General features: G+C 70.1%; 105 protein-coding genes and 1 riboswitch (1 of these 106 cut by a window edge). Of the genes, 48 read left to right on the forward strand and 57 right to left on the reverse strand.

From position 1 onward, the window contains the following. Nucleotides 1-30 precede the first annotated feature (30 nt). From ABD236_RS10805 to ABD236_RS10820, 4 genes are all read right to left on the reverse strand, one after another. Complete coding sequence (locus ABD236_RS10805) at nucleotides 31-282, reverse strand: hypothetical protein (RefSeq protein ID WP_344072913.1); 252 nt, start codon at nucleotides 280-282, stop codon at nucleotides 31-33. Next, entirely contained in the window at nucleotides 279-1,151 is an 873-nt protein-coding gene (locus tag ABD236_RS10810; RefSeq protein WP_344072915.1) for an isocitrate lyase/PEP mutase family protein, read from the reverse strand. The genes ABD236_RS10805 and ABD236_RS10810 overlap by 4 nt, the downstream gene beginning before the upstream one ends. A 242-nt stretch (nucleotides 1,152-1,393) precedes the next feature. Beyond that, on the reverse strand, nucleotides 1,394-1,948 hold the full coding sequence (locus ABD236_RS10815) for a cysteine hydrolase family protein (protein WP_344072917.1): 555 nt from the start codon (nucleotides 1,946-1,948) through the stop codon (nucleotides 1,394-1,396). Between the two features lie 56 nt (nucleotides 1,949-2,004). Next, a complete protein-coding gene (locus ABD236_RS10820) occupies nucleotides 2,005-2,373 on the reverse strand; it encodes a hypothetical protein (RefSeq protein WP_344072919.1) in 369 nt (122 codons plus the stop codon). Nucleotides 2,374-2,842: 469 nt separating this feature from the next. On the opposite strand from ABD236_RS10820, the gene ABD236_RS10825 reads away from it, so the two are divergent. The 4 genes from ABD236_RS10825 to ligD (ABD236_RS10840) all read left to right on the forward strand — a co-directional run bounded on the left by ABD236_RS10825 (nucleotide 2,843) and on the right by ligD (ABD236_RS10840) (nucleotide 6,642). Next, nucleotides 2,843-3,844 carry a PHP domain-containing protein gene (locus ABD236_RS10825; RefSeq protein ID WP_344072921.1) on the forward strand — a complete coding sequence of 334 codons (1,002 nt, stop codon included), beginning with the start codon at nucleotides 2,843-2,845 and terminating at the stop codon, nucleotides 3,842-3,844. A 238-nt stretch (nucleotides 3,845-4,082) separates the two neighbouring features. Further along, nucleotides 4,083-4,703, forward strand: a complete 621-nt coding sequence (locus ABD236_RS10830; protein ID WP_344072923.1) for a DNA polymerase ligase N-terminal domain-containing protein — start codon at nucleotides 4,083-4,085, stop codon at nucleotides 4,701-4,703. A 5-nt stretch (nucleotides 4,704-4,708) separates the two neighbouring features. Next, nucleotides 4,709-5,722: a non-homologous end-joining DNA ligase gene (ligD, locus tag ABD236_RS10835; RefSeq protein WP_344072925.1), complete on the forward strand. Its 1,014-nt coding sequence runs from the start codon at nucleotides 4,709-4,711 to the stop codon at nucleotides 5,720-5,722. Next, nucleotides 5,719-6,642 (forward strand): non-homologous end-joining DNA ligase, encoded by a 924-nt coding sequence (gene ligD, locus ABD236_RS10840; protein ID WP_344072927.1) that lies wholly within the window; start codon nucleotides 5,719-5,721, stop codon nucleotides 6,640-6,642. The genes ligD (ABD236_RS10835) and ligD (ABD236_RS10840) overlap by 4 nt, the downstream gene beginning before the upstream one ends. Nucleotides 6,643-6,684: 42 nt before the next feature. Here ligD (ABD236_RS10840) and ABD236_RS10845 read toward each other — a convergent pair whose 3' ends face one another. Further along, nucleotides 6,685-7,803: a serine hydrolase domain-containing protein gene (locus ABD236_RS10845; RefSeq protein ID WP_344072930.1), complete on the reverse strand. Its 1,119-nt coding sequence runs from the start codon at nucleotides 7,801-7,803 to the stop codon at nucleotides 6,685-6,687. 188 nt (nucleotides 7,804-7,991) lie between these two features. Here ABD236_RS10845 and ABD236_RS10850 point away from each other — a divergent pair, with 188 nt between their 5' ends. From ABD236_RS10850 to ABD236_RS10860, 3 genes are all read left to right on the forward strand, one after another. Further along, nucleotides 7,992-8,651, forward strand: a complete 660-nt coding sequence (locus ABD236_RS10850) for a TetR/AcrR family transcriptional regulator (protein WP_344072932.1) — start codon at nucleotides 7,992-7,994, stop codon at nucleotides 8,649-8,651. A gap of 80 nt (nucleotides 8,652-8,731) precedes the next feature. Beyond that, nucleotides 8,732-9,097, forward strand: a complete 366-nt coding sequence (locus ABD236_RS10855) for a hypothetical protein (RefSeq protein ID WP_344072934.1) — start codon at nucleotides 8,732-8,734, stop codon at nucleotides 9,095-9,097. A 534-nt stretch (nucleotides 9,098-9,631) separates the two neighbouring features. Continuing rightward, entirely contained in the window at nucleotides 9,632-10,261 is a 630-nt protein-coding gene (locus ABD236_RS10860) for a TetR/AcrR family transcriptional regulator (RefSeq protein ID WP_344072937.1), read from the forward strand. Between the two features lie 539 nt (nucleotides 10,262-10,800). Here the strand turns inward: ABD236_RS10860 and ABD236_RS10865 are convergent. From ABD236_RS10865 to ABD236_RS10880, 4 genes are all read right to left on the reverse strand, one after another. Next, a complete protein-coding gene (locus ABD236_RS10865; protein ID WP_344072939.1) occupies nucleotides 10,801-11,265 on the reverse strand; it encodes an STAS domain-containing protein in 465 nt (154 codons plus the stop codon). Between the two features lie 270 nt (nucleotides 11,266-11,535). Further along, nucleotides 11,536-12,441: an isopenicillin N synthase family dioxygenase gene (locus tag ABD236_RS10870; RefSeq protein WP_344072941.1), complete on the reverse strand. Its 906-nt coding sequence runs from the start codon at nucleotides 12,439-12,441 to the stop codon at nucleotides 11,536-11,538. 95 nt (nucleotides 12,442-12,536) lie between these two features. Beyond that, complete coding sequence (locus tag ABD236_RS10875) at nucleotides 12,537-12,764, reverse strand: DUF5133 domain-containing protein (protein WP_344072943.1); 228 nt, start codon at nucleotides 12,762-12,764, stop codon at nucleotides 12,537-12,539. Between the two features lie 117 nt (nucleotides 12,765-12,881). After that, the gene (locus tag ABD236_RS10880; protein ID WP_344072945.1) at nucleotides 12,882-13,313 is read right to left on the reverse strand and encodes an STAS domain-containing protein; all 432 of its coding nucleotides are present in this window, start codon (nucleotides 13,311-13,313) and stop codon (nucleotides 12,882-12,884) included. Between the two features lie 482 nt (nucleotides 13,314-13,795). Between ABD236_RS10880 and ABD236_RS10885 the strand changes: the two genes are divergently transcribed. Continuing rightward, a complete protein-coding gene (locus ABD236_RS10885; protein WP_344072948.1) occupies nucleotides 13,796-15,058 on the forward strand; it encodes an MFS transporter in 1,263 nt (420 codons plus the stop codon). Nucleotides 15,059-15,128: 70 nt separating this feature from the next. Here the strand turns inward: ABD236_RS10885 and dctA are convergent, their stop codons facing one another. The 3 genes from dctA to ABD236_RS10900 form a co-directional block, all read right to left on the reverse strand. Beyond that, nucleotides 15,129-16,499, reverse strand: a complete 1,371-nt coding sequence (dctA, locus tag ABD236_RS10890; protein WP_344072950.1) for a C4-dicarboxylate transporter DctA — start codon at nucleotides 16,497-16,499, stop codon at nucleotides 15,129-15,131. Between the two features lie 178 nt (nucleotides 16,500-16,677). Further along, a complete protein-coding gene (locus ABD236_RS10895; protein ID WP_344072952.1) occupies nucleotides 16,678-17,739 on the reverse strand; it encodes a tartrate dehydrogenase in 1,062 nt (353 codons plus the stop codon). A 73-nt stretch (nucleotides 17,740-17,812) separates the two neighbouring features. Further along, a complete protein-coding gene (locus ABD236_RS10900; protein WP_344074208.1) occupies nucleotides 17,813-18,697 on the reverse strand; it encodes a LysR family transcriptional regulator in 885 nt (294 codons plus the stop codon). A 311-nt stretch (nucleotides 18,698-19,008) separates the two neighbouring features. On the opposite strand from ABD236_RS10900, the gene ABD236_RS10905 reads away from it, so the two are divergent. Then, entirely contained in the window at nucleotides 19,009-20,022 is a 1,014-nt protein-coding gene (locus ABD236_RS10905; RefSeq protein WP_344072954.1) for an ETX/MTX2 family pore-forming toxin, read from the forward strand. Nucleotides 20,023-20,202: 180 nt separating this feature from the next. Continuing rightward, nucleotides 20,203-21,231, forward strand: coding sequence for a cation diffusion facilitator family transporter (locus ABD236_RS10910; RefSeq protein WP_344072956.1), 1,029 nt, complete (start codon nucleotides 20,203-20,205; stop codon nucleotides 21,229-21,231). A gap of 86 nt (nucleotides 21,232-21,317) precedes the next feature. On the opposite strand, the gene ABD236_RS10915 is transcribed toward ABD236_RS10910, so the two are convergent. Then, a complete protein-coding gene (locus ABD236_RS10915; RefSeq protein ID WP_344072958.1) occupies nucleotides 21,318-22,679 on the reverse strand; it encodes an APC family permease in 1,362 nt (453 codons plus the stop codon). Nucleotides 22,680-22,915: 236 nt separating this feature from the next. Between ABD236_RS10915 and ABD236_RS10920 the strand changes: the two genes are divergently transcribed. Both ABD236_RS10920 and ABD236_RS10925 read left to right on the forward strand, forming a co-directional pair. Continuing rightward, a complete protein-coding gene (locus tag ABD236_RS10920) occupies nucleotides 22,916-23,299 on the forward strand; it encodes a hypothetical protein (RefSeq protein WP_344072960.1) in 384 nt (127 codons plus the stop codon). Between the two features lie 189 nt (nucleotides 23,300-23,488). Then, the gene (locus ABD236_RS10925) at nucleotides 23,489-24,409 is read left to right on the forward strand and encodes a pentapeptide repeat-containing protein (RefSeq protein ID WP_344072962.1); all 921 of its coding nucleotides are present in this window, start codon (nucleotides 23,489-23,491) and stop codon (nucleotides 24,407-24,409) included. A 28-nt stretch (nucleotides 24,410-24,437) separates the two neighbouring features. On the opposite strand, the gene ABD236_RS10930 is transcribed toward ABD236_RS10925, so the two are convergent. From ABD236_RS10930 to ABD236_RS10945, 4 genes are read right to left on the reverse strand one after another with little or no spacing between them, the layout of a single operon-like run. Next, on the reverse strand, nucleotides 24,438-25,658 hold the full coding sequence (locus ABD236_RS10930) for a beta-ketoacyl-[acyl-carrier-protein] synthase family protein (protein ID WP_344072964.1): 1,221 nt from the start codon (nucleotides 25,656-25,658) through the stop codon (nucleotides 24,438-24,440). Then, nucleotides 25,655-25,915 carry an acyl carrier protein gene (locus ABD236_RS10935; protein ID WP_344072966.1) on the reverse strand — a complete coding sequence of 87 codons (261 nt, stop codon included), beginning with the start codon at nucleotides 25,913-25,915 and terminating at the stop codon, nucleotides 25,655-25,657. The genes ABD236_RS10930 and ABD236_RS10935 overlap by 4 nt, the downstream gene beginning before the upstream one ends. A 7-nt stretch (nucleotides 25,916-25,922) precedes the next feature. Further along, on the reverse strand, nucleotides 25,923-27,560 hold the full coding sequence (locus ABD236_RS10940; protein WP_344072968.1) for an MFS transporter: 1,638 nt from the start codon (nucleotides 27,558-27,560) through the stop codon (nucleotides 25,923-25,925). After that, the gene (locus tag ABD236_RS10945; RefSeq protein ID WP_344072970.1) at nucleotides 27,557-28,330 is read right to left on the reverse strand and encodes a thioesterase II family protein; all 774 of its coding nucleotides are present in this window, start codon (nucleotides 28,328-28,330) and stop codon (nucleotides 27,557-27,559) included. Before ABD236_RS10945 ends, ABD236_RS10940 begins: the two co-directional genes overlap by 4 nt. 250 nt (nucleotides 28,331-28,580) lie before the next feature. On the opposite strand from ABD236_RS10945, the gene uvrA reads away from it, so the two are divergent. From uvrA to ABD236_RS10970, 5 genes are all read left to right on the forward strand, one after another. Further along, nucleotides 28,581-31,049 carry an excinuclease ABC subunit UvrA gene (gene uvrA / locus ABD236_RS10950; RefSeq protein ID WP_344072972.1) on the forward strand — a complete coding sequence of 823 codons (2,469 nt, stop codon included), beginning with the start codon at nucleotides 28,581-28,583 and terminating at the stop codon, nucleotides 31,047-31,049. Nucleotides 31,050-31,103: 54 nt separating this feature from the next. Further along, nucleotides 31,104-32,360: an SLC13 family permease gene (locus tag ABD236_RS10955; RefSeq protein WP_344072975.1), complete on the forward strand. Its 1,257-nt coding sequence runs from the start codon at nucleotides 31,104-31,106 to the stop codon at nucleotides 32,358-32,360. A gap of 5 nt (nucleotides 32,361-32,365) precedes the next feature. Next, the gene (locus ABD236_RS10960) at nucleotides 32,366-32,866 is read left to right on the forward strand and encodes a universal stress protein (protein ID WP_344072977.1); all 501 of its coding nucleotides are present in this window, start codon (nucleotides 32,366-32,368) and stop codon (nucleotides 32,864-32,866) included. 138 nt (nucleotides 32,867-33,004) lie between these two features. After that, nucleotides 33,005-34,345, forward strand: a complete 1,341-nt coding sequence (locus ABD236_RS10965; RefSeq protein WP_344072979.1) for a lipase family protein — start codon at nucleotides 33,005-33,007, stop codon at nucleotides 34,343-34,345. A gap of 164 nt (nucleotides 34,346-34,509) precedes the next feature. Further along, a complete protein-coding gene (locus ABD236_RS10970) occupies nucleotides 34,510-35,172 on the forward strand; it encodes a class I SAM-dependent methyltransferase (protein ID WP_344072981.1) in 663 nt (220 codons plus the stop codon). Nucleotides 35,173-35,386: 214 nt separating this feature from the next. Here the strand turns inward: ABD236_RS10970 and ABD236_RS10975 are convergent, their stop codons facing one another. Both ABD236_RS10975 and ABD236_RS10980 read right to left on the reverse strand, forming a co-directional pair. Continuing rightward, on the reverse strand, nucleotides 35,387-36,277 hold the full coding sequence (locus ABD236_RS10975; protein WP_344072983.1) for a methyltransferase domain-containing protein: 891 nt from the start codon (nucleotides 36,275-36,277) through the stop codon (nucleotides 35,387-35,389). A 105-nt stretch (nucleotides 36,278-36,382) separates the two neighbouring features. Next, nucleotides 36,383-37,354 (reverse strand): SDR family NAD(P)-dependent oxidoreductase, encoded by a 972-nt coding sequence (locus ABD236_RS10980; protein ID WP_344072985.1) that lies wholly within the window; start codon nucleotides 37,352-37,354, stop codon nucleotides 36,383-36,385. 55 nt (nucleotides 37,355-37,409) lie between these two features. Between ABD236_RS10980 and ABD236_RS10985 the strand changes: the two genes are divergently transcribed. Continuing rightward, nucleotides 37,410-37,832, forward strand: coding sequence for a MerR family transcriptional regulator (locus tag ABD236_RS10985; RefSeq protein WP_344072988.1), 423 nt, complete (start codon nucleotides 37,410-37,412; stop codon nucleotides 37,830-37,832). 225 nt (nucleotides 37,833-38,057) lie between these two features. Here ABD236_RS10985 and ABD236_RS10990 read toward each other — a convergent pair whose 3' ends face one another. Then, nucleotides 38,058-39,455: an RICIN domain-containing protein gene (locus ABD236_RS10990; RefSeq protein WP_344072990.1), complete on the reverse strand. Its 1,398-nt coding sequence runs from the start codon at nucleotides 39,453-39,455 to the stop codon at nucleotides 38,058-38,060. Between the two features lie 31 nt (nucleotides 39,456-39,486). Further along, nucleotides 39,487-40,917, reverse strand: a complete 1,431-nt coding sequence (locus tag ABD236_RS10995; protein ID WP_344072994.1) for an endo-1,4-beta-xylanase — start codon at nucleotides 40,915-40,917, stop codon at nucleotides 39,487-39,489. 747 nt (nucleotides 40,918-41,664) lie between these two features. On the opposite strand from ABD236_RS10995, the gene ABD236_RS11000 reads away from it, so the two are divergent. Then, entirely contained in the window at nucleotides 41,665-43,152 is a 1,488-nt protein-coding gene (locus ABD236_RS11000) for a non-reducing end alpha-L-arabinofuranosidase family hydrolase (RefSeq protein WP_344072996.1), read from the forward strand. A gap of 188 nt (nucleotides 43,153-43,340) precedes the next feature. Continuing rightward, entirely contained in the window at nucleotides 43,341-45,494 is a 2,154-nt protein-coding gene (locus ABD236_RS11005; RefSeq protein WP_344072998.1) for a glycoside hydrolase family 9 protein, read from the forward strand. A gap of 47 nt (nucleotides 45,495-45,541) precedes the next feature. On the opposite strand, the gene ABD236_RS11010 is transcribed toward ABD236_RS11005, so the two are convergent. The 9 genes from ABD236_RS11010 to ABD236_RS11050 all read right to left on the reverse strand — a co-directional run bounded on the left by ABD236_RS11010 (nucleotide 45,542) and on the right by ABD236_RS11050 (nucleotide 56,410). Further along, nucleotides 45,542-47,773, reverse strand: coding sequence for a glycoside hydrolase family 3 N-terminal domain-containing protein (locus ABD236_RS11010; protein WP_344073000.1), 2,232 nt, complete (start codon nucleotides 47,771-47,773; stop codon nucleotides 45,542-45,544). Between the two features lie 59 nt (nucleotides 47,774-47,832). Further along, nucleotides 47,833-48,669, reverse strand: coding sequence for a carbohydrate ABC transporter permease (locus ABD236_RS11015; RefSeq protein ID WP_344073002.1), 837 nt, complete (start codon nucleotides 48,667-48,669; stop codon nucleotides 47,833-47,835). Then, a complete protein-coding gene (locus ABD236_RS11020; RefSeq protein ID WP_344073005.1) occupies nucleotides 48,666-49,655 on the reverse strand; it encodes a carbohydrate ABC transporter permease in 990 nt (329 codons plus the stop codon). Before ABD236_RS11020 ends, ABD236_RS11015 begins: the two co-directional genes overlap by 4 nt. 5 nt (nucleotides 49,656-49,660) lie before the next feature. After that, nucleotides 49,661-50,995: an extracellular solute-binding protein gene (locus ABD236_RS11025; protein WP_344073008.1), complete on the reverse strand. Its 1,335-nt coding sequence runs from the start codon at nucleotides 50,993-50,995 to the stop codon at nucleotides 49,661-49,663. A gap of 124 nt (nucleotides 50,996-51,119) precedes the next feature. After that, the gene (locus ABD236_RS11030) at nucleotides 51,120-52,181 is read right to left on the reverse strand and encodes a LacI family DNA-binding transcriptional regulator (RefSeq protein WP_344073010.1); all 1,062 of its coding nucleotides are present in this window, start codon (nucleotides 52,179-52,181) and stop codon (nucleotides 51,120-51,122) included. A 235-nt stretch (nucleotides 52,182-52,416) separates the two neighbouring features. Continuing rightward, the gene (locus tag ABD236_RS11035) at nucleotides 52,417-52,926 is read right to left on the reverse strand and encodes a CinA family protein (RefSeq protein ID WP_344073013.1); all 510 of its coding nucleotides are present in this window, start codon (nucleotides 52,924-52,926) and stop codon (nucleotides 52,417-52,419) included. Between the two features lie 56 nt (nucleotides 52,927-52,982). Continuing rightward, the gene (locus ABD236_RS11040) at nucleotides 52,983-53,696 is read right to left on the reverse strand and encodes a hypothetical protein (RefSeq protein WP_344073015.1); all 714 of its coding nucleotides are present in this window, start codon (nucleotides 53,694-53,696) and stop codon (nucleotides 52,983-52,985) included. Nucleotides 53,697-53,765: 69 nt separating this feature from the next. Then, entirely contained in the window at nucleotides 53,766-54,701 is a 936-nt protein-coding gene (locus tag ABD236_RS11045) for an FAD-dependent oxidoreductase (protein ID WP_344073017.1), read from the reverse strand. 236 nt (nucleotides 54,702-54,937) lie between these two features. Next, nucleotides 54,938-56,410 (reverse strand): phosphatidylinositol-specific phospholipase C domain-containing protein, encoded by a 1,473-nt coding sequence (locus tag ABD236_RS11050; protein ID WP_344073019.1) that lies wholly within the window; start codon nucleotides 56,408-56,410, stop codon nucleotides 54,938-54,940. Nucleotides 56,411-56,758: 348 nt separating this feature from the next. Between ABD236_RS11050 and ABD236_RS11055 the strand changes: the two genes are divergently transcribed. Beyond that, nucleotides 56,759-57,622, forward strand: coding sequence for an oxidoreductase (locus tag ABD236_RS11055; protein ID WP_344073021.1), 864 nt, complete (start codon nucleotides 56,759-56,761; stop codon nucleotides 57,620-57,622). A gap of 195 nt (nucleotides 57,623-57,817) precedes the next feature. Beyond that, entirely contained in the window at nucleotides 57,818-58,222 is a 405-nt protein-coding gene (locus ABD236_RS11060; protein ID WP_425543856.1) for a nuclear transport factor 2 family protein, read from the forward strand. Between the two features lie 32 nt (nucleotides 58,223-58,254). On the opposite strand, the gene ABD236_RS11065 is transcribed toward ABD236_RS11060, so the two are convergent. From ABD236_RS11065 to ABD236_RS11090, 6 genes are all read right to left on the reverse strand, one after another. Further along, on the reverse strand, nucleotides 58,255-58,386 hold the full coding sequence (locus tag ABD236_RS11065; protein ID WP_344073025.1) for a hypothetical protein: 132 nt from the start codon (nucleotides 58,384-58,386) through the stop codon (nucleotides 58,255-58,257). A 166-nt stretch (nucleotides 58,387-58,552) separates the two neighbouring features. After that, complete coding sequence (locus tag ABD236_RS11070) at nucleotides 58,553-59,320, reverse strand: SMI1/KNR4 family protein (protein ID WP_344074209.1); 768 nt, start codon at nucleotides 59,318-59,320, stop codon at nucleotides 58,553-58,555. Then, a complete protein-coding gene (locus ABD236_RS11075) occupies nucleotides 59,304-59,633 on the reverse strand; it encodes a hypothetical protein (protein WP_344073027.1) in 330 nt (109 codons plus the stop codon). The genes ABD236_RS11070 and ABD236_RS11075 overlap by 17 nt, the downstream gene beginning before the upstream one ends. 339 nt (nucleotides 59,634-59,972) lie before the next feature. Continuing rightward, entirely contained in the window at nucleotides 59,973-61,142 is a 1,170-nt protein-coding gene (locus tag ABD236_RS11080) for a HEAT repeat domain-containing protein (RefSeq protein WP_344073029.1), read from the reverse strand. A gap of 101 nt (nucleotides 61,143-61,243) precedes the next feature. Then, entirely contained in the window at nucleotides 61,244-62,269 is a 1,026-nt protein-coding gene (locus ABD236_RS11085) for an RICIN domain-containing protein (RefSeq protein WP_344073031.1), read from the reverse strand. 196 nt (nucleotides 62,270-62,465) lie between these two features. Next, complete coding sequence (locus ABD236_RS11090; protein ID WP_344074210.1) at nucleotides 62,466-68,183, reverse strand: PA14 domain-containing protein; 5,718 nt, start codon at nucleotides 68,181-68,183, stop codon at nucleotides 62,466-62,468. A 296-nt stretch (nucleotides 68,184-68,479) separates the two neighbouring features. Here ABD236_RS11090 and ABD236_RS11095 point away from each other — a divergent pair, with 296 nt between their 5' ends. The 9 genes from ABD236_RS11095 to ABD236_RS11135 all read left to right on the forward strand — a co-directional run bounded on the left by ABD236_RS11095 (nucleotide 68,480) and on the right by ABD236_RS11135 (nucleotide 79,172). Continuing rightward, nucleotides 68,480-69,532 carry an AraC-like ligand-binding domain-containing protein gene (locus ABD236_RS11095; RefSeq protein ID WP_344073033.1) on the forward strand — a complete coding sequence of 351 codons (1,053 nt, stop codon included), beginning with the start codon at nucleotides 68,480-68,482 and terminating at the stop codon, nucleotides 69,530-69,532. A gap of 34 nt (nucleotides 69,533-69,566) precedes the next feature. Further along, nucleotides 69,567-70,304: a hypothetical protein gene (locus ABD236_RS11100; protein WP_344073035.1), complete on the forward strand. Its 738-nt coding sequence runs from the start codon at nucleotides 69,567-69,569 to the stop codon at nucleotides 70,302-70,304. Nucleotides 70,305-70,554: 250 nt separating this feature from the next. Further along, nucleotides 70,555-72,759: an MMPL family transporter gene (locus ABD236_RS11105; protein ID WP_344073037.1), complete on the forward strand. Its 2,205-nt coding sequence runs from the start codon at nucleotides 70,555-70,557 to the stop codon at nucleotides 72,757-72,759. Nucleotides 72,760-72,808: 49 nt separating this feature from the next. Continuing rightward, on the forward strand, nucleotides 72,809-73,993 hold the full coding sequence (locus ABD236_RS11110) for a sensor histidine kinase (protein ID WP_344073039.1): 1,185 nt from the start codon (nucleotides 72,809-72,811) through the stop codon (nucleotides 73,991-73,993). Between the two features lie 2 nt (nucleotides 73,994-73,995). After that, nucleotides 73,996-74,643, forward strand: a complete 648-nt coding sequence (locus tag ABD236_RS11115) for a response regulator (RefSeq protein ID WP_344073041.1) — start codon at nucleotides 73,996-73,998, stop codon at nucleotides 74,641-74,643. Between the two features lie 532 nt (nucleotides 74,644-75,175). Continuing rightward, nucleotides 75,176-76,573, forward strand: coding sequence for an amidohydrolase family protein (locus tag ABD236_RS11120; RefSeq protein WP_344073043.1), 1,398 nt, complete (start codon nucleotides 75,176-75,178; stop codon nucleotides 76,571-76,573). 138 nt (nucleotides 76,574-76,711) lie between these two features. Further along, complete coding sequence (locus ABD236_RS11125; protein ID WP_344073045.1) at nucleotides 76,712-77,251, forward strand: ArsR/SmtB family transcription factor; 540 nt, start codon at nucleotides 76,712-76,714, stop codon at nucleotides 77,249-77,251. Continuing rightward, nucleotides 77,248-78,516: an MFS transporter gene (locus ABD236_RS11130; RefSeq protein ID WP_344073047.1), complete on the forward strand. Its 1,269-nt coding sequence runs from the start codon at nucleotides 77,248-77,250 to the stop codon at nucleotides 78,514-78,516. The genes ABD236_RS11125 and ABD236_RS11130 overlap by 4 nt, the downstream gene beginning before the upstream one ends. Then, complete coding sequence (locus ABD236_RS11135; protein WP_344073049.1) at nucleotides 78,513-79,172, forward strand: MSMEG_1061 family FMN-dependent PPOX-type flavoprotein; 660 nt, start codon at nucleotides 78,513-78,515, stop codon at nucleotides 79,170-79,172. Before ABD236_RS11130 ends, ABD236_RS11135 begins: the two co-directional genes overlap by 4 nt. 8 nt (nucleotides 79,173-79,180) lie before the next feature. On the opposite strand, the gene ABD236_RS11140 is transcribed toward ABD236_RS11135, so the two are convergent. Beyond that, nucleotides 79,181-79,660: an SRPBCC family protein gene (locus tag ABD236_RS11140; protein WP_344073051.1), complete on the reverse strand. Its 480-nt coding sequence runs from the start codon at nucleotides 79,658-79,660 to the stop codon at nucleotides 79,181-79,183. Between the two features lie 106 nt (nucleotides 79,661-79,766). Next, the gene (locus ABD236_RS11145) at nucleotides 79,767-80,198 is read right to left on the reverse strand and encodes a DUF3052 domain-containing protein (RefSeq protein ID WP_344073053.1); all 432 of its coding nucleotides are present in this window, start codon (nucleotides 80,196-80,198) and stop codon (nucleotides 79,767-79,769) included. Nucleotides 80,199-80,338: 140 nt separating this feature from the next. Here ABD236_RS11145 and ABD236_RS11150 point away from each other — a divergent pair, with 140 nt between their 5' ends. After that, on the forward strand, nucleotides 80,339-80,800 hold the full coding sequence (locus tag ABD236_RS11150) for a VOC family protein (RefSeq protein WP_344073056.1): 462 nt from the start codon (nucleotides 80,339-80,341) through the stop codon (nucleotides 80,798-80,800). A 197-nt stretch (nucleotides 80,801-80,997) separates the two neighbouring features. After that, on the forward strand, nucleotides 80,998-81,441 hold the full coding sequence (locus ABD236_RS11155; protein ID WP_344073058.1) for a peptidoglycan-binding domain-containing protein: 444 nt from the start codon (nucleotides 80,998-81,000) through the stop codon (nucleotides 81,439-81,441). A gap of 130 nt (nucleotides 81,442-81,571) precedes the next feature. Here ABD236_RS11155 and ABD236_RS11160 read toward each other — a convergent pair whose 3' ends face one another. Continuing rightward, nucleotides 81,572-82,147, reverse strand: a complete 576-nt coding sequence (locus tag ABD236_RS11160) for a GNAT family N-acetyltransferase (RefSeq protein ID WP_344073060.1) — start codon at nucleotides 82,145-82,147, stop codon at nucleotides 81,572-81,574. Continuing rightward, nucleotides 82,144-83,202, reverse strand: coding sequence for a tRNA (adenosine(37)-N6)-threonylcarbamoyltransferase complex transferase subunit TsaD (gene tsaD / locus ABD236_RS11165; protein ID WP_344074211.1), 1,059 nt, complete (start codon nucleotides 83,200-83,202; stop codon nucleotides 82,144-82,146). Before tsaD ends, ABD236_RS11160 begins: the two co-directional genes overlap by 4 nt. Nucleotides 83,203-83,355: 153 nt before the next feature. Beyond that, a riboswitch (cobalamin riboswitch) is annotated at nucleotides 83,356-83,585 on the forward strand. 125 nt (nucleotides 83,586-83,710) lie between these two features. On the opposite strand from tsaD, the gene ABD236_RS11170 reads away from it, so the two are divergent. Continuing rightward, nucleotides 83,711-84,139 (forward strand): acyl-CoA thioesterase, encoded by a 429-nt coding sequence (locus tag ABD236_RS11170; RefSeq protein WP_344073062.1) that lies wholly within the window; start codon nucleotides 83,711-83,713, stop codon nucleotides 84,137-84,139. 44 nt (nucleotides 84,140-84,183) lie between these two features. Here the strand turns inward: ABD236_RS11170 and ABD236_RS11175 are convergent, their stop codons facing one another. Both ABD236_RS11175 and ABD236_RS11180 read right to left on the reverse strand, forming a co-directional pair. After that, complete coding sequence (locus ABD236_RS11175; RefSeq protein WP_344073064.1) at nucleotides 84,184-84,678, reverse strand: hypothetical protein; 495 nt, start codon at nucleotides 84,676-84,678, stop codon at nucleotides 84,184-84,186. 134 nt (nucleotides 84,679-84,812) lie between these two features. Beyond that, nucleotides 84,813-85,376, reverse strand: coding sequence for a hypothetical protein (locus ABD236_RS11180; RefSeq protein WP_344073066.1), 564 nt, complete (start codon nucleotides 85,374-85,376; stop codon nucleotides 84,813-84,815). 772 nt (nucleotides 85,377-86,148) lie between these two features. On the opposite strand from ABD236_RS11180, the gene ABD236_RS11185 reads away from it, so the two are divergent. Beyond that, nucleotides 86,149-88,080, forward strand: coding sequence for a PIG-L family deacetylase (locus ABD236_RS11185; protein WP_344073068.1), 1,932 nt, complete (start codon nucleotides 86,149-86,151; stop codon nucleotides 88,078-88,080). 167 nt (nucleotides 88,081-88,247) lie between these two features. Here the strand turns inward: ABD236_RS11185 and ABD236_RS11190 are convergent, their stop codons facing one another. The 6 genes from ABD236_RS11190 to ABD236_RS11215 form a co-directional block, all read right to left on the reverse strand. After that, on the reverse strand, nucleotides 88,248-88,436 hold the full coding sequence (locus ABD236_RS11190) for a hypothetical protein (protein ID WP_344073070.1): 189 nt from the start codon (nucleotides 88,434-88,436) through the stop codon (nucleotides 88,248-88,250). A gap of 54 nt (nucleotides 88,437-88,490) precedes the next feature. Then, a complete protein-coding gene (locus ABD236_RS11195; RefSeq protein WP_344074212.1) occupies nucleotides 88,491-89,198 on the reverse strand; it encodes an SUKH-4 family immunity protein in 708 nt (235 codons plus the stop codon). A 175-nt stretch (nucleotides 89,199-89,373) separates the two neighbouring features. Continuing rightward, nucleotides 89,374-90,603 (reverse strand): FUSC family protein, encoded by a 1,230-nt coding sequence (locus tag ABD236_RS11200; RefSeq protein WP_344073072.1) that lies wholly within the window; start codon nucleotides 90,601-90,603, stop codon nucleotides 89,374-89,376. A gap of 38 nt (nucleotides 90,604-90,641) precedes the next feature. Next, nucleotides 90,642-91,529 (reverse strand): SDR family oxidoreductase, encoded by an 888-nt coding sequence (locus tag ABD236_RS11205; protein ID WP_344073074.1) that lies wholly within the window; start codon nucleotides 91,527-91,529, stop codon nucleotides 90,642-90,644. 204 nt (nucleotides 91,530-91,733) lie between these two features. Further along, nucleotides 91,734-93,968, reverse strand: coding sequence for a catalase (locus ABD236_RS11210; protein ID WP_344073076.1), 2,235 nt, complete (start codon nucleotides 93,966-93,968; stop codon nucleotides 91,734-91,736). 145 nt (nucleotides 93,969-94,113) lie between these two features. Then, nucleotides 94,114-94,911 carry a UbiA family prenyltransferase gene (locus ABD236_RS11215; RefSeq protein ID WP_344073078.1) on the reverse strand — a complete coding sequence of 266 codons (798 nt, stop codon included), beginning with the start codon at nucleotides 94,909-94,911 and terminating at the stop codon, nucleotides 94,114-94,116. 192 nt (nucleotides 94,912-95,103) lie between these two features. On the opposite strand from ABD236_RS11215, the gene ABD236_RS11220 reads away from it, so the two are divergent. From ABD236_RS11220 to ABD236_RS11230, 3 genes are read left to right on the forward strand one after another with little or no spacing between them, the layout of a single operon-like run. Beyond that, nucleotides 95,104-95,307, forward strand: coding sequence for a hypothetical protein (locus tag ABD236_RS11220; RefSeq protein WP_344073080.1), 204 nt, complete (start codon nucleotides 95,104-95,106; stop codon nucleotides 95,305-95,307). A gap of 7 nt (nucleotides 95,308-95,314) precedes the next feature. After that, complete coding sequence (locus ABD236_RS11225; protein WP_344073082.1) at nucleotides 95,315-95,851, forward strand: isoprenylcysteine carboxyl methyltransferase family protein; 537 nt, start codon at nucleotides 95,315-95,317, stop codon at nucleotides 95,849-95,851. Further along, nucleotides 95,848-96,879: an NAD(P)/FAD-dependent oxidoreductase gene (locus tag ABD236_RS11230; protein ID WP_344073084.1), complete on the forward strand. Its 1,032-nt coding sequence runs from the start codon at nucleotides 95,848-95,850 to the stop codon at nucleotides 96,877-96,879. Before ABD236_RS11225 ends, ABD236_RS11230 begins: the two co-directional genes overlap by 4 nt. Nucleotides 96,880-97,072: 193 nt before the next feature. Here the strand turns inward: ABD236_RS11230 and ABD236_RS11235 are convergent, their stop codons facing one another. Both ABD236_RS11235 and ABD236_RS11240 read right to left on the reverse strand, forming a co-directional pair. Beyond that, the gene (locus ABD236_RS11235; RefSeq protein ID WP_344073086.1) at nucleotides 97,073-97,426 is read right to left on the reverse strand and encodes a beta/gamma crystallin domain-containing protein; all 354 of its coding nucleotides are present in this window, start codon (nucleotides 97,424-97,426) and stop codon (nucleotides 97,073-97,075) included. Nucleotides 97,427-97,809: 383 nt separating this feature from the next. After that, entirely contained in the window at nucleotides 97,810-98,547 is a 738-nt protein-coding gene (locus tag ABD236_RS11240) for a VOC family protein (RefSeq protein WP_344073089.1), read from the reverse strand. 115 nt (nucleotides 98,548-98,662) lie between these two features. Between ABD236_RS11240 and ABD236_RS11245 the strand changes: the two genes are divergently transcribed. Then, on the forward strand, nucleotides 98,663-98,968 hold the full coding sequence (locus ABD236_RS11245) for a helix-turn-helix domain-containing protein (RefSeq protein WP_425543857.1): 306 nt from the start codon (nucleotides 98,663-98,665) through the stop codon (nucleotides 98,966-98,968). On the opposite strand, the gene ABD236_RS11250 is transcribed toward ABD236_RS11245, so the two are convergent. After that, complete coding sequence (locus tag ABD236_RS11250; RefSeq protein WP_344073091.1) at nucleotides 98,965-99,243, reverse strand: DUF7336 domain-containing protein; 279 nt, start codon at nucleotides 99,241-99,243, stop codon at nucleotides 98,965-98,967. The genes ABD236_RS11245 and ABD236_RS11250 overlap by 4 nt on opposite strands. Nucleotides 99,244-99,389: 146 nt before the next feature. Further along, nucleotides 99,390-101,372 carry an nSTAND1 domain-containing NTPase gene (locus ABD236_RS11255; protein ID WP_344073093.1) on the reverse strand — a complete coding sequence of 661 codons (1,983 nt, stop codon included), beginning with the start codon at nucleotides 101,370-101,372 and terminating at the stop codon, nucleotides 99,390-99,392. Between the two features lie 290 nt (nucleotides 101,373-101,662). Here ABD236_RS11255 and ABD236_RS11260 point away from each other — a divergent pair, with 290 nt between their 5' ends. Then, nucleotides 101,663-102,076, forward strand: a complete 414-nt coding sequence (locus ABD236_RS11260; protein ID WP_344073095.1) for a peptidoglycan-binding domain-containing protein — start codon at nucleotides 101,663-101,665, stop codon at nucleotides 102,074-102,076. Between the two features lie 279 nt (nucleotides 102,077-102,355). Here ABD236_RS11260 and ABD236_RS11265 read toward each other — a convergent pair whose 3' ends face one another. After that, nucleotides 102,356-102,793, reverse strand: a complete 438-nt coding sequence (locus ABD236_RS11265; RefSeq protein ID WP_344073097.1) for a hypothetical protein — start codon at nucleotides 102,791-102,793, stop codon at nucleotides 102,356-102,358. A gap of 292 nt (nucleotides 102,794-103,085) precedes the next feature. Next, nucleotides 103,086-103,457, reverse strand: a complete 372-nt coding sequence (locus ABD236_RS11270; protein ID WP_344073100.1) for a hypothetical protein — start codon at nucleotides 103,455-103,457, stop codon at nucleotides 103,086-103,088. Nucleotides 103,458-104,132: 675 nt separating this feature from the next. Between ABD236_RS11270 and ABD236_RS11275 the strand changes: the two genes are divergently transcribed. Continuing rightward, nucleotides 104,133-104,579, forward strand: a complete 447-nt coding sequence (locus ABD236_RS11275) for a hypothetical protein (protein ID WP_344073102.1) — start codon at nucleotides 104,133-104,135, stop codon at nucleotides 104,577-104,579. A gap of 179 nt (nucleotides 104,580-104,758) precedes the next feature. Here the strand turns inward: ABD236_RS11275 and ABD236_RS11280 are convergent, their stop codons facing one another. Continuing rightward, nucleotides 104,759-105,235, reverse strand: a complete 477-nt coding sequence (locus ABD236_RS11280; RefSeq protein ID WP_344073104.1) for a DUF5709 domain-containing protein — start codon at nucleotides 105,233-105,235, stop codon at nucleotides 104,759-104,761. A 362-nt stretch (nucleotides 105,236-105,597) separates the two neighbouring features. On the opposite strand from ABD236_RS11280, the gene ABD236_RS11285 reads away from it, so the two are divergent. The 4 genes from ABD236_RS11285 (at nucleotide 105,598) to ABD236_RS11300 (ending at nucleotide 108,237) form a co-directional block, all read left to right on the forward strand. After that, the gene (locus tag ABD236_RS11285; protein ID WP_344073106.1) at nucleotides 105,598-106,392 is read left to right on the forward strand and encodes a DUF2382 domain-containing protein; all 795 of its coding nucleotides are present in this window, start codon (nucleotides 105,598-105,600) and stop codon (nucleotides 106,390-106,392) included. Between the two features lie 442 nt (nucleotides 106,393-106,834). Continuing rightward, nucleotides 106,835-107,443 carry an RICIN domain-containing protein gene (locus ABD236_RS11290; RefSeq protein ID WP_344073108.1) on the forward strand — a complete coding sequence of 203 codons (609 nt, stop codon included), beginning with the start codon at nucleotides 106,835-106,837 and terminating at the stop codon, nucleotides 107,441-107,443. A 118-nt stretch (nucleotides 107,444-107,561) separates the two neighbouring features. Beyond that, nucleotides 107,562-107,765 carry a helix-turn-helix domain-containing protein gene (locus tag ABD236_RS11295; RefSeq protein WP_344073110.1) on the forward strand — a complete coding sequence of 68 codons (204 nt, stop codon included), beginning with the start codon at nucleotides 107,562-107,564 and terminating at the stop codon, nucleotides 107,763-107,765. A gap of 7 nt (nucleotides 107,766-107,772) precedes the next feature. Then, nucleotides 107,773-108,237: a Clp protease N-terminal domain-containing protein gene (locus tag ABD236_RS11300; protein ID WP_344073112.1), complete on the forward strand. Its 465-nt coding sequence runs from the start codon at nucleotides 107,773-107,775 to the stop codon at nucleotides 108,235-108,237. A gap of 66 nt (nucleotides 108,238-108,303) precedes the next feature. On the opposite strand, the gene ABD236_RS11305 is transcribed toward ABD236_RS11300, so the two are convergent. Next, complete coding sequence (locus ABD236_RS11305; protein ID WP_344073114.1) at nucleotides 108,304-108,822, reverse strand: MarR family winged helix-turn-helix transcriptional regulator; 519 nt, start codon at nucleotides 108,820-108,822, stop codon at nucleotides 108,304-108,306. 179 nt (nucleotides 108,823-109,001) lie between these two features. On the opposite strand from ABD236_RS11305, the gene ABD236_RS11310 reads away from it, so the two are divergent. Further along, a complete protein-coding gene (locus ABD236_RS11310; protein WP_344073116.1) occupies nucleotides 109,002-110,315 on the forward strand; it encodes an SgcJ/EcaC family oxidoreductase in 1,314 nt (437 codons plus the stop codon). Between the two features lie 277 nt (nucleotides 110,316-110,592). After that, nucleotides 110,593-111,261 (forward strand): hypothetical protein, encoded by a 669-nt coding sequence (locus tag ABD236_RS11315; protein WP_344073118.1) that lies wholly within the window; start codon nucleotides 110,593-110,595, stop codon nucleotides 111,259-111,261. A 29-nt stretch (nucleotides 111,262-111,290) separates the two neighbouring features. Here ABD236_RS11315 and ABD236_RS11320 read toward each other — a convergent pair whose 3' ends face one another. Continuing rightward, the gene (locus tag ABD236_RS11320) at nucleotides 111,291-112,256 is read right to left on the reverse strand and encodes a helix-turn-helix transcriptional regulator (protein WP_344073121.1); all 966 of its coding nucleotides are present in this window, start codon (nucleotides 112,254-112,256) and stop codon (nucleotides 111,291-111,293) included. Nucleotides 112,257-112,355: 99 nt separating this feature from the next. Here ABD236_RS11320 and ABD236_RS11325 point away from each other — a divergent pair, with 99 nt between their 5' ends. Beyond that, nucleotides 112,356-112,680 carry the 5' portion of a VOC family protein gene (locus ABD236_RS11325; RefSeq protein WP_344073123.1) on the forward strand. Its footprint extends 62 nt past the window's final position, so the window shows 325 of its 387 coding nt (coding positions 1-325); its start codon is at nucleotides 112,356-112,358; its stop codon lies beyond the right edge, outside the window.

Genomic DNA, 112,680 nt, shown 5'->3' on the forward strand with positions numbered 1-112,680 from the left:
TGAGACCGGCCGCACCGCCGGCCGGTCGGCCTACGGGGGGTCGTCTTCGGCGTGTACGGCGTCCATCAAAGTGGCGAACATGTCCACCGCGCTGCCGTCGTGGTCACTGCCGGCCGTGCCGCTGCCGGTCTCGAGGTTGGCGGTGCGGTCGACTTCGAGGATCGAGTCGGCATGGGAGTTGTCGAGGACAGTGATCAGGCTTTCCGGCGCGGCGGGTGCCGCGCTGCCGCAGACCAGGGTCACCGCCAGGTAGGCGGCGGCCCGAAGACGCGCGCCGCTCATACCCCGGCGCCCTGAGGAACGGCGGGAACGGGCTGGTGACGGGCGATGTTCTTGGCCAGGAGCCTGGTGGCCTCCCCCACGCCGACCCCGTGGGAACCTTCCAGGTCGGGCAGCCGGCCGTCGGCCAGCCGCAGTTCGGCCAGTGCGGTGTCCATCGCCCGGTGGGCGGCGAAGAGGCAGGGTGTGCTGTAGATGGCGACGTCGACACCGAGTTCGGTCAGTTCACTCAGGGACAGGCGCGGTGACTTCCCGCCGGCGATCTGGTTGAACAGCAGCGGCTTGCGGCCGACGACCTCGCGGATGCGCCGGATCCATTCGACGCTGCGGACCCCGTCGACGAGGACGACGTCGGCGTCCGTCGCGGCCAGCGCCTCGGCCCGGCGCAGGATGTCGGCCTCCTCGGTGGCGTCCGTACGGGCCACGACCAGCATGTCCGTACGGGTTTCGAGCACCGCCTCCAGTTTGTCCAGGTACTCGCGGAGCGGCAGGACCTGCTTCCCGTCCGCATGCCCGCACCGGCGCGGGCGTTTCTGGTCCTCGAGGATCACCCCGGAGGCCCCGATCCGCTCCAGACCCCGCACCATGTGGCAGGCGACCTCCACGTCGACGTAACCGTCGTCGATGTCCACCAGCAGATCGTGCCGGGGGAAGGCTCCGCGCAGCCGCTGAACGAAGGCCAGCATGTCCGGCCAGGCGATGAAGCCGATGTCGGGCAGCCCGTAGTGCGAGGCGGCGAACCCGAAGCCCGAGACGAACATCGCGTCATAGTGCCCGGCGGCGACCGAAGCCGAGTACATGTCGTACACGCCGATCAACGGTGTGGTACCCGCCTCCGCGATCCGGGCACGCAGCTTGTTCCCGTAACTCAACGTCAGCTCCTTCGGTGGGGAGAAAAGACACAAACGGCAGGAGCGCACTGCGACACGCAGTGCTTTACCCGACCCTGATCCTTTCTGGGGACTCTCTAGATCGTCGAAGTACCAGACCTTTACTCACCCCAACGGACTACGCCGTTCACCACAGAAACGTCACTGGCCCCGGACAGCCAAATGGAGTTGACCTCCGCTCAGCCCCCACGGCCGAGCCACTGCCGCCACGACAACCCCACGCGTCAGCCTGAAGGGAGGTGGCCGAAGGTGATCTCACCGCTCGGACGCAGCTCGGCCGACATGTTGCGCTCCATCATGCGCAGGGCCGCCTCGGCGAGGCCGCCATCGATGTGCGCGACCGCGTCGAGGGCCACGACGACGTCGAGATGCCGGATGTGGGCGTCCAGAGCCGAGTACAGCACGCATTGCTCGGTCACCTGCCCGCACAGCACCACCCGGTGGACGCCGAGCTGGCCCAGCAGATAGGCCAGCGGTGTCTCGTAGAAGACCGAGTGCCGAGCCTTGACGACGAACAGGGATTCCTCATCCGGCGCGATCGGTTCCACCAGATCGCCGTAGCGACCGGTCAGGGCCGCTTCGAGGATCTCTCCGTGGTGCGAGCGCCAGCGGCCGAAGTTGTCGTTCACGTAGACGACCGGCGCCTCGGCGGCCCTCGCCTGCTCAAGCAGCGCCCCGATGCCCGGGAGGGCTGCGCGGACGGACCGCACCAGCACCTCTGCGTCCTCGTGCTCGTAGGTGTTGAGCATGTCGATCACGATCAGGGCGGTGCCCTTCACACCGTCTCCTTCCGCCGCGCGCCCCTGCGGACGGGCCCCGGCAGCGCGAGAGCCCGTCACGGGCGTGGACCGGTCCCCGTCGGCGCGGCGGGCCGGCAGCGCGCCTCGGACAGTGCCTCAGCCAGTGAGGGGTAGACGCGGCAAGGGCCGGAGGTGTTCAAGACGAGCTGGTCGGCGGCGGTCGGCGACGTCGTCACCAGGGCGAAGCCGACGCCGTGCTGCTGGGCTGCCCGGTGGGCACGGAGCACCGTACTGAAGACAGCCGGTGTCCACACGTGGTCGGCCGCCACCACCAAGTGAGCCGGACGGTGGGCTTGCAGCAGCTCCTCGACGGCCAGCGTCACGGCTGCCCGGTGGCGTACGGCCAGGGCAGGCGCGAGACGCACGACGAGTACACCGTCGTCGAAGGTATGGGTCAGCAGCATGGGAAGTCCTTCATCCGGGGAGGACGTGGCGTCGGTGAAGGCAGTCTGCTGCCTCGGTCACGGTCCCGCGCGTCGGCCACGCCAGACACGACTCGGGGCGACGCCTACCCTTGGCATGTTTTGTCCAGAATGGGTAGACGTGGAACATGACCCGTGACCGAGAACTTGCGGCTGCGACCGGCACGTCCAGCGGGATCGGGTCCGAGCTCGCCCGGCCCCTCGCCGAGCGTGGTCTCGACCTGCTCGTGACATCCGCCGAGGAGGAACACCGAAGCTGTGCGGCCGGGGAAATCGGGCGGCTGACCAGGGCCGACGTGCAGCCTGTCCGGACGGCGCCGCGCACGTACGAGGAGGCCGAGTCTTTCGTCGGAGGCGTGGCCGCCACCGGGCGTCCGGCGTACGTAGCCATAGCCGTAGCCGTGCATATCCCCGGCCAGATCGTCAACGCCACTGGCCGAACTCCACTGCCATGACCCCGGACGAGGCACTGCGCCGGATCGCCTTCCTCCTCGAGTGGCGCGGGGCGTCCCCGTACCGGGTACGGGCCTTCCACACGGCTGCCGACGCCGTCCGTGACCTGCCGCCGGGCCCGGTGGACGCCGCCCAGGCCGGTCAGCTGCGCGGAGTGGGCCCGGTCACCGCCGAAGTGATCTCCCAGGCATCCACCGGCGCGGTACCGCGCTACCTCGCCCGCCTGCTGGCTGAGGCCGACCCCGCCGCCTGCGCCGGCTGGGACCTGGCCGCCGCGAGCACCGGGGACTGCCACCTGCACTCCGACTGGTCGGACGGCGGGAGCCCGATCGAGGACATGGCTGAAGCGGCCCACGCTCTGGGCCACCGGTGGGCCGTTCTGACCGATCACTCGCCCCGGCTGACGATCGCCCACGGGCTGAGCCCCGAGCGGCTCGCACGCCAGCTGGAGGTCGTGGCCGCCGTGAACTCCAGGATGGGCCCGGATTTCCGGCTGCTCACCGGCATCGAGTGCGACATCCTCGACGACGGCTCACTCGACCAGGACCAAGACCTGTTGAACCGGCTCGACATCGTCGTGGCGTCCGTGCACTCCAAGCTCCGCTCGGAACCCGAGCCCATGACCACCCGCATGCTGGCCGCGGTACGCAATCCGCGCGTCGACGTACTGGGGCACTGCACAGGGCGGATCATCACCGGCCGAGGCCGCCCCCAGTCCCGCTTCGACGCGGAGGCCGTCTTCGGGGCCTGCGCGGAGGCCGGTACCGCCGTGGAGATCAACTGCCGGCCCGAACGGCGCGACCCCCCGGACGACCTGCTCGAACAGGCGGCCGCCGCAGGTTGTCGGTTCGCCGTGGACACCGACGCCCACGCTCCCGAACAGCTGCACTGGCAGAGCACGGGCTACGCACGTGCGGCACGCGTCGGCCTGGGCGCGGACCGGCTGATCACCACGTGGTCCCTCGCCCGGCTGCTGACCAGCAGGAGCGGCCCGCGGTGAAACCACCGGCACCCTCGCTCATCGCCCCGCCGACGGGGCCGCTGCCTCCTCCAAGCGAGTGAGGGCCGCCCCGTGCGACCGGACGAACCAGCCGCCGTAGTCGGTGGTCGACAGCGGGCTCCCCCAGCATGGGAAGGCTCCCCAGCATGGGAAACGGAAGGCGCACTACGGATCACAGCGGCGAAACCGGGTAGCCGCGTAGGTAGGACATCCCGCCGGACGGCGTGAGGAGGACGCGATGGCAGCGGAGAAATCCCTGGCCCGCTACCACCGACGGCGCAACTTCTCCAAGACCGCCGAGCCCGAGGGACGCGGCGAGGAGCCGTCCGAGGAGCAACCCTCGTACGTCGTCCAGATCCACGACGCCAGCAGCATGCACTTCGACTTCCGGTTGGAGGCCGACGGCGTGCTCAAGTCCTTCGCCATACCCAAGGGCCCGTCCACCGACCCGCACGACAAACGGTTCGCGACCCCGACCGAGGACCACCCACTGGCCTACCGCGACTTCGAAGGCACCATCCCCGAAGGCGAGTACGGCGGTGGAACGGTGATCGTCTGGGACCACGGCACCTACCGCAACGCGACCACCGGCCCCGACGGCCACGAGGTCCCGCTCGCCGAGGCGCTGGAGCAGGGACACGCCTCGTTCCGGCTCGACGGCCGCAAGCTGCACGGCGGCTACTCCCTCACCCGCATCCGGGACACCAGGAACAGTGGCAAGGAGGCCTGGCTGCTGGTCAAGCACGCCGACGAACGGGCCTCCTCCACCGGCACACCCGACCCCCGGCGGGCGCGGTCGGCCCGCACCGGCCGGACCCTGAACCAGGTCGCCGCCGACGCACGCCCCAGAGCCGGGTGACTACCGTGACCCCGGCCCTGGACCGGCTTCCGCAGGCCGAGCGGCACCTGTTGCGCCCGGCACGCGCCGCGCCGGGCACCCCCATGCTCGCCACCCTCAGCGCACGCCGTGACTTCGGCGAAGGCTGGATCTTCGAACGGAAACTGGACGGCGTCCGAGTGCTCGCCTTCCGCCATCAGACAGAAGTCCGACTGCTGTCCCGCAGCGGAAGACCACTGAACGCCACCTACCCGGAGGTCGTCGAAGCGCTCGCGGCCCAGGACTGCCCCGACTTCGCGGTGGACGGCGAACTGGTCGCCCTGCGGCGCGGCCGTACCGACTTCGCCCTCCTGCAACAGCGCATGGGGCTCACCACCCCCCGAGCCGTGAGCGCGAGCGCCGTCCACGTCACGTACTACCTCTTCGACCTCCTGCGCCTGGACGGCTACGACACCACCCGGCTGCCCCTGCGCGACCGGAAGGCACTGCTGCGCGACACCTTCACCTTCCGCGCGCCACTGCGCTTCACCCCGCACCGCAACCGCTACGGTCCCGCTCTCCTCGACGAGGCGTGCGCCCGCGGCTGGGAGGGCCTGATCGCCAAGCGCGCCGAGGGGCCGTACACCCACCGCCGGTCCGGCGACTGGCTCAAGCTCAAGTGCTCGGGCAACCAGGAGTTCGTCATCTGCGGTTTCACCGAACCGGCCGGTACGCGCGTCGGCTTCGGGGCCCTGCTCCTCGGCTACCACCAGGGCGACCGGCTGCGCTATGCCGGCAAGGTCGGCACCGGCTACGACACCGCCACCCTCCGCAGCCTGCGCCGACGTCTCGACGAACTCGAACAGGAGCACCCGTCGCTGCCCGCCGGCGAGGTCCAGGAGCGGGCGGTGCACTGGGTGCGCCCCGAGCTGGTCGCGCAGGTCGCCTTCACCGAGTGGACCACCGCGGGCCTGCTGCGCCACCCCCGCTACCTGGGGCTGCGCGACGACATACCGCCGCACAAGGTGGTCCGTGAGCAACCGGCCGGGAGGACCCGATGACCCCGAAGAAGCCGCCCACGCCGCCCGAGCGCGTACGGGTCGGCCGCCGCACCGTCGAGATCAGCCGCCCGGACAAGGTCCTCTTCCCCGCCGACGGCATCACCAAGGCCGACCTCGCCGACTACTACCGCACGGTCGCCCAGCGCATGCTGCCCCACCTGCGCGGACGCCCACTCATGCTGGAACGGCACCCGGACGGGATCGACGGACCCGCCTTCATGCAGAAGGACGTCCCGGACCACTTCCCGGACTGGGTCCACCGCGCCGAGCTGCCCAAGGAGAACGGCACCGTCACCTATCTGATCTGCGACGACACCGCCACCCTCCTGCACCTCGCCAATCAGGCATGCACCACCCCGCACCGCTTCCTGTCCAAAGCCGACCAGCCCGACCACCCGGACCGGCTGGTGTTCGACCTCGATCCGCCCGGCGAGGAGTTCTCCCTGGTACGGGACGCCGCGCTCGCCCTCCACGGACTCCTGGACGAACTGGGACTGCCCTCGCTGCTCATGACCACGGGCTCCCGCGGACTGCACGTCGTCGTCGCCCTCGATCGCCGTACGCCTTTCGAGGACGTGCGTGCCTTCGCGCGCGATGTCGTCGACGTCCTGGCCGCCCGCCAACCCGACCGGTTCACCACCGAGGCCCGCAAGAAGGCCCGCCACGGCCGCCTCTACCTCGACATCGGGCGCAACGCCTACGCCCAGACCGCGGTCGCTCCGTACGCCGTCCGGGCCCGCCCCGGCGCCCCCGTAGCGGCCCCGCTGGCCTGGAGCGACCTCGACGATCCCGACCTGACCGCCCGCCGCTGGACTCTCTCCACCATCGACGGCCTGCTGGCGGACGACCCCTGGAGGAACCCTCCCCGCCCCCGTTCCCTCCGAAGGGCCCGCGCACTCCTGAGAGAAGAGACTCCGTGAGTGCTCCGTGAGTGCTCAGTGAGGGCTCCGTGAAGCGGCCCGTCAGCCGGACAGCGCCACGCCGTACAGAGCCGCGAGTGCGTCGTCGATGGGATGCGGTTGCGGCTCGCCCGAGGAGTCGAGCCTGTTCCACCTCTGCATGTTCACCGCGACGGCCAGCTGCCGCGTGCCGTCGGCGCTGGTCATGGCCAGCGCTCCGCCACCCCAGACCGTGCCGCCGTGGCCCCAGAAGGTGCCCTGGCCGGGAATCTCCACCGGGTGCAGGCCGAGGCCGTAGTCGATCGTCTTTCCCTCCTGGGAGATGACGGGGACGGTGCGCTGCATCTGCGCCAGCGACGACGGACTGATGATCTCCCCGGCCAGCAGCATGCGGTAGAAGCGGTTGAGGTCGGAGACGGTCGATATCAGCGAGGCCGACGGGCCCACCCATGACATGTCGTAGACGCTGTAGTCGCGCGGCGGGTCGATCATCCCGAACCATGCCTCATAGAGCAGCGAGTGCGGTCCGTCGACGTACGGTCCGGTGGGGAACGCGGTGTCATGGAGTCCGGCGCGCTCGATCACGTTCTCGGTGATGTACCGCTCGGCCGTGGTGCCCGTCGCCTGTTCCAGAAGCGGGACGAGAAGCAGGTAGTTGGTGTTGGAGTACACCCCCGGTGTGCCGCCCGGGGCGGTGACGGCAGGTGCGGTGACCCCCATCTCGATCAGTTCGAGGGTGTCGAACCGCGTGAACCGGTGGTCGTCCAGGCTCTCGGGCCGGGTGTCCGCGAGGACCGGGTAAGCCTTGAGGGAGGGGTACGCATAGGGGAGGTACTCGGCGAAGCCGCTGGTGTGATTGATCAGCATCCGGACCGTGATCGCCTCGCCGCGCTCTCCCGGGACCAGCTGGGGAAGGTAGTGGCCGATCGGTGTGTCGAGTCCGATCCGCCCGGCCTCGACCTGCTGGAGCACCGCCACGGCGGTGAAGGTCTTGGTGATGCTGCCGACGCGGTGCCGCATGTCGGCGGTGACGGGCCGGTTGGTGGTGACATCGGCGACTCCCGCAGCGCCGCGCCACACCTGGTCGCCATCGCGTACCTCGGCGAACAGACCCGGCATCCCGGCGCGGTGCACGGCTTCGATGGCCGCGTCCAGCGCTGCGCAATCCAGTGCGTTCTTCACTTCATGCGTCCTTTCGGCTTCCCCAGGGTGAGCTCCGCACCAGGCGTTCGACCTCGGATGCCAGGGCGCGCACGGCAGGGCGGCCCGGCTCCTGGCGGGCCGCCCAGCAAGCTCGTGTCCTCATTATGCACGCGGTGCGTGCAACACCAAGTGCATAGGCTAGGCTGAGATCCTGCGAGAGGAGCACGATGGCAGGGCGAAGGCGCTGGTCGACCGAAGAGATCCTGGATACGGCGGCGGAGTTGCTCCGTACGAGCGACGCGGATTCGTTCAGCGTGCGCAAGCTGGCCGCGGCCCTCGGGACCGACTCCTCCAGCCTCTACCGGCACTTCCGCAGCAAGACCGAGCTGCTGCGCGCGCTCGCCGACCGGATCCTTTTGGCCGCCATGGACGGCCACCGGCCCGAGGGGGACTGGAAGCAGCGCATCACGGCCCTCACCCTGCGCATAAGAGACGCCTTCGGCCAGCAGCCCCAGCTCGCCGCGGTCTGGGGTCGTTACGCCTCAGGCGGCACCGGTTCCCGGCTGGTGATGGAAGAAATCCTGCAGGCGCTGCGGGCGTCGGGTCTGCCCGACGAGGAGATCCCGGTGCGCTACCACCGGATCGCGGTCCTGGTCGCCGCGCTGATCACCTCCGAGGCCGGGGCCAGTGCGGCCACCCAGGAGGAGCACGACCAGGGCATGGAGCACTTCCGCGTGGCGGTACTCGGCGCGGACCCCGAGCGCTTCCCCGCCCTCGCCCACTTCGGCCGTGAGGTACCCCCCCTCGGGGCGGACCGCCGTGCCGCGTTCGAGGAGATCCTCGCCGCCCAACTCGCCGACATCGAGGCCGCCATCAGTCCGGGCTAGCCGGTCGGCTCGCTCGGGGGGCGTCCGCGCAGGACCCCTGCTTGACCTGACCACTCCGCCGTTGACTAAAATCATCGCTCGTGTCGAAGCCTGACGAACTGCTTGTCAACATCGCCGGCCTGGTGGAGTCCGGGCACAGCAATCAAATGTCTCTGACCGTGGTCGCCGGCGGTGCCGTCATCACGGGGCGGCTGGCTGCCGAAGCCGTCTGGAGGCAGCGGGTGTCGGAGGTTCTGGCCGACTCGGCCCGCCTGAGCGACTTCTCCACCGTGTTCACCGCCGCCCCACGCAAAGAGGGGCCGCCCACACATCTGCACTTCCATCTGGCCCGCATTCTGCAGGGCTCGGTAGGGATCCCGGAAACCGGCGGAATGTACCGCGTGGCCATCGCGGACGTCAGTGCCTGGACCATCGGCGACTTCACGTACTCCGACAGCCCCCGCTGACGCACCAAGAAGAGACGCTCATTACGCGGCACGGACCCGGTCGGCGGAACTGACGGAACCTCACCCACCGCTGAGCCGACGGCTCGTGCCGTTCCGTGCTGCTCGGCGCCCCTGCGCCCGTCTGACCGCCGCGCGGCCCGGCTCCTGTATGCCACGGGCCTGCGCTGCCGGGACGCGGCGGCGCAGGCGGAACGCGGCGGTCGCCCGGACGGCGGGGTCGGGCGGCCCCTCGCCGTACCGGCCCGGATGTGCGGGACAGGTGTCCTGCCAGCGGCGCCGCTGGACCCCGGCCGGTTCCTGACCGTCCGCCACGGTTCTTCCTCGGCCTGTGTCCCGGGGCCTGCCTGGGTCCCGGGGCCCAGAAAAAGCCCCTCTCTCGCGCTGACTCCGCTCGCTCGCGCCCCGTTCCACGCCCCCCGTCAGCCCAATCCTGAGCTGTCCACCGCCTGATGAGAGAGCCTGGGGATCACGAACGAGGAAGCAGGCCGCCCGCTTTCGCACGACGACAGCCGACAGCCTGCCGAAGGAGGACGTGTGCCCGGCCCACAAGACATCCCTGCTCCCGATGGGGCGGACGACGGCGAGCAGCTGTTGCAGCAGGTCGGCCGCGCCCTGCGGGACCTGCATCCCCAAGCGTCCATGGCGCAGATCGCCCGCGCGGTCGGGGTTTCGCCGACGGTGCTCTACCGCCGCTATCCCACCAAGGACGCGCTGCTGCTGGCCTTGGCCGCCGCCTTCTTCGACGGTCTCCTGCAAAGGGCGCAGGAAGCCCGGGCGCTGCCCGCCGAGCAGCAGTTGCCGTACTTCCTGCGGACGGTCGGCCTGCACCTGGCCACCAGCCGCAGCGTCCTGCCCTACGCCTTCAGGGAGATGTCCCTGCCCGAGCAGCGCCACCACATCTACGCGATCATCACCGAACTGCTGGCCACCGCCAAGGCGGCCGGCCATGTCCACCCCGATACCGACGTGGCCGACATCGGCGCCATCGTCTGGGCCATGCGCGGCATCATCGACATCACCGGGTCCCTGGCCCCCGAGGCCTGGGAGCGCCACCTGAATATCGCCTTGGCAGGCCTCGCCAACCCCGACCTCGCCTTCTCCCGGCCCCCCATGGACATCGACCGGCTGGACGCCGTGATCAGCGGGAAGCGCCCACAATCCTGACCAGAACCGGCCATGTCTCCGCCCTGTCGCTCGTTGGACTGGCGGTCTGGCGGTCTGGCGGTCTGGCAAGCCGAAGCGGCCTGGCGCACTGGTCATCAAGCGCACTCACGTGCGGCGCCGTCGCCTCAAGACCATGTACCCAACACCGGCGGCGCCCGTCACCAGGACCGCCCCTACCGCGATCTCAAGGCTGCCGGGCTCCGAAGTGCCTCCCATCCCACCCTGGGTGCCGCGCACCGGTATCGCGCTCGGGGTGACAGACGCAGGCGTGGGGAGGGCGGTGCCTCTTCTCGGCAGTGCTTCACAGGCGATTCCGTCGTCGGGACCCTGGTCCTCATCCAGCCGGTTGGGATCGCTGGGATCCCTGTCGAAAACGGCTTGCGCTTCTTCCTGGAAGCGGAAGTCACTGCAGTCCAGATCACGCGCATGGGCGACCCCGGATATGGGAGCACAACAGGCGAAAGCCAGCACTATGCAGGCTGTGGTAGCACGACGGTCCACGGGAGCCTCCTCACGATCCCCGAGATGTCGATTCGACCCTAGGCGCCGTGCCGGGAACACACCTCGCGGAGGCAGGCTGAACGGGTTATCCCTGCATCGTGCGGTGAACAAGGCGACTTTGTTCGGGCACCTCCGCCGTGGCGCTGCACCAGCAGGGCCTCGCTGACGTCGGAGGTGATGGTGAACGCCTTCGTGGTGTCCGTGAGGTCGAACAGGCGTTGAATCCCAGCGGGCAACGGGCCTGCGAGGACCGGTTCGAGGTGGCGTCGGGCCCGCAGCAGCACAGACAGCAGCGTGCAGTCGCCGAACGCGCAACCGGACAGATCCACAATGATCCGCTCCGCGCCCTCGGGATACAGAGCGTCCTCCAGGAGCCGGCCGGTCTCTATGTCGATCTCCCCCGACACGCGGACCAGGGCGGTGCGCCGCGCCCCGGCGACCGTGACCCGCAGGACCCGGGCCGCCCGCCGGTCGGGCACCGTGCACCCGCCAACAGCACTCATGGGAGCGCACGGAGAGGACAGGAAGGTGGGCAGTGCGGAGGGGTCGGGATGCGTCATCTGGGGCCGTCCCGGGCACGGAGGGGAGCTGCTCCCCTTCCGCATGGCATTGCCGGGAAGGAAGCGCGCGGCCCTGGGCGGGGCCACGCGTTGAGGAGGACCGTACCCAATGCCGCCCCACCCGGTGAGGGGAGGACGCGCCAGCACGGTGGACACCAACGGCTACCCGGAGTCTACCCACCCCCAGACCATTCAACTCGCGTTCCGCACCGCTCAGTCGGCCGTGATCGCGTCCAGCTGGGCCCTCAGATAGGCGTGCGAATCGATGCCGCGTACGTCCGTGCCCGGATCGCACTCGTAGAAGTACACCAGCGAGATCAGTTCCTCCGCCGGTACGTCGGCGGGCGGCGGGAGCACCCGGTGGCGGCCCGGCTTCCAGCGGCCGTCGGACCAGCGGGCCATCAGATCGCCGATGTTGACGGTCAGAGCGGCCGGGTCGTACGGGGCGTCCTGCCAGCCGTGCCCGTCGACGAAGACCTGGAGCCCGCCCTTGCCGTGCTGCCGGTCCAGGACCGTCACCGTACCGAAGTCGGTGTGCGGGCCGATCCGGAACTGGCCCGGCTGCGCGACCCCGACGGTGTCCGTACCGGGATACCAGTTGATGTTGAACCCCCATGTGGGGTGCGTGGTGTGCCGGGTGAAGAAGTCCTCGGGGCGCTGGAGAGCGACGGCCAGCAGTTCCAGCAGCCGCTCGGAGAGCGCCCGCATCGCGCGAAGGTAGTCCTCCAACAGCGGTCTCAGGGCCGGGATCTCGCCGGGCCAGACGTTCGGCGCGAACCAGTCGGCATCGACAGGTGCCATCCCAGTGGGATGCTCGGCGGCATGCTCTGCGGCGAAGGAGAGAGACTCCTTCAGGTCGGGCGGGCTTTCGGTGCCCTCGGCGTAACCGTTGGCCTCGGCCCCCGGGCCCAGCCAGCCCCTTCCGCCCACCTTCACCGCGTAGGGCTGCTTGACCGGACCGGGCAGGCGGAAGAAGCCTCGGGCGGTGTCACGAATGGCGGCGGGCAGCGACGGATCGATGCCGTGGCCGGTGACCAGGAGGAAGCCGGCGTTCTGGAGCGCGCCGTCGATCCGGGCCGGGTCGGGGGCGCTCAGATCGATGGTCGGAATGAGGTCCACGCGCAAGGTCTCCCCCACCCCGTCCACTCCGCAAACTCGGGCCCATTACCGCAGGGACCTGTCCCCGGGGTACGCCCAGACCTCGGCTGCCGCGTTCAGGCGGCGAGGAGGGAGTCGTCCGTCGGGCGGGCACCGGGCAGATGATGACGCGCGGCGATGAGGGCGGCGTCCACGTCACCCGTGCCCGTCGCGATGCACAAGGAGTACGCGACGTCGTTCATGCGCTGACGCGCGGCTTCCGTACCCTCCTCGGCGTCCAGGACGCGCAGCGTCAGGTACTGCTCGACCAGCTTGTTCAGGACCACCGGGTGCGCCATCAGCATGAAGAAGCCTCCCTCGTCACTACTACGTGATCTCTACATGTGCCAGCCTTGTGCCCACGACTTGCGGCGGTATTCCCTCCCCGTACCGACTCCCGTACCGACGAGTGGACAACAGTGTCAGGCCGCGCCGCGTCGCCGTCGCACGTCCAGGGCTTCCCCGACACTGCTCGTGATGGTGAACGCGCTTGTCGTGTCCGTGAGGTCGAACAGACGCTGTACGGCGGCAGGCAAGGGGCCGACGAGGGTCAACTCCGTACGCTGACGGGCTCGCAGCAGGACCGACAGCAACATGCAGTCACCGAAGGCAAGACCCGACAGGTCGACGATGATCCGCTGCGCGCCGCTGGGATGCAGCACGTCGTCCAGCAGCGGGACGGCCTCGATGTCCACCTCCCCCATGACGCGCACCAGTGCGGTGCCCCGTTCGTCGGCCACCGTGACGCGCAGGATCTGGGCCGCCTCGCGGTCGGGGACCGTACAGGCTGGGGCACGAACCCCGGGGCCGGGCAGGACGACGCGTCGGCTGTAGGGATGGGAGGGGTTGACCATCGGATGCCGTCCCGGGTTGGAAGGGGAGCTGCTCCCCTTCCGCAGGGCGTTGCCGGGAAGGAAGCGCGCGGCCCTCTCGGCGGGGCCACGCGGTTGAGGAGACCGTACCCGAGGCGCCCCACCCGCACGGGGAGGGACGCAGCAGCGCGGTGGACACCAACGGCTGTGTCCACCGTACGCTCATTCACGACCTCCCGGAACAGCGGCGACCAGCCAGTCACAGCCTTGGCAACGTCCCCGTGCTTGCGGATACCGAGACAGCCCGTGTACTGCGAAACGCGATGGCCGGCATGGTAGGTGCCGCCGCGCGGAGCCTGGCGCGTCCTCCACTCGCCGACGACATGCTGTCCTAGAGTCTGTGCCAGTCACCCGGTTCTCGGCGTCTGTACCGCGTACGTCGGGCAGCGGGGAGGGGGACCGGTCAGCGCGGGGCCCCCGGCGGAGGGGGCGGGTGGAGGACGCGGTTGCAGGGCGCTGCTGGTTTGCTCGGTCATCGCGGCTTCCGGCTGCACTTGCTCGGGTGCCTGCTGTCGTGGACGGGATCGGCCGTCGCCCCTTTGGCCCTCGCCTTCGCCGCCCTCGCCATCGACGGCGACCCGACGGCCCTGGGCGCCGTGCTCGCGGTCGGTGTCCTGCCGCAGATCGCCCTCCTACCAGTCGGCGGTGTGATCGCCGACCGCCACGCACGCGGTCGGGTGATGGTGTGGTCGAACCTCGTCTGCGCACTCGCGGAAGCGGCGGCCGCCGGCCTGATCTGGTCCGGCACCGTCCGGACGTGGCAGCTCGCGCTCATGGCGGGGGTGTGCGGTGCCGCGAGCGCGTTCTTCACTCCGGCGGCCGAGGGCAACGTCGTCCAGGTCGTACCCGCCGGACAGCGGCACACTGCCAACGCGCTGCTCAAGTTCGGCCAGAACGTGGGGAAAATGAGCAGCCCGGCACTGGGAGGTGCGCTCGTGGGCGCCGCCGGCCCGGCGTGGGCGCTCGGATGGGACGCGATCACCTTCGCGGTGTCCGCGCTGCTGTTCGCGCGGATCGGGGCAACCCCGTTGGTCACACGACCGGGCGCGGTGGTACCCACAGCGGTCTGGCTGCGCGCGGGCCTCCGCGCGGAACTGAGCCAGGGCTGGCACGAGGTGTGGCACAGGCGGTGGCTGGCGGTCATGGTGTGCCAAGCCGCTCTGACCGGCTCCATCTGGCTGGCGGGTTACCAGATACTGGGCCCGGTGTACGGGATGCGAGTCCTCGGCGGAGCCGGCGCCTGGGGCGTGGTCGGGTCCGCGTTCACCGGTGGCCTGGTCGCTGGAGCCGCACTGGCGCTGGTGCGGAAGCCGTCCTCGGCCGGTCTCCTCGTATGTGTCGGAACGGGCACCCTTGCCCTGCCCCTTGCCGTGATAGCTGCCCGCATGCCGCTGCCCGTGCTGGTAGCCGCCTTCCTCGTGGCAGGCACGGGTCTGGAGGCCGCCATGGTGGTGTGGGCCTCGCTCCTCCAGGAACACATCCCCGGCGACCGCCTCAGCCGGACCCTCTCGTACCTGACACTCGGCCAGATGCTCCCGGTCCCCGTCGCCTACCTCGCCACCGGGCCCGTGACCCTCGCGCTCGGGCTACACACCACCCTCGCGACGGCCGCGGTCCTGCTCATCACCGCCGCGCTCCTCCCCCTGGCCCTGCCCCAGGTGCGCGGCCTGACCCTGTGGCCCAGCGACGAACCTCTGTCCTCCAGGTCTGCGCGGACTGTCGCATGACGGCCACCACAGCCAGACCCTGGGCCCGTGGCCCGTCCGGCCCACCAAACCCGCCCCCTCCCGCACGGTTTCAGGCCTGCGTCGGCAGTGTCACGGACGAACCGGCGGGCTCCTTCGCCGGCGGTTCGGAGCGGTTCTTGGCCGTGCGCAGGGCATCGTTGACGCGTTCGGTGTCCAGGGCGTTCTCCCAGCGGGCGACGACCAGCGTGGCCACGCTGTTGCCGGCGAGGTTGGTCAGGGCGCGGCATTCGGACATGAACTTGTCGATGCCGAAGATGAGCATGATCCCGGCGGCCGGGACGGTACCGACGGTGGAAAGGGTGGCGGCGAGCGCGATGAAGCCGGCGCCGGTGACGCCTCCGGATCCCTTCGAGGTCAGGATCATCACGGCGAGCAGACCGAGTTGCTGGCCGACACTCAGCGGGGTGTCGGTGGCCTGGGCGATGTAGACGGCAGCCAGGGACAGGTAGAGGGAGCTGCCGTCGAGGTTGAAGGTGTAGCCGGTGGCGACGGTGAGGCCGACGATGTCACGGGGAACACCGAGGTTTTCCAGTTTCACCATCAGCCGGGGCAGGGCGCTTTCGGAGGACGAGGTGCCCAGGACGAGGACGAACTCCTCCCGTAGATATCGCATCAGCCGGAAGATGTTGATCCTGAGGGCGGCGGTGACCGCGCCCAGGACGAAGACGACGAAGAACGCGGACGTTCCGTAGAAGAGCCCGAGGAGCCGGCCGAGGCTGGTGAGGGTGGAGATTCCGTACGTACCGATGGTGAAGGCCATGGCGCCGAACGCCCCTACGGGAGCGGCCAGCATCACGAAGTGCAGGAGTTTGAAGACCACAGCGGTGAGGCGGTGGACACCGTCCACGAGGGGCTCACCCAACGGTCCCACCGCCTTCAGCGCGATGCCGAAGAGTACGGAGAAGAAGATGACCTGAAGGATGTTGCCCTCGGCGAAGGCACCGACGGCGCTGGTGGGCACGGCGTCCGTCAGGAAGTGCCACCACTCCTGGCTCTCACCCTCCTTGACGTACTGTCCGGCATCACCCGTCAGGCGGAGGTCGCCGGGGTGGGCATGCACCCCGGCTCCGGGCTGGAAGACGTTGACGGCGACCAGTCCCACGAGCAGGGCGGCGAGCGTGCCCGCCTGGAAGTAGAGCAGGGATTTCAGTCCCACGCGGCCCACACGCTTGAGGCTGTCGACACTGGCGATGCCGCCGACGATGGTGAGGAAGACGACCGGGGCGATGAGCATCTTGATGGCCGCGACGAAGGTCGTGCCGACCGGCCCCAGCGCAGCTCCGCCCGAGGGCCACAGCCAGCCGGTGAGAATGCCGCTGACGATGGCGGTCAGCATCCAGAAGTAGAGCTGCTTGTACCAGGGGCGGTGGGCGGGGTCGTCATGGGCGGAGGCGGAGGCGGGGGATGCGAGTGCTGCCATGGCGTTTCTCCTCGGTGAGGAACGGGGCAACTGGGACACGGAACGGTCCCCGCGAGGCGGCGGGACAGGGAGGTACGGGACGGGGAGGTGGGGGTCCGGGCGTACCCGGAAGCCGGCGGGCGTGCCCGAAGTCGAGGCGAAGGACGCCGTTGCCGCCGCCGACCGTAGGGGAAGCGGTTCAGAGGAGTTCGATCAGTTTCTCAGTGAACTCGGCCGTGGTCGCGGTTCCGCCCAGGTCAGGAGTGCGGGTGTCGGTCTTGGCCAGGACCGAGGCGATCGCGTCCGTGATGTCCCTGGCCGCGGCCGGATGGCCGAGGTGGTCGAGCATCATGGCCGCGGCCCAGATCGCGCCCAGGGGGTTGGCGATGCCCCGGCCCGCGATGTCGGGCGCGGAGCCGTGCACCGGCTCGAACATCGAGGGGAACTCGCGCTCGGGGTTGAGGTTGGCCGCCGGGGCGATACCGATGGATCCGGCGACCGCGGCCGCGAGGTCGCTGAGGATGTCGCCGAAGAGGTTGGAGGCGACGACGACGTCGAAGCGGGCCGGTTCGAGGACGAGTTTGGCCGCCAGCGCGTCGATGTGCTCCTGGTCCCAGGCGACCTGGGCGAACGAGGCGGCCCGCTCGGCGACGAGCTGGTCCCAGAACGGCATGGTGTGCACGATGCCGTTCGACTTGGTCGCCGAGGTCAGCCGACCCGTGCGCCGGGAGGCGAGCATGAAGGCGTAGTCCAGTACGCGGGTGACGCCGGCCCGGGTGAACACCGTCTCCTGTATCGCCATCTCGTCGGGAAATCCGGCGTTGAGGCGGCCTCCGGCCTCGCTGTACTCGCCTTCCACGTTCTCGCGCACCACGACGAGATCCACCTCGCCCGGGCGGGCGCGGCGCACCGGACTGTCGATGCCTTCGAAGACGCGGATGGGCCGGAGGTTGACGTACTGGCGGAAGCCGCGCCGGATCGGGATCAGCAGCCCCCACAGGGAGACGTGGTCGGGCACCCCCGGATATCCCACCGCGCCGAGCAGGATCGCGTCCTTGTCGCGCAGTTGGTCGATGCCGTCGGCGGGCATCATGGCGCCCTCGCGCAGATACCGCTCGCACGACCAGTCTCCGTAGGACGTGTAGGACAGGTTGAAGCCGTAGCGGCGGGCCATCACGTCGAGGACCTGCTGGGCGGGGGGCAGTACCTCGGCGCCGATGCCGTCGCCGGGGATCAACGCGATGCGGTGGTTGGTCGTCATGCCGTCGATTGCAGCAAGGCCGCCCGCGAGGCGTCCAAGACACAAAGCGGATCTCCCTGATAAGCCGTTCCTATCAGGTGTCGGTGGCCGGCACGGCGGCCGTGACGAATGCGGCGGCCGCGGGAGACAGGCCGCCACGGCGGCTGACGAGGGCGATGTCCAAGGTGGTCTGCGGTTCGATGTCCAGGACGCGGGCGCCGAGCCGCCCGGCGAGCTCCCGCCAGGACTCCGTGACCACCGCGAGCCCCACCCCGGCCAGTACCAGCGGCATCAGCGAGACGCGGTGCTCGGTCTCGGCGGCGACGGTGAACTCGACGCCCTGCTCCCGCAGCCCGTCGACGTATTCGCGCATTCCGGTGCCACGCTGCCCGACGATCAGCCGCTGACCCGCCAGCTCCCCGCACTCCACCACGCTCCGGCCCGCGAACGGGCCCTCGGGCGGCACCACCACGACGAACCGCTGCCGCCCCAGCACATGCGCGACGACCTCCTTGCCGTCGACAGGACCCGAAGACGCCAGGAGACCCAACTCCACCGCCCCCGTACGTACCATGTCGATCACGTCACGCGAGGTGAACGCCGCCTTGATGGCCACCGATACCCCGGGGTACCGGCGGCTGAAGGCGCTCACCAGGCTCGTCAGCGGCTCCACCGCCTGCGACGGCATCGACGCCACATCCAGGCGACCCGCTCGCAGCTCATGCACGGCCGCGACGCTCGCCCGCGCCGTCGTCAGACTCCGCACGGCCTCCCGGGCGGGCTCGATGAGCGCCCTTCCCGCCTCCGTCAGGACCGCCCGGCGCCCGATGCGGTGGAACAGCTCGGAGCCGAGATCGCGCTCCAGCGCCCGCACGGCCTGCGACAGCGACGGCTGCGACACGTACAGAGCGGCGGCCGCCCGGTTGAAGCCGCCGCGGTCGACGATGGCAAGGAAATACTCCAGCTGCCGGATGTCCATGTACGTCCTCTGCTCCACGGCGTCTCGATGGGTCCCGGCCATGGTTGCGTGAAGGATCGCCTCTGGCACCCCCTCCCCCTGAGAGACGCCGCGTCCTTGGCGATACCGCCGCCGACGACTGTGTGTGCATCCAGCGCAAGCAGCTGTGAAAAGTCCGCTATGACGGGTGCGTAATCCGTACGCAAGTCGTCAAAATGGCCGGTCAACCTGTTCTCCCCGGCGTTGACTGCGGGTGTCACGTCCCACCGGCTCCGCTCTGGACATCCAGGCCCCAGCCGGGATGATGCAAGGAGAACAGCGTGAAGTCCCGTATGAGGAACAAGAATCTCGCCCGCGTCGCGGTGCCTGTCGCGGCTCTCGCACTGGCCGCGATACCCGCCGACGCCCACGCGGCCGGCCACGCGCCCGTGCCGTACCCCGCCAGCCTCGATGATCTGCTCAACGACCTTGTACGGTACGGCGACACCGCCACTGCCGACAGCGAGAAGAACTACATCTCCACCTGGGACAACCACCACTGGACCTATCAGTGGGGCAGGGCCAACATCCCCACCACCAGCCACGTCAAGGTGTCGAACGACGCCTCCGGAGTCACCTTCTCCCATCTCCAGGTGACGCCGGACGGCGAACCGACCACCACCCTCGGGGACACCTGGTTCGTCGGGACCGCACGACTGACCAACAGCACCGACCAGCCGCAGTCCCTCACCACCCAGAGCTACACCAAGACGGTCACCGACAGCGTCTCCACCTCGGTGACCAAGCAGTTCGGCGGGTCCAACACGGTGTCGGCGCAGGTGAAACTGGGAGAGTTCTTCACCGGGGGCGACGAGTTCACCACCACCTGGACCTGGGGCGACACCCACACCCATACACAGACCGACGACCAGACCTACACGGCCAACGCCCAGCAGATTGCGGTGCCCGCGCACACCACCGCCGTCGTCACCATCGCGCTGGTGCAGACGAAATCCACCGGCCTGGTGAACCTCAAGGGCGACCTCGACGGCAGTTTCCAGCGCGTGGTGACCCGTACGGACTGCAATGACGCGAGCGGTGGATGCGCCCCCGGCCACGTCGTCTCGAACAAGACCGAATCCGTCTACGACACAGCGCTCAACGCCGTACCGCTGCCGCCGGGCATGTACCTCAGCGACCACCACACCGTCGCTGTACCCGGACTGGGCACGTACACGGCCGCGCACGGTTCCTACTTCACCGTGAAGGTCACGGACGAGCCGGACGGCTCCCGGCCCGTTCCTGCGGCACCCCGGTCGTACACGTACACGCTGCCGGTCGGAAAACCCGCCGCCCACCACGGGTGATCACTCCTTTACTTTCAGTTAAACACCGTGTGTGGCCCGCGACGCCGGGGTCGGCAGATATCCGCAGGTCAGAGACCTATTAACGGGCATGACAACGGTGACCAATGCAGCCTTTGCCGATCGCCGGGCCATGCGTTTGACTGCGAGCGAAGCAACATCACGACGGGGAGGACGCACGACATGGCTCACCGGCACGAAGACCACCAGCACGGGGCGGAGGGCGGCCACGGGCCCGAAGGCGGCCACGGCGGCCACTCCCATGGGGTCTCGGCCGACGCCGACCGGCGCTGGCTGGCCCTGGCGCTCGCGCTCATCGCGACGTTCATGGCCGTGGAGGTCGTCATCGGCGTCCTCGCCGGCTCGCTGGCACTGCTCTCCGACGCGGCGCACATGCTCACCGACGCGGCGTCCATCGTGCTCGCTCTGGTCGCCATGCGGCTGGCGGCCCGGCCCGCCAAGGGCAGCTACACCTACGGTCTCAAGCGCGCGGAGATCCTCTCGGCGCAGGCCAACGGGCTGACCCTGCTGTTGCTCGGTGTCTGGCTCGCCTACGAGGCGGTGCGCCGGCTCGTCTCACCGCCCGAGGTCGAGGGCGGGCTCATGCTGGCCACCGCCCTCGTGGGCATCGTGGTGAACGTCGTCGCCGCTTGGTGCATCTCCAAGGCGAACCGGTCCTCTCTCAACGTCGAGGGCGCCTACCAGCACATCCTCAACGACCTGTTCGCCTTCATCGGCACCGCCGTCGCCGCTCTGATCGTCGTCCTGACCGGTTTCGACCGCGCCGACGCCATCGCCACGCTCGTGGTCGTCGCCCTGATGGTCAAGGCCGGCTACGGGCTGTTGCGCGACTCCGGCCGCATCTTCCTGGAGGCCGCCCCGGCCGGCCTCGACCCCGACGCACTCGGCGACAGGCTCGTCTCCCAGCCCCTTGTCGTCGAGGTGCACGACCTGCACGTCTGGCAGATCACGTCCGGCCAGGCCGCCCTGTCCGCGCACGTCCTGGTCGAGCCCGGCGGCGACTGCCACGCCGTGCGCCGGGCCTTGGGCGAGCTGCTGAGCGACGACTACGGCATCACCCACACCACCCTCCAGGTCGACCACGCCCAGGAACCCGTCCTCCAGCTCGCCCGCCCCGGCGCGGCCGACGACGGCTCCCACTGCGAGAACGCGCACGGCCCGGTCCACCGGGACGAGCCGCACGACCACTGAGCGCGCGCCGCGCGGGCTGTACTCGTGACCTCACCTGTACTCGTGACCTCACCCTCGTGGCCGCACCCCGAGCCGGGACGACCGCCTCAGTCCGCAGACGCGTCCGCATCCCCCGGTGTCGTCGCCGTACGACGCGAGACCGCAGTGGAGACAAGGCCCAGGGCCACGCCCGCCGCCAGCAGGACGAGGCCGCGCAGCCACACACCGCTCTCGATCTGAGTGGCCAGCACGACACAGGAGACGGCGCCCAGGACCGGGATGGCTGCCGGTGCGCGGAAGTGGTCCAGCGCGCCGGAGGAGTCACGGCGGCGCAGGACGAGGACCGCGGTGTTGACCGTGAAGAACACGACGAGCAGCAGGAGCACCAGGGTCGCGGCCAGGGCCTCGATGTCGCCCGTAAGGGCGAGCAGCAGCGACAGCGCGGTCGTCGTGGCGATGGCGGCCCATGGCGTACGGCGCCGGGGCAGCACCCGGGTCAGGAAGGCGGGCAGCAGGCGCTCGCGCGCCATGCCGAAGGCCAGGCGCGAGCACATGATGCCGGTGAGCAGCGCTCCGTTGGCGACCGCGACCAGGGCGATCGCCGAGAAGAGCCATTCGGGCACCGAGCCGACCGCCCGCACCACTTCGAGAAGTGGGCCGTCGGAGCGGGCCAGCACATCGGTGGGTACGGCGGCGGAGGCAGCCGCTCCTACGGCGGCGTAGACGAACCCGGCGGTGCCCAGGGCTCCGGAAAGGGCGCGCGGATAGGCTCGGCGGGGGTTGCTGGTCTCTTCGGCGACGTTCACGGACGTCTCGAAGCCCACGAAGGAGTAGTAGGCCAGCACTGCCCCGCTGAGCGCGGCGCTCAGCGGCGTATGGTCACGCGTGCCGAGTTCCAGCAGCCGTCCCGGGTCACCCTCACCGCGGACGACCACGAGCCACACGCCGAGACCGATGATCAGCAGCAGCCCGCTGGCCTCGATGACGGTGGCGACCACGTTGGCCCGGGTGGACTCGCTGATGCCCCGTGCGTTGAGCAGGGCCAGGGCCGCCAGGAACAGCACGGCGACCAACGCCACCGGCAGGTGGACGAACGCGGTGAGATAGGTGCCGCCGAAGCCGCGCGCCAGCGCGGCCACCGAGACGATCCCGGCCGCCAGCATGCAGAAACCGGTGAAGAAACCGACGAAGGGACCGTACGCGAGCGTCGCGTAGTACGACGCTCCGCCCGCGCGGGGGTATTTCGTGGCCAGCTCGGCGTAGGAGGCCGCCGTCAGCAGCGCGAGGCCGAGGGCGACGGCCAGGGGGACCCAGACCGCACCGCCGGCCTTCGCCGCGACCTGTCCGATGAGTACGTAGACGCCGGCGCCCAGGACGTCACCCAGGATGAAGAAGTACAGCAGGCGTGTCCCGAGAACCCGCTTGAACGGGGCCTCGGTCGCACCGGACGACGGTTGCTCGGTCTGCATGGTCACGTCTGTGCTCGCGCCTTCTACTCGCATCAGTGGTCCCCCGGGACCCAGGGGTCGGAACACCGGGCTCTGCGTCCGGGTGGCACCCCAGGGCACCGGGCCGGAGCTGCTTGCCGTATGACCGTGCAAGGCGACGGCAAACCCGGGCGATGGTCCCGGGCCCACTACTGCCGCCCCTAGCGGCCCCGAGCGGAGGGCGGTGACCAGGAATTGACCTGGTCGTTATCGCAGTCATGACCTCCTTGCGAAAGATCGTCACGGTTGTCGCCACGGTCGCTGCGGCCTTCGGCGGCGTCTTCACAGCTGCACCCTCCGCAGTAGCCGAGGGCAAGTGGTGCAACCACGCCGTCTGCATCGAGACCTACGACACCGGGACATACCTGGGCAGGGTGGAGGTGTCGGTCATCAACAGCAACCAACCGCACCGGATCTCCGCACGTGTGTGGACCACCAACGGCTGGAGCGCCAACACCAAGGTCGAGGACGTCGCCAAGTTCCGCACCTACCGGGACCAGGCGTACCCCCAGCGCCATTTCCCGGCCGGCACCCGTCTCTGCGCGGAGGGCTTCCGGGGCGGTGAGAGCGTCGGGCTGCCCTGCGTGACGCTCACCGACTGACCTGCGCGGTCGCGGTCCCAGCGCGCTCCCGGCTCCCGTCGGGCGCGTGCTGCTTCGGCCCGGCCGGCTGTCGGCATCGCTCTCCGGATTCGCCACCACCGTGGCCAGGCCGCGATGGCGAGGCTGTTGAACGGACTCCAAACAGCTCGCCGCGCATACCCGCCCGGCCGCCAGGACATGCTCTCGCCTATGAAACGGAGCCGGACGCGCGCCCTGGTCCTCGCGCTGCTGGCCGTCGCCTTCGTCGGTTACGCGCTGCTCCTGTGGCGGGGGCCGTGGTGGCTCGACGGCGACCGGCTGCGCCACCGTGACCTCCAGCCCGCCGACGGAGTGGTGATCACCGGATTCCGTACGACACTGGTCGCCCTCGGCGCCGGCGCGGTCGCCGGGGCCGGCCTCTACTACACCGACCGTACGCTGCGCCACACCCGCGAACGCGACCGCGAGCAGGCCGAGATCGCCCGCGACGGCCAGGTCACGGGGCGCTATGTGGAGGCCATCAAGCTCCTCGCCTCGGAGCGTACGGTCGAGCGCCTCGGCGGGATCTACGCGCTGGAGAGAATCATGCGTGACTCCGCCAAAGACCACCTCACGGTGGTCGAGGTCCTGGCCGCGTTCGTCCGCGAACAGGTACCGGTGCGGCCTGACGCGGAGTTGTCAGCCCGGGCGCTGCCGGAGGAGTCCGTACAGGCAGCGCTGACGGTGCTGGGGAGACGGCCGCAGGTGGCGGAGCCGTTCCGTATCGACCTGCGGCGTACGGATCTGCGCGGGGCGGACCTCCAGAACGCCCGGCTGGAGCGCGTCCGCCTCGGCGGTGCCCATCTGGAGAACGCCAATCTGACCGGCGCCCACCTGGAGGAGGGCTGGCTGCGTGACACCGTCCTCACCGGCGCGTGGCTCACCCACGCGCATCTGGAACGCGCGGTGGTCAAAGGCGCGGACCTGCGCGGGGCACGCATGAAAGGCGCGCATTTCACGGGCACCCGGCTGGTGGACGCGGACCTGTCGACGGCGGTCGGCCTCACGGCGCCACAGCTCGCCGACGCGCTGCTCGACACCGCGACGACACTGCCCGACGCGGTGGCACGAGAGGTGAGGGCGGCACCGTGAGCGCCCGGGAGGTGCCCCACGGGGCGGTTCAGGAGCGGACGAAGATGAGTGCCGCGTTCTGGCCGCCGAACCCGTAGGAGGTGGTGATCGCTGCCTCGACGGAGGTCTCCCTCGCTGTTTTGGCAACGACGTCCAGGTCGATGTCGAGGTCGAGGTCTTCGTGGTTGGCGGTCGGGGGAATGGTGCCGTGCTGCACGGTCATGACCGTGATGGCGGCCTCGATGGCGCCGGCGGCCCCGATGGCATGGCCGATGGCGCCTTTGAGCGAGGTGACCGGGGGTGGTGCGCGGAAGACGGTACGCAGGGCTTTCGCTTCGGCGAGGTCGTTCAGGCGTGTGCTGGTGCCGTGGGCGTTGACGTGGTCGATGTCGGAGGGCGCGAGGTCGGCGTCGTCGAGGGCCGCGCTCATCGCCGCCGCGGCCCCGCGGCCCTGCGGGTCGGGTGCCGCGTAGTGGAAGGCGTCGCAGGTGGCGGCGTAGCCCGCGAGATGGGCGCGCGGCCGGACGCCGCGTGCCCGGGCGTGTTCGGGGCGTTCGAGGACGAGGACGGCGGCGCCTTCCGACAGGACGAATCCGTCGCGTCGCGCGTCGAAGGGCCGGCTGGCCCGTGCGGGGTCGTCGGTGCGCTGGGAGAGGGCGCCCATGCGGTGGAAGCAGGCGGCGGGGATGGGATGGCAGGCGGATTCCGCGCCGCCGGCGAGGACGATGTCACAGGAGCCGGCGCGCAGGAGGTCTCGGGCGACGCCGATGGCCGTGGTGCCCGAAGCACAGGCGGTCGAGACGGAGAAGTTGGGGCCGGTGGCGTGGGTGTCGATCGCGATCTCGCCGGCGGACATGTTGGGGACGCTGCGCGGGACGGCGAGGGGGGAGATGTCCAGGGGGCGGTTGTCCGCGACCTTGCTGAATTCGGCGAGGTAGTTCTCCATGCTGGCCGTTCCCGTACCCATCACCACCGCGACGCGGCTGCCGTCCCACGTCGCCGGGGTGAGGCCGGCGTCTGCCAGGGCGTGGCGCGCGGCGGTGACGGCCATGGCGGTGAAGCGGTCCAGTCTCCAGGCGCGCCCGGCTCCGACGTGGAGTCGGGCGTCGAAGTCGGGGACGCGGCAGGAGATGTCGACCGGCATGCCCTGTAGCCGGGGGTCGCGTGCCGCGGTGGAGGTTCCGGCCAGGAGGGCTTGCCAGGTGGCGTCGAGGCCGATGCCTGCGGGGCTTACGACCCCGAGGCCGGTGACGGCGGTTGTCCCGGTCATGTGGCGGCTTTCGTAGGGGTCAGGTTCTTGTCGGCTTGCTGGGCGTCCAGCATGGCGGCCAGTTCTCCGACGGTCTGGGGCATCTGGGTGTCGTTGAGGGTGATGCCGGTGGTCTCTTGCAGCATCAGCCCCATCTCGACCAGGGCCAGGGAGTCCATGCCGAGTTCGTCGAAGGTCCGGTCGGCGGTGACGTCGGCGCGGTCGATGGCGAAGGTCTCAGCCAGTGCGTCGGTGATCAGCTCAAGAGTGGTGGCCATGGTTCCTTCAGCTACGGGAGGGAGGAGGGGACTGGGGAGTCAGGTCTGTGCGTGTGCCCGGCTGTGGGAGGCGGGCGTTGACGGGGGTCGCGGATGCTTCGGGTGCGGCGGAGGGCGCGGGCCATGGGCTGGGGATGAGCCAGCGGGCGGCGGCTGCGGCGGTCAGCAGCGTGACGACCGCGGCGACGGCGGCGGTGAAGCTGAGGGCCTGCACGAAGGCGTGCCGGGCTTCTGACAGCACGGCAAGGCGAAGGGCAGGGGGCAGTTGGCCGGCCTGGGCGGGAACGGCGAGCAGACTGTGCCGGGCGGTGTCCGCGATATGCGGGGGGACGTCCAGCGGGGCGAGCGCGTCCAGGAGGCGGTCAGTCGACACCGACGTGAGGAGGGAGCCTTGGACGGCGACGCCGAGGGTGGATCCCACTTGGCGGGTGGCGTCGTTGATGGCCGAGCCCAGGCCCGCCTGTTCGGTGGGCACCGATTCCATCACCGACTGGGTACTGGCCGCGGCGACCAGACCCGCGCCGAGGCCCGCGAGGACCTGGAAGGCGGCGCAGTGGGCGTAGCCGGACTGGTCGGTGGTCGTCGCCCAGACCAGGAAGGAGCCGCAGACCAGGAGGAGCCCGGTCACGACGGTCGCTCTGAGGCCGAACCTCCGTTGGGCCCACACCGCGCAGCCTGCTCCGGCGGCGAGGCCGGCCGGCAGCGGAAGGGTACGGATTCCCGCGTCGAAGGGGCTGTAGCCGAGGACGCCCTGCAGGTAGAGGGTCAGTACGAACAGGGCGCCGAACAATGCGAACGACATCAGTGCCAGCGCCGCCGCGGCCACGCCGATGCCCGGCCGGGCCAGCAGGGCCAAGGGCAGCATGGGGGTGGTGGCACGACGCTCCCACCCCAGGAACACCCCCAGGACGAGCGCGGCGATCACAAAGCCGGACAGGACCTGCCAGCTCGTCCAGCCGCGGTGGGGGCCCTCGATGATCGACCACACCAGGGCCAGGAGACCCGAGGTGGACAGGGCGGCGCCCACCCCGTCGAAACCGGCCAGGCGGCGCGGCAGCGAGCGGGGTACGTGCCGCCAGGCCGCGGTGACGATCACCGCGGCCAGGGGAAGGTTGACCCAGAACGCGCCCCGCCAGGAGACGTGTTCGACCAGCCAGCCGCCCATGATGGGCCCGCTCAGCCCGCCGAGCCCGCCCACCGCGGCCCAGGCGGCGATCGCCCGGCTGCGCAGGTGCGGTTCGGGGAAGAGCTGGTGGAGTACGCCGAGGGTGGCAGGCATCAGCAGGGCAGCGCCCGCCCCCATGACGCATCGCGCGGTGATGACCTGCCAGGGGTGGGCGGCCAGCGCACCGGCGACGGAGGCGGCCGCGCAGACGCTGACCCCGGCGACGAAGCAGCGCCTGCGGCCCCACCGGTCGGTGAGGGCGCCCACGGCCAGGACGGCACCGCCCAGCACCAGGGCGTAGGCGTCCACGATCCACTGGACCTGTGCCGTGGTCGCGCCCAGGGCGTCGCGCAGCTCCGGTACGGCGACGTTGAGGACCGTCAGGTCCATCCCGAGCATGAACAGCCCCAGGCACATCACTCCCGCCGCACGGACGCGGCGCACGTCGGCTGCCGGCTGCTCGGGAGGGTGGGTGTTCATACGATCCGAACGGGAGCGGAGACGGCCCGGTGGAGGTCGGCGGCGACCTGCTCCACCAGCTCGCCCGGGTCGGCGGTGGCGTACATGTGGCCGCCCGGGAACAGTCGCACGGGGGCCGGGGTCGTGAACAGTTCGTTCCATGCCGCCAGTTGTCCGGTGCTGACGGCCGTGTCCCCTTGCCCGCCGTAGAGAGCCAACGGCACCTCGAGCGGTGGCTGTGGGGTGTATCGGTGATGTGCCAGGAGAAGGAAGTCGGCGAGCAGGGGGGTGGCCAAGGCGCCCATCAGACGTGCGTCGTCCAGTACCCGAGGCGGGATGGGCCGTCCGAGCAGCTCGCTGATCTTTCCCAGGCCGCCGGCCAGCAGGCCGAGCATGTTCTTCGCGTAGGCACCGCCCTGTGGACCCGCCAGCGAGGACAGTCCCAGCCAGACAGGGAGACGGCCGCCATGCCGACGCAGGTGCAGGGCTGTCTCGAAGGCCAGCAGCGCGCCGACGCTGTGCCCGAACACAGCGAAAGGGCGCTGATCGGCGTCGTCATCCATGATCCGAGCGAGACACTCCACCACATGGGTGGTGTCGGTGAGCGATGGCTCCGAGGACCGGCCGCCCCGTCCCGGCATGCTGATCGAGCACACCTCCATCCACGTGGGCGACGCGGCTGCCCACGGCAGGAAGGAGCCCGGCCCGCACCCGCTGGGAGGCAGGCAGTACAACCGCGCGACCGCCTCGGGGCGGTCGGCCAGTACGACGCGCTGTACTTCACCCCTCACGAGATCACCACCCTCACCGGTTGCTCACGCCCCCGCTCCTGGTCAGCGCTCGTTCGACGCCCGTGCGACGCGGAAACTCCACAGCAGGACAGCAACCACCATCCCTCGCTCGGTAACACCCCTCACCTGCGACACGCCGCCCTGCGCGCATTTCGCCAGGATCTGGGACCAAAGGGATGGCCGGCCGGACCCCGGACCCGGTGGCGGCTCCTGTCGCGCGGTTCCCGGCACCATCAGGTAATCAGGAACGGTGAACAAGGACACGAGCGACCCCTTCGTGCATGTCCGCGGCGCCAGGGAGAACAACCTCCGGAACATCGATGTCGACGTTCCACGGGACGCGATGGTCGCCTTCACCGGCGTCTCCGGGTCGGGCAAGTCCTCGCTCGCGTTCGGCACGCTCTACGCGGAGGCCCAGCGGCGCTACTTCGAGTCCGTGGCACCGTACGCCCGGAGGCTGTTGCAACAGGTCGGCGCACCGCAAGTGCAGGAAATCACCGGGCTGCCGCCCGCCGTGGCGCTGCAGCAGCGACGCGGGTCGCCCAGCTCGCGCTCGACGGTCGGCACCCTCACCACGCTCTCCAATCTGCTGCGCATGCTGTACTCCCGCGCCGGCACCTATCCACCCCGGGCCGAGCGGCTGGAAGCCGAGTCGTTCTCCCCCAACACCGCGGCCGGGGCCTGCCCGGAGTGCCACGGGCTGGGCGTCGTGCACGACGTCACCGAGGACCTGCTCGTCCCGGACCCCTCACTGAGCATCCGCGAGGGGGCGATCGCCGCCTGGCCGGGCGCCTGGCAGGGCGCCAATCTGCGCAGTGTCGTGAACGGCCTGGGGATCGACATCGACCGGCCCTGGCGCAGGCTCAGGAAGAAGGACCGGGACTGGCTGCTGTACACGGACGAGCAGCCCTTGGTGTACGTCGAGCCGGAGGAGGGCCGCGTCGACTACGGCTACGAGGGCAAGTTCTGGAGTGCCCGCAAGCACGTCATGCACGTCCTCGCCGACTCCAAGAGCGAGAAGATGCGTGAGCGGGCGCTCAGGTTCGTCAGGAGTGTGCCGTGCCCCGAGTGTCACGGCAGCGGACTGCGGCCGGAGGCTCTCGCCGTGACCTTCGCCGGACGGTCCATCGCGGAGATCAACGCGATGCCGCTCCTCGAGGTCGTGGCGCTGCTGCGGCCCGTCGCGGGCAGGCGCAGGGCCGACGCCACCACGTCGACCGCACGATCCGGGGAGACGACCGAGGTCGCGGTCCGCATCTGTCGCGATCTGGTCGCCCGGGTCGAGGTGCTGCTCGACCTCGGACTCGGATATCTCAGCCTCGGGCGTCGCTCGACGACCCTGTCGTCCGGTGAGGCGCAGCGCCTGCGGATCGCCACCCAGCTGCGCTCCGGGCTGTTCGGCGTGGTCTACGTCCTGGACGAGCCCTCCACCGGCCTGCACCCGGCCGACGCGGAACCGCTGCTGGACGTGCTGGACCGGCTCAAGGCGGCGGGCAACTCGCTGTTCGTGGTGGAACACGACATGGACGTCGTACGGCGGGCGGACTGGGTGGTCGACATCGGTCCCGGCGCGGGCGAGGGCGGCGGCCGCGTGCTGTACAGCGGCCCGGTCGCCGGTCTCGAGCCGGTACGGGAGTCGGCCACCGGACGGCACCTGTTCGGGCGCGCCGAGCCGCTCGCTCACCGTCCGCGCACACCGCACGGCTGGCTGCGTCTGCGCGGCGTCACCCGCCACAATCTGCACGACGTGTCCGTCGACGTGCCGCTGTGCGTACTGACGGCGGTGACGGGCGTGTCCGGTTCGGGAAAGTCGACGCTGGTGACGCAGGTGCTCGCCGAGGTCGTCCGCGGCCACCTCGGTCTCGTACCCGAGGAGCCCGCCGAGGCGCAGCTGGAGGTCGACGTCCAGGACGTGTCGGGGGTCGAGTCCTTCGACCGGCTGGTCCTGGTCGACCAACGGCCCATCGGCCGGACTCCCCGGTCCAACCTGGCCACGTACACCGGGATGTTCGACGCGGTGCGCAAGCTGTACGCGGCGACGGACGCGGCCAGGGCACGCGGCTACTCCGCCGGGCGGTTCTCCTTCAACGTGGCCGAAGGGCGGTGCGAGACGTGCCAGGGCGAGGGTTTCGTCGCGGTGGAGCTGCTGTTCCTGCCCGGCACCTACGCGTCGTGCCCGACCTGCCAGGGTGCCCGGTACAACGCCGAAACGCTGGAAGTCACCTACCGTGGCAAGAACATCGCCGAAGTGCTCGCGCTGTCCGTCGACGCCGCCGCCGAGTTCCTGTCCGCCGTCCCGGCCGCCTCCCGCAGTCTGGAGACGCTGCGCGAGGTGGGTCTGGGGTACCTCCGGCTGGGTCAGCCCGCGACGGAGCTCAGCGGGGGCGAGGCGCAGCGCATCAAACTGGCCACCGAACTCCAGCGAGCCCGCCGCGGACACGCGCTCTACCTCCTTGACGAGCCGACGGCGGGACTGCACCCCGCGGACATCGCGCTGCTGCTGCGACAGCTGCACCGGCTCGTCGACGCCGGCAACACGGTCGTCCTCGTCGAGCACGACCTGGACACGATCGCCACCGCCGACTGGGTCATCGACCTCGGTCCGGGCGGCGGCGACGCGGGCGGGCGGGTGGTCGCGGCGGGCACGCCGGCCAAGGTGGCGAAGGCCCGTCGCAGCGCGACCGCGCCCTATCTCGCGGCCCGCCTCGCGCGGTCCTGACGACGACCCACACCCTCCCGACCAGACGCCGCCGAGCTGGGAGAAGATCTGATCGTGAACTCCTCGCTGGCTGAAGCTGTCTCCGTCGTTCTGCTCCTGGTGGTGCTGGCGTGTGCCGTCGTCCGCCCGTTCGGCTGGCCGGAGGCGGTCGTCGCCGTCCCGGCCGCGGGCGTGGTCATCGCCACCGGCGCGATCTCACTGGACCACGCCCGCGACGAGGCGGCGCGGCTCGGGCCGGTGATCGGCTTCCTCGCCGCCGTGCTGGTGCTGGCCCAGCTGTGCGACGAGGAGGACCTGTTCCAGGCGTGCGGAGCGTGGATGGCCCGTACCGCCGCTGGTCGCCCGCGCCGCCTGCTGGTCCAGGTGTTCGCGGCAGCGTCAGTGATCACTGCGGTGCTCAGTCTGGACGCCACCATCGTGCTCCTGACTCCGGTCGTCTTCGCCACCGCCGCCCGGCTCGGGGCCCGGCCCAAACCGCACGTCTACGCCTGCACCCACCTGTCGAACACCGCCTCGCTGCTGCTGCCGGTCTCCAACCTCACGAACCTGCTCGCGTTCGCCGCCAGCGGACTGAGCTTCACCCGCTTCGCCGCCCTGATGGCCCTGCCGTGGCTGGTCGCCATCGCTACGGAGTACGTCGTCTTCCGCCGGTTCTTCGCCACTGACCTGGACGCCGGAGCCCAGATGCCGCCCAGCGCCGAACCCCGCGAGCTGCCGGTGTTCGCCCTGGCCACCGTGGCCTGCACCCTGGCCGGGTTCGTCCTGACCTCCGCGCTCGGGGTCGATCCCGCCTGGGCGGCCTTCGGCGGCGCCGTCGTGCTGGCCTCGCGCGCTCTGGCGCAGCGCCGCACCAAGCCCGCGTCCCTGGTGCGGGCCGCCGCGGTGCCGTTCCTCGCCTTCGTGCTGGCCCTGGGCATCGTGGTCCGCGCGGTCGTCGACAACGGCCTCGCCACCGGCTTGGGCCATCTCATCCCGGAGGGCACCGGCTTGGCGGCCCTGCTCGCTGTCGCGGCACTGGCCGCGGTGCTGGCGAACGTCATCAACAACCTGCCCGCCGTGCTGGTGCTGCTGCCGCTGACCGCGCCGTCCGGGCCCGCGGCCGTCCTCGCCGTGCTGCTCGGGGTGAACATCGGACCCAACCTCACCTACGCCGGTTCCCTGGCCACCCTGCTGTGGCGGCGCATCGTGCACGAACACGACAGTGACGTGGAACTCGGTGAGTTCACCCGGCTCGGCCTGTTCACCGTTCCTGCCGCCCTCCTGCTCGCGGTGGTGGCACTGTGGGCATCGCTCGCCGTCATCGGAGGTTGATCACCGTGAGAGTCATCGCCTGGATCACCGAGGGCACCTGGCCCTCCTGCGTCGACGCCGCCCGCAGCCACGCACCCGAGGCCGCCGGCATCGTGCTGCTGCATGTCACCGGCCCCGAAGCCCCCGGCGCCGCGCACGGGGCCTTTGCCGGGCTGCTCGGCCGTGGCCACCCCGAACGCGACCCCGGCACCGCGGTCGAGCACCTGGCCACCGCCTCCGCCGAACAACTCCTCGCGCGAGCCGCGCAGCGCCTGGGGCGGCCCTGTGACCGCGTGGAACGCACCGGCCGCATCGAACGGGAGGTCGTGGCCGCCGCCGAGGGCGCCGACCTCCTCATCCTGGCCCGCGACGGCGACCGTACCCATCTCGGCCCCCGCAGCCTCGGCCCCGCCAGCCGCTTCGTCGTCGACCACGCCCCTTGCCCTGTCCTGCTCGTCTGGCCCGAGACGGCCCCCGCAGTCGCCACGCTCCCGCCCCCGCCACCACGCCCACCGCACCTCCCCTAAGGGAGAAAGCCTGACGGCCTTCCGGCGATCAACTGCGGCTTCGCGCGGGCCCAAGCATGGCCTTGTACAGCACAGTTACCAGTAGGTAACTTAGCCGGAGCCAATTCCGGCACACACTGCACAGCCCATGGGGGAGCCATGTTCAGACACACCAAGCGGGTGCTGGCGACCGCGATCACCGCGGCGCTGGCCGGCACCGCCGTTCCGGCGGCCACCGCTGCCGCGGCCACACCTTCGGCAGCGGCCGCGAGCGACCCGTTCTACACGTACGACGGCAGTGAGCCGCTGTCCTCGTACGCAGCGGGCACCGTGCTCAAGAAGCGGACACTGCGGTACCACATCGAGGGTTTACCGTCGCCGGTCAAAGCGATCCAGCTGCTCTACCGCACCAGCGACGCACAGGGCCGCCCTGCCGCCAACGTGACCACGGTGGTGCGGAGCATCACGGGCGACGGCAGCAAGGCGGTGTCCTACCAGTCGTTCTACGACTCCCTCAACCCCAAGGACGGGCCCTCCCGCGCCATTGCCGGTGACGTCACGCTGGGCGGCACCATCGCCACCAGCGAGAACGCCTTCTTGGCGCCGCTGCTGGTCAAGGGCTACAACATCGTCATCCCCGACACCGAAGGCCAGTCCGCCGACTTCGCGGCCGGACCCGAATACGCGGCCAACACCCTGGACTCGATCCGCGCGGCGACCGGCCCCGAGGCCGGGACCGGCATGAACGCCGACACCCGGATCGGTTTGATGGGCTACTCCGGTGGTTCCATCGCCACCAACTGGGCGGCGGCGCTCGCACCCGCATACGCCCCTGACGTCAACAAGAGGCTGGTGGGCTTCGCCGAGGGCGGCCTGCTCGTGGACGCGGCGCACAACCTCAAGTACGTGAACGGCTCCCTCGTGTGGTCCGGCGTCATGCCCATGGCGATCATCGGAGTCGCCCGGTCGTACGGCATCGACCTCAAGCAGTACATGAACAGCTACGGCCGACGGGTGTACGAGGAGGTGGAGCACGGCTCGCTCCTCGACGCACTGGGCCACTACCCCGGGCTGACCTGGAAGAAGCTGGCGAAGCCGCAGTACGCCGACCCGAACTCGGTGACCGAGTTCGTCGCAGCGGTCAACAAGGTCAACCTGGGTTCGGCCGCCACCCCGACCGTTCCGGGGCTCATCGTGCAGGGCGACGGAGGCGTCGCCGAGGGGACCTTCGGCAACCGGCCGGGCATCGGAACAGGCGACGGGGTCATGGTCTCCGGGGATGTCCGCGCCCTCGCCCGGCAGTACTGCGCCACCGGCAACGGCTCGATCGCCTTCCACCAGTACAACCTCCTCGGTCACGTTCCCGTGGCCGCGGCCTGGGCACCCGAAGCCATCGGCTGGCTCGCCGACCGGTTCGCGGGCAGGACGGCTCCGTCCGACTGCGGGCACATCCCGCCGGGCAACTCCCTCGCGCCTGAACAGCCCACGTCGGCGCCCTGACACCGCAGACGAACGGACGCGAACACCCGACCACTGAGTCAACTCGCCGAGCAGTCCCGCATGTTGTCGCACAGGCAGGCCTGCCCGCGAGGGTCCCGGGCCTACGATGGCGGGCAGGATGTACGCGGACCGCAGGGCAGAAGCGGCAAACCCAGGGAGCAGCCGTGGCTGACGATGACCGCAGTACGGATGCGCAGCAGCCCGCTCGCGTTCTCTTCGACGCGCTGGGCATCGCCTACGAAGAGGCTTTCGCGGCTTCGGCGGCACACCACGCGTCGCTGCGGTGGCTGCTCGACGAACTTGCCCCGGGGAGCCGGGTGCTGGACGTCGGCAGCGGGACGGGCCGGCCCACCGCCCAGGCACTCTGTGCCGCGGGACACGACGTCCTCGGCATCGATGTCTCCCCCGTCATGGTGGAGATCGCCACCCGGCAGGTGCCCGAAGCCGAGTTCCGCTGCGCGGACATCCGTACCACCCCCCTCCAGGACGCTTCCTTCGACGCCGTGTGCGTCTACTTCTCCCTGCTCCAGATGACCCGCAAGGAACAGACCGATCTCGTCACCCGGCTCGCGCGTGCGCTCAAGCCCGGCGGCCGGATGGCGCTGGCGACCGTTCCCGTGGACGTCGAGGGGGTGGAGACGCTCTTCATGGACCAGCCCGTACGCGCCACCAGCTTCGCCCACCACGACTTCGTCACCATGGTCACCGCCGCGGGCCTGACCGTAACCTCCGAACAGAGCCAGATGTTCCCGCCCGCCCGCCCCGACGCCACCCCGGAACCGCACCTCTTCCTGCACTGCCACCGCGACGCACTCGGAGCGAGCTGAGTCGGCCTGTCGGTCCGATGCAGGCCCTAGGGCCTGTCCGATGGGTCCGGTCGGCACGCGGGGGTTTGGCACGCCCATCTGCGGCGTTGTCGTCGGTTGCCATGGCTCCGCCATGCCGCCCTCCTCCGCCTTGCAGCTGCACGCACCAAACCCCCGCTCACCAGCACCGAAAAGGCCCCCGGGACCGAAGCCGACCGGACCCATCGGACAGGCCCTAACCGACTGTCGCAGGGTGCTCGGCCGGCCGGCGTCCCCACGCCGAGATCAGCGGCGCGAGTGTCAGGTCGAGCGTGCCCGCGTCGACGGCGGCCAGGTGTGCGTCGATCTCGGTCTCGTCGGCCAGCCCGGCGGCGAGCAGCTCGCCGCGCACGTGCCGGATGGTCGCCGCCTCCAGCCGGTCGCAGGCCGTCCCGCCCACCGGGAAGAAGCCCGCCGCGGCGACGTCGACCAAGCCTGCTTCACGCAAGGCCCGTGGCAGTGTGCGGCCGTAGCGCAGGTCTGCGCCGCGGCGCGCCAGCAGCTCCCGGACCGCGTCACGCAGCCGGTTGGCCCGCTGCTGCGCGGGGCCGCGGTCGTCCAGGCACGCCAGTGGTTGCAGGGCGGTATCGGCGTCCTCGACCAGCAGCCAGCCACCGGGCCGCAGCGCCGCCGCCATCGTGGCCAACGCGCGAGCGCGGTCGGGCACATGGACCAGTACGAGCCGGGCGTGCACCAGATCGAACGTCCCCGGCTCCGGGGGCGGGTCAGCGGCGACGTCGTGCCGGCGTACCTCGTATCCGTCGCCCGCCTTCAACCACGACGGGTCGATGTCCGTGGCCAGCACGTATCCGGTCGGACCCACGGCCGCCGCGAGCGCCTCCGGGACACCGGGGCCACCGGCCCCCACCTCCCAGCACCGTGCGCCGGCCCTGAGCCCCAGTCGGTCGACGTGCCCGCGCGTCACGCCGTCGAACAGCTCGGCCAGCCACACGAACCGCTCGCCCGCCTCGGCGCGCGCGTTGTCCAACAGGTACCGCTGGGCGGAAGCGGGCTCCCCGCCGCGCGCGGTCCCGTCTGTCGGATGCGGTCGGCTACCGGCGTGCGGCGGGCGGGGTGAGGAGGTCATGACCCCATGGTCAACCTTCCCAGGCCCTCTGCGCCACAACGGCGGGTGAGGGGCGCCTCACGCCGTTGCGCGGCAAGCAGGCCGCGCCCGTGCTCTGAACGGGGTTCATCGCATGATCGGCGTGGCGCCGGTCGCGGCGAGGGACAGGTCCCACAGGCGGGCTGCCGCGTCGGGGGCGACGGCGTAGGCGCGGACGCCGCCGTCGTCCATGGGGGTGTCGGGGGAGGAGACGCGGGCGACGTCGCAGTCCTCGAGATACAGGCCGCCGCGGTCGTCGAGGAGCGGCGAGGTGGCGGCCCACAGGCCGGTGGCGGCGCCCTGGGAGGGGGTCTTGAATCCGTCACCGATGACGTTGCCGTCTTCGTCCACCCAGCCTCGGTCGATCTGTGCCCGCAGCGTCATCTCCCGCTGGAGCCCGGTGATGATCTTGCCGGGGTGGAGAGCGAACGCGCGGACACCGTCGCCTCGTCCGAGCGCGTCGAGATGTGCCGCGAACAGCGCGTTGGCGGTCTTGGCCTGACCGTAGGCCAGCCACTTGTCGTAGCCCGTGCGAAAGTGCGGATCGTGCCAGCGGATGTCGGTCAGGGTGTGTCCGGCGGAGCTGTTGACGACGACGCGCGCGCCGCCGGCGGCGGCCAGCAGCGGGTAGAGCTCGCACGCGAGGGTGAAGTGGCCGAAGTGGTTGGCCGTGAGCTGGCCTTCCCAGCCGGGTCCGACGCGCCGCTCCGGGGTGGCCATGACCCCGGCGACGGCCATCAGGAGGTCGAGCCGGTCCAGACGTTCGCTGATGTGCGCGGCGGCGGTGCGTACGCCGGAGAGGTCGGCGAGGTCCATGGGGATGACCTCACAGTTGGCCACCCCCTGGAGAGCGGTGGAGGCGACGTCGGGGCGGCGGGCGGGCACGATGACGCGGGCTCCGGCGGCCGTCAGAGCCCGGGTGGTCTCCAGGCCGAGTCCGGAGTAGCCCCCGGTCACCACGGCGGTCCTGCCCGACAGGTCAAGGCCGTTCACGATGTCCTCGCACGTGGTGGCGGCGGAGAAGGGCGAGCCGAGCGGCTGCTGATCAGTAGCGGTCATACCGCTGACGCTACGATCTAGAGCGAGGTCTAGATCAAGCCCAGGAGTGAGCGCCATGACGACCACCGGGGATGCCACGCAGTCGTTGGGCATCGGCGAGGTGGCCGAGCGGACCGGACTGAGCGTGCACGCCCTGCGCTTCTACGAACGCGAGGGCCTGCTCGTCGGGCCGGTCCGGCGCACCTCAGGCGGCCGACGGCGCTACACCTCCTTCGACGTGGAGTGGCTGCTGGTCTGCGTCAAGCTCCGCGAGTCCGGCATGCCGCTCGCCGACCTCAAGCACTTCGCCGAACTGGTCCGCCATGGACCGGGCAACGAGGCGGAACGCCTGCGGCTGCTCGATGCCCATCGACAGCGCGTCGACGCACAGATCGAGGCGCTGGAGGAGTGCCGGTCCGTCATCGCCTGGAAGGTCGGCGTCTACGCCGAACACCTCGCCCGCGGCGAAGCCGGCGGACTCTGGGACCCGCGACCCTGAAGTGGACGGTCCCCGACTCGGGGTGAACGTCAACGTCGATACCTGATCCCACGCACCAACCGCGCAGTGCCGCACCGAGGACAACTGGTGCGGCACTGTCGCGACACCGGCGGGTCGCGGCCCGCCCCACCCGCCACTGCGTCCAACCGGGCAGCCCCCGCCCCAGTCCGAAGCGTACGTACACGTCGCCGGACGGGAGCGGGGGTCACCCATGGCGCGGGCGTGTCACCGGAACTGGGCGAAGAACCTCCAGATCTCTGCCTTGGTCCAGGTGGCGACGCCGCTTTCGTTGGCGGAGCCGTCGACCGGACCGGGGATGTGGCCTCCGTCGAACGCCGCCCACTGGACCGGATACCCGGCACGGCAGCCCGAGAAGCTGGTGGTGATGTGCGTCCGGCTTCCCGATGCGGGCTCGCGCGGGCTCTGTGGAGTGCAGCCGTTGTTGCTGACGAACCGGTCGCGCAGGGATCGCCCTTGCCCGATGTTCAGGACGGAGTCGTTGACACCGTGGATTCCGAAGTAGGCGATGGGCTGGGTACCGCCGCCGCACCCGCTGATCTCCGCGCCGGACATGACCGCGACGGCCCTGAAGACGTTCGCCCGGGAGCAGGCGAGTGCGTAGCTCATACCGCCGCCCCAGCTGAAGCCCGTGGCGAAGCGCTGTGCCGTGTTGACGCACAGGCCGTTCTCGATGCGCCGGATCATGTCGTCGACGAAGGTGACGTCCTCACCCCCCGCATTGGCCCAGCCGTTGCCGAGGCCCTGGGGGGCGACGAGGATCGCGGAGTTGTTCGACTGCTCCTGTTGGCCGTAATAGGACCAGGCGGCGCCGCTCGTTCCGCCCGAGGAGACCTCGTCGGCGGTTCCGCCCCGCCAGTGGAACGCGAAGATCAGCCGGTAGGGGTGGCTGTTGTCGTAGTTGGCGGGGACTCTGATGATGAAGCTGCGGCTCTTGCCGCCGCTCTGAATCGTGTGCGTACCGCTCGCCAGAGCCGGGGCGATGCCGCAGCCGCCGCCACCGGACGACAGCCTGATCATCTGCCATTGCTGGTTGGCTCCGCTCCAGTCGGTGTACTGGACGACGTTGGCGCCGTCGGTGCGGGAGGCGCCCTGCACCTCCACGGCCTTGTTGCTGTTGCGGCTGATCAGCCGGACGTGGCCCCCGTCGGAGTCGGCCAGGCGGAACTGCTGATTGGCTCCCTTGTGGTCGGCCCACTGCTGGATCGCGGCGCCGTCGGCGGTCGAGGAGCCGGCCACATCGAGAACCTTGTCCGAATGCCGGGCCTTGAGCCGGTAGTAGCCGCCGCCGGAGTCCACGAACTGCCACTGCTGGTTGGCTCCGTCGTTGCGCGTCCACTGGGTGACCCGCGCGCCGTCGGCAGTGGACGCGCCATTGACGTCCAGCGCCTTTCCGCTGTTGCGGTTGACCAGGACGTACCAGGCGTGGGTGTCCACCGCCGCCGTGTCGGCGGCTGGCGTGCCGGACGTCGCCGCCCCGGCGGGTGCCGTCACCGCCGCGACGAGCAGGCCGGTCGCGAGGGCCGCCGCCACCACGGCGGTCAACCGGGACCACCAGCGATGCCTTGGCGGCGGGGCGGGGGAAGCCACTCCGTAGGTCTTCATCGAACCACTCCTTCGTGTGTGGCAGGCCCCCTCAGGTGCGGGTCCAGTGTTGGTTGCCGCTGTTCCAGCAGGAGTAGAGCTGGATCAGGGTGCCGTTGGCGGTGCCGCTCGCGGCGGCGTCGAGGCAGAGGCCGGACTGGACGCCGACGATGGATCCGTCGGAGTTGAGGCGCCACTTCTGGTTGTCGCCACCCCAGCAGCTGTAGATCTGGACCTTGGCGCCGTTGCCGGTGCCCGCGGCGTCCAGACATTTGTCACCGTAGACCCTGAGCTCGCCCGCCGTGGTGGAGGTCCACCGCTGGTTGGTGCCGTTGTGGCAGTCCCACAGCTGGAGCTGGGTGCCGTCGGCGGTGCTCGCGCCGGGTACGTCCAGGCAGCGGCCCGATGCGACGCCCTTGACCTGTCCGGCGTCCGTCGGGGGCGTAGTGGAGCCGGAGTTGAGGGCGTCGAGGACGGCGGTGTACGCGGGCTTCTTGCCGCCGTTGCCGTTGAACAGCAGCGGTGTCTGCTCCGATCGCCAGGAGTCGGTGTCGCGCACACCCCAGACGGTCAGGCCGAGGCAGCGCGGCACGGCCAGGCAGTCGTTGGTCACGTTGGCGTAGGTCGTGGCCGAGGCGCCCTGGATGTCGAGTTCGGTGATGGCCACATCGACGCCGAGGGCGGCGAAGCTCTGCAAAGTGGTGCGGAAGTTGCTGTTGTAGGGGCTGTCGTTGTTGAAGTGCGACTGGAACCCGACGCAGTCGATCGGCACACCGCGCTGCTTGAAGTCCCGGACCATGGAGTACATGGCCTGGGTCTTGGCCCAGGTCCAGTTCTCGACGTTGTAGTCGTTGTAGCAGAGCTTGGCGGCCGGGTCCGCGGCGCGCGCGGTACGGAAGGCGACCTCGATCCAGTCGTTGCCGGTGCGCTGCAAATTGGAGTCGCGCCGAGCACCCGAACTGCCGTCGGCGAAGGCCTCGTTCACGACATCCCACTGGGCGATCTTGCCCTTGTAGTGGGACATCACCCCGTTGATGTGGTCGATCATCGCCTGGCGCAGCGTGCCGCCGCCGAGGCTCTGCATCCAGCCGGGCTGCTGGGAGTGCCAGGCCAGGGTGTGGCCGCGTACCCGCTTGCCGTTCTGCACCGCCCAGTTGTAGACGCGGTCGCCGGCGGTGAAGTTGAACTGGCCCCGCTGGGGCTCGGTGGCGTCGATCTTCATCTCGTTCTCGGGCGTCACGACGTTGAACTCGCGGCCCGCGATGCTCGTGTACGCGGAGTCGCCCAGCCTGCCCGAGGCGATGGCAGTGCCGAAGTAGCGGCCGCTCTGCGCCGCCGCGGCGCCGAGCGTGCTCTCGGCGGCGTGTGCTCTCGGCGGTGCGACCAGCGCGCCGACCGCACCGAGGGCGCCGATGACCAGCGCTGTCAGCAGAACGCGGAGCCTTTGGCGGACGTCGGGTGGGGGGAGGGCATACGAGCCCATGACTGTGCCTCCAAGGTAGGAATCACGGACGGACTGAGCCGGTCCGGCTGAGCCCGGCGCCGAAGAGGAACGGCGGACCGGGCCACGGACGCGTGGACGGGAGCGTCCTCGGTGGGGACGGCGAACAGCGCCGGGTCATGCAGCACAAATCTCCCAGGGCCCATGCGGTTCGAGATCTCGAACCGCGATCGACACCTCAGACATCCGCGTCTCAGACAGGGATGATTGAGGGATTGACGGTGGATCGTCAAGACCCCCCGCAGAAGAAGTTCCCGTTCGCTGCCCGAAACATTCCGGACTCGCAGGCCGCCCGTACAATTGCCGCTCTCCACAATGAAGTCGGCGCATAAGGGGCGCTGATTGTGGACAGATCTGTGACAGGCCTTGACCGGGAGGCCCGGCATTCCTAGCTTGTGGCGTCAAAGACTCCGAGAGTTTTCCGAAAGGTTTTCGATACTGAACTGACGTGCCCACTCCGGAGGCCCCCTCGTCAGTACCTCCGCACGTCGTCGGGCCCGCCGACGTGGCGGCCTCCTGACGGCAGTCGTCACAACACCCCCCAGCCGGGCGGCACACGGCCGGAGCCCTTTCCTCTGAGCCACGTCCAAGCGCTCCTGCTCGAGCGCCCGGAACACCAGCACTTCGGCGTACGCGTCCGCCTCGCCTTCTCGTGTCCCTGCCCCCCGGCGCGGCCCCTCCGCGCTACCTCGGAGTCACCTCGCCCCGCCCCCCGAAGGAGGCCCTCTGATGTGGTTTCGCCGTCCGTCCCCGCTCCGCCTGAAACGCTTATTCATCGCCCTCGCACCCTTGCTGCTGGTGACCGCCTTCCTCGGTGCCCAGCCCGCTGACAGTGCCCAGCCCGCCGACGCGGCGGCGACCGTCGACACCAACGCCTCGTATGTGCTGGTCAACCGCAACAGCGGCAAGGCCCTGGATGTCTACAACAGGGCGACCGGGGACGGCGCCCGCATCACCCAGTGGACCAGAAACGACCAGGACCAGCAGCAGTGGCAGTTCGTCGACTCCGGCGGCGGCTACTACCGCCTCAAGTCCCGCCACTCCGGCAAGGTGCTCGACGTCGACAACTGGTCCACCGCGAACGGCGGTTCGATCATCCAGTGGGCCGACCTGAACGGCGCCAACCAGCAGTGGCGGCTGGCCGACAGCCCGGACGGCTATGTGAGGCTCATTTCGCGCCACAGCGGCAAGGCCCTCGAAGTGCAGGGTGCCTCCACCGCCGACAACGCGAACGTCGTCCAGTACGACGACTGGGGCGGCGCCAACCAGCAGTGGCAGCTCATCAAGGTCGGCAGCACCAACCCCGGCTCATGTGACCTCCCGTCGACCTACCGCTGGACATCGACGGGCGCGCTGGCGCAGCCCAAGCCGGGGTGGGTCTCGCTCAAGGACTTCACCGTCGTCCCGTACAACGGCAGGCAACTCGTCTACGCGACGACGCACGACACGGGGACGGCGTGGGGTTCGATGAGCTTCGCCCCGTTCACCAACTGGTCGGACATGGCCTCGGCCGGCCAGAACACGATGTCAGCCTCTACCGTCGCACCCACGCTCTTCTACTTCGCGCCGAAGAACATCTGGGTGCTCACCTACCAGTGGGGTGGGACCGCCTTCTCCTACCGGACCTCCAGCGACCCCGCCAACCCGAACGGCTGGTCATCTCCACAGGTGCTGTTCTCCGGAAGCATCTCCGGCTCCGGCACCGGGCCCATCGACCAGACGCTCATCGGTGACGGGACGAACATGTACCTGTTCTTCGCCGGTGACAACGGCAAGATCTACCGGGCCAGTATGCCGATCGGGAACTTCCCGGGCAGTTTCGGGGCGACCTCGACAGTGGTCATGAGCGATACGACGAACAACCTGTTCGAAGCCCCGCAGGTCTACAAGCTCCAGGGCCAGAACCGCTATCTCATGATCGTCGAGGCGATCGGCTCGCAGGGCCGGTACTTCCGCTCCTTCACGGCCACCGACCTCAACGGCTCCTGGACGCCCCAGGCCGCGACGGAGAGCAACCCCTTCGCCGGCAAGGCCAACAGCGGTGCCACCTGGACCAACGACATCAGCCACGGCGAGCTGATTCGCACCGGCCCCGATCAGACCATGACCGTAGACCCCTGCCACCTGCAGTTGCTCTACCAGGGACGCAGCCCCAACTCCGGCGGCGACTACGGCCTCCTGCCCTACCGCCCGGGACTGCTGACACTCCAGCGCTGACACCGTGCCACCTCCGGCTCCGCCATGGAGCCGACGGGGCGGGCTCGGCCAGAAGCCGAGCCCGCCCCGCGACCACGACCCGGCAGCCGCACTCAGGCGCCGGGCAAACCGCCTCCGCCTCCCCGGGCGGACGGCCCTGCTCACCAGACCGACCCGTCCTGCTCACCCCCTCGACCCAGGAGCCGCTCATGCCCGCCACCCCTTCGTTACGCCACCCCACACGACTCGCCGCCGCCCTGGTGACCGCGTCCCTCCTCGTCGGCGGCTTCCTGGCCGCGCCCACCGCGACAGCCGCCCCTCACACGGCGGCGACCACGGCCGTACGCGCCAACCAGGTCGGCTACCTGCCCGACGGCCCCAAACGCGCCACCGTGGTCACCACGGCCACGCAGTCCCTCACCTGGCAGTTGCGTGACGCCTCCGGCGCGGTGGTCGCCTCCGGTGCCACCGTGCCACGCGGCGCGGACACCCCGGCCGGGCAGTCCGTCCAGGTGGCCGACTTCTCCTCGTACCGTGGATCCGGCTCGGGCTACGTCCTGGCGGTGGACGGCAGCGCCAGTGTGCCCTTCGACATCCGCGCGAACCTGTACGACACCCTGCGCTCCGACGCGATGGCGTTCTTCTACCACCAGCGCAGCGGCATTCCCATCGACGCCTCACTGGTGGGCTCCGCCTACGCACGCCCCGCCGCACACCTCGGCGTCGCACCCAACCAGGGCGACACCGCCGTCCCGTGCCAGGCCACCGTGTGCGACTACACCCGGGACGTGCGGGGCGGCTGGTACGACGCGGGCGACCACGGCAAGTATGTGGTGAACGGCGGTATTTCCACCTGGCTGATGGTCAACTCCTTCGAGCGTGCCAAGCGCGCGGGCAACGAATCGGCGCTGGGCGACTCGACCCTGCGCGTCCCCGAACGCGGCAACGGCATGCCCGACGTCCTCGACGAGGCGCGCTGGGAGCTCGACTTCCTGATGCGCATGCAGGTGCCCGAGGGCAAGCCGTACACGGGCATGGCGTTCCACAAGATCCATGACGCGGCCTGGACCGGTATGCCGCTGCGCCCCGACCAGGATCCCCAACCACGCGAGCTGCACCGCCCGTCCACCGCGGCGACCCTCAACCTCGCCGCGGCCGCCGCGCAGTGCGCCCGGGTCTACCGGCCCTACGACGCCGCCTTCGCCGACCGCTGCCTGTCCGCCGCCCGCCGGGCCTGGACGGCAGCCCGGGCCAACCCCGCCCTGTACGCACCGGACTCGGACAGCACGGGCGGCGGCGCCTACGGCGACACCCAGGTCACCGACGAGTTCTACTGGGCGGCGGCCGAGCTCTACGCCACCACGGGTGAGAGCGGCTACCGGGACGCGGTCACCGGCTCCTCCTGGCACACCTCCGCGACCGCCTTCTCCGCCTACGGGTTCGGCTGGGCGGACACGGCCGCGCTCGGCAGGCTCACCCTGGCCACTGTCCCCAACGGCCTGCCCACGGCCGACCGCGACCGCGTCCGTACCTCAGTGACGGCCGCCGCCGACGGCTATCTGTCCCGGATGGCCGCCCAGGGCTACGCGGTGCCCGTCCCGGCGGACGGCTATTTCTGGGGCTCCAACGGCGAAGTGGCCAACGACGCGATCGTCCTGGCGACCGCTGCCGAGCTGACCGGCGAGGGGCGCTACCGCACCGGCGCGCTGGAGACGATGGACTACCTGCTCGGCCGCAACGCCATCGGCCAGTCCTACGTATCCGGCTACGGCAGGACGGCCTCGCACAACCAGCACCACCGCTTCTGGGCCCACCAACTGGACGCCTCACTGCCCAACCCTCCGGCGGGAGCCCTCGCGGGCGGCCCCGACAGCGCTCTCCAGGACCCGGTGGCGCAGGAGAAGCTGACCGGCTGCGCGCCCGCCGCCTGCTACATCGACGACATCGGCTCGTACTCCACCAACGAGGTGGCGGTGAACTGGAACGCCCCGCTGGCCTGGCTCGCCGCCTACGCCGCCGAGCGGACCACCACCGGCGAACCGCCCACCGGCCTGTGCGCGGTGACGTACCGGGCCGACAGTGTCTGGAGCACCGGCTTCACCGCGACGGTCACCGTCAAGAACACGGGCCCGACCGCCGTGGACGGCTGGCAGCTGAACTGGGCGTACCCGGGCGGACAGCGCGTGACGAGCGCGTGGAACGCGACCGTCACCCAGAACGGCACCGCCGTCCTCGCCCGCGACGCCGGCTGGAACCGGGCCATCGCCCCCGGGGCGACCGCGAGCTTCGGAGTCCAGGGGACGCACACCGGTGCCAACCCCTCCCCCACGGCCTTCACCCTCAACGGAAACACCTGCACCTGACCCGCCCCCGGCCGGGCCCGGGGCGGAAGATCCGCCCCGGGCCCGGCCTATTTGACGCGTGTCTCGCACCGCATCCGCCGCCCGTACCCGACCTCGCGGACCGGTCCGGTCAGGGTGAGCGGAACGGTGTGGTGGACGTGTTCGCTGGAGGCGGCGAGCCGCAGTTCGAGCGCTCCCGGTTCCACGACGCGGCGGCCGTCGGCGCCGGTGTACGCGGCGAGGTCGGCCGGGAACGTGGCATGGACCTCGGCGGACGCGCCCGGGTCGAGTGTGACGCGGGCGTAGCCGACGAGGCGGACCTCGGGGCGGGCGACGGTGCCAAGGGGGTCGTGGAGGTAGAGCTGGACGACATCGGTTCCGGGGCGGGCCCCCGTGTTGCGGACGGTCAGCCGCACCACGGTCTCACCGTCCGTGGCGAACTCCGCGGCGTCGCACTGTGGTTGGCCCCAGTCGAACGTCGTGTAGGACAGGCCGTGCCCGAACGGGTAGAGGGGTGTGGGGTCGACAGTGCTGGGAAAGCCGTGCCGGCCGAGCGGTGGGGCGAGGTAGGGCGCGGGCTGGCCGCCGGGGTTGCGCGGCACCCCCACCGGCAGGCGCCCGGAAGGGTCGACGCGGCCGGAGAGGACACCCGCGACGGCCCCGCCGCCCTCCTGGCCGGGAAAGAACGCCTGGACGACGGCGGCGGCCCGGTCCGCCCAGCGGCCGAGCGCGTAGGGCCTGCCGCTGAGGACGACGATGATCACGGGCGTGGAGCAGGCCAGCGCCTCGTCCAGCAACGCGCCCTGCCCGTAGGGAAGCCGGAGGTCCTCGGCGTCGCAGCCCTCACCCGACGAGCCGCGCCCGAACAGCCCCGACCGGTCCCCCACTACGGCCAGGCAGACATCGGCCGCCGCCGGATCGTCGACGAACTCGGCATCGGGGAACTCGGCGCGCAGTGCTTCGGCGAGCGTCGCCACCTCCACCCCGGTGGGCAGGTCGGGGTGGTGCACACCCACGTGCCGGGGGAAGGTGTAGCACCCCAGCATCGCGGTCTGCTCGTCGGCGAGCGGGCCGAGCAGCGCGATCCGCCGGGTGTCGCTCAGCGGCAGCAGAGCGGAGTCGTTGGCGAGCAGCACTACGGACTCCTCGGCGACCTTCCGGGCCAGCTCCCGCATGTGCGGAGGGTTCAGGTCCACGGGTGCGGCGCCGGTGACGGGCTCCCAGTCGGGGTCGAGCAGGCCCAGCTCGCACTTCTGCGTGAGGACGCGCAGGGCGGCCCGGTCCAGCAGGTCACCGGCCGGCGGATCGGCCGGGCTGAAGCAGCGGGCCGCGGGCAGTTCCACGTCGACGCCGGCCGCGAGGGCGAGCTGTGCCGCGTGACGCTCCCCGTCGGCGACGCGGTGGGCTTCCTCCAGGAGCGAGACACCGTAGTAGTCCGACACCACGGTGCCGGTGAACTGCCACTGATCGCGCAGGAGGTGGGTGAGGAGTGCGGTGTGGGCGTGGGCGGGCAGGCCGTCGACGTCGTTGTAGGCGGGCATCACCGCGCGGGCCCCGCCGTCGCGGACCGCCATCTCGAACGGCGGCAGGATCACATCGCCGAGCTCACGCGGTCCGAGCGAGGCGGGTGCGTGGTTGCGGGCGGCGCGCGAGGCGGAGTAGCCGGCGAAGTGCTTGAGGGTGGCGACGATCCCCGCGGACTCCAGACCCCGCACATAGGCGGTGCCGATGGTGGCGACCAGATACGGGTCCTCGCCGATCGACTCCTCGGTACGGCCCCAGCGTGGATCCCGTACGACGTCCAGGACCGGGGCGAGGCCCTGGTGGACGCCGACCGCGCGCATCGACGCGCCGATGGCCTGCGCCATTTCGGTGATCAGCTGGGGGTCGAAGGTGGCGCCCCAGGCCAGCGGCGTGGGGAAGACGGTGGCCTGCCAGGCGGTGAAGCCGGTCAGGCACTCCTCATGGGCGAGCGCGGGCAGGGCGAACCGGTTGCCCGCGCGGATGGAGCGCTGTAGTCCGGCGAGCCGGGCCACGCCCTCGGCCGGGTCGGTGGGGACCGTACCGAAGGGCCGGGTGAGGTGGCCGAGGCCGTGGGGAAGGAGCGCGTCGAGCGCGGCGCTGCGGGCCGCGTAGGTGTGCTGGCCGGGGGCGACGTCGAGGGCTCCGCTGCCCTCTGGCTCCGCGCCGATCCATACGCTGGTCAGCTGGGCGGTCTTCTCCTCGTCCGTCATCCGGGCGAGCAGGTCCGCCGCTCGGACGGGGGCGGGCAGCGTCGTGTCCTGCCATGGCGCGACCATGGAACTCCTCAAGTGCGGTAAGGATGTTGCGGTACGGGGAGGGGGCGGCCCGCGGGGGCTCAGCCCTTGGTGGCGCCCGTCGTGATGCCGCCGATCAGCTGGCGTTCCGCGACCGCGTAGAAGGCGAGGGCGGGCACCATGGCGAGGACGAGGTAGGCGAAGACACGGGCGATGTCGGTGGCGTACTGGCCCTGGAACTGCTGGACGCCGACGGGGATCGTCCACCAGGTCTGATCGCTGAACACCAGCATCGGGAGCAGGAAGTTGTTCCAGCTGGCGACGACGGCGAGGATCGACACGGTGCCGAGGGCGGGCCGTGCCATGGGCAGCAGGATCCGCCAGAAGAAGCCGAACGCGGAGCAGCCGTCGAGGGTGGCGGCCTCCTCCAGTTCACCCGGGATCTCCCGGAAGAAGCCGCGCAGGATCACGATCGTCATCGGCAGTCCGAACGCCGCCTGCGGCAGGATCACCCCCCACGGGTTGTCGAGCAGCCCGAAGGTGCGCAGCAGGATGAACAGCGGCAGGATCGCCACCGCGAACGGGAACATCAGCCCCACGGTGAAGAGGGTGAACAGGGCCTCCCGGCCGCGGAAGGCGAACCGGGCGAGCGCGAAGGCGGCGAGAGCCGCGGCGCCCACCGTCAGCAGGGTCGTGCCGAGGGCGATCAGGGTGGAGGAGGCGAGCATGCGCCAGAACGAGCCGGACGCGAGCACATCGGTGTAGTTGGACGTCACCCACGGCGAGGGCAGGCCGAAGGTGTTGCGGGAGAGCTGGTCGGTGGACTTGAACCCGGCCACGACCGCGTACAGCAGCGGCGTGACCATGACGACGCCGACCAGCCAGACGGTCACGTACAGCGGCGTGGAGCGCAGTCTGCTGCGTACGCCTGTGTTCATCGGGAGGCTCGCATCGTGGTGAGGGCTCCTTCGGTGTCGCGGCGCAGCACAGTGCGCTGGTAGAGGAGGGCGAAGACGAGGCTGATGAGGAACATGGCGATGCTGATCGCGCTGGCGTAGCCGATCTGGTAGCGCTTGAAGCCGAACTGGAACATGGTCACGGCCATGGTTTCGGAGGTGTGGTCGGGGCCGCCCTGGGTGACCACCCACACCAGGTCGAAGAGCTGGATGGCGCCGATCACGGACAGGAACACGCTGATGCGGAGGGTGGGTCCGAGCAGCGGCAGGGTGATGTGGCGGAAGCGCTGCCAGGCTCCGGCGCCGTCGATGCGGGCCGCCTCGTGCAGCTCGGCGGGGATGCCTTGCAGTCCGGCCAGGTAGAGCATCATGTGGAAGCCGAAGTACTTCCACGTCATGACGAGGAACAGGGTCGGCAGTACGTGGTCCTGGTCGGCGAACCACAGACCGCCGAGGCCGTCGAGGCCCACTGAGCCGAGCGCCTTGTCGGCGGGCCCGGCGTCCGGCGCGAAGATCATGGAGAACAGGACGCCGGTGATGACCTCGGACAGGACGTAGGGGGCGAAGAACAGCATCCGGTACAGGGCCCGGCCGCGCAGTTTCTGGTTGAGCAGTACGGCCATGCCGAGGGCGAACGGCAGCTGTACACCCACCGAGAAGAGCACCAGCAGCAGCCCTCGCCACAGGTCGCCGAGGAAGACCGGGTCGCGCAGCAGACGGCTGTAGTTGTCGAGGCCTACGTAGTCCGAAGGGGCCCCGAATCCGCCCCAGTTGAAGAGGCTGACGTACAGGGCGTAGAGGATCGGGGCGAGGACCAGCGCGGCGAACAGGAGCAGGGCCGGCAGGGTGAAGCAGAAGGCGCTCAGCCAGTCGAGGAACCGCCGGGCCCGGGGCCGGGCGGTTCCGGTGTCCGGCTGCTTCGGTGCGGCGCTGGCGGACGTGGAGTCCTTCACGTACGTGGCGGCCATCGGCGTCACTGGCTCTTCGCGACCTGGGTGACCGAACGGGCCACCTGCTCGGGTGTTTTGGAACCGGCGACCAGGGCGGCCACCGAGTCGTTGATCTCCTGGCCGACGGCGGGCGGGTAGGCCTGGTCGAGGTAGAGCTGGAAGCCGGTCGCCTTGCCGAGGACGTCGGAGACGAGCGTGAGGTTGGGGTCGGTCAGGGCGCTGGTGGCCTCCTTGACGACGGGCATCATCGCGCCCTTCGAGACGAGGATGCGGTCGGACGCTGCCGTCATGAAGAACTTCAGGAAGTCCATGGCTTCCTTGGGCGCGCCCTTGCGTACCGCATAGCCGCCGCCACCTCCCAGGACATCGGTGGCTGCGCCCTTGCCCGCCTCGACCGACGGGAACGGGAAGAACCCGAGGTCCTTGCCGATGCCCTTGCCCGCGTCGGCCTGCACGACGGGCGCCCACTGGCCCATCAGCTCCATGGCCGCCTTGCCGTTGCCCATGGCGGCCGCCTCGCCGGTGGGTGTGTTGTACGCCGCCCCGAGGAAGCCCTTCTGGAACGGCTGGAGCGCGACGAGCTCCTGGAGGTGCTCCCCCGCCTTCACGAAGTCGTCGCCGGTGAAGTCCTTGGCGTCGGCGGCCCTCCGCATGCCGTCGACTCCGGTGATGCGCATGGCCAGATAGGCCCAGTAGTACATGCCGGGCCACTTCTCCTTGCCCGCGAGGGCGATGGGGGTGATCCCGGCGCTCTTCAGCTTCTTCACCGCGTCCAGGTAGTCCGCCCAGGTGGCGGGCGGGGCTTTGACGCCGGCCTCGGCGAACAGCGCCTTGTTGTACCAGAAGCCGACGGCGCCGATGTCCGAGGGCACCGCGTACGTCTTCGCGTCGAACTGGTACGGCTTGAGCGCGGCCGGCACCAGGGTGTCGGCCCACGGCTGGAGCGAGGGGGTGATGTCCTCGACGAGCCCCGCGTCGATCTGCTGCTTGAGTACACCGCCGCCCCAGGTATGGAAGATGTCCGGCAGTTTTCCGGAACTGGTCAGCGCCGTCATCTTCGCCTTGTATGCGTCGTTCTCCATCGCGACGGGCTTGATCCGCACCGTCGGGTGCTCGGCCTCGAACGCCTTGGCACGCTCCGGCCAGACGGTCTTCGCCGGCTCCGTGGTCTGGATGTGCCACCACTCCACGACGGTCCGGCCCTTGCCGTCGGTGGCGGCGGGGCCGGAGTCCGAGCAGGCGGACAGCCCGGCCACGCCCATTCCCACGGCTGAGGCGGTCCCCAGGAACCGGCGACGGGAGAAGGCGCGAGAGACGGCGGCGGACGCGGACACCGCGGCACGATCGGAGGTTGGCATGACACACCTTCCGGAAGCGACCCGAAAATTATCAGGAGATGGCCACGGAAGTTACGGGCACAGATCGGGGGTGTCAACGGCCTTGACGAAACAGGCCGTTGACACCCCCGGGACGGGTGCCGCGTTATGCGGGGCGCGGCGGCGCGGTGCTCGCGCGCACCACCAGTTCGGTCGCCAGTTCCACGCGCGGCGAGGCCGGGTCGACGCCCCGGGCGAGGTCGAGCAGCATCCTGGCCGCCAACTTGCCCATGTCGGACAGCGGCTGGCTGACCGTGGTGAGCGGCGGTGAGGACCACTGCATCTCGGGCAGGTCGTCGAACCCGACGACGCTCATGTCCTCGGGCACGCGCAGCCCGCGTCGACGCAGTGCCTCGAACGCGCCGAGCGCCATCTGGTCGCTCGCCGCGAAGATCGCGGTCGGCGGTTCGGGAAGGTCGAGGAGCATTCCCGCACCGGCGAATCCGGACGCGTGGTAGAAGTCGCCGGGCACGATCAGCTCGTCCTCGCCCGCCACCCCGGCGACATCGAGCGCGGCCCGATAGCCGTCCAGCCGGGCCCGCGAGCACAGCAGCCGGGCCGGACCCGCGATGAACCCGATCCTGCGATGCCCGAGCCCCAGCAGATGCTCGGTGGCGGCCATTCCCCCGGCCCAGTTGGTGGCGCCGACCGTCGGAGCCCGGGAGGCGGGCGAACCGGCCGGGTCGATCACCACCAACGGCACGCCCAGACGCCGCAGTTCGTCGTGGAGACCCGGTGCGAGCACCGACGTCACCAGGATCACCCCGTCCGACGCGCGGGCCCGCAGATTGGTCATCCACTGCCGCGCCGCACCCGCACGGTCATGGATCGCGGAGATTACCGTGCCCATGCCCGCCTCGTGCGCGACCTCCTCGACACCCCGGATGATCTCCACGGCCCACGGGCTGTCGAGGTCGTTGAAGACCAGGTCGAGCAGGGCCGCCCGCGCCCCGGGCCCGGTCGGCCGACGCTGGTAACCGTGCCGGCGCAACAGGTCCTCGACGCGCGCCCGAGTGGCCGGCGAGACGTCCGAGCGCCCGTTGACGACCCGCGAGACGGTGGGAACGGACACCCCCGCCTCCCGCGCGATCTCGGAGATCGTCACCTTGATCGCCCCCTGAGAGCCCGGTATGTCCGTCTTACGCTGAACGTCTTCCCCGGCCACCATCCCCACCTCCGCAGTCGTCCGCCCGGAAAGTATCCCGGTATCTTCCGGAAACGGTAGTGCAACGGATGGTGTTGGCTCGTACGAGTCCTGAGCTGACCCCGGTACGTCAAGGCCAGCCCGGTGCAGCGCCCTCCGTCGGCCCCACGATGCCGCGTCAGCCGATGCCCCGTGCCACCGTCCTCCGGCTCAGCCTGCCGGTGACACCCCTCGCGGCACGGACTTCCCGGGCATGGCCCTACCCCTTCTCCAAGTGCCCGATCAGGATCTCGAGCGCCTGCTCGACCGTCTGCCGACGGACCTCGTCGCGGGAGGTGCCCGTGCTGCGGAATTCATGGCTCTGGGTGCCGTCGGCGTCCGAGACCCCGATGTAGACCAGGCCCACCGGCTTGCCTCCCTGACCGGTGGGGCCCGCGACTCCGGTGGTGGAGACGGCGACCGAGCTGGCGTAGAGCCGACGTACGCCGTGGGCCATCTGCTCCGCCGTCACCGGGCTCACCGGGCCCTGGGTGGCGAGGACGTGTTCGTCCACCGACAGAATGCGCGCCTTGGCCTCCGTGGCGTATGTGATGGCTCCGCCGAGGTAATAGTCGGATGCCCCGGGGGTGCCGGTGAGTGCCGCACCGAGCATTCCACCGGTGAGCGATTCGGCGGTGCTGATCGAGAGACCGCGCGTACGCAGCAACTCCCCCAGCCGCGCGGCCTTTTCCTCCATGGACTCCTGGGGTTTCTGGGAATCCTGCGACACAAGCATCTCCTCATGGCTGTCATCACGGCTGTCCACGGCGACACGCGCCTTTCCCGCTAATCGAAGAGCGAACTCTTGTTCCTTTCGATGTCCTGGACTATCTCTTCGATCTGTGCGTACCGGTACTCCTTGCACCGCGGGAAGTCGTTTCCGTACTGGGAGGCATGGCGGAGCATGAACGGCAGCTCCACGTCGACGTGGTGGTAGTACACGGAGGGCTTGTGCAGGGCCAGTGCGTAGCCCGCGTCGACGTAGACGCTCGACACCAGCGGCAGCGGTACCACCATCAGGAACCGCTTGCTCTGGCGTAGCGCCGCCGCGTCGCGCTGGGCGCCGACGTCCGGCCGCTGGAAGCTGTTCCAGGTGGGGAGGTGAAATCCGGCGTAGTAGACCTTGAACTGGCAGTGGCGTTCGAGGGCTTCCATCACCTGGCGTATCGCGGCGCGGTGTTCCTCGTACTGCTCGCTGGAGGGGAAGGACGCCATCGGGCTGGAGATGAAGACGTCGTAGGTCATCGGGAGCTCGGCGGAAGCCGGTTCGGATCGGCTCGACAAGGTGCCCGTACCGCCCTGTCTTCTTGGTCGCATCAGGAGCATCACGAGGAACGCGAGTGCGAGAATCGCCACGAACACCGCCGTGAAGATCAGAAACGCGCGATTGTCGTCGCTCTTTCCGGCGGCCAGCGCAATGATGACGGACGCGGTGGTACTGAGGGCGGCGCCGAGGAAGGTGAGGGGATTCTGAATTCCCTGAGACGTGCGGTCGTCCACGTCGGCCCCCCTTGGCCCCCGGCTCCTCTTCCGCAAGGCGTCATTATCCGTCCGCACCGGAACGGAGTGTCAAGGCGGAGGCGGGAAACCGGCCTCAAGCGAACGGTAGTACGGGATGAGCGCCGCCCGGGACCCGTCGCCCAGCGCCACCGCGATGCGCTGCATCCGGGCGCCCTTGAGATCGCCGGCCACCAAGACGCGCGGGTGCTGGCCCTCCGGCGGGCAGTAACCGTCCGGGCCGACGGCCAGACCGGTGAGCGCGGACGGTTTGCTGCCCAGATTGACGAACAGGGCATCAGCACGGGCCGAACGGCTCGCGCCACCCGGGTCGTACGCGGTGACGTCGTATCCGCCTCCCGGACGCGCGGCGATCCCGACCCGGTCGACCAGCTCGAAGCGGACCCTGCTGTCGTCGGCCACCTCGGCCGTCTTGTAACTGTCGCGGGCGGGGTGGAGGACGCGCAACCGGGTGTCCGTGCGCGGGTGGGCGCGCAGCCAGGTGCCCAGGGGGCGGTCAGCGCCCAGCACCGCCACCTCTCGGGCCGCGAACGCCTCGGGGGTGGCTCGCTCCAAGGGAGGGGCGGGGAGACCTTCGGCCCCTTCGATCCAGTCCACGTCCTGGAGCGTCAGCGTCGTCACCCCGGTCGCCACCACCACGGCTGCCGCCGTGAGCAACGAGCCGTCATCCAGGGCGACTTCGGCCCGGTCATGGTGGCCCATGACGCTCACCGCCCTGCCCTGTACGACGGTGAGACGGCCCGCGCCCTGGTGCCGCGCGATGTCCGCCGCGAACGCCGCGGCGAGCTGCGGGCCGGTGCTCCAGGCGCCCGGCACGTTCTCCAGGGCGCCGATCGCCGCCACCTTCGAACCGACCGCGACCGCCTCCACCAGGGTGACACGCATCCGTACGCTCGCGGCCATCACCGCGGCAGCCACACCCGCCGGCCCCGCGCCCACCACCAGCAGATCAATGGGCTCGATGCCGGTGGGCGCGATGCTGGTCATTCGCGTACGTACTCCTTTGTCCTTGGGGGGTCCTAGCGCTTGCCCCCGCCTCCGAGCGAGACCGTATGCGGTGACGACGGCATCCCTCAACCACCTGAGGACAACGACCGAACGGACAGGGACGTCACCCGCCGAGTTGCCGAGATCGTACGGGCGGCGGTCGGGGTCAGCGAAGAAACGAGCGGCACACACCACCATGGGCGCGTACCGCTCGTTCTTCGCTGCGACGGGAGGGCTCAGCGAGCCGGGCAGGCGGCCTGGGTGACCTTGCCGGCCTTCGCCGTCGACGTGCCGCGGTCCAGGGTCAGGCACTTGCCGGTCCACTGGTTGATGAAGTAGTAGCCGCGGGTGTCACCGGCGGTGTCGATGTTGATCGGCATCACGTTCCACAGCTGGCTGCCGGAGAACCACTTGGTCTCACAGGGCCACCAGAACAGCTGGGTGTCGTTACCGGGAGGCGTTCCATTGTTGTACGGCACGGTGAGGCAGCTGCCGTTGCTCGCCTTGATCCAGAAGAAGCCCTTGTTGTCGTACGGGGGCTTGGTGACCGACCACTGGTGGCTACTGGGAAGGGGCGTGGCGCAGGCCCGCTGCGTCACCAGCCCGCCGGTCCCGTCCGGGAACTCGTCGCCGCGCACCATACAGCGGTTGTTGCCGTAGGTGCTGACGTACTGCTTGCTGCCGTTCACGATCCACACCGCAGGATCGGGCTCGAAGACATAGTTGTCGCGGTTGAGGTCCGCGACCACCGACAGCGGGGTGTGGCCCGACTTGTCGCTGTTCTGGTAGTAGTTGACCGCGACGAAGTTGGGGTTGCGCCAGGCGGCGTCCTTGCACTCCTTCTCAATGCGGCTCTTGAGCCGGGCGCCGTTGACGACCTTGGAGGCACCCTCCGGGTCGATGTTGTCCGAGCTGAACTGGTTCATGGTGAACAGCGGGGTGAGGCCGCTCGTCCCCGACATCGGATTCTGGTTCAACTGCTTGCTCTCGCCACGGGGCTCACAGCCGGACGGAGCGTCCTGGCCGTAGCTGTACTTGGTCTCCACCGTGTGCGTCCACGTCTTCATCAGGGTGCCGGACCCGACGCTGATGTCGCTCCAGCTGTCCTGGAACATCACCAGGCGCTGACCGTCGGACACCATGTCCCGCAGGCGCGGCCAGTTGTTGCTGTTGATGCCGTACTTGTTCGGGTTGAAGAGCAGCCCGCCCGCCTTCTTCGCGTCCAGCATGTCAGTGATCGTCTTGCTGAGCGTCTCCTGGCTGGCGTAGTTCTCCAGGAAGACGGTCACCACCTCCTGCGGGTTCTTCTGCAGGAAGTTCACGATCGTCAGCAGCGCGGACTTGAACTCTTCAAAGCACAGGGAGGTACCGCCGTGGCAGAGCTCGACGGGGCCGGTGCCCTTGGGGTCGTAGGTGTCGAGCATCAGGCCCCGCACCCCGTCGTCGAGCTGCTCCTTGATGCTCCGCGACTGGTTGGGCGGCAGCGGTGCGTGCATCCAGCTGTTGGCGAAGGAGTTGTGGGTCGTCACCCACGACCACTGGTGGTAGCGCGCGTTGCCGTACTTGCTGTCCGCCGCGGTGGCTGCCGTGGGAGCCGTCAGCACCGAGGCCAGGACGAGCAGCGGGAGCACCGGCAGGGCGAGCCGCCGCAGCAGCAGGCGAACGCGGCGGGCGGCAGCCGGGCGAGGCACGGCACCTCTGGATCTCATGTCAATTCCCCTGATGGAAGGCGGGCACCGGCGTCCGCGTACGCGGTACGGCCGGCGGCCAGGTGTACGGAGCGACTGCCCGGCGCGGCGACCGCACGCACGGGCGGGCGGAGCGGAGCGGCGACAGGCCGTCCCGCCGGAGGGCGGTCGGGCCTCCGGCGGACACCTCGAGTCAACCGCGCGGGAGGGCAGCGGACCAGGAAATTCGACCGGCAGAAGTAGGGGCCGGCGTACTTCTGCGGGGAGGGCCTGTGGGAAGTTTCTGCGCGAAGGGCCTGCGGGGGGCCGGGACGGCCCGGAGGGCTGGCCTCGGGAGAGCACCTGGGTGCGGCGCTTAGGGTGGTGATCATGACGATGGAACGATGGGCGCTGGGCGGCGACTTGGATGTCGCGAGGATCGGTTACGGCACGATGAAGCTGACCGGCTGGCCTCGGGGCGACCGGCCCGACCGGGAGACGGCCCTGGCCCTCCTGCGCCGCGCCGTGGAACTCGGGGTGAACCACATCGACACCTCGCACTACTACGCGCGTGACGGAGTGGCCGCCAACGAGCTGATCCGTGAGGCCCTCCACCCCTACCCGGACGATCTGGTGATCGTGACCAAGGTCGGCGCGCTGGTGGAGGGCGGGGACGTCGCCCGGCCCGCGGCAGAGAAGACCGGCCTGACGCCCGACAACCTGCGGCGTGGTGTCGAGGCCAATCTGCGCTCGCTAGACGTGGACCGCCTGGACGTGGTGAACCTGCGGCTCGGCGACCTCGACCGGACCCAGACCCCACTGGCCCCACCCCTCGAAACCCTGCTCGCCCTTCAGGAGGAAGGCCTCATCCGGCACCTGGGGGTTTCCAACGTCACCGCCGACGAGTTCGCCCAGGCCCGCGAGATCGCGCCGATCGCGTGCGTCCAGAACCTCTACAACGTGGCCCAGCGCGATGACGACGCGATCGTCGACGCCTGCGCGGACGCGGGCATCGCCTACGTCCCCTTCTTCCCGGTCGGCGGCTTCCGGCCGATCACCGCCGACCGCCTGGACGCCGTCGCCGCCCGGCACGGCGCGACCGTACCCCAGGTGGCCCTGGCCTGGCTGCTGGCCCGCTCCCCCAACACCCTCCTCATCCCCGGCACCGGCTCGCTCGACCACCTGGAAGAGAACGTCGCCGCCGGACAATTGAGCCTGAGCGCGCAGGACATGGCCGAGCTCAGCGAGGAGTGAGAGGCCGCAGCTGAGCAACGGCGGTGGCGGCAGCCACTGCCGCTGCCGCCCCGGGCCGGGGTGACAGCGGACTCACCCTCCACCTACTACGTCCACGTCACCGGGGTCGGCAGCTCGCTGGGCGTTCCGCCACGGAGCCCGACCATCCGCTCAGCACTGAGCGTTGGGTTATGTGGTTGCGGGGCGCCAGGTGGGATGGGCAATGATGCACAGGTGAGCGCTGAAGCAATTGAGGTGGAAGAAGCGATCGGGGCCGAGCTGCGGCTCCTGGATCCCAGCGTACGAACGTCACGGGCGGAGGCAAGGCAGCTGCTGGACCCGGAGTTCGTGGAAGTCGGCGCCTCGGGCCGACGGTGGTCGTACGAGGAGATGCTGGCCGCGTTGCCGGACATGCCCGGAAACACGGAAGCCGGTCCCCGGTATGTCCACTCGGACATGACGGGTGTCGTACTGGCTCCTGGTGTGGTGCACCTGACGTACGAGACCACGTTCGAGGGACGGCGAGCGCGCCGCAGCTCGCTGTGGCGCAGGGCGGGTGAGCGGATGGGTTGGCGAATGTACTACCACCAGGCCACGCCGGTCCCGACCCAGGGCGATTAATGGTGTGAGTCAGGACGGACCAAACCTGCCGCTCACACGGCCGGTTCTGGCTCCGGGCAGGCGCGGTCCCACTCCTGCATGGACTGCTCGACCAGGCGGTTGGTCTGCTCCCGGACGCCGTCCAGGAAATTGGCGGACTGGCGGAAGCTACCCCGACCCGTCATGGCGCATGCTCGACAGTGACGAGCTCTTCGTCTCCAACCCCGGCTTCGAGCACTGCACGAGCATTCACACCACATGCGTCTGGCGCAGGGCATAAGAGCACCACATGAGACCTGTGTGGGGACCGGCACCAGTCGGTCCCCACACACGCATACGGCCGGATGCAGTTCAACCGGTGAACTCCACCCACGGATGGTCCGGGTCGGGATGGTCCGGCACCCCCCAGACGAGGGCGCCGCGCTGAAGGCCCGGCCTGGCGCCGGTGAAAAGCCCCGGCGCCGTCAGGGCATCCGCCATCTCTTCCAGATAGGTGGTCAAGGACTCGTACTCGGCACGGCGGTTGGCGTGCTCGTCCCACGACCACAGCTCGCCTGTCCTTGCGTCCAGGTACAAGCCGGCCGCCCAGCTGTGTTCACCGAGCGTGCATACGGGAATCCAGCTGTGATCCCACAGGTCGCCCGGCTCGTCCGGGTCGTCGCGGAAGTCGTAGTGCTTCCCCCAGTGGCCGTGAAGCTCGACGGCCTGAGCCGTGCCCATGAGCCGGGCGTTGCCCATCAAGAACGCCTCGCCCCACACGATATGGACACCGTCATGCAGGGACCAGAGAGCCTTGAGATCGACGGGAATCCGGACCCCGAGCGCCCTCTCAGCGCCGTCAATCTCCGCCTGGGAGACACCCGGCTTGAGAGACGCGTATGACGCGGGAGCATGGGCGCGCAACCATGCTTCGATGCGCTGCCAGGCGTCGGTCACCTGCCGCACCGCTGCCTCCTGCGGGCGCGGGCCCGGCGCCCGCGACTGATCATCTGAGGGCGCAGAGGGCGCCTGGTCGGCGAGGAACTCCGCGAATGCCACCGACTGCTTCCGATCCATGTATCCCGCGCGTCCATGGCGCGCCCGCCCTTCCAGCCAGGCAAGATCACGCGCAGAGCGCATCTCGGCCACGATGACGCGACCCCGAGTGAGCGTCATACGCAGCCCGTCCGCGTGTACGTACCGGGTATACGCGCCCTGCTGTTCCGGACCCGGAACGCTTTCCGGTGAGGGGCTCCTGAACAGGCAGCGGGGCTCCGGTTTCTCGCTGCGCCCAGTACTCCAGCTCGGCCAGCTCGGCCGCCGGAAGAACCACGCCCACCAGCTGGCCGCCAGCGGTAACGTTCACGCGCTCGCCGCTCTCCTCGACCAAGGAAGCCAGGCGTTCGAAGTCCTCGACGGCATTTGCCAGTTCAACGCTTTTCATCGATGCCATCCGGCGTCACCTGCATTTCCCTTCTGCGGGCGGACCACCTCGCGCCGTACGACACTAACGCCCGCCAAGTTCGTCCGACACAGGCCCTCATCGGGGCGGGCTGGCCTTCTGGACCTACCTTCGGATTCCCGCCGCAACCCAATGGACGCCACTCGGTGTCCGGGCGCGTACTCCCGGCAGGCCGGGTGAAGCACCCACCTGGCTACCGACCCTGGCGCGGGCCCCAACGGAAACGGCTTCCTCCCGAACGAGCGTTGGACGCTCCCGACGAAGCCACCCCGCCGCGCCAGATCCTGACCCAGCACCTGCCTCCGGCCACCTCCGCCCGGTGAAAACCGATCACGACGTCTCTCCATCGGACGGCTCGGACGCCTCGACCAGGGCGCGGCAGGCAGCGCGCTCGGCAGGCAGTCCGGTCGCCGGGAACCATGGCTCGGCGCTGACGGAGCGCCAGAGTTCCTCGCGATCGAGGACGGCCGACAGGTACGTACGTTGGGCGAGCGAGAGCGGGGCGTCGGCGGAGCGGGGGCGGGCGAACGCCGCGGTGAGGAAAGGGCCCAGGTCTCTGTCGAGCGTGAAGCCACCGGCCAGGGGAAGCACGGCGAGAGCAGCGGGGAGCAGTGCCTCGAAGTCGTCGACCCGCGCGGCTGCGGCCCGGGTCAGGTCGAACCGCAGCCATCCGTCCTGGCCGGGGAGATGCTCCTCGAACCAGTGGTCGGCCTCATGGACGGCGAGCAGGGCGTCGAGGATCGCTCGGGTCGCGCGCGGTTCGTCGGCAAGTGCCGGTGCCAGGGCGGCGCAGGCCCTGACTCCGGGATGCGCATCATGCAGCAGGGCCAGTGGACGCGCTCCGAGCATGCCCAGAAGCCGCGCCGCCGCCGCCCGCGATCTGGGGTCGCAGGAGTCGACGGCGACCCTGTCGAGACGGTCGCCGATCGCCCGCCGGAATCCGGCGAGGTCCTCGTGGTCGCTCAGACGGACGGCCGCTTCCAGGGCTTTGACTTGAATGTGGCCGTCGGGGTCGTCGAAGACGGGAGTGAGCGCGTCGAGCAGCTCGGGGGCGGCGGCTCGGCAGGCCAGCAGGTCCCGTGCATTCCGCGCCTGCAAGACCTCGCCGTCCCGGACGGCAGCCGACATCGCAGCGCTCAACGCCGCGTCGTCTGTGTCATCGAACCTGCACGAGTCGGCGACGCGGGCGAGGAAGTCGACCAGGTCCAAGCGCACCGGGCGGGGTACGGCGTCGTCCCAGGGCACCACGTCCTCTACCGGTTCCATGGTCAGCGGGTCCTTGAGCATCGCCGCGACCACGCGGGCCGCGGGGCCAGTGGCCGAGTAGACGCTGCCTTGGTGCAGGATCGCGCTGTCCAGGTGGCCGACCGCTGCGCTGCGGGCCTCGATGTCGTCGCTGAGCAGAGCCAACAGCTGGAAGGGAGTGTCCGAGGCCGGGCCGTAGGCGTGCTCCAGGGCCGACCAGTCGGTCTGGGCCAGTAACTCATTCAGCAGGTCCATCAGGTCATCCTGGCAGTTGCTCCCGTTCGCGGTGCTCCGGGGGCCGGCGGCACATCAGGCTCGCACTGCACGTCACCCTGCGGCGGCCGAACCGCCGAACGCTACCCGACCCCCGCGCAGTTGGTGAACGTGGCCCTAGTGCGTGTGCTGTAGATGCTCGCGCCGCCGTTGGGGTCGTACTTCAGCGGTACGGTGATGGTGTCCTCGGCCTCCCAGGGCAGGCCCTGGGTGTCGAACGTCCAGGTGCCGGTGGCCTTGGTCGCCAGCTCCGACAGCGTGACCCACCCGTACTGGCGCGCGGGCACGGACACGGTCAGTTTGTTGCCCATCTCCTGTTTCAGGTCCAGCGTGGTCTCCCCGTGGACCTCGGCGGTGACCTCCAGCTTGAGGGGCAGGAGTTCGGTTCCCCCGATGGACAGGCTTCCTCCCAGTTTGAACCCGATGCTGTTCACCCAGCCCGTGCTCGTCGTGAGGGAGAACTCCCACGGGATCGTGGTGGAGGTGTCGTTGTACCAGACCGGGGAGACACAGGCCTCGGGCAGTGTGAAGGGCGGTGTCTGGGTGGTCGTCGTCCACGAGCAGGTGCCGGTGTCCCGGCCGCAGCGGGCGGCGGCGTAGTCCACGGCGGTGTTCCAGGCCGTCTGGTAGACGGCTGTGGGCACGGTCCACTGCTGGAACTGCGAATTGTCACAGGTGTTGGTGTACGTGTAGTTGTCGGTCCCCGGCGGTATCTGCTCCGTCAGGCAGCCGTCGTCGCTGACGTGGCGGAGCATGAACGCCTTCTGCGCCGAGCGCGCCACCGGCTGGAAGTACCACTGCTCGGACGCGCGTCCGTCGCAGGGCGACTGCCGCACGTTGTAGTGGAGCGTGGGCGCGTCCATGCACTTGCCGGTGGTGGTGTTGACGATGGCGAATCCCGAGCCGAGTTTGCTGCCGGTGTTGACGCGCCAGTTGGCGGCGGCGCCGGGCGCCGGGTTGACAGAGATGATGGTGCCGTCGTCGCGGGCGCCGTTGGGGACGTCCACGAGCTTGTTGTTGGCGACGGAGGTGATCGTCAGCTGTATCAGCGCGGTGGGTGCCGCGCTCTGACGGGGCGCGGCGGCGGTGGGGAGCGTCGCCGCGGCCATGGCTGCGCATACCAGGGCGAGGATCACCGCTGTTCTTCGCCGCAGATATCTGCGGGGTCTTACCGCTGCTGGTGCCACGGGGCCATCCTTTCGTCGTGCGGATCGGAGAGAGCGCCCGTTCATGGGGCGCCCGCTCCCTTGCGCAAAGGTCGTCGTACCTCGTCCCGGCGGCGTGACGCCGCGGCAACGGCTCGTCTCAGTCGGGCATCTTCCAGCCGTGGCCCTCCAGCCATTTCTGCTGCTTCCTGTTCGGCGGCCTCGGGTCTCCGTTTCCGTCGTGCTTCCAGGTCCCGTCCTTGTTCAACGCCGTCCCGTCCTTGAAGTGGACGTGGTCCTGCTCGCCCTTGGTGAGGCCCTTGTCGACTCTGATGACTCCCGCCGGCGCGTTGCCCAGCCTTACGTCCTCGTTCATCTGGTTCGGCGACGAGGGGCGTCTGACCGGGCAGTTGTGCACCAGGACCTGGGCCGATCCGACCTGGACGTAATAGGTGTGGATGCCGGTGACGGAGAGGTTGTGGACGGTCTGGCCGGTGACCTCGCCGCGGTCGTGGACTGCGGTGACCCGTGCGATCGGGGAGCCGGCCAGACCGCGAACGAGGTCACCGGTCCTGAGGTCGCCGGCGTCGACCCAGCCGCGGCCCTGGACCCAGAAGGGGTGGCCTGCAGTGGTGGTGATCGTCCCTTGCCGCGGGCCCGCAAGGCCGATGTCGATCAGGTGCTTGGTGCCGTGACCCGAGATGACATCCGCGACGGGTTCGGCGGAGGTGTGACCAGTGGCCGGGTCCGTGGCTTGGACACGGTCTCCTGCGTGGACCTCACCGATCGGTTTGACCGAGCCGTCGGCCATCACGACCTGGGTGTCGAGCGTGAAGGAATTGCAGTCCTTCTCCACGGCCTGAGCGGCTTTGCCGAGCGTCGAGGATTCCTTGGCGGCGGACTTGGCGACGGTGCCGGCGAGTTTGCCGCCAGGGACCATACCGAGCGCGTCCATCGCCGCGGCCTTCTTGTTGCCCTGCGCGAGCTGACCGGCCACGGCCACCCCGGAGGCAACCGTGCCGACCGGCCCGGGCACGAAGGCCACCACTTCCGCCGCAGTGGTCCCTGCGCGCACTACCGACTTCCAGGAGAACGTCCCGGCGAGATCCAGCCCGTTGATCGGGTCCGCGTCGACGTAATCGTAGTCGTTGGCGGAACCGCCCGGTACCGGATCGACCTGCAGGAACCGACCGAGTACGGGGAGGTAGACACGGGCGCCCATCTCGATCGCCTGCTGGCCGGCCAGGTGCTCCACCGGCCGCTCGTGCCGGCCCAGCCACCCGAAGTCCATTCCGCCGGCAGCCGTGGCCGGGGCAGGGATGTCTCTCAAGGCGCCATTCACGGGATCGATGTTCTGGCCGTACGGGTCGTAGAGGCGCACCGCACCGGTGCGGGTGGCTGCCCCGTCCGCAGTGAACAGCACATCGCCGTGGATGTTGGGGTAGGACCAGTTGGTGGTGGCGTTCTTGTCGTAGTTCTTGGTCAGCAGCACCCCGCCGGGCAGCGCCACGATCCGCTGCAGCAGGCCCCCGTCCTTGTCCAGGATGAGGTCCGCGTCGTCGTGCTTGGAGCTGTAGGAGTAGCGGGTGGTCCCGTTCTGCGACCCGTTGGCGGCACCGGTGACTGTGCGAGCGGTCAGCCTGTCGACCGGATCCCTGGTGTAGGAGATGGCGGTACCGGACGCGGTCGTGGTCTGGATGTGCCGTTTGGTGGAGTCGTAGCCGAGGGTGTCGTCCCCCACCCTGACGGTGTCGCCGTGGCTGTCGTAGACGAACGAGAGCCCGGTGCCGCCGCTGGTGGAGGTGAGCCGGTCGGCGCCGTCGTAGCAGTAGCGGGTGGTGACCGCCGCCGCGCCGTCGAGACTGTCGGTGGACGCGGTGCGGTTGGTGTTCGACCCGGCCGTCTTCGCCGGGCCGCAGCCGTCGGCCGCGTCGAACCGATAGGTGAGCTGGTGATGTGGGACCGTCGCCGCGACGAGCCGGCCGACCGCGTCGTAGCTGTACGCGTACTGGGCGACGGCCTTCCCGTCCTCGGTCACCACGTCGCCGGTGACGCGGTTGTCGCGGGACCGTGACACCGTGTCCACCACCTTCGACGAGGCGGTCTTCCACGTCAGCGCCGTCGTCTTGCCCGAGTCGTTGCGTGTCAGGGATTCGAGGCGGGAGCCGTTGCCGTAGACGACACCGCTCAGTTCGGTGGCGACGTCGTAGGTGGGGGTGGCCACGGTGGTTCCGTCGACCTTGACGCCGGTCAACTGGTTGGCGTCGTTCCAGGCGTATCCCACGGTGCTGGAAACGCCCCTGATGGTCGTGGTGTCACTGATCAGCCGCCCGACCTGGTCGTAGCGGGCAGTCGAGGTGACACCGTTGACGTCGGTGTAGCTGACCTCCTGGCCGAGCAGGTCGATCACGGTCGTGATCGACCCGCTGTCGTCGGTCGCCTTCGAGGTCAGCGGATCGCCGCCGACCGCCCAGTCGGTGATGACGCTGCGGGCCGCCTTTCCTCCGTACGCGGGTGCGCTCCTCTTGACGACCCGCCCCCGTTCGTCGTAGCTCGTGCAGGACCACGCCTCGTCGTTGACGCGCTGGGCCACCGTCCGCCCCGCCTCGTCGTAGACCGTCTCTCCCGTGAGCGCCGGTCCGCTGTCCGGTTTCGCCGCGGTGGCGGTCCTGGCCATGCCCCCCTGATTGGCGGCAGGAGCCTTTGGGTCGCAGGGATTGGCCCGTTTCTCGGAATCGCCGTAATAGACAGTCGTGTTGCGCCGGTCCGCATCGGCGATCTCGCCGGCGGGCATGGCAGTGGCCTGCTTGCGCAGATAGCCGGTGCCCGGCCGCTCGTAGGTGGTGCGCGACGTCAGCGCGAGCCCGTCGGGGTCAGCCGTCGAGGACACCGTGAGCCCGTACACCGGATCGATTCCCGCCGCCGGGTCGGAGTATCGGCTGACGCTGTGCCGGGACGGCGCCCGTTCCCTGTCGCCCCCGGAGGTGTCCTCGGTGGTCGAGCCGGTCGCCCAGCCGTACCGGGGCGCGAGATACTTCCCGGGCACCAGCGCCGGTCCCCCGCCGCCCGGCGGAGTCCAGGTGAAGGCCAGCGCCCCGGTCGTGCCGGAGCGGTTGTAGTAGTCGACGCGGACGCGATGGCGGCTGCCTGCCGCGGTGTTGGTGTACTTGCCGGAGACCGCGGTACTGGGCTTGTCGCTCCAGCTGTCGACGGTCAGCACGTCGTCCACCCACAGGCGGACGCCGTCGACCGCGGTGAACCCGAGGCCGTAGTCCCCGGCGGCGGGGAACTGGACCTCACCCGTGAAACGGCCGGACCAGCCGCCGGAGTTCGTCACCGGCGGAGTCGCCCGCCACGCCTGTGACAGTGCCCCGTCCGAGGTACCCACCCCGGTGGCGAACGCCTGGGGCACACCGGACAGCTCCGGGTTGTCGTAGAAGGCGGCTGACAGCCCCGCCAGCCCCTCGTCGTAGCCGGTGTGGCTGTGCGGCATTCGCGCCGCGCACTCCGGCGTCGGAAGCTGGCCGTGGAAGCAGGACGCCGGTGCGGGCCCGTACCGGTCGACCGGCCGGTCGGCGTGGTCGTACACCGTGGTGGAGCGGCGCCCCGCGCTGTCGACCGCGGCGGTGGCCTGGTCCTTCGCGTTCCACTCCGCGGAGATACTCGCGCCGGTGAAGTCCGTGGTGACCAGCGTACGACCGGCGTCGTCATAGGTGACGGTGCGCGAGTGCGTCGCGTCGTACACCCCGGCCAGGGCCACGGTGGCCTGCTTGCGTTCGAGGTAGTACTGGTAGAAGTGCTCGGCCCGCTGCCCGCTGGAGCGGCCGTCGGGGGCGGGGGCCAGCACCTGGACCGCGCGCAGACCCGGCGGCTCCTGGGGCTGTTCGACCACCGAGTCGTAGCCGATCACCGTGCACGCGGCGGCGGTGTCACCGGTGTTGGTGCACCCGTTCGCCTCGGACGGTGCCTGGCGGGCCACCCAGTCGTAGGCCAGGCTGCCCCGGAGCGTGGCCAGCGGCCCGATGCTGTCCAGGGCCTTCTGCTTCTCCTCCTCGTTGTCACCGGCCTCGTCGTAGCGCTGCTTGGCCAGGGCGCGGCCGGTGTAGTCGAAGTCCTGCATGGACGCACCCGGGTTCTCGATCCGGGCGAGGGTGTCCATCAGGTACCACAGCCGGGTCTCGCTGCCGTCCCAGTAGCGGATGCGGCACAGCATCTGCGGCGGGGCCGGGTCCGAGCCCGGTGGGCGCGAGACCCCGCCGTAACAGCCGTCGCTGCCGTCGGTGTTGTAGAACAGCTGGTGCGACCGGCCGGAGACCGGGTCCTTGATCTGCGTCAGCCTCGGCGGCGAACCGCTGTAGACGTACTGGAGGGCAGCGGGTTTCTTGCCGTCCAGGACCGACTCCACCGCCGCCAGTGTCCCGTCGGCGTGGAACAGCGACACCGTGTCGCCCTCGGTGACCGTGATGCGACCCTCGGCGTCGAAGGCGAGCACACCGTCCTCGCCCACCGGCGGTGTGTAGCCGCCCGAGGAGGCCTTGGCCCAGGTGTGCTTGCCGCCGGCGGCGTCGGTGAGCACCACCGAACCGTCCAGCATCTCGGCGTGGCTGTAGCCGCTGGACTGCGCCGCAAGCGTCCACCCGGGAGGCAGCGACTGCGAGTCGGAGGAGGACAGCCATTCGGTGGGTACGATCCGGGGGTCGAGGTTGTGAGCGCGCTGGTCGTCGGCGCCGACGCTGCTCTTCGCCCACAGCACCATGCGCGGCCGCTGGTCGGAGTGGTGGTAGAGCTCGATCCGGATCGGCACCAGTCGGCCGGCCTTCAGGGCGACCTCGCCGGCCTGGCGGTGGCCGGGCAGCAGGAAGTCGTCGCCGGGGTCGGCGGCCTCGGGGTTGTCGTAGACCAGCTTGTCGCCCACCCAGACGCGCGCGCCGTCGGTGTGCGCGCCGGCGAACCGGAAATCGCCGGTGACGGGGGGCTTGAACTGGCCCTCCCAGCGCACCACGAACCAGTTCTTGTCCAGCGCGGGCGGCATCGGGTTGGTCCGCCAGGGCAGGTTGTCCGAGTTGCCGCTCCAGGTCATGCCCCAGTCCAGGTTGACCTGCGACTCCCCGCGCACCATCACCGGGATCGCGTCCGGACTGCCCGAGTGCCGCGAGTCGTTGAAGTAGGAGGCGCGCACCCCGTGCGGTGCGCCCTCCCGGGAGTTGTACGCGAGGCTCACTCCGGCCGATCCACCGACGGTCTGGAACGCCGGCCCGGCCGCCTCGACGTGGGCGTTGCCGTTGAACAGGTTGACCGTCACGGGACCCAGGTGGTCGGTCGGCGCCGGTCCCGGATCACCCACCCGCTGGTTCACCGTGAAGTGCCCGACCCACTGCGGCGCGGTCGCCGTCGTCGCGTCCGGCAGCGCGGTGGCCGCCGTCCAGGTGTAGCGGCCACCGTCGTGCAGCACGTGCCGGGGCACGGTCCACTCGGGCTGGTCGAGACAGCCGGAGTCCACCACGCTGCCCGAGCGGCCGTCGAACCCGGTGGAGATCTTGAAGCAGTACAGGACACCGTCACCGACCGCGGCCACCTGCAACGCCGGAGTCTCCGTGCCCACCACCGCGCCGTCCACCGGGCTGACCAGCCTGGTCTGCGGCGCGGGGTCGGCCTCGCGCGCCGCTCTGCGCGCGTCGAACCGGGCGTGCTTGCCCGTCACCAGGGGTGCGAAGTCGGCCTTGGGCTGCCTCGGCCGCTTGGACTCCGCCTTCGGCCCGTGCTTGCCGGAAGAAGCCACCGACAGGATCGGCAGATCCCTGGGCACCTTCTTGGACGCGGCGGACGCGGACGCCGACGGCAGGGCCTGGGCCTGCGCCAGCGAGACCAGCAGTCCCATCGCCACCGTGAAAATGATCAACCGTAACCACGGACGCGCGAACAACCGCGCTCTACCGCCACCCCCGGTCAAGGCCCCTCCAGAATCGTCGATGCCGCCGGGACACGCGACCTGACAGACCGCACGTCCTGCCTCTTCCGCTCCCGGCCAGTCGGCCTCATTCTGTCCGGGGGATTTCGCGGACGCGTTGGCCTCGAACGCCTGGACGTTGGCAGGGAACGCACTGTTGCCGCCCGCGCCTCGGCCCTTTGACTGCCGGTTCTGAAAGCCGTTGCCGGCTTGTGCGGGAGGTAGGAATGCGCTCGACAGTCCTCGACACGGCCGAGTTACCCATCGGCGAACGGCCGGAGGCATGGGCCGAGGCCATGACCCTGGCGCAGATCCCCCAGCACGTCACCTCCCTCAAGACGGGCACCTTCCAGGCACGGGTCGAGATGATGCCGCTGGGCGCCGGACAGCTCTCGCTCCTGAGCTCCTACGCCAGCGTGAGCGTACGGCGGACAGCCCGGCACGTGCGCCAGTCGGACCCGGAGATGTACCGCGTCAACGTCGCCATGGCCGGCGAGATACGCATCGACCAGTACGGGCGGCAGCTCCTCCTCAGACGCGGGGACCTGGGCTTCGGCGACAGCTCCGAACCCCTCGACATCCACGCCGGACAGGCCCCCGCCCGCCACCTCGTTCTCCAGTTCCCCAAGCACCTCCTGCGGCTCCCGCACGAGCGGTTCACCCGGCTGTACGGTCTGTCCCTGCCCTGGACACAGGGCGTGGGGCGCCTGTTCGGCCAGTTCCTGACGGGAGTCGCCGACGAGTACGCCCACTGCCCACCGACGGCCGTGGAGGGTCTGGAGGCCACAGCGGTCGACCTGCTGTCGGCCGTGCTGGAACACCATCTCGGCCATGACGCCTCGTCCGGCGGGCCGGCGGTCTCCGGTGCCTCCACGCACGACGCGCTGTTCCTGCGGATGACCGCCTTCATCGCCGAGCATCTGCCGGACCCGGCGCTCGGGCCGGAGGACATCGCGGTGGCACACCACGTGTCCCTGCGCTATCTGCACCGCCTCTTCCAGGACCACGGCACCACACCCCGGGCCCTGATCCGTACGCAACGGATCGACCGCTGCCGCAGAGACCTGGCCGATCCGGCTCTGGGCCACCTCACGATCCACGCCCTCGCCGCGCGCTGGGGCTACCCCCAGCCCGACTCCTTCTCCCGCGCCTTCCGCACGGCCACCGGTATGTCCCCCAGCGAATTCCGGGCCGACGCGAGCCAGTCGCCACCGCCCGCTGACATCACGTACGGGGAGGACCGCGCGCCGGGGCGGGACAGGCGGTATCCAGTGAGTTGATCCGTCGGCCGGGGCGGCGCGTGGTTCAAGGACAGTGCTCGACGCTCGCCGCCGGGGCGGGGGCGAGTTGCCGGTGTTCGTGCTGCGTGGAACGCTGAAAACAGTATCCGAATGCCCGGATCGGAGGATTCCGATGCGTCTCGGACCATTGACCGGCCTGGTGGCCGTTGTTCTGATCGCCGTCGCTTTCGGTGTGGGCGGGGATACGCCGGGTGTCGGTGATTCCGGGCCGCAGGTCAAACTGTTCTTCCAGGAGCACGACACGCAGCAGGCGGTTTCCCTGTACCTGCTGGTCCTGGCGGGAGTCTTCCTGGTCTTCTTCGCCGGTTCTCTTCGCCACCACCTCTCGGAGTCCGACCGGCACGGCTGGCTGCCCCAAGTCGCGTTTGCCGGGGGGATATTGGCGGCCGCAGGCTTCTGGGTCGCATCGGGCGTGACCCTCGCGCTGCTGGACGCGAGCGACGAGCAGCAGGTCAGCGGCCCGGCGCTCCAGGCCATGAACGCCATCGGCACCGATCTCTTCATTCCCTTCGTCGCCGGAATCGGCGTCATGGTGCTCGCCGCCGGACTGGATACCGCCCGCCGCGGAACCCCGCTGCCGCGCTGGCTGGGCTGGGCCGGAATCGCGCTCGGCGTGCTCATGTGCATCCCGTGGGTCGGCTTCTTCGCCTTCCTCGTGTCGGGACTGTGGATCATCGCCGCCAGCGTGCTGCTCGCCCGACGACCGCATGTCCCAGACCCCGCGAGGACCCCGCACATGCCGACACCCTGACTCTCCCGTGCCCTTTCTGACACTCCCGTGCCCTTTCCCCGCTTGCGGGTAGCGGGGCCAGGCGAGGGCCACTGATCGTGGGCCGGGGGCATCGGCCGCCCTCTGATCGCCCGCCTGGGAGAGGTTCAGCGCGGTGCGGGACCGTGAGCTCGTCACACGCCGATCCGAGCGGGGGTCCACCAGTCGGTGGACCCCAAGTTCCACCGGTCGCTGCTGTCGCCGCCACACCCCCGGCGAACAGCATGGAGCCATGAAGAATCTTCCTGTACGCATGGCTCGTTGGAGCGCTGCCCGCCCCTGGCGCGGCATTGTCGGCTGGTTCGTGTTCGTCGTTCTGTGCCTCGGTATCGGCATCTCCGTCGGCACCGACGCGGCGACCACCGAGGACTTCCGCATCGGCGAGGCGGGACGCGGCGAGGCGATCGCCGCGGAGGGCGGGTTGCAGCAGCGCCCCCTCGAGCACGTCCTCATCACCGCCAGGCCGGGGACCGGAAAGCTCGACCTCGCCGCAGCCGACTCGGCCGCCGCCGACATCGCCACCCGGATGGCCAAGCTGCCCGAAGTCCTCTCCGTCGCCGACCCGGTACGCAGCTCGAACAACACAGCGGTGCGGGTCACCGTCACCATGAAGGGCCCTGAGCTGGAGGGCAAGAAGCACGTCGACGAGCTGATCGGGCAGACCACGGCCGTGCAGAAGGCCAACCCCGGGCTGCGCGTCGAGGAGACGGGATCACCGTCCATCAGCAAGGGCGTCGACAAGCTGCGCGGCGACGACCTCTCGCGCACCGAGGTGATCGCCCTGCCGGTCACCCTCATCACCCTGCTGCTGGTCTTCAGCTCCGTGGCGATGGCCCTCGTACCGCTGCTGCTCGCCCTGTCCTCGATCGCCGCGGCTGTCGGCCTGTCGATGTTGGCCTCGCACGTCTTCCCGGACGCGGGCGTCGGCACCAATGTGATCCTGCTCATCGGCCTCGCCGTCGGCGTCGACTACACCCTCTTCTACCTCAAGCGCGAACGTGAGGAGCGGGCCCGCGCCGGTGGCAGGCTGAGCCCGCAGGCCGTCGTCGAAATCGCCGCCGCCACCTCCGGGCGGGCCGTCGTCCTCTCCGGTCTGGCCGTCGCCGTCTCCAGTGCCACCCTCTACCTCGCCGACGACGTCATCTTCTCGTCCATCGCCACCGGCGCGATCGTCGTCACGCTCGTCGCCGTCGTCAGCTCGCTGACCGTGCTGCCCGCGCTCCTCGCCCAGCTGGGCATGCGCGCCGAGCGCCGTGCCGAGCGGCGGGCGGCCCGAGGCCTCGCGCCGAAGAAACAGAAGACGCACAAGACCGGCCCCGGCCGACTCACCGCCGCCGTGTTGCGCCCCGTCGCCAAGCACCCCGTCGCCACCCTCACCGTCACCGTCGTCGGGCTGCTCGCCCTGGCCGCCCCGGTCCTCGGCCTCAAGCTCACCGACATGGGCCGCGAGACGCACTCCCGCTCCATCGTCGCCATGCAGGTGTACGACCGGCTCAACGCGGCCTACCCGGAGCTCAAGTCCATGCACCAGGTCGTCGTCCGCGCCGACGCCGACCGTGCTGCCGAGGTGACCGCCGCCCTGCGCGAACTCGCCACCGACGCCAAGGACGACCCGCGCCTGAGCGGCACCTCCCGCCTGACCACCTCGCCCGACAAGCGGATCAGCTTGCTCCAACTCCAGGTCCCGCACTACGTCAGCAGCAACGAAGCCCAGTCCTCGCTCAAGGACCTCCGCGCCACGTACGTCCCCCAGACCCTCGGCCGGCTCAAGGGCGTCCAGACCGCCGTGACCGGTGACGTCGCCCGCTACACCGACTACCCGACCCACCAGGAGCAGAAGCTGCCGCTCATCATCGGGGCCCTGCTCCTGGTCACCTTCACCATGACCGTCCACGCGTTCCGGTCCGTGGTCCTCGGCCTTGTCGGCGTCGTCCTCAACCTCCTCTCCGCCGCCGCCTCGCTCGGCATCCTCGTCGTGGTCTTCCAGCACACCTGGGCCGAATCCCTGGTCGACTTCACCTCCACCGGGTCGATCGGCTCCCGTGTCCCGCTGTTCCTCTTCGTGATCCTGTTCGGCCTCTCGATGGACTACCAGGTCTTCGTGATCAGCCGGATCCGGGAGGCAGCCCTGCGCGGAGTCCCCACGCGCCAGGCCGTGATCGAAGGCATCGGCAGCTCGGCGGGGGTGGTGACCAGCGCCGCCGTGGTCATGGTCACGGTCTTCGCCAGCTTCGCGGCACTGCACCTGATCGAGATGAAGCAGATCGGCTTCAGCCTCGCGGTCGCCGTCCTCCTGGACGCCTTCGTGATCCGCATGCTGGTCCTGCCGTCCTTGATGCTCCTGCTCGGCGAAGCCAACTGGTGGCCCTCACGCGGAGTACGTCGGGCCCGCCGCGGCACCGAACAGGCCGCCCCCACCCTGAAATCGGTAAGCTGATCAACTCGACCGCCGCGCCCGCACACCCCTACGAACGAGGTACATCAGCGTGAGTCAGTGGCAGCAGCAGGGTGACCGACTCACCCAGGAACGTATCCGTCGCTGGAACCTGGCAGGCTGGGTCCTGCTGGGCCTGCTGCCCCCGGCCATCGCCATCCTCGACGCCTCACCGGCCCGGCAGTACTGGATGTTCGGCCTGCTCCTGCTGGTCGGGCTGTGCCACACCCTCGTTCTCACCCGGCCGGACAGCCCCGTCCTGCCGCCCCGCACCTACCTGACCGTACTCGCCCTCGTCCTCGGCGCAACCGCGTACCTCCTGGACGGCGGAGCCGCCTTCTACGTGATATCCCTGCCGCAGTTCTGGCTCTTCACCCGCACCCCGGCGGACGCGATCAGGCTCAGCGGAGCCGCCGCGGCCCTCACCGTGTTCGGCGGCACGCTCGGCCAGGGCTGGAGCCCTCACTTCCTCACCGGGAACACGGTGTTCACCCTCGTCGCGTACGCCGCAGGGGCGAGTCTGGGGCTGTGGATGCACCGCTTCGTCGGCCAGAGCACCGAGCGGCAGGAGCAACTTACCGCCGAACTGGCCATCACCCAGGAGGAGTTGGCGGCCGCGCATCAGCGGCAGGGCGCGGCCGAGGAGCGGGAACGGCTCGCCCGGGAGATCCACGACACCCTCGCCCAGGGCTTCGCCTCCATCGTGGTGCTCGCGGAAGCCGCCCGCGCCGCCGCCGTCAGCGACCCCGTACGCTGCGCCGAGCAGCTCACCTCCATCGAGCAGACCGCGCGCGAGAACCTGGCCGAGGCCCGCGTCCTCGTCGGCTCCGCCCCCGTGAGCGGCATCGCGTCCGGTTCGCTCGCCGCCACCCTGCGCAGGACGCTGGACCGTTTCGTGCAGGACACCGGCCTCACCGTCACCGCCGAGCTGCCCGACATCGACCTGGACCAGCGCACGCGCGTCGCCCTGCTGCGGTGCACGCAGGAGTCCCTCGCCAATGTGCGCAAGCACGCCGGCGCCTCCACGGTCGGCGTCGTCCTCTCCGCGTACGACGGCGGTGTCGAACTGGAGATCACCGACGACGGCTGCGGCTTCGTCGTCGAGGACTCCCACGGCTTCGGCCTCGACGGCATGAGCCGCCGGCTTGCCGAACTCGACGGCGAACTCGCCGTCACGAGCTCCCTCGGAGACGGCACCCGTGTCCTCGCCAGCCTGCCCACGCCCACTAAGGACTGACCATGACCGACACCGCCGACGGCCCGATCCGGGTGGTCGTGGTCGACGACCACGCCGTCATGCGCGCCGGAGTCATCGCCCTGCTCGCCGGCGAACCCACGATAGAGATCGTCGGCGAGGCGAGCGACGGCCGCGAAGGCGTCGACCTCGTCGAGCGGCTCGCCCCCGATGTGGCCCTCCTCGACCTGCGCATGCCGGTGCTCGACGGTGTGGCCGCCACCACCGAGATCGTCGCCCTGCCCACGACCACCCGCGTCTTGATCCTCACCACGTACGACACCGACGTCGAGATCGAACGAGCCGTCGAGGCCGGCGCCGTCGGCTACCTCCTCAAAGACACCACCCGCGACCAGCTCGCCGACGCCATCCGCTCAGCGGCGCGCGGTGAGACGGTCCTCGCACCCAAGGTCGCCGAGCGCCTCGTGGCCCGGATGCGCCGCCCCAAGCCGGTCGTGCTGACCGCCCGCGAGCAGGACGTGCTGCGCGCGGTCGCCGACGGCCTGTCCAACGCCGAGATAGGCCGTCGACTGGTGATCGGCGAAGCCACGGTGAAGACGCATCTCCTGCGGGTCTTCGCCAAACTCGACGTCAGCGACCGCACCCGCGCCGTCGTCGTCGCCCTGGAACACGGACTCCTCACACACTCCTGAGGACCGGGCACCCGCCCAGAACTCCGACCCCATCCGTCGCACCTGAACCTCACCGAGCCCACGGCCCCCACCACTTCGGCGGCAGCGGATCCGCCGGCGCTGACGTCGGCTGGTCGGGATGCAGTCCGAGGCGCCGAAGGGCGTCAGCACGGAAGCGCACAGCGATCGTGCCGTGCCAGCGCCCGTCCGAGCGCACCCCACACATCAGGTCGACCCGGACCTCATCCTCCGTGAACGGGTACCAGTCGATACCTCGGTCCCGCAGTCAAACCGCCGTCAGCCAGCCCGGCCGCGGGCAGCCGGGAAGGTTCTCGTAGGAGAAGAGAGTCACCCAGGCGAAAGTCTGATCTTCCATGCCGCCATCATGCCGCAGCGCGGACCTCGGCGGCTCAGTGTTTGCTGGTCAGGGACAGCCGGTGGACCAGGGTGTGACGCACCCGGTCAAACGGCGGCCTGGCTGCTCGCGAGGGAGGGGCCGATTCTGACGTCATCGCCCACGGCATACCGCCCGGCTCGATGAACAGGACTTCCCTTGGCTCCCTCCGGCACCACCAGCACCGCCGTACTCGAACAGCTCCAGCGCCGGTCCGCCGACCCGAAGCGCCGCATCTTGTTCACCGGCGCGACCATCGTCACCATGGATGCCGACCTCGGTGTCCTGTGCGACGCCGATCTCCTCGTCGAGGGCGGGACCATCACCGCCATCGGCTCCGGCCTGGCCCGGGACGGCGCGGTGGTCGTCGAGGCCGGCGGCACGATCCTCACGCCGGGCTTCGTCGACACGCACCGGCACGCCTGGCAGTCCCCACTGCGCCGGATCATGCCGGACGTCGACGACCTCGGCGCCTATGTGATGTCCACCCTCGCCGGTCACGCCACCGTCTACCGGCCCGAGGACATGTACGTCGGTACCGAACTGGCGGCCCTCACCGCGCTCGACAGCGGCATCACCTGCATGCTCGACTTCTCCCACAACTCCCGCACTCCCGAGCACTCCGACGCCGCTGTGCAGGCCCTCGTCGACACCGGGATCCGTGGGGTGCACGCCTCCATGGGCCCGCACTTCGGGGAGTGGGACAAGCAGTGGCCCGGCGACCTGGCGCGCCTCAAGGAGACGTATTTCGCCCGTGGCGATCGGATGCTGACCCTGCGCCTGGCGGCCCTGGCCACCGACGAGATCGCCGGTCCCGCCCTCGCCTACGGCCCCGAACTCGCCCGTACGGCCGAGGAGCTGGGCATCGGGGTGAGCGTCGACGCCGTCTTCGGCACCTCGTCCTCGGCGGCCATCACGGAGTGGGAGAAGGCCGGCCTGCTGGGGGCGGATCTCACCCTCATCCATGCGACCGGCCTGACCTGCGAGGCGTGGAAGGCGATCGGCGACAGCGGCACGACCATCGCCCTGGCCCCGACCTCCGACGCCCAGATCGGGCTGGAGACCGCGATTCCCGCCATCGACGAGGCCCTGTCGGCCGGGGTGCGGCCCGGCCTGAGCATCGACGTCGAAGTGGCCCTGGTCAGCGACATGTTCACGCAGATGCGGGCCCTGCACGCCATCCAGCGGATGCGGGCGGTCAACGCCGTCCACCGCACCGGGCGACAGCCGGCCCGCATCACCACCCACGACGTCCTGGACTTCGCCACCCTCCAGGGCGCCCGCACCAACGGCCTGGCCGACATCACCGGCTCGCTCACTCCGGGCAAGCAGGCCGACCTGCTGGTCATCCAGGCCGAGGACCTCAACACCATGCCCCTCAACGACCCCATCGGCACCGTCGTACTGGGATGTGACGCCCGAAACATCAGCGCTGTCCTCGTCAACGGGCAGCCACGCAAGTGGAACGGCCAGGTCCTCGACGTGGATCTGCGCGCCCTGCGTGAGCGGGTCCACGCCTCCCGCGACCACATCCTCAACATCCCAACCCCCGCCTGAACAGCGCCTTTTCCGCTGTCGTCGACCGCGACGGCCACTTCCTCCAGGGGCCTGCGCCGGGGGCCGCACAGCCGACTCCGGAAAGTCGGAGCGGAAACCCTCTTGCGCAATGGTCAAGAAGTGTTGACCATTGGGGCCATGCCAACCGATGATCTTCCTGAGACGTTTCACGTCACCACGGACGAGCAGCTACGCGCCGTCTCCAACCTCACCCGCCACCGGATCATGGCCGTCCTCCGCTTCGAGCCCGCGACGATCACGCAGATCGCCGAGCGGGTGGGCCTCGCGAAGGGGAGCTCCAGCTACCACGTACGGCTGCTGGAGCGGGCCGGCCTGGTGAAGGTGGTACGGACGCGGAAAGTGCGCGGTGTCACCGAGCGCTACTACGCCATGGCCGCGCGGTCGATCGAGCTGTCGGACCCGGGCGAGGGAGGGCCGGACGTGCTGATGCGGCACGCGGTGGCAGACCTCGAAGCGGCGCCCGTGGACAGCGAGCGGCACGTACGGATGGCGCATCTGCGGCTCACCGACGCGCAGTTCGCGGAGCTCGGCGCGCGGCTGCAGGCACTGGCGGACGAGTACCGGGAGCTGTCCGATCCGTCGCTCCCGGACGCCTCGCTCGTCTTCGCCCTGTTCCACCCGGCGGTGCCCCAGCAGTCCGAAGGAGACGCCAAGTGACCTCAGCCATCGAAAAGCTGCCGACCGGGTTCGGACGGCTGTGGACCGCGCAGACGGTGTCCTCTCTCGGTGACGGCGTGTCGCATGCCGCGCTGCCGCTGCTCGCGCTGACGTTGACGAGGGACCCGATGGCGCTCGCCGTCGTCACGGCCACGGGAACCCTGCCCTGGCTGCTGTTCGGCGTCCTCGGCGGTGCGCTGGTGGACCGCTGGGACCGGCGGCGCACGATGTGGATCACGGACACGATCCGTGCGCTGCTGCTGGCGATACCGGCAGCGGCGGCCGCACTCGACGTGCTGAGCATTCCCCTGCTCGCGGCCGTCGCCTTCCTGCTCGGCCTCGGCGGACTCTTCTTCGACACCGCCGCCACGGCCTATCTGCCCGATCTGCTCGACCGCGACCCGGCACTCCTGGAGCGCGCCAACTCCCGTCTGCGCGGCGCCCAGACCGCCGCGTCCGGCTTCGCGGGGCCGCCCGCGGGCAGCGCCCTGCTCGCGCTCGGGCGGGCGGTTCCGCTGGTCGCCGACGCGGTGTCGTTCGCGCTCTCCGCGCTGCTCGTACGGTCGCTGCCCACCGTGCCCCCGCCCGTACCGCAGGCACGTGAATCGCTGCTGCGGCAGGCGCGGGCCGGCGCCTCGTACGTCTTCCGGGACCGGTTGCTGCTCGGCCTCGCGCTGCGTCCGGCGGTCGGGAACATCGCCTTCCTCGCGGTGGAGACCGTCCTCGCCCTCTTCGCCCACGACCGCCTCGGCATCGGCAGCTTCGGCTTCGGACTGCTCCTCACGGCGGAAGCCACCGGCGGTCTGCTCGGCGCGGCCATCGCCTCCTTCCTCGGCCGAAGACTCGGCACCGGCACCGCACTGACCTGCACGGCCGCGGTCGAAGGGCTCGCGATCCTGGGCCTTGCCGCCGCCCCGAACCCGTACATCGCCGGCCTCGCGCTCGCCGTCTGCGGCGCGGGCATGGGCGCCACGATGGTGCTCGGCCCCTCCCTGCGGCAGGCGATCGTCCCCGCCCATCTGATGGGCCGGGTCGCCTCCACCTCCCGCATGCTCGCCATGTGCGCCGCCCCCTTCGGCGCCTTCCTCGGCGGCTGGCTGGCCACCACCTATGACGTCCGCACGCCGCTCTACGCCGCGGCGAGCCTCCTCCTCGCCATGACCGCCGTCACCTCGACCATGACCACCAACCGCCGGGTCGAGGCGGCACTGCGCGCCGCCGCCCCCGCCGACGTTCCGGTCCGCCCCATAGGGTCGCAGGTATGACAACGCCCCCTGCCACCAGCGCATTCGACTCGCTCCAGCTCGACGCCGTACGCGACCAGGAGGCTCTGCGCCTCGCCTACGCACTCCCCGGCGACGCGGCCGTACGCAAGCAGATGACCGAACTGACCGAGCAGACGCGGCAGTTGATCGCCTGCTCCTCGCTGGTCCTGGTCGCCAGCACGGACGCCGAGGGCAACTGTGACGTCTCCCCGCGCGGCGGTCCCGCAGGGTTCGTCACCGTCCTGGACGCACGGACGGTGGCGATACCGGACGCGACCGGCAACAAGCGTCTGGACACGCTGCAGAACGTCATCGCCACCGGGCGCGCCGGACTGCTGTTCGTCATCCCGGGGCGTACCACGACGCTCAGGGTGAACGGCCGGGCCTGCGTCTCCACCCGCCCGGAGCTCCTGTCGCAGCTGACCGCCGTGGGCAAGCCGCCGGCCAGTGCGCTGGTGGTGGGGATCGAGGAGGTCTATCCGCACTGCCCCAAGGCGCTCCTGCGCAGCGCGGCCTGGAAGCCGGAGCAGTGGCTGCCGGCGGACGCCCAGCCGACCTCTGCCGAGGTCACGCTCGCTCAGCTGCGGATGCCGGAGCTGACGATCGCCGACATCGAGCGGGCGGAGGCGGATTCGCTGAAGTACCGGTACGAGTGAAGCGGAGGTCAGGAGACGGTTGCCGCCTGCGCGATCCGGGCGAGGGTGGTACGCATGCCATGGCGGTTCACGGCGATACGGCGCTCGGGGTTGGTGCCTGCGAAGACGGTGCCGAGGACATTGGTCAGGCGCGCGCCGGGGCCGGTGCGCCGGTCCTCCCAGGTCTCGGTCACGCGGGTGCCCGACCCTTCGGCGGCGAAGCGGTAGCCCCAGCGGGCGATCGGCAAACCGAAGATCCCGACGTCGAACGTGAACTCCTCGCCCACGCGCGCCGCCGAGACCCGACCCGTCGTGAACCAGACGAACGGACCCCGGCGGTTGAGACCGATGAAGCGCGTGCCGGCGCGTACGGGGGTACGCGGCACCCAGACCCGGCGGCACTCGGGACTCCAGCGGCCCATGTCGGGGAGATGCGCCACCAGCCGATAGACGGCCTCCGGCGCGGCGTCCACCACTATGGACTCCTCAAGTTTCCGCTCACGCCCCATCGTTGGCCCTCCCTGTAGGTTCGCCGGACCTTACTGGCGAGTAGGGTAGCGGACCGCCGCCGGCATCGGCGGGGCAGGCGAGGAGCGTGGCGACACCCTCAGCGCGTCAACGCTTCTTGGCGGCACCCTTGGGCGTGCTCAGACGGGAACCGTTCCAGTCCTTGCCGGCGTTGATGGACTTCGTCTGGGACAGACCCGCGGTCGTGGACGCCTCGCCGATCTCGCTCGGCTCGACGTAGCCGTCCCTTCCGCTCTTCGGGGTGAGCAGGAGGATCGAGCCGCCTTCCTCCATGTAGGCGAGGGCGTCGACCAGCGCGTCGGTGAGGTCTCCGTCGTCTTCGCGGAACCAGAGGACCACCGCGTCAGCGACATCGTCGTACTCTTCGTCGACCAGCTCCGTACCGGTCGCCTGCTCGATGGCCTCACGAAGCTCCTGGTCGACGTCGTCGTCGTACCCGATCTCCTGGACCACCATGTCGGGCTGGAAGCCGAGCCTGACCGCCAGGTTCGTCTCTGCGTGACCCGCTGTCGCTGACATCAATGACCTCTCTGGATCCGGAGTGAGCACATCCACGACGCCCACATCAGTATCCAACCAGATACACACGGTGACTGTGTAGTAGTTGTGCCGGGCAGCCGCTGCCCGCGTACGAAGCCCGCTATGAACGGAGTACCCCGATGAGCCGCCACATCCAGGTCACCTTCGACGCGCACGACCCGCGGGCGCTGTCGTCCTTCTGGCGTGACGCACTGGGATATGTGCACCCCGGTCCGCCCGGAGTCGACCTGCCCGAGGGTGCCGACCCGCTGGCCGCCTGGGACGGATTCCTCGCACGGATCGGCGTACCGCAGGAGGAGCGCAACACGAGATCGGCCATCGAGGACCCTGACGGGCACGGCCCGCGCGTCTTCTTCCAGCAGGTGCCGGAGGACAAGGTCGCCAAGAACCGCGTCCATCTCGACATCCGCGCGGCTCCCGGGCTGAAGGGAGACGAGCGGATGGCGGCGCTGGAGACCGAGTGCGACCGGCTCGTCGCGCTGGGAGCGACGCGGGTACGCCGCCACGAGCCCGCTCCCCCGCTGAGTGCCGGCTTCCTCGTGATGACCGACCCGGAGGGCAACGAGTTCTGCCTGGACTGACATCCCTACACACCCGGTGGGCTGTGGGCCCTGCGCATCCCCTCGACGTGTGTCACATGTGCGTCGCCCACCTGGGAGTGTGCGCCCAGACGCACACAGCTGACCTGCGACAACCCTGCTGCGGCACACTCGTTGCCGCGCCAGTCTGCGACTGTCGCAGACAAGGGCCACTGACCATGACCCAAAGGGGGAAAGACATGCGCAAAGGCTGGATGAGGAAGGCGTTCGTCAGCACGGCGCTCGCAGTGACACTGTCCGGCGCCGGCCTGGCGGGCGCGAGCGCGGCAGCGCCCGCACACCCGAGCGCCGTGCCGGTCACCACTGCGTCGGCGCAGATCCTCGCGGTGCACAACTTCGGCCTCAGCTCCGCGCAGGCGAAGAACGTCCAGCGCTGGCTGCACACCTACTGGGGCTACAACGACGGCATCGACGGCCAGCTCGGCATCAACAGCTGGAAGGCTTTCCAGAGGTGCCTCAAGACCCACTGGGGCTACACGGACAAGATTGACGGCGACCCCGGCCCCAACACCGTGATGGCCCTCCAGCGGCTCCTGCGTAACTACGGCTACACCGACAAGATCGACGGGGACCCGGGCCCCAACACGCAGGCGGCCTTCAAGCGCTTCGCCGATACCATCTAGCCGCCGCGTCGCCACGGCTGTGGCCACCCGAACCACGGGCGGCCACAGCCGTGCACAGGCGAAGGGTGCGGCGCAGGCATCCGGGCCGGCCGCAGATACCGACCGTACGCACCAAGGATCCTCGCCTCGTTCAGTCCGTGCCCACGACGGCCGGACGGGCCGGATGCGCCGGCCCGAGGAAGACCGCGATTCCGTTCCCCTCAGGTGCTGGGTGGGTGGCCTGGGCCCAGCCCAGGCGCCGGTAGAAGCGGACGACGTCGGGGGCACGGACCGAGGTGAGCAGCCAGCAGCGGCCGTCGGGTGCGTCGCCGGTCACCGCGTGCAGGAGGGCCGCGCCGACGCCACGGCCGCGCGCCGCACCGGCCACGGCGAGCTCGTCGACCTCCCGACCGCCGCACAGCCAGTCCGCCGTGCGCTCCGCGCCCAGGGCGGCAGCGGCCTGCGGGTAGCAACGGCCGGACGGGAAGGGGGCGGAGGTCGTCCAGGCGGTGGCCATACCGACGACCGTCTCCGCGTCGAAGGCCAGGGCCGCCACGAAGCCCGGGCGCGTGACATCGTCGGCCAACCGCCGTATATAGGTGTCCGCGACGGTGGCGTCCTCGTTCCATGGGTGTCGGCTGAAGGCATCGGCGTACACCCGTCGTATGTCCGCGCCGCGTGAGAGCAGTTCCGTACCCGCGACCGGGCGTATGACCAGCCCTCTCATGCGGCGCTCGCGGCGGGGCGGGCGAGCGGGTGCAGAAAGGCGTACTCCAGCGGGGCGGACGGGTCGATGGAGATGTCCAGCTGAGCCGGGGCGGCGTCGGCCCGTACCAGCAGGTCGCCCACGGCCGCGATCATCGCCCCGTTGTCGGTGCACAGCGTCAGCGGCGGCACCCGCAGTTCCACACCCGCGATCGCACAACGCTCCTCCGCGAGCGCCCGCACCCGCGAGTTGGCGGCCACCCCGCCCACGACCACGAGGGTGCGCACGTCGTACTCCCGGCAGGCGGCCAGCGCCTTGCGGGTCAGCACGTCGGCGACGGCCTCCTGGAGGGAGGCGGCGCCGTCGGCCAGCGGGATCTCCTCGCCGGACTGCCGGTGGCGTTCGGCCCAGCGTGCGGCGGCGGTCTTCAAGCCGGAGAAGGAGAAGGCGTACGGATCGTCGCGTGGGCCGGTCAGCGGGCGCGGGAAGGCCACCGCGCACGGGTCGCCCTCACGGGCGGCCCGGTCGATGGCGGGCCCGCCCGGATACGGCAGCCCGAACACCCGGGCCACCTTGTCGAAGCACTCCCCCGCCGCGTCGTCGACGGTGTCGCCGAGGTGCAGGATCGGGTCGCGTACGAGGTCCCGCACCAGCAGCAGCGAGGTGTGCCCGCCCGACACGATCAGCACCATGCACGGATTCGGCAGCGGCCCGTGCTCCAGCGTGTCCGCCGCCACGTGCCCGGCCAGGTGGTGCACCCCGTACAGCGGCACACCGGCGGCGTACGCGAGCGTCTTCGCTCCGGCGAGACCGACTTGGAGGGCGCCGGAGAGGCCGGGGCCGGTGGTGACGGCGACGGCGTCGATGTCGCGCAGCCGCAACCCCGCCTGGTCGAGGGCCTCCTGGACCACGGGATTGAACGCCTGGAGGTGCGCACGGGCGGCGATCTCCGGCACGACCCCGCCGAACCGCGCGTGCTCGTCCATGCTCGACGCCACGACGTGCGCGAGCAGCCGCCCGCCGGACACGATCCCGGCCCCGGTCTCGTCGCACGACGACTCGATGCCCAGCACCACCGGAGCGCCCACGTCAGCCTCTTTCGCATATCAATCGTTCTTGCAACCTATGTGCAATAAGATACGGGGCAGGCGCACCGCACGGCTCTTCCGGCCCGTGATGTGAGACGTACGCCATCCGGCCGGGCCGCCGAAACGCCCGGGGCCGTGACCTAGGCTGAGAGCGCAGCTGGTTCGCCCCGCCCGCCAGGCGGGATGCGTCGTAAGAGGGAACCCGGTGGGAATCCGGGACTGCCCCGCAGCGGTGAGCGGGAACGACCGCCGTCATACGCACTGGGACCGACAACGGTCCTGGGAAGCGACGGCCAGTAGATGCCTCGTACATGTCGTTCGTACGGTGGCGTGCCCGTGAGTCCGAAGACCTGCCGCTGCCCGTGCGCGACGAGCGCGTGCGGAGAATCGGTGGCCTCGTGGGCGGGCCGGCGGCAGCGGGCACCTACCGAGCCCGCCCTCCCTCGCGTCCGCGGTACGCCGCCGGGTCGATCCACGACTCGCGAAGGAGAGTTCCGTGACCGCGGACATCACCGCAGGCCCCCGCGCCCACAAGGCGCCGGCCGACTCCCGGGTGACCCTCGCCCACATCATGAGCGAGCACGACACCAACCTCTACGGCACCATTCACGGCGGCGTCGTCATGAAGCTGATCGACGACGCGGCGGCGGCCTCGGCGGGCCGCCACGCCGACGGGCCGGCCGTGACGGTCTCCGTGGACCGCATGACGTTCCTCGCCCCCGCCCGCGCCGGGGACCTCCTGACCGTCCACGCCCTCCTCGAACGCGCCGGCCGGACCTCGATGACGGTGGCCGTACGCGTCACCGCCGAGCGCTGGAACGCCACCACCACTCCCCCCACCGAAGTGGCCACCGCCCGCCTGAGCTTCGTGGCCATCGACAGCGAGGGCCGGCCACGGCCCGTTCCCGGTCTACTGGAGTCATAGACACGTCCTTCACCGGACGGACCTGGCCCTCCCCCGCCCCGGGGTCACGTGCTGAGCAGTCGGTTGAAGAACGAGCGGTACTGCTGAAGTGCCACGCGAAGGTCCTCGGTCGCCACCTCCTCGCCGCGGTGCCACTGGCTCTCGAGGTCGCGCTTGTGTGCCGAGAAGGTGGTGGCCAGTGCCTGCATCGTCTCGGCGACCAACTGGTCGGCCGCGTTGACGGAGTCCCTGGGGTCGTCGACGAACTGGCTCTGGATCTGCTGCCACCTGGCACGGAACTCCTCCTGTTCCGCTCCCAGCAGGGGTTCGTTCTCCTCCGGCGGTGCCGAGTCCCCGCCTCCGTCGGAGGGGGCCCGCCCGGCGTCGTCCTGTCGGTCCCCCAGGTCGGCGGTGGCTTCTCCGGGATACGCCGGCGGGGTGTCGGCGAGCTCTGAAGCCTCGCTGCTCTCGCTCTCGATGTCCTGCCGCCCGGTGCCGGCGAGGTCCTCCGTGGACAGAGCGCCGCTGTCATCGGGTCGGGGTGTCTCCGTGCTGCCCATCTCTACACATCCATCCCTGTGTACATCAATCCCTCTGTCTGTCGATCACGCGGTCGGTCCGTCACGCGTCATGGCGGGTGTCCGCTGGATCGAAGGCGCTGCCCCTGCGGCGCACCCTACCGTCGGCCGCGAGCTCATTCCGCGCCCCTGCCCGGCCGGTCTCCGTTGTGCAGCAGTTCCTCGAACAGCGCGCGGTAGTGCACCATCGCGCCGCGCAGCTCCTCCGTGGTCGCCTCGTGACGGCTGCTGCGCTCGTTGACGTCATGCGCGGCGCGGTAGTGCTCCAGGGTTCTCCCGTGCTCGACGGACAGGTCCTTGAGCTGCTGCTCGTACCCTTCTGTCGGGTAGCCGCGCTCGCCCATGAGCGTCGTCACCAGCCGGTCGGCGTCGTGTACGGCGTCGTCGGGCCGGTCGACGAACTGTTCCTGCACGCGGGCCCAGTCCAGGGAGTAGCGGTCGCGGACAGCAGCCGGCAGCGGCTTGATGTCCAGCGCATCGTGGCGCTCCTCGCGCTCACGCAGCTCCTGCTCGCCGGCCCGACGGCTGTCCCGCGCCTCCACAGTGCGCTCGTACTCGGGGCCGAACCGCTCCTGGAGCTCGCGGCGACGGCGCACCATGACCACGCGCGCTGCCACCGCGCACGCGGCGAGCACCAGCACGGCGGCGACAATGATGATGACCACGACGGTGACGGACATCGAGTCCTCCGCTCGTTGGCCGGCCCGGCGCACTGACAAGAGGTGCCGCACACCAACGCCGACGGTTGTCGTATGGCGGACCTTCTTCTCCATCGATAGCGCCGTCGTCCGCCGACAGCGTGCCCAGCGGGAACACGGCCGGCCCCCACGCGCTCGGCCAGTCACCGCCGTCTGGATCTTCGCGGTGGCCACGAGGGTGGGCGCGGCCCAGGAGAGCCGTGATCACGTACGACTCCGACAGTGGTACGGACAGTGACCTCCGACCCATGTGGACGCCCTGCCTCCGCTCTCCATCGTGCTCCTCGCCCCTCCCGGCGACAAGGAGCACAGGCCGAATACCTCGGCGTGCCGACGCACCGCTCCCCTCGCTCAGGGGCGACCAGCGCGACTTAACAACTCCGTATGGCAATGTCCCGCCAACTGTTACATCGCCGATGGAATACCTACGTGCGCTCTTCGTAGCGTCAGCTCTGCCGCTCACGCCTCAGCACCGTCCGCCGACTTGACCCCCACACCACCGGCCCGGGACGGGGCAGCGCCGTGCTGCGCCTCGGGCAGGCCGCCGTGCGGTGCACGTCTCTCCCTGGAGTCGTGCTCGCCCGTGTCCTGCCCGTACGCATCCGCCCGCTCACCCACCCGCGAAAGACCTCCCGTGCCGTCACTTCCCGCTCGCCGCGCCCTCGTTGCCGGCCTCATAGCCCTGTCCGCGGCGATATCGGCCTGCGCCCCCGGTTCGCCGTCGCGTGCCTCCTCGCCGATCCACACGCGCGGTGTGGTGCAGGTCTCCCACGACGGTTCGAGCGGTGCCCGCGTCATGCAGATCGTGGCCCACCCGGACGACGACCTGTACTTCATGAACCCCGATCTCCAGCAGTCCATAGACGCCAACGACCAGCTCGTCAGCGTCTATGTGACCAGCGGGGAGGCCCAGGGATTCAACAAGGTCCCCGGCCGCAAGCCCCCCAAGCCCGACGTCGCCAACTACGCCGGCGCCCGCCGTCAGGGCCTGCGCCAGGCGTACGCGCTCATGGCGACCGGAGACACCAAAGCCCCCTGGGCGCAGCAGGTCGCCACCCTGCCCGACGGCACCCCCATCGAAGTGGACGTCCTGAGCCGGCACCCCGGCATCCGGCTGGTCTTCCTCGGTGTGTCCCAGCACTCCCCCACCCACGGCAAAACCCCCAGCCGTGACCTGCGGCGTCTGTGGGAGGACCCCAAGACGGTCACCCGGACGCTGGTGGGCACCGGCTCTCCCGTCCGGGCCGCCCACACGGTCACCCGCACCGGGCTGATAGACACGCTGACGTACCTCTTGAACAGCTACCGGCCCACCCTCGTACGCACCATGGACCCCGACCCGGACATGCAGGTCCGTGACGCCAAGCACCGCGCCCACCACGACCAGCGCGGCTACTCCGACCACCCCGACCACACCGCCACCGCGCTGTTCACCTACGCCGCACTCGACCACTACCAGGCGCCCCACACCGTCACCGCCTTCCGCGGCTACTACAACGAGCGCTGGCCGCAGGCCCTCCCCGCGCAGATCGTCCGCGCCAAGGCCAACGTCCTCAACGCCTACGGAGGCTCCCCGAAGGGCTGTGACGACAAGGTCTTCGGCGGCTGCGGCGACTACGACGTCGGCCGCGACCGCTCGTACGGCACCGGCTGGCTCCAGCGCACCTCGCTGCGCTACCCCACGGCCGCTCCGCAGCTGCGGCAGGGCGCGGACGGGCGGCTGACCGCGTTCGCCGTCCTCGGCGGACAGGCCGCCATGTGGCAGGAGAGCGAGCGCGGCAGCGGCCAGTGGGCGGCGCCGAAGCTGCTGGCCGGCAAGGGACTGCTGCCGGGCCTGACAGCCTCGCTCACCAAGGACGGCCGCTGGCAGCTGTTCGCGGAGCGCATCGCCTCACTCGGCCCCGGGCCGCAGGACAACCGCCGTGAGATCGTCACGACAGACCAGCCCAGCAAGGGCGGGCCCTTCCGCCCCTGGAGCTCGCTGGGCGCCCCCGACCGCGACCCCGAGCATGCCCGCCGGGTCGGCGGGCCGGTCGTGACCCGCGGCGCCGACGGCACCACCTGGCTCTTCGTACGCAACTGGGCCAAGGGAGTCTCCGCCCGCAGCCAGCGAGCCGACGGCACCTGGAGCGACTGGTCGGACCTGGGCGGCGCCGAAGTCCAGGAGGGGCTGAGCGCCGTCACCGACGCCACGGGGGTCGTCCACGTCTTCGGCGCCGGCCACTACACCGTTCGCCACTGGGCGCAGCGGGGCCCCGGGGGGCCGTTCGTCCTCGTCCCCACCGGGCTGCCCGCCCCGGCCGACCCGCCGACAGCGCTGGCCCGGCCCGACGGCTCGCTCCTCCTCGCTTTCCGCGAGGCCAGAACCGCCCGTGTGCTCGTGCGCACCCTCCCGGCCGGCGGCGGCGCGTGGCGCGACGAGCACCTCGACCTGGGCAGCCGCGGCTACGGGACACTCGCCCTGCACTCCATACCCGGCGGGGTGCTTCTGGCCGCCCGCAACAACGACGGCGGTACGAGCCTGGCCACCCTGGACACCGGTCGGCCCCCGCGGTGGAGCACGGTCCCGGGCGCTGTGGTCGGCGCGGCCGCCCTGACAACGGACTCCGCCAACCGCCCCGTCCTCGCCGCGCTGGCCCCCGACGCGACGCTGCGCACTCAGGCGATGCCTGAGTCCCGCGCCTGATCCCCGTCTCTCCCACCACCCCGGCTCTACTTGGCGCTGCGCCGCCACCCACGAGCAGTCGGCGGGCCACCAGGGCCCGCCGACTGCGCATGCACGCTCCCCGCTGCGACCGCCGCTGACGGCGACTGCGGCCGCATCAGCAACAGCGGGCAGGGGAGGCGAGGACGTCAGATGCGGTCGTCGAGTTCGTCCTGGACGTCGTCGAAGGACCGCTGGCCCTGCTGGCGGGCCTCGTCAGCACGCTGGCGGAGCCGCTCCTGCTCGTCCTGGCCGCGCTGGCGGGTGTCGTCCTGCTTGCCCTGCATCTTCTCCTTGGCCTGCTGAGCCTTGGCCTGCATCTCGTCCTTGATGCCCATGCTGATTCACTCCTAGCAGCGGGAGGCGGGGATGGGGCTGATGATCGCCCCGGATCAGCCTGACACGCCCCCACACGTCTCGCAATCAGACGGACACGGAGTGTAATGACGGGTTGAACGGCCTCCCGGACTGCTGCCCGTGAAGCGCTGGCCGGCGGCGATCTCCTCACCGACCACCGACCAGACGGTTTCGTCGTCCTGGAAGGGAAGCGGGTCGATGCTGCTCGTCTCCTGACGGATGCGCTCGACCTCGCCCTCCAGGCGCTCGAACTCGGCTTCCTCGTCGGCGTCGTCGCTGTCGGGGTCGTCGCTGTCGGGGTCGTCGCTGTCGGGGTCGTCGCTGAAGGTGAACTCTTCGAGCAGACGCTGGAAGCGAAGGCTGACCTGGATGAGCGAAGAGACGTCCGTATGGAGTTCCTGCACCGTCTCCTCATCGGCGTCGAAGGCGTACACCTTGCCGGAACGGGGGTCGAGGGCGAGATGAGCGTTGAGCAGCCAGCCGATCACAGGCCACCCGTCCGCGTCCTTCGGAGCGTCCTCGAAGTCCCCCGAGTCGACGACGTCCTGGAGGAGGGGCAGCCGACCGTCGTTCCCGTCGGGCTCGCGCAGGTAGAGCGTCCCGGTAGGGACACCGACGGTCTGCAGAAGGCGGGCGCCTTCGGTGTCCGCGGTGAAGGGCGGGAAGGCGGTGGCAGGCAGTGTCGCGAGCCGGTCCTCGCCGAAGATGTCGACGAGTTCGCGGCGTGTGACGGGGAAAAGCACTACGGAGACTCCAGCCTGAGCGAGCAAGGGACGCCGGCCGCACCGCGGATCAGGGCGATGCCATGCGTGGCGCTGACGCATCTTGCCATCCTCGCCCAGTCGAGCCCGCTGCACGAAGCCGCAGGCCGCATGCGCCACCTGGCCCTGCGCGGCACGACGGCCCCCGTTCCACGGCCTATCCACCGTCGGCCGCGGCTTCCTCCCCCTCCGGCCCCTCGCCCCGGTCGCGCCCCGCAACCGCCGACAACTCGGCGAGCAGTCGGATCGTGTCCGCGGTGAGGGCCGCCAGCACATCCTCCAGTGCGTCACCGCGCTCACGAAACAGCGAGGTCAGCTCGCTCTGGGCCGTGTACGCCCGCCGCAGCGCCTCGCGCCGCTCGCGGCTGCGCCCACCGGACTGGTTCTCGCTGCCCTGTGCCTGGTCGGCCGGGATCTCCACCGCGTCATCCAGCGCGCAGACATCTCCGGCCGCCCGCAGCAGCTCGGCCACCGTGCGGGGCGCGGGGTCGCGCAGGACTGTGTCGTCGCAGCGGCCTCCGGCCGCGTCGGCCAGGGTCCGGGTGATCGCTTCGATGTGGCTCGTGATCCGGTCCCATACGAAGTCCCAGTCGGCGGCCGGGGCCACCGGAGCGGAACGGCGCAGTCTGCGGCCCGGGTTGAAGCGATAGCTCTCGTCCGACCAGCGGCGGGCCGAGCGCAGGTCGGTGACACGGTCGGTGAGCCGCCTCGCCCGGTCGTGCCAGGCATCGGCGTCCCCGTGGGAGAAGCCGCCGTCGTCGAGCCCGTCAGCGACCGTGTGCAGCAGCGCGGCGCTCTCCTCGGGCAGACGTGCGCGCAGGTGACGCACACTGCGGGTGTGGACCGGAGGCACCACCAGCGCGTTGACGGTGAGCCCGATGGCCGCGCCGAGCAGGGTCTCCAGGAAGCGGTGGACGATCGCGAATCCCGAGTACGTGCCGTAGACCAGGACGAACAGCGCGGCGGTCGGCGCGTTCAGACCCTGCGTGCCGAACCGCGCGTACGAGCCGAAGAGCGTGGTCAGGGGCAGCGCGATGAGCATGGCCAGCATGGTGTCGCCCGTCAGCACCCCGGCCGCGGCCGCCAGCAGCGTGCCGACCACCACGACCACGAACTGCTGCAGTGCTGTCTTGAGCGACCGGTACACCGTGCTCTGCACCAGGAACAGTGCCGTCCAGGGCGCCAGCAGCGCCATCGGTGCCTTCCACCACCAGCCCGCCAGCGCCCAGGCGATCAGCGCTGCCGCGGCTGCTTTGAACGCCTGGACGGCGGTGTCCCGTTCGGGTCCCGCACCCCCCAGCGCTCGCCGCGCGGAGCGGGCCACCGCCGCGCACTCCCAGGTTGCCCACTGCCTCCACTGAAGGAAGGCCTGGCGCAGATCTGTCAACGTTCCATCCTGTGCCTCGCCCAGCCCACCGGTCCGGTCTATGGAAGCGGTGAGCCTCCGGTGGCGTTGAGGACTTCCGCCGTGATGAAGCTGGCGTGTTCGGAGGCGAGGAACACGTACGCAGGCGCCATCTCGGCAGGCTGGGCGGGCCGCCCCAGTGGAGCCTGTTTGCCGAATTCGACGGTGTCCGGCAGGGTCGCCGGGATCAGCGGCGTCCACACCGGGCCCGGCGCGACGGCGTTGACCCGGATCCCCCGCTCGGCCAGCATCTGGGCCAAGCCCTTGGTGAACGTGACGATCGCGCCCTTCGTCATGGCGTAATCGAGCAGGTGGGGGCTGGGCTGGTAGGCCTGGACCGAGGTGGTGTTAATGACGGAGCCACCCGCCGGGATGTGCGGCACGGCCATCTTGGTCAGCCAGAACATGCCGTACAGGTTGGTGCGCAGCACCCGGTCGAACTGCTCGGTGGTGATGGCTTCGATGCCCTCGGACTGTGCCATTTGGTACGCCGCGTTGTTGACCAGCACGTCGATGCGCCCGAACTCGGCGACCGCCCGCCCGATCAGGTCCCGGCACTGCGCTTCCTCGCGGATGTCGCAGGCCACGGCCACGGCCCGCTGTCCCGCCTCCTCCACCAGACGTACGGTCTCGCGGGCGTCCTCCTCCTCTTCCGGCAGGTGGGTGAAGAGCACATCGGCGCCTTCGCGGGCATAGGCGAGGGCGACGGCCCGCCCGATGCCGGAGTCGCCGCCGGTGAGGACGGTCTTGCGCCCGGCGAGCAGACCACTGCCCCGGTACGTCTGCTCACCGTGGTCCGGCGGCGGGTCCATCGGACCGGTCCAGCCAGGGTGCTGCTGGTCCTGCTGGGGCAGGTCGGGCCGGGGGTGCTTGTCGGTCGGGTCCTGCGGGCGAGCGGGGTCGGCCATGAGCGGCGCCTTTCTGGAGGAGGGCACACGTGCGGCCACTGAGGCCGTAGAGGTGTGGGTACGCGTGTCAGGTACCCCGATCAGCGCATGTATGCGTCTGAGTCCGCGGATGGGTCGACGCGGCGCGCGGACCCGTCCGGAGAAGGGGTACGCGGGTATGGCGGGTGCGCGCAGGCGGTGGTGCGGGCACCCGCCTCGGCGCGCTCAGAGGGCGGCCGGGAACCTGTCCCACGCCCGGTGCTCGGCGAGCGCCGCCGTGACCTTCTCGACGGCGGCCGAGGCGCTGTCGCTCACCGCGACTCCGGGTTCGTCCGCGCCGATTCCCGCCGCGTCGAAGAGCTCACGCGCGTCGTTCCAGCCGCCGAGCGCCTTGCCGTGCCGGTACGCCTCGGTCAGCAGCAACAGCACACGCGGGTCGGGCCCCCGCCCGGTGGGAGAGCCGGCTTTGGCATCCCGGGCGCCGTAGGCGTCGGCGCCGGGCTGGGGCGACCCGGCGCACAGCAGAGCGTCGTACTCGACGGAGCGGGCGGTGGCGAAGGTCCGCTGGACGGCGATGGGGCCGTCGCCGGAGCCGAGGGTGCCGCCGACCGGCGCGATGACCAGAGGGACCATGCCCGCGGCCAGAACCGCCTCCCGCACGCTGCGTACGCCGTCCAGGTCGGCGTCGGAGTCCGCGACGATACCGACCACGCGGCCGTCGACCGGCCAGGTCTTGCCCAGCTGCGACAGCGCCGGGCTCGGGTCGGCGGGGGCCAGGGACACGGTGGCCTGCGGTGCCGGCAGGCCGAGCCCCGAGGCGACCTGCTCGCACAACTGGGTGTCGATGTTCGCCAGCACCTTCAAGGTGCGTTCCTTGACGGCCTGTTCGAAGCACTTGTTCAGTTCGAAGGTGTACGCGGCGATGATGTGCTCGCGCTCCGGCGCGCTCATACTGAGCCAGAAGAGCCGGGGCTGGCTGAAGTGGTCCGAGAACGTGGCGGGTGCCTCACGGACCTTGCTCGTCTCAGGGACGCGGACCGCGGTCTCCACATAGGCGCCCAGGTCGGCCCCGGCTTGGAAGGGACATCCGCCGTCGAGGCTGTTGGGGCGGTAGGGAGCGACGCCGGTGTGTACGGCGCTCTGGTGCATGCCGTCGCGGAGCATGTCGTTGACGGGCGCGTGCGGCCGGTTGATCGGGATCTGTGCGAAGTTCGGACCGCCGAGCCGGCTGATCTGGGTGTCGAGGTAGGAGAAGAGCCGGCCCGCGAGCAGCGCGTCGTCGGTGATGTCGATGCCCGGGACCAGGTGGCCGGGGTGGAAGGCGACCTGCTCGGTCTCCGCGAAGTAGTTCTTGGTGTTGGCGTTCAGGGTCATCAGACCGATGGGCTGGACCGGGGTGAGCCCCTCGGGAACGATCTTGGTGGGGTCGAGGAGGTCGATTCCCTGGAACGTCTGGTCAGGGGTGTCGGGGAAGACCTGGATGCCCAGCTCCCACTGCGGGAAGGCGCCCGCCTCGATGGCGTCGAACAGGTCCCGGCGATGGAAGTCCGGGTCCATACCGTTGATCAACTGCGCCTCCTCCCAGACCAGGGAGTGCACGCCCAGCTTCGGCTTCCAGTGGAACTTCGCGAGCACACTCTCGCCGTTGGTGTTCACCAGCCGGAAGGTGTGGACTCCGAAGCCCTCCATCATCCGGTACGAGCGCGGGATACCGCGGTCGGACATGTTCCACAGGGTGTGGTGGGTGGCTTCGGTGTGCAGGGACACGAAGTCCCAGAACGTGTCATGGGCGCTCTGGGCCTGCGGGATCTCACGGTCCGGGTGGGGTTTGGCGGCGTGGACGACGTCCGGGAACTTGAGCGCGTCCTGGATGAAGAAGACCGGGATGTTGTTGCCGACGAGGTCGAAGGTGCCCTCGTCGGTGTAGAACTTCGTCGCGAATCCCCGGGTGTCCCGCACGGTGTCGGCGGAGCCACGCGAGCCGAGGACGGTGGAGAACCGGACGAACACCGGCGTCTCCACGTCCTTGACCAGGAAAGCCGCCTTGGACACCTCACCGGCGGTGCCGTAACCCTTGAAGACCCCGTGGGCGGCGGCGCCGCGCGCGTGCACCACGCGCTCGGGAATCCGTTCGTGGTCGAAGTGAGTGATCTTCTCGCGCAGATGGTGGTCCTGGATCAGGACCGGGCCCCGCGCCCCGGCCTTGAGGGAGTGGTCGCTCTCGTACAGCCGCACGCCCTGGGCCGTGGTGAGGTAGGCACCGCTCTGCGCCATGCGCGCCTGGTCGGCCCCGGTGGCCTGACCGGTCGCGCTCACGGTCTCGGGGCCCCGCTGGTCCGCCTTCGGCGGCAGCGGCTCGACGGGCCGGGTGGGCTCGTCCACGGGCGGCGACACCGGGCCCGGCTTGCCCGGCAGGCTGTCGCCGCTGGTGGAGGGGGCGGGTGGGGGCTCTGTCGTCATGGTCTCTCCCGGTGGCGATCGTCAGGACACCTCAGCCATGACCGTTGAGCCGCTGCCCTCAAACGGGTCATGGGCGGTTGTCACCCGCCCCCGCGGACAGGCATGGCATCTGCTCGCGACGGCCTGACCGGCCGGCCCCGCCGGATCACGGCCCCGCCCCTCCCGTGAAGGGCCCAGCGCCGGCCACCACCAAAAGAGCCGCATCCACGCCGGCCATGGCCATGACCGCGATGAAGGGCCCACGCCCGCGTGCCAGCCCGGGCGGCCCCGCCACCGCCACCAGGCAGAGCGCGGAGGTCACCGCGATCACCCCCGCTCCGGCGAGCGGCACCCGGCCGGTCGGGCCCACGGTCAGCACCACGCAGGAGGCGAGGGCGAGGACCGCCGCCGCCGTGACGGATCCGCGTCGGCCCATCCGCTGCGGCAGTCCCCGTACCCCACCCGTGATGTCGTCTTCGAGGTCCGGCAGGACGTTGGCGAAGTGGGCGCCTGTGCCGAGGAGCGCCGCGGCGAGGGTCAGCCACAGGGGCGGCCATGGGCGGCCCGGGAGGGTCAGCGTCAAGAAGGCGGGGAGCAGACCGAAGGCGAGGGCGTACGGCAGCCAGGACAGGACCGTACGTTTGAGCCACAGGTTGTAGGTCCATGCGGCGGCAACGCAGCCGAGGTGGACCGCGCCCGCCAACACCCCGCAGGCCAGCGACAGCGGGATGCACAGGAGCAGGGCCGCACCGGCCGCCGTACCCACCGTGGACGGGCGTACAACACCAGTGGCCAGAGGTTTGTCCTGACGCCCGGCGGCCCGGTCACGCCGCAGGTCCAGCCGGTCGTTGCACCAGCCGATCGACAGCTGACCGGCCGCGACCGCGGCGACCGCCGTGGCCGCGGAAACCACGTCCAGCCCGAACGCGGCGGCCAGCAGCGCCGCCAGGCCAGTGACCGCCACCGTCGGTATCGGGTGACACGCTTTCACCAGGCCCACGGCAGCCGAGGATTCCGCCGCACCAGCGACGAGCGAACCGGCGAGGCGGGAGTCCCCTTCATCGGTGGTGGAGGGCATCGCCCCACGCTAGGCGACGGCGCGCCCACGAGCGCCGGGTTGAGGGCGGCGACGTCTCACTGTCCCTATGTTGGAGCAATGACCCGCGTCCTTGCGGCGAGCACGGTCCTCCCACCGCACCGCTATACGCAGCAAGAGATCACCGCCGACCTCCTGTCCGGTCTGCCGTCCGGATCCCACCGAGATCTGGTGCGCCGACTGCACGCGGCGGCCGGCGTGGAGAGCCGTCTCGCACTGCCCCTCGACCGCCACCGTGATCTCGTCGTCCTTCTGGCCTGGTGAGAGTCCCGTGACGCCGTACACCGTGTTGGTCCTGCTGGTCGTGGTCGAGCGGTTCGCGGAGCTCGTCGTGGCCCGGCGCAACGGCGCCTGGAGCCGGGCGCGAGGCGGCCTCGAGTACGGTGGCGGGCACTACCCGGCGATGGTCGCCCTGCACACCGCGTTCCTCCTCGGCTGCCTCGTCGAGCCCTGGGCCGCCGACCGGCCCTTCCTGCCGCCGCTGGGCTGGCCCGCCCTCGGCCTCGCCCTGGCCGCGCAGGCGCTGCGCTGGTGGTGCATCTCCACCCTCGGCCCCCGCTGGCACACCCGTGTGCTGATCGTCCCCGGCCTTCCGCTGATCACCTCGGGCCCCTACTGGTACCTGCGCCACCCCAACTACGTGGCCGTCGTCGTCGAGGGACTCGCCCTTCCCCTCGTGCACACCGCCTGGCTGACCGCCCTGGTCTTCACCCTGCTCAACGCGGCACTGCTGAGCGTACGCATCCGCTGCGAGAGCACCGCGCTGGCGCCCTCCCGCGCACTTCCCGGGCCTGGTGCCGCCTCATGATCGACCTGCTCGTCGTCGGAGGCGGCCCGGCGGGCCTGGCCACCGCCATCCACGCCGTACGCCGCGGCTTCGACGTCATGGTCGCCGAGCCGCGCCCGTCCCCCGTCGACAAAGCGTGCGGAGAGGGCCTGATGCCGTCGGCCGTACACGCCCTGCATGCCCTCGGCATGAGCGTGCCCGGCCGGCCCCTGCGCGGCATCCGCTACCTCGACGCCGCCGACGGCCAATACGCCGAAGCCCGCTTCCCCGCAGCAACCGGCCTCGGCATCCGCCGCACCGTACTGCACCAGGCGCTCAGCGCCCGAGCGGCCGAACTCGGCGTCCCGGTCATTGCGCAGCGCATCCGCCAGGTGACCCAGTCCGACGGACACGTGACCGCTGACGGCATCACCGCCCGCTATCTCGTGGCGGCCGACGGGCTGCACTCCCCCACCCGACGCGCCCTGGGCCTGACCGCCCGCCCCACCGCCAACCGACCAGGCACACCCCGGTACGGTCTGCGGCGCCACTACACCGTCGAACCATGGACCGACCTGGTCGAGGTGCACTGGGCCGCGGACTGCGAGGCCTACGTCACCCCTCTCGGCCCCCAGCAGGTCGGCGTCGCGATCCTCACCTCGCGCCAACTCCCGTACGACGACCAGCTGGCCAACTTCCCGCTCTTGGCCGACCGCCTTCCCACCGAGGACCGGGGCCCGGTCAGGGGAGCCGGCCCACTGCGCCAGCGAACCCGCTGCCGTGTGGCCGGGCGCGTGCTGTTCGTGGGTGACGCGGCGGGATACGTCGACGCGTTGACGGGTGAGGGGCTGGCGCTCGCCCTGACCGCGGCCGACGCCCTCGTACGGTGCCTTCACGAGGGCCGCCCCCAGGCATACGAACACGCCTGGCGCCGTCTGTCCCGCAACTACCGTCTCCTGACCAGGTCGCTGCTCTGGGTCCGCAACCAGCCGCACCTGGCGCCCCGGCTCACCCCGGCAGCCGCCCGGTTCCCCGGCCTGTTCCACCGCGCCGTGAGCCTGCTCGCCTGAGCAGGGCCGGCGGATCGCCACACGCGCCATGCGACGCCGATGCAGGCCACGCGGAAACCCGCGCGACCTGCATCGGCGAATCAGGCAGGACTGAATTCATCCACAAGGATAATTCAGCACACCAGGAAGGGGATTCGATCCGCGAAAGACTGCCACTCGGCACAGCTCTTTCGGGTTATCATCCGCTCGCCCACTAAAGGATTTCGATGTCCTTCACCTTCGGGGGACGGTGCGGGAAGGTGATGTCGGTCCACCGATTGATGCGCACCGAGTCACCGTTCACATCGTAGTAGATGAGATCGTTGTTGCCCGTCGAAATGCGGTCGACCCACCAGCTGCCGAAGGACGTACGGCCCTTGTTGGCGTAGCAGTCGACACTGGAGCGGCCGTCCAGGTGCGACCAGACCTTCAGGAAGTTCTCCCCACCACGGCACTCGACGTGGTCGATGGCGAACGCGTTACCCGTGGGCATGGCCACCGTGACCGCCGTGGCGGCCGCCACGGCCACGCCCACGGAACGGGCGACCCTCTTCGTCCTTGAGATCACAAGTTCTCCTTCATCCGACGCTCGAACGAGAAGGCCACATCAGGGCCGCACGGATGAAGGCCTGTCGGAAAATGTCCGCCTGCCTTCGTATGGCCCTTTCGTGGTCTCGTCTCTCGGGCTTGCCCTTCGAATGTCACGCAAGGAAGCTGCATATGGCAATCGTCCACGGCTCGCTGGGCTGAAACGCACCCCTGAATGTCTAGATCAGGACTACGCGGCCTATCGCTTCGCGATCCCGGATATCCGCTGTCCTTTTGGGCAGGACAACGTGCACGATTTCTTCCTCATCGAGGTCTATTGCATAGCCCGGCAAGAAGTCGGAGCGGCTATTCTTTCCCCGCCCCCTCCCACTCCCCCTCCCCTGCCGCGCACGCTCTGGAGCGTCACCGAGGGGTGAGGAGGCAAAACTCGTTGCCCTCCGGGTCGGCCAGCACGGTCCAGTGGATGGCGGACTGGTCGATACCGGGGTCGAGGGCTCCCAGGGCGCGCAGCCGGGCCGCCTCCGCTGCCAGGTCGTCACCCCGGTAGGGGGCCACGTCGAGGTGCACGCGGTTCCACACGCTCTTGGTGTCGGGGTTGCGCACGAACTCCAGGTAGGGGCCGACGCCTTGGGCGGACCGCATGGTCGCCTGGTCGTCGGTGACCTCGTGCACCGTCCAGTCGATCGCCTCGCCCCAGAACCGCGCCATCTCTCGCGGGTCGGCGCAGTCGACCACCACCGCGGCGATCGGCCCGGTGTCGCGGTAGATCTCCCGGGGCTCCAGGACGCAGAACTCGTTGCCCTCCGGGTCCGCCATGACCGTCCAGGGGACATCGCCCTGACCCACGTCGGCCGGCGTCGCACCGAGCTCCTTCAGACGTGCGACCAACTCCGCCTGATGAGCCGGCGAGGTGCTGGCCAGGTCGATGTGCACCCGGTTCTTGTCCGTCTTGGGTTCCGGGCGGGCAATGAGGTCGATACAGACAGCCGTGGGATCGGGGTAGGAGAATCCGACGGGTTCCAGGTTGGTCACGCCAGGTCCCTCGGTGTCGATCCCCCAGCCGAGTACCTCCGCCCAGAACCTGCCGAGCGCGGAGTCGTCATGAGCCTTCATATTGATCTGCACAAGTCGTGTAGCCATGGAGGGATCCTAGGAGCAGCCGTCCCTGGTGCTCTGGCCGGGAACGTTCGCCGGGTTGGCGGCGACGGGGCCGGAACGGGCTGGATGAGCGGACATCCAACGGGTTGGGGACGTGGTGGCGGAGCCGGTCAAGGTCCGAAGGCTGACCGACCAGGAGGGTCAGCAGTTACAGCGGATCGTGCGGCGGGGCAGCACCAACACGGTGCGCTACCGGCGGGCGATGATGCTGCTGGCCTCAGCCGGCGGGAACCGGGTGCCAGTGATCGCCCAGCTGGTGCAGGCAGGCGAGGACACCGCGCGGGATGTCATCCACCGGTTCAACGAGATCGCAGCGAAAAGAGCCTTCGCTGGGGAGGAAGGACGCTCACCGAAGCGGCGTGAATGGCCCCGCCTCTACAGGGTCGCTCACCCGAAGACCTAGACCGGCACGCGGACGAAGCCCTCGGTCCAGTGGTCCCCATCGAGGTCGTACTCTCCGATCTGAAAGCAGTCCGGCTCGTCGACGAAGCCCGGTAGAAGACGCGCGCGACGTGCCCGCTCTGCGGCCGCGGCCTCAGAGGAGTAGATGCCCAGCAGCTTGACGTCGTCGCCGTCCTGCTCGTCGATGAACACGCCCCCATCGTCGAGGTGAATCGTCTCGTCGTTGGGGCCGGCTTCGTTCTGGTGGCTGATGTGCCAAAGGGGAAAGACCTTCACGGGCGCAGGCTACCCCGGGCCCAACCGGTAGACGTTCCCGGTCAGAGCACTAGGTCGGTCCTCACGGCCATCGACATTCCACGGCCCTGCCCCACCGCAGGCCACGCCCTCGTACCCGCCGGCCTCGTACGTGGTGCCATCACCGGTCAGGGGTCGGGTGTCGGTCCGCGGCCGGCCGCACCGGGGCAGGGGGGCTGGTACGGGGCGCTCGGGATGTACTGCTGCCACTCCTCCCGGGTGAGGGCCACTCCGTCCCGACCGCACAGTTCGGCGGCCCGGGCCGCCGGTGTGAAGGGTGTGGTGAGGCGGGTTGGTGGGGCTCCGATGGCCAACAGGGCAGCGCGGGTCTCGGGCAGATCGGCGATGCTCCAGGCGGCCAGGCCCAACCGTGCGGACAGGGCGGGGTCGGACGGACGCAGGCTGTCCGCTGTGTGGGCGAGCTCGCGGGCCGTGGTGCGCAGTCGTTCGTTCCGGTCGGCCGGGTGGTGGCGCAAGGCGAGGGCGGAGGCCAGCAGGGTGAGGCCGACGAGAAGGCCGACGGCTACGGCCTGGGCCCGCGTACGCAGGGTGGCATGACGTCGCTCGCGAAGCGCGGCGTGAAGAAAGGCGGATTCGGCCGGCGTGAGGTCGGCCTGACGCGAGGGCGGGGCGAACACAGCTCGGGCGGCGTCCAGCCGCGCGCCGCGCCACAGCTCGCTCGTGGTGCGGCCGAGCTGTTGCCAGGTGCGGGCGGCGTCGCTGAGTTGCCGGTGCAGTTGCAGCCGCTCGCGGTCCTGCGCGATCCAGGAGTTCAGGCGCGGCCAGGCGCGGATGAGGGTCTCGTGGGCGAGATCGATGTGGCCGTCGTCGAGGGTAATCAGGCGGGCCCGGACCAGCTGTTCGAGGACAGCGCTGATCTCCTCGGGGTGGCCGAAGTCGAGTTCGCTACGGGGGGTGGGGCGCCGGGTGTCGGGGGCCCCGTCCCCAGGGGTGATCAGCCGCAGGAGGACGCGGCGGACGAGGAGGGCCTGGCGGTCGTCGAGAGACGCGTAGAGGGTTTCGGCCGTCTTGGCCACCGCGCCGTCGAGGGCCCCGGTGGCCTCGTAGGCCTCCAGGGTGAGTGTGCGGCCGGTGCGGTGGCGCCAGGTCTCCAGCAGGGCATGGGACATCAACGGCAGGCCACCGGGTTCGGCGGACACGTCTGCGACGAGGCGGGCGGTGAGGGCGCGTTCGACGACCAGGCCATGGGCGACGGCGGGCTTGGTGATCGCCTGGCGCAACTCGTCCGTGCTCATCGGACCGACGGGCAGCGCCGCCTCACGCAGCACCTCGGTGAGGCCGGGATGCCGCAGGCAGTGACTGTAGAAGTCGGCACGGACCCCCAGCACCACACGTAACCTGCTTCCGCGCTCCCGGGCAGCCAGGACGAGTCCGACGAACGCCTCCCGTTCGTCCACGTCGGAACAGAGGGTGAAGACCTCTTCGAACTGGTCGATGACCAGGACGGTGTCGTCCCCGGTCCGCTCGGCCGCACCGGCCGCTTCGCTCTCGCGGGGAACGAAAAGCGCTCCGTGTCTGCTGACGGGCCGGGAGCCCGGCGTGCAGATCCGCAGGCCTGCGGGGCGCAGCCCGGACGTGTCCGTGGGGCCGGGATGTTGGAGGCGGGGCAGGAGGCCGGCCCGTAACAGGGAGGACTTGCCGCTGCCGGACGGTCCGATGACCACACTCACCCGTTCCCTGCCGACGAGAGCGAGGAGTTGGTCAGTCAGACGGCTGCGGCCGAAGAACAGGGCGCTGTCCGTGGGTTCGTAGCGGGCCAGGCCCCGGTAGGGAGCAGGAGCATCCGCTTCCGTCCCGGTACGTACCGACGCGAGGGCCCGCCGGACGGCCTGCTCAGCCTGATGCCAGCGCGCCTCCCACCCGGCAAGGTCCGTACCGGCGCCGCACGCCTGCACGTACGCCAATGTCACGGCCAGAGACGGCAGCTTCTCGCCTGCGGCGGCCTGCGAGAGCGTGGCGGGCGAGTAGCTGCTCCGCTGCGCCAACGCCCGGTAGGACAAACGGGCTTCACGGCGCAGGCACCGCAGGCCGTCGGCGAACTGCGCCACGGGCCCGGTGCCCGGGTCCAGAGGTTTCTCGGGCCGTGCCACCAACGGTCCCCCGTATCTCACCGGCTCTCAGGAGAGATCAAGGTGTCCACCGTAGAAACCGCCTGCTGCCGGGGACAAGGCATGTGCCAGCCACCTCGGGCGGGCGGCCGCCGCGGGCGGCAGAAGGTTGTTCAACCGCTGAGAGACAGGTGCTGAACAACCGTGGACCTGCTGGACTCCATGACCGGCACCCCGATGCGACCCCAGGTCGTGGACGACTCCAGGAGAGCGGGTGCCGCTTCCGCAGACAGAGAGAAGGAATAATGCGACCTGCCTCAGCGAAGGCACTCGTGAGCGCCGCCGCCCTCGTCGGGATCGCCGCCGGGAGCCTGGCGGGCGCCACCGCCGGCTTCGCGGCGCCCCAGCCGGCTGCCGCGTCCACGGTCAGCGCCCACGCCGCCTCCGTCCTCGCAGTGAACAACCTCGGCCTGAACACGGCCCAGGCCAAGAACTGGCAGCGCTTCCTGCGCGACAGCGGCTTCGACCCCGGAACGATCGACGGGGAGCTGGGTCCCAACAGCTGGAAGGCGGCACAGCGGGCGTTCAACTACTGGGGATACGACGCCGGTACCGTCGACGGCATCGTCGGCCCCAAGACGATCAAGGCGCTGCAACGCTTCCTCAACGACGCCGGCTACAACCTCGTGGTGGACGGGATCGCCGGAGACAGGACCAAGGCCGCGTTCCGGGAGTTCAACTCGTAGACGGCTGAGTCACCTCGCCATGACGTACGGGTCTGGTCGGGCAGAGACAGAGGTGTGTCTGTCCGACCGGACCATCGGCATAGGACAGGCGACGGGCGACGGGACGGGACGGGACGGGACCGGAACACGCCTACCGCTGGCCACGCTGCCATCAGCCGGGAGGGCGAAACGGTCGTGACCTTCCACGCGCCCCGAACACCCAGTTCGCGACGTGCACCGCCACCGACGTGCCTCGGAGAGCAACCAAGCGGCTTGGACTGCACACAGGCCCCGACGCCGCTACTCCATGCGCCCCCTGGCCGTGCGGAGCAGGTCGAGTGCTGAGGCAACCGTCACCTGCGATCCATTGATCCGGCTGCTGTAGCCCGTGATGCGCAGGCAGTGGCCGTGGTAGGGGCCTCCGACGACCACACGCCCCTGGTCATCGAGCTTGTACGCGTCGGCGTCGATCTCCGGTGCGGGCTGCGATTTCGGGACCGTGCACTGCGTTCCGGCGGTGTCCGACCTGAAGGCGATCGTCCAGAAAGCCTCAGAGGTCTTCGGCGGCCGGTAGCGGCATTCGAAGCCGTACGATTCGTCCGAGCCGGTCGTCACGAGCGGAATGCCGACCGACTTCTCCACCACGGCCTTGGGGAGCATCTCGCAGGGGCGCTTCCAGGAAACGGGTGCCTTGTCACCGCTGCCACCGCACCCGGCGAGCACCAGAAGTGCGCCCATCGCCAAGGCTCGCACCCGATGCCCGGTCAAGACGCCTCACATCTCGAACGCCGCTGAGAACAGGCGGCGTTGCGGAGTTCATCGGCCACGCTTCCCCCTACTCCTTGTGCCTCGCTCGCGCCGATTCTGTGCGGCGCGGGTTTCGCGGTCAAGATCCTGTGGGGTTGCAATCGTCGATGCCCTACGGCACGCACGACGCCGTGCCGCTTCCTCCAACCCTCCGGCCAGGTCGTTCAGAAGGTCCGCCCCGCTTGACGCCGTCGCGGGGCGGACTTGAGTGCGGAGGGAGTGATCAGGAGACGCGCTTGATGGTCCAGGCGTTGTTGTTGAAGCCCTGGTTCGGGAAGGACACACAGGAACCGCTGTAGTACGAGCTGGTCTGGACCCAGCCGGCCGGGTAGTACGTGGACCCGCAGGCCTGGACCACGGTGCCTATCGGCAGACCGGTGAGCTGCTTGATCTGCTTGATGTTCGGGGCGAAGTTCTGACCCCCGCAGGTGTTGCTGTAACCCCAGTTGACGTCGACGTAGCCCGCCGGGGTGGCGGTGCTCGCGCAGGTGGTCGTCACGTCACCCGGGGCCGCCTGGGCGGGCGCGGCGCTCAGGGCGAACCCTGCGGCAGCGGCGACGAGGGCGACGGTGGTCGTACGGAAACGAGACATCATGGACTCCTAGATTCCGGAAGTGGCCGACATGAGATGACATCCCGTTTTTATGGTGTAGCCACAAACCCCCAACAGTCTGTTTCCGGTCTACATGATCACGCCAATATCCCAGTTCCCGGAGGCTGGACCGCGCCGCATTGTTGCCCAAGCAACGGGCAAGCCGGGAACGCCGTACCGCGGCGAGCGTCACGGCCGGGTCGCCAGTGCCGCCGAGGGCGGCCCGTACCTTCGCTGCCACGAGACCGCTGGTCTGGAGCTGCGGGACGAGCACGCCATAGTCGGTGGACGCCCTTCGGTGAACGCCCTATGGTTCGCGTTCGCGAGCAGCGCGCGGTGGCCGGGCAGGCGTGCCCAGGAGGGCTCGATACGAGCCGCTCCTTCGAATCCGTCGGTACGAAACAGCCGCAGCGGCCGATCGAAACCGGTCGGCGCCGGGCTGAGGTCGAGGTACCCCTCCAGGTTCGCCACCGCGCCGACCCGCCTTTGTGAGCCGCGTCAGAAGGTCCGGAGTGGGAAGCGGGCACGCGGCGGATACCGCGTGGGTTTACCCGGCCACTGCCGCCCGAGTTGGACAGCAGATTCAACCCGACGCTGTACGTACGGTGTTCATGGCGCCCCTAACCTCTGGTGCTGACCACGCCATGCGGCGTCGACCACTACAGCAGGGGGAACATCGTGCGAAAGACCACCGCGAGGAGACTGGCCGTGACCGGCACGGCCGGGCTTGCGGCACTGATAGGAGTGGTTGTTCAGGCCGGCCCGGCAGCGGCGGCGACCGGCCGCAGCGACGCCTGCGGTACGTACGCGTGCGGCAGCGGCACCTTCACCTGGGGCAAGAAGACCCTCAGCGGCGCCATGTCCGTCACGTTCCCGTGCGGCAAGGACCTGGTGGCCGGGCAGATCCGGATCATCGTCACCGGCACGGACGGCCAGCAGCAGTACGGCTCCCCGCACATCGTGGGCAAGAGCGGCTGCGGCCACTACACCGTCTTCAACAACCTGTCGTGGAACCAGAAGGCCGACATCAAGTTCTTCCAGGTCGAGACCTCCTCCACCAAGGGTCAGGGCTCCAGCGGCTTCCACAAGTACCTCGGCAACGTCGTGGACAACCCGCTGACCTGAGCAGGCGCCCGGGCCAGTTTGGCAGCACACCCCCCGCCCCCGCCCTGAATCCACCGCATCCGTCGGCCGCTGCCCTCACGGGGGGCAGCGGCTGGTTGCTCACACCCGCCACTGGTCGCGGTGCGGACGCCGTCCACGCGTACTGGGAACGCGCCGCGCCCGCCCAGGCACCCCCGGCTCTAGCCACCCGAAGGCAACTCGTCCTCCGGAACGACATGCATCGCCGCCTCCTCCGCCCCCGCCGCGCCCCCGTCGATCCCCTCATCCGTAGCGACGGCCTCCTTGGTGGTATCCCGGTGCGCGCCCTCGTCCGGAGCGACAAGCCGCCCGGCGCGCCTCTCGCCGGACTCGGGGTCGACGGGCTCGCCCTCTCCGCCGGGCAGATCGCCGATGCCGTCACCGGCGGGCGGCTCCACGTCCGGGACCTCCTGTTTCAGCCGCTCGTCCAGCGTTTCACCCTCGCGCTGCTCCCGCGCCGTGGTGCCCGTCTTGGTGACGCCCAGGGGCTTCTCGGGCGGTGAATAGCCCTCGTCGAGCATGTCGTCGTAGGTACGCTCGTCCACCGCGTCCTGGAGGTCCAGCGGGGAGGCGTCCTCCTGCTCCTCATTGGTGCCCGTGGGCTGGTAGGCGTCGTCCGCCATGTTCTGGTCACTCATGACTACCTCGCCTCAGGGGTCTCGTAGGGTCGCGCTTCAACCTCTGATCGTCGAGCGCAGGTCCTCCAGGTGCCCCCGGCACACAGCGTCAAACACTCCCGTCCCTGACCACCGGCAGCCCTTCGCCGCTCACGGATCTCACCACTTCACCCGAATGGCCCAACCTGTTTACGCACCCGACCGACTCGGCAGCGGTCGGCTCTCTACTGCGCTGCCACGCGCGCCTCCAGCCGTGACAGGCAGTGGTCGACCCACCGTTTGCGGGACCGTCGGCCAGGGGCGGGAATGGGAGGCAGGGCGCGGCCTTCCACACGGGGCCCACCGAATCCCCTGGGCTGTCCCTTTCAAGGGAGCGATGAAGCATGACTGCAGGATTCCTCCATACCGGCGACCTCAAGGACCTCACTGTCCGTGACCCGCAGGGTGACAAGATCGGTACCGTCGAGCAGGTCTGGCTCGACGACCACACCGGCCGCCCGGAATGGGTCACCGTCAAGACCGGCCTCTTCGGCACGAAGGAAACGTTCGTGCCGCTGTCCGGCGCGCGCAGCAACGGCGACACCCTGACCGTCGTCCACCACAAGTCGCTCGTCAAGGAAGCCCCCCACGTCGACGCGGACCAGCACCTGGACGCCGACGAGGAGCGGGCCCTGTACCGCCACTACGGCATGCACGGCGAAACCGCCCTCGGCACCGGCCGCACCGACCAGGCCGGCATGACCGCGGCCGGACAGACGCGAGGTGAGGACGAGCTGGTGCGTTCCGAGGAGCGCCTGCACGTCGGCACCGAGGAACAGGAAGTCGGCCGTGCGCGGCTGCGGAAGGTCGTGGTGACCGAGAACGTGGCCACCACCGTCCCGATCAGCCACGAGGAAGTCCGTGTCGTACGGGAGCCGATCCGCGAGGGCGAGCAGGTCCGCGGCGACATCGGCGAAGCCGAGACCGAGGTGACGCTGCACGCCGAGCGCCCCGTCGTCAGCAAGGAGAAGGTCGCCGTCGAGCGCGCCCGCCTGGAGACCGACAAGGTCACCGAGCAGCGGGAGATCTCCGAGACCGTCCGCAAGGAACAGATCGAGTACGACGACGGCATGGGCGGCAAGCACGGCCGCCGGGGCAACGAGCCCGGACGCGGCGACCGCCGCGGGCCCCGGCACTGAACCACCCGCGACAGCCTGTCGGGCGTCAGCCGTCTGACAGCCCGGCGTACGGGACACGCGAGGCGCGGCGGGGCTCGTCCTACAGCCCCGCCGTGGCCGGTCCCCCACTTCAGCGGCCCCGAGCCGTGGCGCTCCGAAGGCACCGATACCGAAGCGCCCCGGCTCGGGGCCGCTTGTCACAGGCCCGTCCGTCTACCGCACCGGTTGACACGACTACCGCTTTGGGTGGACGCGCCAAGTCAAACCAGTGCTGGATGTGAACAGCGACACGTCTGCCTATCTTCGTGTGTGACCGCACCACCAGAACCAGGGCCAGGCCCCGCACCACCAGAACCAGGCCCAGGCCCCGAACCCGAACCGGGTCTGGCTGACTCATCGCGGAGACCAACCCACCACCGGCCAACACGACTTGGCCGCCTCGGAATCGACACACGGAGACCCCATGATGATCCTGAAGTCCACCTTGCCCGCACTCGCCGGCGCGGCGCTCCTCGCCTTGGCCAGCGCTCCCAGCGCCCAAGGCGCGCAAGGCGCAACCACCGCGAGCGCACAGCCGTCGTCGGCTGTCACACAAACCGACAATCCCAGCCGCACGTTAGCCGCCTCCTCCCTGCCCAGCTCGACCTACTGGAAGCCCGAGCACACCAGCGGGCGGTGTATCACCGCGCACGGCGGCGTCCGCAAGGGTGCGAAGATCGACCAGTACAAGTGTGTCGGCGGGGCCAACCAGAAGTGGTCCTTCGTCACCGTCAGCGCCACTCCCCCCACGTACACCATCAGGCCGGTGAGCAACGCCGGGCTGTGTGTGGACATTCAGGGAGGCGACTACAGCAAGGGCCGCCAGCCGATCCTGTGGAACTGCAACGGACGTATCAACCAGCAGTTCTGGATCAACTGCGCGGGCAGCCTCAGCAAGTGCAACATCCACCCCGACTACGGCACTCAGCGAGGCAAGTGCCTGTCGGTCAAGGGCGGTTCCACGGCGAACAACACCCCCGTGATCCTGTGGTCCTGCAACAAGTCCAAGGACCAGCGCTTCACCCTGCGCTGACACCGCACTCAGCCGTCGTCGAGCCAGTGGACGCGGTCAGGCCGCCGCACCGAGCCATCGGGCGTCCTGGCGTCAGCCTGGGTTGACAGCGCGGGGATGTCAATCCAGACTGACAGCCATGGAAGCGGGAGATCTCTCAGAACGTCTCAGGTCGCACGACCCGGCGGTGGGGCTGCGCGCGGTGGGCGCCCTGCACCGGCTGGCCGAGCAGGTGGAAGCGGCGGCAATCGCACGCGCCAGAGACCAGGGGTGGTCCTGGGAACAGATCGGCGACGCCCTCGGCGTCTCCCGGCAGTCCGTGCACGCCAAATACGGGAAGTGAGACGACCATGTTCGAACAGTTCGCAGCGGGTGCACGTACGGCTGTCACCGCGGCGGTGAGCGAAGCCACCCTGCGGGGCGATCGCCGCATCGGCACCGAGCACCTTCTCCTGGGCGTACTCCACGAGCCCGGACCGGTCCAGGCCTTCGGGGCCGACCTGGAGAGCGCGCGCGCCGCGCTCGACGCGCTCGACCGGTCCGCGCTCGCCGCTGTCGGCATCGACACCCAGGGCATCGAGCGGAAGCCGATTCCCGCCTCGCGCAAGCGCACGCCGTTCACTTCGGGAGCCCGGGCCGTCATCCCCCGGGCCCTTGCCGAGACACGGAAGGCCGGCCGTCGGCGCATCACGCCGGAACACCTGCTGCTGGCGCTGCTCGACTGTGAGCAGCCGGATCCGGTGGCGGAGCTCATCGCACAGCTCGGCGTCGACCGCGTCGCTGTCCGCGAAAGCATTCACCGGGCGGGGAACTGAGTCCCCTTTTAGGCCCATTGAGGCCTTTAGGCTTTCGGCGGCTCGCTCGCGCTCGCCCGGGTCACCTCATCCCGTCTGCGGTCGGTCGCCGAGGGAGATCAGCAGGGTGCGCAGGAGCGGCACGAGTTGGGTGCGCTCGGCGGGGGCCAGCCCGCCGAGGAGACGCTCCTCGTTCTCCAGATGGTGCACCACCAGGTCTTCGGTGGCGCGGATACCCGCGTCCGTCAGGGAGATGAGGACGCGGCGCCGGTGGGTGGCGTCGAGTTCGCGGTCGACCAGACCCTTGTCGACGAGCCGGTCGATGCGGTTGGTGAGGGCCGCGCTGCTCACCATCGCGGCCGTGCTGAGCTCCCCCGCGCTGACGGTGTACGGCGGTCCCGAGCGGTAGAGCGTGGCGAGGACGTCGAACTCCCACGGCTCGACACCGTACTGCGCGAAGTGCTCTTTCAGGGCCCGCTCCAACAGCCGGGACGCACGCGAGAGGCGGCCGATCACGGCCATCGGCGAGCAGTCGAGGTCGGGCCGGACCCGCTGCCACTGCTCGATGATCGCGTCCACGCCATCGCCCTGTGGGGTTGCCGCCATGTGTCCTCCCTGATGGGGTCCCGCCCTGCCCGGCTGGCCGCCGAACCGGCTTTCACTCCGAGCTTAACATTTCGACGTCGAAGTTTTTGACATCACGGGAGCCCTGTGCCTAATATTTCGACGTCGAAATTTTCGACCAGCGCTCACCAAGCGCTCCGCTTCCGCGAAAGGTGACTCCCGTGAAGGTCCTTCTCATCGGCGCCTCCGGCTACATCGGCTCCGCCGTCTCCGCGCACCTGGCCGACGCCGGACACCACGTGGTCGCCTTGGTGCGTGACGCCCAGCGCTCGGACGCCGGACACGAGCGGCGCGTCGGGGACGTGACCGACCCCGCCTCCCTCACCCGCGCGGTCACCTCCGACATCGACGCCGTCGTCGACCTCGCGCCTCCGACCGGCGACGCGGCGGTGGACGCGGCTGCCATCACCGCACTCACCGATCCACTGCGCGGCACCGGACGCGCCTTCGTGTACGCCAGCGGCGTCTGGGTGCTGGGCGCCACCGGCCCGGAGGCCGCCGACGAGAGCGCCCCGGTCAACCCCCCGGCGATCGTCGGATACCGCCCGGCGATCGAACGCCAGGTGCTCGACACCGCCGACGCGGGCGTACGGGCCGCGGTGATCCGCCCCGGCATCGTGCACGGAAACGGCGGCGGCATACCCGCGCTGCTCGTCGACCGCGCCCGCAAGCAGGGAGCCCCGACGTACGTCGGCGACGAGACCGTGCACTGGCCGATGGTCCACGTCGACGACCTGGCCGAGCTGTTCGTCGCCACCGTCGAGAAGGCGCCCGCCGGCAGCCTGTGGCACGGTGTCACCGAGCCCCGCGTATCGGTCCTCGACCTCGCCGTGGCCGCCGGAGCGGCGGCCGGTGTCGACGGCGAGCCGCGGTCGTGGGCCCTGGAGGACGCCCGGGCGGAGCTCGGCGCCCCGTTCGCCGACGCGCTCGCCCTCGACCAGACCGTCAGCGGCGACGCGGCCCGCGAAAGCCTCGGCTGGCTGCCCCGGCAGGCGGGAGCGGTCGCGGACGTACGCGAACTCTCCTACCGGCAGGTCGACACGAGCGGCATCGCGGTGTTCGGTGCCGGGGACGGGCGGCAGGCCGACGTCGAGGCCATCGTCCGCTTCGTGGCAGGCGTCCAGTACGCCCAGCAGAACGAGCTCGTCGACACGTTCATGAGCAACTTCCGCAAGCAGCACCCGGTGTGGACGACCGGGCACGGCAAGCGGCTGTCGGGCTGGGACGAGATCGACTCCTTCACCCGTCAGGTGCTGCCCGGCGCGACGAAGCACTCGACGGCCACGTACGAGGTGGTACGGATCCTGTTCATCCGCCCCGACGTCGCCGCCGTCAACGTCCGGCAGCGGCCGGTCACCCCCGGCGGACAGCCCATCGACGACCAGCCGGAAGGCCGCCCGATGTACGTCCTCGCCAAGGACAACGGCCGCTGGCGGATCGCCGCCGCACAGAACACCCAGGTCCACTCCGCCTGACCCACCCGACGCCTACGCATCCCGGCCCCGCTCCGACGGCATCCCGTCCGAGCGGGGCCGGGATGCGTAGGTCAAGGATCCAGAAGCCGAGCGGCACACCGGGCGAGTTCGACGGCGCCGCCGGCGCCGCGCGAGGAGCAGGCAGAGGGAGGAGAATGGAGAAGGGCCGATACGTGAGTTCTGGCCGGGTGCCGACCCGGGTGCCGTAGTGCCTCGTCCCTCTTTCCTCGTGTTCCTCATGTTCCTCATGGGCGCCGGGCTCCACCGAGGTGACGTCATGACCACCGCTGCCGCAGCTACAGAGCCGTACACGGTTCGCGCGTTCCTGTTCAGCCGGCCTGACGAGGGCTCCGCCGACGCGCTCCTCGGTCCGCTCCAGGGCAGCGGGGCGGCCACCGCGCTCCTCAGCGGAACCACCCGCCCCCTGACAGCCGCGGCCGACGAAGCCGTCGAGCGTGAGATGGCGGCCGTCGTCGATTCCTTCCTCGGCCTGGACCTCTTCGACGTGGCAGCGGGCGGCTGGCGCAAGCACGCCGCCCTCACCGCCGCCGCGCGCCGCACCCGCGCCGCCCCGGGCAGCGAGGAGGTGGTCGCTCTCGCGACCCACGACATCACCTCGCACCACCGCCCCTATGTCGACGTCCTCATGGACGGCATCAAGCTCGGCACCCTCGACGTCGGCCTCGACCTGAACTTCCGCGTCACCGGGCTCGTCGCCGTCGTACGCGACGCCCAGCTGGTCGCTCTCAGCAGCGGGGAGTGCGTGCTGACCGGGATTCTCACCCTCCAGCAGATCCTGCTGGCGAAACGCCAGGCCCGACTGGACCTCCCGGGCATCTGGCGCCTCCACACGCCACTGCCCCTGCTCCACGACGAGCCGCCGCCCTCACCTCCTCCGCCCCCGCCGACCCAGACCATGTACGCGCCCAGGTGGCACGCCCGATAGACCAAGGTCAGCGGCGACGTCCTCGCCACCTACCAGCTCCGACCGTCCGCGTTGTCCTCGTACAGCTCCCGCGTACGGCGCAGCAGGGCCTCCCGTACACCGTCCGGTGACAGGACCCGCAGCGGTGTGGCCAGGCTGAGGAGGTAGCCGGCGAGGCCGTCCGCGTCGGGGCCGCCGATGTCGACGACCGTGGCGTCGGGGCCGTCCGGGCGGTGGATGCCGACCGTCGGGGGTATCAGCCGACGTGCCTGGTCCAGGGGCATAGGCAGGCGGATCGTCACATAGAGCGGGTATGCGGAGCTCGCCATGGAGCGGGAGACGAGGAGCGCCGGGTCCGGCGGGTCGATCAGTTCCACCGGGCGTCCGGTCGACCGGATCTCGGCCACCCTGTCCGCCCGGAACGTACGCCACTCGTCCCGCGTCACATCCCGGGCGACGAAGTACCAACGGCGTCCGGTGTGCACCAGACGGTACGGGTCGACGTCCCGGACCGTGGCCTTGCCCGCGCGATCGCGGTACGAGAGGTGGATGCGCTCGGCTCGGCGGCACGCGCCGGCCAGTTCCAGCAGCATGCCGGGCGCGATCTGCGGCTCGTCGACTCTCGCGGTGTGCACGAACGCGGCGTCCATCTCCCCCAGCCGCTCCGCGATCCGGCGCGGTAGCACCTGACGCAGCTTCAGCAGAGCGGACAGCGCGGCCTGGTCGCCGCCGAGCACGCCGCTGAGCGCCGCCTCGCGCAGCCCGACGGCCACGGCGAGCGCCTCCTCGTCGTCGAGGACCAGGGGTGGCACCCGGGCTCCGGCGCGCAGGCGATAGCCGCCCCACGGCCCAGGGTCGGACTCGACTCCGTATCCGAGTTCGCGCAGCCTCGCGACGTCACGCCGGACCGTGCGCTCGGTGACCGCCATCGTGTCGGCCAGCTCGCCGCAGGTCCACGACGGGCGCGAGGACAGCAGCGAGACCAGTCGCAGCAGGCGGGCTGATGTGCTGATCACATGGCGAAGTCTCCCGCACGACCAGGACCGTATCTGTCCGGGTCCCGTCATAGCGTCGTCCTCATGAGCGCTGAAACCATGAGCACGGAAACTGAAACCATGCGCACGGAAACCACGTCCGCACCCACGTTCCGCTACGCGGCCGTCACCTTCGACTGCCCCGACCCCGCCGAACTGGCCCGTTTCTACGGCGACGCCCTCGGTCTGCCGACCGCCTACTCCTCCGACGACTTCGTCATGCTCGGCCAAGCGGGCGCGGCGGGCCTGGGCTTCAACCGGCTGGCTGACTACCGGCCCCCGACCTGGCCGGCCCCTTCCCAGGAGAAGCAGGCCCACCTCGAAGTGGGCGTCGACGACTTGGATGCCGCCCAGGCCCGACTGCTCGCCCTCGGAGCCGTCGAGCCCGCCGTCCAGCCGCAGCCCG

It is taken from the genome of Streptomyces crystallinus, assembly GCF_039521265.1.
Taxonomy (GTDB): domain Bacteria; phylum Actinomycetota; class Actinomycetes; order Streptomycetales; family Streptomycetaceae; genus Streptomyces; species Streptomyces crystallinus.

Excerpts from the sequence above, each read along its gene's own strand:
- ABD236_RS10805 (WP_344072913.1), bottom strand. The coding sequence starts at position 282 with ATGAGCGGCGCGCGTCTTCGGGCCGCCGCCTACCTGGCGGTGACCCTG.
- ABD236_RS10820 (WP_344072919.1), bottom strand. The coding sequence starts at position 2,373 with ATGCTGCTGACCCATACCTTCGACGACGGTGTACTCGTCGTGCGTCTC.
- ABD236_RS10825 (WP_344072921.1), top strand. The coding sequence starts at position 2,843 with ATGACCCCGGACGAGGCACTGCGCCGGATCGCCTTCCTCCTCGAGTGG.
- ABD236_RS10830 (WP_344072923.1), top strand. The coding sequence starts at position 4,083 with ATGGCAGCGGAGAAATCCCTGGCCCGCTACCACCGACGGCGCAACTTC.
- ligD (WP_344072927.1), top strand. The coding sequence starts at position 5,719 with ATGACCCCGAAGAAGCCGCCCACGCCGCCCGAGCGCGTACGGGTCGGC.
- ABD236_RS10850 (WP_344072932.1), top strand. The coding sequence starts at position 7,992 with ATGGCAGGGCGAAGGCGCTGGTCGACCGAAGAGATCCTGGATACGGCG.
- ABD236_RS10865 (WP_344072939.1), bottom strand. The coding sequence starts at position 11,265 with ATGAGTGCTGTTGGCGGGTGCACGGTGCCCGACCGGCGGGCGGCCCGG.
- ABD236_RS10875 (WP_344072943.1), bottom strand. The coding sequence starts at position 12,764 with ATGCTGATGGCGCACCCGGTGGTCCTGAACAAGCTGGTCGAGCAGTAC.
- ABD236_RS10880 (WP_344072945.1), bottom strand. The coding sequence starts at position 13,313 with ATGGTCAACCCCTCCCATCCCTACAGCCGACGCGTCGTCCTGCCCGGC.
- dctA (WP_344072950.1), bottom strand. The coding sequence starts at position 16,499 with ATGGCAGCACTCGCATCCCCCGCCTCCGCCTCCGCCCATGACGACCCC.
- ABD236_RS10895 (WP_344072952.1), bottom strand. The coding sequence starts at position 17,739 with ATGACGACCAACCACCGCATCGCGTTGATCCCCGGCGACGGCATCGGC.
- ABD236_RS10900 (WP_344074208.1), bottom strand. The coding sequence starts at position 18,697 with ATGGACATCCGGCAGCTGGAGTATTTCCTTGCCATCGTCGACCGCGGC.
- ABD236_RS10905 (WP_344072954.1), top strand. The coding sequence starts at position 19,009 with ATGAGGAACAAGAATCTCGCCCGCGTCGCGGTGCCTGTCGCGGCTCTC.
- ABD236_RS10910 (WP_344072956.1), top strand. The coding sequence starts at position 20,203 with ATGGCTCACCGGCACGAAGACCACCAGCACGGGGCGGAGGGCGGCCAC.
- ABD236_RS10915 (WP_344072958.1), bottom strand. The coding sequence starts at position 22,679 with ATGCAGACCGAGCAACCGTCGTCCGGTGCGACCGAGGCCCCGTTCAAG.
- ABD236_RS10920 (WP_344072960.1), top strand. The coding sequence starts at position 22,916 with ATGACCTCCTTGCGAAAGATCGTCACGGTTGTCGCCACGGTCGCTGCG.
- ABD236_RS10925 (WP_344072962.1), top strand. The coding sequence starts at position 23,489 with ATGAAACGGAGCCGGACGCGCGCCCTGGTCCTCGCGCTGCTGGCCGTC.
- ABD236_RS10930 (WP_344072964.1), bottom strand. The coding sequence starts at position 25,658 with ATGACCGGGACAACCGCCGTCACCGGCCTCGGGGTCGTAAGCCCCGCA.
- ABD236_RS10935 (WP_344072966.1), bottom strand. The coding sequence starts at position 25,915 with ATGGCCACCACTCTTGAGCTGATCACCGACGCACTGGCTGAGACCTTC.
- ABD236_RS10940 (WP_344072968.1), bottom strand. The coding sequence starts at position 27,560 with ATGAACACCCACCCTCCCGAGCAGCCGGCAGCCGACGTGCGCCGCGTC.
- ABD236_RS10965 (WP_344072979.1), top strand. The coding sequence starts at position 33,005 with ATGTTCAGACACACCAAGCGGGTGCTGGCGACCGCGATCACCGCGGCG.
- ABD236_RS10975 (WP_344072983.1), bottom strand. The coding sequence starts at position 36,277 with ATGACCTCCTCACCCCGCCCGCCGCACGCCGGTAGCCGACCGCATCCG.
- ABD236_RS10980 (WP_344072985.1), bottom strand. The coding sequence starts at position 37,354 with ATGACCGCTACTGATCAGCAGCCGCTCGGCTCGCCCTTCTCCGCCGCC.
- ABD236_RS10985 (WP_344072988.1), top strand. The coding sequence starts at position 37,410 with ATGACGACCACCGGGGATGCCACGCAGTCGTTGGGCATCGGCGAGGTG.
- ABD236_RS10990 (WP_344072990.1), bottom strand. The coding sequence starts at position 39,455 with ATGAAGACCTACGGAGTGGCTTCCCCCGCCCCGCCGCCAAGGCATCGC.
- ABD236_RS10995 (WP_344072994.1), bottom strand. The coding sequence starts at position 40,917 with ATGGGCTCGTATGCCCTCCCCCCACCCGACGTCCGCCAAAGGCTCCGC.
- ABD236_RS11000 (WP_344072996.1), top strand. The coding sequence starts at position 41,665 with ATGTGGTTTCGCCGTCCGTCCCCGCTCCGCCTGAAACGCTTATTCATC.
- ABD236_RS11005 (WP_344072998.1), top strand. The coding sequence starts at position 43,341 with ATGCCCGCCACCCCTTCGTTACGCCACCCCACACGACTCGCCGCCGCC.
- ABD236_RS11010 (WP_344073000.1), bottom strand. The coding sequence starts at position 47,773 with ATGGTCGCGCCATGGCAGGACACGACGCTGCCCGCCCCCGTCCGAGCG.
- ABD236_RS11015 (WP_344073002.1), bottom strand. The coding sequence starts at position 48,669 with ATGAACACAGGCGTACGCAGCAGACTGCGCTCCACGCCGCTGTACGTG.
- ABD236_RS11020 (WP_344073005.1), bottom strand. The coding sequence starts at position 49,655 with ATGGCCGCCACGTACGTGAAGGACTCCACGTCCGCCAGCGCCGCACCG.
- ABD236_RS11025 (WP_344073008.1), bottom strand. The coding sequence starts at position 50,995 with ATGCCAACCTCCGATCGTGCCGCGGTGTCCGCGTCCGCCGCCGTCTCT.
- ABD236_RS11030 (WP_344073010.1), bottom strand. The coding sequence starts at position 52,181 with ATGGTGGCCGGGGAAGACGTTCAGCGTAAGACGGACATACCGGGCTCT.
- ABD236_RS11045 (WP_344073017.1), bottom strand. The coding sequence starts at position 54,701 with ATGACCAGCATCGCGCCCACCGGCATCGAGCCCATTGATCTGCTGGTG.
- ABD236_RS11050 (WP_344073019.1), bottom strand. The coding sequence starts at position 56,410 with ATGAGATCCAGAGGTGCCGTGCCTCGCCCGGCTGCCGCCCGCCGCGTT.
- ABD236_RS11055 (WP_344073021.1), top strand. The coding sequence starts at position 56,759 with ATGACGATGGAACGATGGGCGCTGGGCGGCGACTTGGATGTCGCGAGG.
- ABD236_RS11060 (WP_425543856.1), top strand. The coding sequence starts at position 57,818 with ATGGGCAATGATGCACAGGTGAGCGCTGAAGCAATTGAGGTGGAAGAA.
- ABD236_RS11065 (WP_344073025.1), bottom strand. The coding sequence starts at position 58,386 with ATGACGGGTCGGGGTAGCTTCCGCCAGTCCGCCAATTTCCTGGACGGC.
- ABD236_RS11070 (WP_344074209.1), bottom strand. The coding sequence starts at position 59,320 with ATGCGCTCTGCGCGTGATCTTGCCTGGCTGGAAGGGCGGGCGCGCCAT.
- ABD236_RS11075 (WP_344073027.1), bottom strand. The coding sequence starts at position 59,633 with ATGGCATCGATGAAAAGCGTTGAACTGGCAAATGCCGTCGAGGACTTC.
- ABD236_RS11080 (WP_344073029.1), bottom strand. The coding sequence starts at position 61,142 with ATGGACCTGCTGAATGAGTTACTGGCCCAGACCGACTGGTCGGCCCTG.
- ABD236_RS11085 (WP_344073031.1), bottom strand. The coding sequence starts at position 62,269 with ATGGCCGCGGCGACGCTCCCCACCGCCGCCGCGCCCCGTCAGAGCGCG.
- ABD236_RS11090 (WP_344074210.1), bottom strand. The coding sequence starts at position 68,183 with ATGGGACTGCTGGTCTCGCTGGCGCAGGCCCAGGCCCTGCCGTCGGCG.
- ABD236_RS11095 (WP_344073033.1), top strand. The coding sequence starts at position 68,480 with ATGCGCTCGACAGTCCTCGACACGGCCGAGTTACCCATCGGCGAACGG.
- ABD236_RS11105 (WP_344073037.1), top strand. The coding sequence starts at position 70,555 with ATGAAGAATCTTCCTGTACGCATGGCTCGTTGGAGCGCTGCCCGCCCC.
- ABD236_RS11115 (WP_344073041.1), top strand. The coding sequence starts at position 73,996 with ATGACCGACACCGCCGACGGCCCGATCCGGGTGGTCGTGGTCGACGAC.
- ABD236_RS11125 (WP_344073045.1), top strand. The coding sequence starts at position 76,712 with ATGCCAACCGATGATCTTCCTGAGACGTTTCACGTCACCACGGACGAG.
- ABD236_RS11135 (WP_344073049.1), top strand. The coding sequence starts at position 78,513 with ATGACAACGCCCCCTGCCACCAGCGCATTCGACTCGCTCCAGCTCGAC.
- ABD236_RS11140 (WP_344073051.1), bottom strand. The coding sequence starts at position 79,660 with ATGGGGCGTGAGCGGAAACTTGAGGAGTCCATAGTGGTGGACGCCGCG.
- ABD236_RS11145 (WP_344073053.1), bottom strand. The coding sequence starts at position 80,198 with ATGTCAGCGACAGCGGGTCACGCAGAGACGAACCTGGCGGTCAGGCTC.
- ABD236_RS11150 (WP_344073056.1), top strand. The coding sequence starts at position 80,339 with ATGAGCCGCCACATCCAGGTCACCTTCGACGCGCACGACCCGCGGGCG.
- ABD236_RS11155 (WP_344073058.1), top strand. The coding sequence starts at position 80,998 with ATGCGCAAAGGCTGGATGAGGAAGGCGTTCGTCAGCACGGCGCTCGCA.
- ABD236_RS11160 (WP_344073060.1), bottom strand. The coding sequence starts at position 82,147 with ATGAGAGGGCTGGTCATACGCCCGGTCGCGGGTACGGAACTGCTCTCA.
- ABD236_RS11175 (WP_344073064.1), bottom strand. The coding sequence starts at position 84,678 with ATGGGCAGCACGGAGACACCCCGACCCGATGACAGCGGCGCTCTGTCC.
- ABD236_RS11180 (WP_344073066.1), bottom strand. The coding sequence starts at position 85,376 with ATGTCCGTCACCGTCGTGGTCATCATCATTGTCGCCGCCGTGCTGGTG.
- ABD236_RS11190 (WP_344073070.1), bottom strand. The coding sequence starts at position 88,436 with ATGGGCATCAAGGACGAGATGCAGGCCAAGGCTCAGCAGGCCAAGGAG.
- ABD236_RS11205 (WP_344073074.1), bottom strand. The coding sequence starts at position 91,529 with ATGGCCGACCCCGCTCGCCCGCAGGACCCGACCGACAAGCACCCCCGG.
- ABD236_RS11210 (WP_344073076.1), bottom strand. The coding sequence starts at position 93,968 with ATGACGACAGAGCCCCCACCCGCCCCCTCCACCAGCGGCGACAGCCTG.
- ABD236_RS11220 (WP_344073080.1), top strand. The coding sequence starts at position 95,104 with ATGACCCGCGTCCTTGCGGCGAGCACGGTCCTCCCACCGCACCGCTAT.
- ABD236_RS11230 (WP_344073084.1), top strand. The coding sequence starts at position 95,848 with ATGATCGACCTGCTCGTCGTCGGAGGCGGCCCGGCGGGCCTGGCCACC.
- ABD236_RS11240 (WP_344073089.1), bottom strand. The coding sequence starts at position 98,547 with ATGGCTACACGACTTGTGCAGATCAATATGAAGGCTCATGACGACTCC.
- ABD236_RS11265 (WP_344073097.1), bottom strand. The coding sequence starts at position 102,793 with ATGGGCGCACTTCTGGTGCTCGCCGGGTGCGGTGGCAGCGGTGACAAG.
- ABD236_RS11270 (WP_344073100.1), bottom strand. The coding sequence starts at position 103,457 with ATGATGTCTCGTTTCCGTACGACCACCGTCGCCCTCGTCGCCGCTGCC.
- ABD236_RS11280 (WP_344073104.1), bottom strand. The coding sequence starts at position 105,235 with ATGAGTGACCAGAACATGGCGGACGACGCCTACCAGCCCACGGGCACC.
- ABD236_RS11285 (WP_344073106.1), top strand. The coding sequence starts at position 105,598 with ATGACTGCAGGATTCCTCCATACCGGCGACCTCAAGGACCTCACTGTC.
- ABD236_RS11290 (WP_344073108.1), top strand. The coding sequence starts at position 106,835 with ATGATGATCCTGAAGTCCACCTTGCCCGCACTCGCCGGCGCGGCGCTC.
- ABD236_RS11295 (WP_344073110.1), top strand. The coding sequence starts at position 107,562 with ATGGAAGCGGGAGATCTCTCAGAACGTCTCAGGTCGCACGACCCGGCG.
- ABD236_RS11300 (WP_344073112.1), top strand. The coding sequence starts at position 107,773 with ATGTTCGAACAGTTCGCAGCGGGTGCACGTACGGCTGTCACCGCGGCG.
- ABD236_RS11305 (WP_344073114.1), bottom strand. The coding sequence starts at position 108,822 with ATGGCGGCAACCCCACAGGGCGATGGCGTGGACGCGATCATCGAGCAG.
- ABD236_RS11315 (WP_344073118.1), top strand. The coding sequence starts at position 110,593 with ATGACCACCGCTGCCGCAGCTACAGAGCCGTACACGGTTCGCGCGTTC.